The organism is Oleidesulfovibrio vietnamensis (genome assembly GCF_055388115.1).
This window is the reverse complement of sequence record NZ_AP042419.1, coordinates 287,550-402,892: the sequence shown is the minus strand read 5'-3', so window position 1 is coordinate 402,892 and position 115,343 is coordinate 287,550. Positions and strand designations below refer to the sequence as shown.

The window sequence follows — 115,343 nt, the reverse complement described above, 5'->3', positions numbered from 1 at the left end:
AGAAGCTGGAACTGGGCCGCATAGCCAAGCATTACCAGATAGACATGCAGATGCGCCCCACCCCCACGGATGAAGACGTGGCAAAAGTGGCCACCGAGCGCATGACCGCCATGCTGGAAGCCAAGCTGCGCTCGCGCTCGCCGCTGCAGCGCGAAAGAATGCAGCGTTTCATGCCCATGGTACGCCAGATGGCCGAAGACGAAGAACAGATGAAGCTTGTGGCCATGCTTATTGACGAGCTGTATCAGGATTCGCTGCATGCCGCTCCTCCCGCGCCTTCGGCGGAAGAACACAGGCAGCGCCCCGCAGCGCGGCCCGCGCCGCGCACCGCTCCGGCACCACGGCCCCAACAGGCGGCAGCCGGTAATGAACAGCAGGACAGCGATCCGCGGCCCAAAAGACGCAGAAGACGCAGGAAGCCCGCCAGCTCTGAATAAAACGACTACGCCATGACCCAAGAACTTCACAGGCCGGCACCCGTCGCCTATTCCAGTGACGAGGTGATCCGCAACTTTACCGCTGTGCTCGGTTCGTATTCCTTTATACAGGAAATGCGGACCCTGCGCGTGGGCAGACTGCAGTTCCGCCGCCGAAAAAAAGTGCTGCGCGAATTCACAGCGCTGTTTATCGCGCTGTGGAATCTTGCGCTGCACAAGTCCTTTCCCGACGATGCAGAGCTGATCTTTGACGAGTTCATCAGCAGGCTTGCCAACCATTGCAGCCAGTCCAGCAAAAACACAAAGCTGCTCTGGCAGCAGATACAGGTGTACCAGACGCTGCTCGAAGCAAGAAAAGACAGTGACTTCACCGAGATTGCCGCTTTTATCACCGGTCAGCTGGAAACAGACAGCACCGAACAGCTGCGGACAAAACACCGCCTTGCGCTGCTGATCCGAGGCGCCTACAGCATCATCTTCGACAGGCTGATCTGACAGGCACCCGCATCTGAAAATGCACAGGCCGGAAGGGATACTACTTCCGGCCTGTTTTTTTTCACCCGCAGTCACACATCCGCTGCGGCGCCCGCCATGTCATACTCCCAAAAGCCCCGCCGGTGACTGCCGGTTTTGCAGCCCCGGAATGCTGCATTACCGCAGAACGCGCGGTGCAACATCTCATCCGCTTCCGCGCACCGGCACACGGCAACAGCCAGCCGGAGCAACAACATAAAAAAAGCGTGCGGAACATGTGTTCCGCACGCTTGAAGCCGTATGCAGCCGGTGCCGTCTAAAAGCGGTATCCCAGCGTCATGCCCACAAGGTGAGCGTCTCCGTCTTTGAAGCGCACTCTGTTTTCACCGCCCATTGTGGTGGTCACACTGCCTGTGCGTTCCTTGATAAGCAGGTAGGTGTAGCTGAGGTCCAGCGTCCACGGCCCCTGATGTATGCCCACACCGCCGCTGAAAAGATGCCTGTCGTTGGCAGGCACCAGAAAATCAAGATAGTTTTCGTTGAGCGGCGAATTGTCATAAACATAGCCGGCACGCAGGTCCAGCATCTCGTTAAGGGCATATTCAACCCCCACGTTAAACCGCCAGACATCCTTCCACTCGGTGGTTTTGTCCGTCGTTGCCACACTGGGGTTGTTATAATCGATGACCAGCTTGTCATAGCTTGTCCAGCCGGTACGTACCGCACCCGCTTCAATGCTCAGCCTGTCGGTGGGCATCACACATACCCCCAGAAAAAGCATGTCGGGCAGGTTCACGCTGCCGCGCGCATCGGTATCGCCCCAGTTGCTGAAAAGGGGGCCGGAACCGCTGAAATAGCCCGTGCCCTTCAGGTTCTGCTTGATGCCGGAACGCCAGCTGGCGCCCAGCGCAAGCCATTCCACAGGCTGATAGTGAATGCCCAGATTAATGCCGTAGCCTATGCTTTCGCCGTTCACACGGCCGTCCAGCCTGCCGCCGGCACCGGCTTCCACTATGTTTTTCTGCTCATAGTCAAACCACATGGCCTCAATGCCAAAGGCGACCGAAAGCTTGTCGGTAAGTTTAAGCCCCATGACGGGGTTCACCGACAGGGACTGTATGCCCACATAATACAGCTGGTCTTTACCGAACCAGTCTTTGGAATATTCATTACCCAGACCGAAACGGGAAAACACGCCGACACCGTAGTACAGCGCATCGTTGACCTGCCGCGTGGCGTAGGCATGAGGAATGGCCCAGTAATTCTTTTTGGCGGAGACAGTTTCCTGCCCTTTCACTTCCACGGTGGCGCTGGGGTCTACCAGCGTCATGCCCGCAGCCATCTGAGTACCCTTAAGCTGCGTAATCAGCGCAGGGTTGAACGCAATGGAAGAAGGACTGGCCTTGCGCGCAACCATGGCGCCGCCCAGAGCATTGCCGCGGGCGCTGAATTCGTACATGGCAAATCCTGCGGCCCGGGCCGTGTGCGGAAGGCTGAGAAACATGCCCGAAAGAGCGAGACAACAGACTATGAAGAACCGTCGCACTGATAACCTCGATTGATGATGAATAACGTTTTGTAGCCGCAACCTCCGTCCGTGTTCCCCGTTCTTCGAATCAGTGCGTATGCTTCATTACAGTATTCAGTCGGAATCGGGAGCTTTTAGACTCTTTTGCCGGTAAACACAAGAACACGCCCGACCGGCCATGCGCAGCAAGCATAAGAAACAAAATCGCCTCTTCCGTTGTCACGCCATGTGCAACGCGACACGTCCCTTGCGGGTGCCGCCCGCACAAAACGCCCCGACGGAACTGTCACGGCTGCATTTACCGTCTGCCCCGAAGCGGCATAAGAAAACCCCGCACAGGCGGGGCAGACATCACGGGCCGTAACCGGAAAAAACACCTGCCGTCAGCCGGCACCGCCTGTCATGGCCGCCAGCTCTCCCCGTGCCTCGCGGCTCAGCAGCGGGGCCACAGTCTGCAGCGCAGCCGTGAAATGACTGAAGCCGCAGTCTTCCACCGTCTGTTTAAGCTCTTTCAGACGCTCGCCGGAAAACTTTGCCTCCATCTTCATGTGGTTGCCCCACACATGCCCCCAGCCTGCCTCGCTCAGCGGCGCCTTGCGGCCGGTGTCCTGCCGGTGCACCACACATACACGCCCGTCATACAGCACCCTGCCGCCGGCGTTCCATACCTGAATATCATGCTCGATATCATCCACCTGCGACGGCGAAAAACGAACATCGAATTGCGGAACCCCCAGCCTGTCGCACAACCGCCTGTTGAACAGATGACAGCAGCCCATGACCGAAAGGCACGGACTGCGGTAGTCATACTGCCCCATATCCCAGAACAGCGGAGCGTTGTTTGTGAAGCGTATGAGCTTGTTACCCGCCTTGTAAAAGTTGCGCAGCACATACTGCACTGACGCGATGCTGCCGGGGTTGACCACCTTGGGCCCCACCACCGCAGCCTGCGGGTATTCATCAAGCGACTGCATGTACATGCGCAGCCAGCCTTCGGGCAGCAGCACATCGTCGTCCAGATACGCCACATAGTCCGCCTGCCGCATGGCAGGCAGCTGCCACAGCCAGTTGCGGGCCGCCGGGGCGCCCACATTCACCGGCAGATGGATAAAATCCACAGGCCTGCCGCACGCGGCTTCCCGCGCGGCATCTTCCAGCTGACGCGGCGAAAACGCATCAGAACCGTTATTCAGCAGCGTGATGGATGCATTGCCTATATCGCTGTGCACAAGGCTGCGCAGCGTATCCAGAGTCACGTCAAATTTGTTCCATGTGTACAGAGCCACACTGACACTTCTGCCGCGGGCCACACTTTCAAAACCGGCAGGCGGTGCACCGCGCAATGTCTCCACCAGCCTGTGCACCAGAAAAAACAAGGCAGGTTCGGCCTGCAGGGCATCACGCAGCAGAGCTATCCCCTGTTCTCTGTGCCCTTCACGCAGTGCCAGTTCCGCGCTCACATGCAGCGACACAGGGCCGGGTACGGCAAGTGACAACAGCTCGCGGCACAGCTCCGGACGGTTCATGCTCAGCGCGCCCCACGCAAAAAACGGCGCCGCTATGCCGCCTTCCGGAGTCTGCACAAATGCCCGTGCCGCCTGTTCAAAAAAAGCACCGTTGCCTATTTCCCACAGAATACCCGCGCAGGTGAACCGGTAAGCCGGAGAATCACCGTACAGCGCGCCGTGCAGCAGCTTTTCGTCATCTTTTTCCAGCGCGGTGGTCCGTTGCAGCACATCGCCCATATACACGGCAGGGCCGGAATCGAGCACATCGCGCACAGCACCCAGCCAGCGCATGTACACTTCGGAAGCCCGCTGTCCCGCGCACAGCGAAGCCACCACCCCCCGCAATGCCGAATCAAAGGGATTCAGCAACAGGGCCTGACGCAGCAGCCCTCTGGCAAGTGCCATGCGCTGCATCCCCTCCTGCGGCGGCTGAGCCTGCAGGTCACGCAGCAAATGGTCGGCCATCTGCATGGCCAGTGCGGGATCAGTATAACCGTTGGTCAGATGCTGCCTGCGGAAAAGAGAGGTCATCAAATCGCGTTCCGGCGCGTTGCGCATAATCGTTGTCCTGTCTGTAGGTCTGGCGGGGCGTCACTTTCTGCCGGTATCCGTACGGCAGGATAAAAAAAGCAAAAAATGTTCCGCAACAGGCGCAGCGCGGCATGCACACACAGCACTCCACAAAAAAATCACTGCCCGTCCGCGGTGCATCAGTACAGTTCTTTCACGCCTTCATCACGGGCCAGAGTCTGCCCTTCCTGCGACAGTTTTTCGCGCCGCCGCTCTTCGCGCCGCACCTCGCGCCGCATCAGGGCTTCGCGGTTACGGCGGTGCTGCTCGGGCGTTTCCAGTATCAGGCCCGGCACTGCAGTCGGTCTGCGATTTTCATCCATGGCCACAAATGTCAGGTATGCCGAAGCAGCATGCCGCACCTCGCCCGTGAGCAGGTTTTCAGCCTCCACACGTACCCCCACTTCCATGGACGTATTACTGACCATGTTCACGCTGGCCTTCAGCACCATAAGCTCTCCCACATGTACGGCAGCCTTGAATTCCATCCTGTCGATGGACGCGGTGACCACCGTGCGGCCTCTGGCGTGACGCATGGCCGCCACGGCACCGGCAAGATCGATATGCTTCAGAATGGTGCCGCCGTGGATGTTGCCGGCGGGGTTGGCATCCTGCGGCAAGCCTCTGTGCGTCATAATGGTATCGCTGTCGCTCACCTTACGATCATTCATAATATACCTCCGGTATCCTGCCGGCAGCGCGGCCTGCATACGGTGCACGCGCCCGCAGACAACAGGGTATGCACCGCCGCAGCCGCGTCCCGTACACAGCATACAAAAACGGCGCACCGCGGTGCGCCGTTACCATGCCACGGGCCTGTCAGCGCGAAAATTTAACTCCGCCCTTGCCCAGCAGGTCATGCAGGTGCACAACCCCCAGCAGCAGTCCGTCATCACCGGTGATGGGCAGCACGGTGATAGCTTTTTCTTCCATCATATCAATAAGCTGCGCCACTGAAAATTCTTTTCTGGCGGTCAGCGGACTGCGTACCATCACATTGGCCACCGGCGATGCGGTTTCCACGCCCGCCTCGCGGCAGACCATGCGGCGCACGTCGCCGTCCGTCAGAATGCCCGACAGGCGCCCCTGACCATCCGTCACCAGCACAGTGCCCAGCCGTCCCTCGTCCAGCACGCGCAGCGCTTCTCCCGTCCGCACGGTCTCGCGCACCACGGGCAGGTTTTCGGTATGCATCAGACTTTCCACCCGCATACTCAGCCGGTGCCCCAGCGAACCGCCCGGATGAAACCGCAGAAAATCATTTTCAGTAAATGATTTCCAATGGATAAGACATACAGCAAGGGCGTCGCCCATGGCCAGCACAGCCGTGGTGGAGGCAGTGGGCGCAAGATTGAGCGGGCACGCCTCGCGGCGGACGCCGGTATCAAGCACCACATCGGCACTCTTTGCCAGCGTGGACTCCAGTCCGCCTGTCATGGCGATAAGCGAAGCCCCCAGACTGCGCAATGCGGGCAGAATGGCGTTCAGTTCGTCAGTCTCGCCGGAATTGGATATGGCGATGATGACATCATCACTGCGCAGCATGCCCATGTCGCCGTGCGCACCTTCCACAGGGTGCAGAAAAAAAGCGGGAGTTCCTGTGGACGACAGCGTGGCCGCCAGTTTGCGGCCCACCAGGCCGGATTTACCCAGCCCGGTAATGACAACGCGGCCCGTGCAGCGTGCCATCAGTGTCAGCGCATCCACAAAACCGCCGTTCAGTCTGTCGCGCATGGCGGCAATGCCTTCAATTTCAATATCCAGCACCTCGCGCGCCAGCGGAATCCAGTCCGTGCGGCGGGTGCATTGTGCGTCCTGAGTCATAAGTTCGGAATCCCTGTTATGAGTTGCATCGCCTCCGGCCAGGGCTGTCGGATACACACCGGATGACGCTGCGATAAAAAAAGCGCATGCGGGCACACCGTGTCCGGCACGGCAGCCCGCATGCACAATATGTCGTATTTAGCAGCCGCACTCAAGGCACGACTTCAGATTTCCTTCGCACTGCAACGGGTAGCTGCCGGTAAAGCATGCCAGACAATAGTCATCCGGCGTACTGACCGACTTGAGCAGCCCCTCTATGCTGATGTAATGCAGGCTGTCCAGACCGATAAAGCGTTCTATCTCTCTTACGGAATGGTTGGCCGCAATCAGTTCACCCTTGGAGGCAAAATCAATGCCGTAGAAACACGGAAACTTGATGGGGGGGCAGCTCACGCGGAAATGCACTTCGCGGGCGCCCAGCTCCCTCAGTTTTTTCACGCGGGTGCGGATGGTGGTACCCCGCACGATGGAATCATCCACAATGATGATGCGCTTGTCCTTGATCATATCCTTCACAGGGTTGATCTTCACCCTTACGCTGTAATCACGCATATCCTGCGAAGGCTGGATAAAGGTGCGGCCCACATAGTGGTTGCGGATCATGGCATGCTCGTACGGCAACCCCGACTGCTGGGCGTATCCCACGGCGCAGTATACGCCGGAATCGGGAAAAGGCATGACGAAGTCGGCATCCACCGGCGCTTCCGTGGCCAGCTGCTTGCCCATGGCTTTACGGCAGAAGTAGACATTTTCTCCGAATACCATGGAATCGGGGCGGGCAAAGTAGATCAGCTCGAAGATACAGTGGTGGCGCTTTTTGCCCATATCCATATCATAGCTGTGCACCTTGCCTTTATCGATGACAATCATCTCGCCCGGCTTGACGGAACGGATAAGCTCCGCCTCCAGCAGATCAAAGGCGCACGATTCACTGGCAAAGACATGCGCGTCGCCCACTTTTCCCAGCAGCAAAGGACGAAAGCCGTGCGGGTCACGCACGGCTATCATCTTATCATTGGCCAGAATAAGCAGCGAATACGCACCGCGTGCCTCGCGGCAGGCAGCCATGACGGCTTCTTCGACAGTGCCTCCGTTCATGTGCTTGGCAATCAGATGGACAATCACCTCGCTGTCGTTGGTCGTCTGGAAAATGGAGCCGCTTTCTTCCAGTCTGGAACGAAGCTCCACAGTGTTTACCAGATTACCGTTGTGGGCGATGGCTATATCCATGTTTTTATAGCGCACACGGAACGGCTGGGCATTGCGCAGCAGCGATGCGCCGGTGGTGGAATAGCGGGTGTGGCCGATGGCGATATCGCCTTTGAGTTCTTTGCTCAGATGCCGTTCATTGAACACTTCCGGCACCAGCCCCATGCCGCGTTCTTCACGCAGGGCCGAACCGTCCCATGTTACAATGCCCGCACTTTCCTGCCCGCGGTGCTGCAGCGCATACAGTCCGAAGTAGGTCATGCGGGCGGCTTCGGCATGGTTGTATATGCCGAAGACGCCGCAGTATTCACGTTTCATGATATTATTTTTCCCCGCATACGGGCGCTTCGGTGCTGCCCGCGTAGTATTCCTGCAGGCTTTTCACGGTAAGCCCGCAGCGGCGCTGCTCGGCAATGGCCCGCGCGATGGCGTGCGCACCGGATACCGTGGTGCTGTAGGGTACCCCGTACAGCAGCGTCGCCTGCCGGATGTCCTTGGAATCCTGAACAGTACGCTTTCCGGAGGCGGTGTTCACCACCAGCGAAACCTCGCCGTTCTTTATGAAGTCCACAATGTTGGGTCTGCCCTCGTACACCTTGTACACAGGCGTGCATGAAACATTGTTTTCTTCCAGCAACTTGCATGTGCCTTTGGTGGCCAGCACCTCAAACCCCAGACCGGCGAACACACGCGCCACTTCCACAACGTAGGGTTTGTCCTTGTCGTTGACGGAAATGAAGACCTTGCCTTCCTGCGGCAGTTTCTGTCCGCCGGCGATCTGCCCCTTCATAAAGGCTTCCTCAAAGGTACGGCCCATGCCCATCACCTCGCCCGTGGAACGCATTTCGGGGCCAAGCAGAATATCGACACCCGGGAAGCGCTTGAACGGGAAGACGGATTCCTTAACGGAGAAGTAGCCTCTGCGGCGCATGCTCCACGGGTCGAGTTCGCGCAGCGGCGTTCCCATCATCACCTGTGTTGCCAGACGGGGCAGCGGCACGCCCGTGGCCTTTGAAACAAAAGGCGCGGTGCGCGAAGCGCGGGGGTTGACCTCAAGGATGAACACGCGTCCGTCCTTGATGGCGAACTGAATGTTCATGAGTCCCACCACCTTCAGCTCTGTTGCCAGCGCAACGGTCTGACGGCGGATTTCTTCCACAATATCAGCAGGCAGCGTGTGGGGCGGAATCACACAGGCAGAATCGCCGGAATGAATGCCCGCCTCTTCGATATGTTCCATAATGCCGGCAACGTAGGTATCGCACCCGTCGGAAAGGGCGTCCACGTCAACCTCTGTGGCGTTTTCAAGAAACTTATCGATAAGTATGGGATGCTCCGGAGCTTTGCCCACCGAGTTGGCAAAGTACGTCCGCAGCTGTTCCGCATCGTAAACCACTTCCATGGCACGTCCGCCCAGCACGTAGCTGGGGCGCACAACCACGGGGTATCCGATGGTCTCGCTGGCTTTCAGAGCTTCTTCCAGCGACATCACGGTGTCGTTGGCAGGCTGCAGCAGATCCAGCTTCTGAATGAGCGCCTGAAAACGCTCGCGGTCTTCGGCACGGTCGATGGAATCGGGATGTGTACCCAGAATGGGCACACCGGCGCGCATGAGCGGCACGGCGAGGTTCAGCGGTGTCTGCCCGCCGAACTGCACTATGACACCGTCCGGCTTTTCAGCTTCCACAATGTTCATGACATCCTCAAAGGTCAGCGGCTCGAAATACAGCCTGTCCGAGGTGTCGTAGTCGGTGGAGACGGTTTCGGGGTTGGAGTTGACCATGATGGACTGCACGTTCATATCGCGCAGAGCGAACGATGCATGACAGCAGCAGTAGTCAAACTCGATGCCCTGCCCGATGCGGTTGGGTCCGCCGCCGAAGATGATGACCTTTTTACGGTCGTCGGCCACAAGCTCTCTGCCTGTTTCGTATGTGGAGTAATAATACGGCGTATAGGCTTCAAACTCGGCCGCGCAGGTATCCACCAGATAATAGGTGGGCCGGATGCCCATGGACTTGCGCAGATCGCGCACGGCGGATTCGGGCAGCTTCCACATTTCGGCAAGCTGTCTGTCGGAAAAACCGTATTCCTTGGCCCGCTTCATCAGCGACACAAGGTCGGGGTTCTCCGCCACCATGGAGTTTGCCAGCGCAAATCCCTTGAGGGCCGCTTCCATGTCCAGCACGTCTTTGAACTGCCGCAGAAACCAGGGGTCGATGGCCGTGATTTCATACAGCTCTTCCAGCGTGAATCCGGCCAGCATGGCCAGACGCAGCCAGAATATGCGTCTGGAGTTGGGCGTGCGCAGCCGCGGCATGATGTCTTCACGCGCGGGCAGCTCTTCGCGGTAGTTGCCCCCGAAACCGGCAGCGCCCACTTCGAGCGAACGCAGACCTTTCTGCAGGGCTTCCTTGAAGGTACGGCCTATGGCCATGGCTTCGCCCACGCTTTTCATGGCGGTGTTCAGTTCGTCGCGCGAACCGGGGAATTTTTCAAAGGTGAACCGCGGCAGCTTGATGACGCAGTAGTCGATGGACGGCTCGAACGACGCCATGGTCTCGCGGGTGATATCGTTGGGAATTTCGTCCAGCGTATAGCCCACTGCCAGCTTTGCCGCGATTTTGGCTATGGGAAAGCCGGTGGCTTTGGATGCCAGTGCGGAAGAACGCGACACACGGGGGTTCATTTCGATGACCACCATGTCGCCGTTTTCGGGGTTGATGCCGAACTGCACGTTGGAACCGCCGGTTTCCACGCCGATTTCACGCATGATGGCAATGGAGGCATCGCGCATCATCTGGTATTCGACATCGGTCAGCGTCTGGGCAGGTGCCACGGTGATGGAGTCGCCGGTATGCACGCCCATGGGATCGATGTTTTCGATGGAGCACACGATGACGCAGTTGTCATTGCGGTCGCGCATGACTTCCATCTCATATTCTTTCCAGCCCAGCACAGACTGTTCCACAAGGATTTCGCTCTGCATGCTGGCCGCAAGGCCCTGCGAAGCGATTTCCTCAAGGTCTTCCATGTTGTAGGCTATGCCGCCGCCGCTGCCGCCCAGAGTAAATGCGGGCCGCACAATAAGCGGAAAGGGCATTTCGGCGCCCAGCCTGCGCACGTCGTCCATGGTGCGGGCTATGCCGCTGGCGGGCACTTTCAGGCCTATGTTGGCCATGGCCTGACGGAAAAGATCGCGGCTTTCCGCCTTGTTGATAACGTCACGGGTGGCGCCTATCAGTTCCACGCCGCACTCTTCCAGCACGCCTGTTTCGGCCACGGCAAGCGCCGTGTTCAGGCCGGTCTGACCGCCCAGAGTGGGCAACAGCGCGCAGGGTCGCTCTTTGCGGATGATGGCGGCGACGGTTTCCGGTTCAATGGGTTCGATGTACGTCCGGTCGGCAAGACCGGGATCGGTCATGATGGTGGCGGGGTTGGAGTTGACCAGCACCACCTCGTAGCCTTCTTCCTTGAGGGCCTTTACGGCCTGAGTTCCGGAGTAGTCGAATTCGCAGGCCTGTCCGATGACAATAGGCCCCGAGCCGATGACCATAATACGCTTGAGGTCGGTCCGCTTTGGCATTTCGCTTCGCTGTATGTCGTCTTGGTTAGGTGTTACACCATAAGGCGGACGCGCGAAAAAGCTGGTGAACAATCACGCTTTCCGGGCAAGGCAGTCCGGCCGCAGACGTTGCGGCACAGGGTGCGACAGCCTGCGCGCCCCGCAGTACCAGGCGAGAAAAGAAGCCCGCGGGCATCCTTTTGTGATTGTTGAGGAACATGCACACGAAGCCTATGCCCCGTCAGCAATCCCGCCTTTATACCCTTTGATGCCCCACAAACGCAAGCACCAGAGTTTGCCCTGCCGTCACAGAATGTGCCCGCGACGTTATAGAGTGCAGGAAACGCTTGCTCTTTACGGCGTGAAGCTGATAATTGCCGAGTACCTAAACCCCGCAAGAGGAGGGAACCATGCTTGCGATCCTGAAATACAAGGCCGGCAACCAGACAAGCGTGCGCCGAGCCCTGAACCACATCGGGATCCCCAACGTGATCACGGCGGACCCCGCCGAGATCGCCGCCTCGGAAGGCATCATCTTTCCCGGCGTGGGGGCCGCCGGACAGGCCATGGACGAACTGACGGCCGCCGGACTTGACGCTGTGCTCAAAGAGCAGGTGGAAGCAGGCAAACCGCTGCTGGGCATCTGTGTAGGTTGCCAGATAATGCTGGACTACAGTCAGGAAAACGATACCCGTACGCTGGGCATCATTCCCGGAGAATGCCATCTGTTCAATCCCGCGCTGGAAGACGAAACCGGCGCGCCCATCCGCGTACCGCACATGGGCTGGAACAGAGTGATACCCAGAAAGCCGTGCGCACTTTTCAAAGGCATTTCCGATGATGCCGAATTTTATTTTGTGCACAGCTACTTTCCCAACCCGCAGCCGGACTATGTCATTGCCACCACGACGTACGGCAAGGAATTCTGTTCTGTTCACGGCGGGCCGGGGCTGTGGGCCGTCCAGTTCCATCCGGAAAAAAGCGGCAGACCCGGACTGAAGCTGCTCAGCAACTTCCACGCATACTGCAAGGAGGCCGCCAATGCTCAGTAAACGGATTATCCCCTGCCTTGACGTGCGTGACGGCCGCCTGACCAAGGGCATAAAATTTCAGGGCAATGTGGACATAGGCGACCCCGTGGAAAGCGCCAGACGGTACTACGAACAGGGCGCCGACGAGATTGTTTTCTACGATATCACCGCATCGCACGAAGGGCGCGGTATCTTTCTTGATATTGTGGAAAAGGTGGCTTCGAGCATTTTCATACCTTTTTCCGTGGGCGGCGGCATAAACACCGTGGACGATATGCGCGACGCGCTCAACGCCGGTGCGGAAAAGGTTTCGGTCAATTCCGGTGCGGTGAAAGACCCTGACATCATCAGCAAAGGGGCCGCCCGTTTCGGTTCGCAGGCCATTGTGCTGGGCATGGATGTCAAACGCGTGGCCCCGACAGAAGCCATCCCCTCGGGGTACGAAATCGTCATCCACGGCGGACGCAAACACATGGGCATGGACGCGCTGGACTGGGCGAAAACAGCAGAAGTGCTGGGTGCCGGTGAAATCTGCGTCAACTCCATAGACGCCGACGGTACCAAGGACGGCTACGAACTGACGCTGACCCGCATGATAAGCGATGCCGTGCAGATTCCCGTCATCGCCTCGGGCGGGGCCGGACATCCTGCGCATATGTATGACGCCCTGACCAAAGGCGGCGCTTCTGCAGCGCTCATCGCGTCCATTGTGCATTACGGCGAATACACCATACCCGACCTGAAAAAACAGATTCAGGCCATGGGCTGCAAAATGCGGCTGACCTGGTAACACCCCTGCAATGCAGGCCGCCGGCAATGCACACCCGGTGAAAAGCGGGTTGCGTACCGGCCACGGACTGCCGTCGGCAATGCGCTTTAACGCACGACGCTGTCTGCTTCTGCGCTGTTTACTTCTGCCCGCCATGCGCTCATGCGCTGCATGGCGGGCTGTTTTTTCCGCTGACAACACCGCCTCGCGCGGCACGCCACAGGAACATTCAATGAGCATACGTCCCGCCACCCGCCGTGATACCGAAGCCATACTGGACATCTGGCTTGAAGCGTCCATCGCGGCGCACAGCTTTATCGATGCCGCATTCTGGCGCGACAGCATTGAAGCCATGCGCACCGTCTACCTGCCTTCGGCCACAACAGTTTGCGTATACGACACACCGCAGGGCATCACGGGTTTTTACGCACTGCACAAACGCCATCTGGCCGCGCTGTTTGTGGCGCCACGGCGACAGCGCAACGGCACAGGACGCAGCCTTTTTGCCCATGCACTGCGTCAGGCGGGCGGCCTGACACTTAATGTCTACGCCGAAAACCGGCAGGCCTGCGACTTTTATCTGGCGCAGGGGTGCACCATAGCAGCCCGCAACACCGACCCGCACACCGGCAGGGCAGAATACATAATGACCTGTGCCCCCGCAGAGGGATAAAACCCGCAGCGGTGTGAGCCGCTGATGCCGCAGTACTAAAAACGCCCCGGACGCGCCACATGCGCGCCGGAGCGTTTTTCCTGTGTGAGCCTGTACGGTCACAAACTCAGAGTGCGGAAGAATCGCCTGCGGGCACTTGCCCGCAGAAACCGGCGGTTCTTTTACAGAACCGCCGGCGGGTTATCATCAGGCGCTTTTCAGGTTCTGACGCGCCTTGGTATTTGCTTTAAGCAGTACGGAACTGAGCTGTTCGATATCCACGGGTTTTTCCAGATACGCGAATGCACCCAGCTTCATGCATTCTTCGCGGTCCGCTTCCGAACCCTGACCGGTCAGAATGATCACTTCCACTTCGGGACGGGTTTCCTTTACGCGGCGCAGTACTTCCTTGCCGTCCACTCCGGGCATTTTCAGGTCAAGAATCATCACTTCCGGCTGATCGCGTTCCACGATCTCCAGTGCCGATTCACCGTCATATGCCACGGCGGAACCCATTTCGCGCACTTCCAGCCGCTGCGAAAGCGTCTGGGCAAAGTCGCGCTCATCGTCCACCACCAGCACTCTGTTGGGCAATTCAAAATTGCACTGCCGGTAAATGGACGGGGTATGAATGTCACGGCCGCCCACCACACGCACGTCATCCACTCCGGGCATGTCGATAACAGCAGCCCGCAGCGTGGTGCCCAGCCGCTCAAGGTCGGACACATGACCGTTGACCGTCAGTGTGACCGTGCCGGCATCTGCCGCCACAGCCACAAAATGGCCCTTGGTGGCCAGCTGCACTTCCACCTGAGCAGCCAGCAGCGCATCCTGCGCTGTTTTTCTGCTGCGGGCGTCGGGTTGCACGGCCTCACGGCCCAGCATTTCCTTCACAAGGGCGGCAGCCTCCAGCGGGGTGCTTTTATCCACGGGTATGACAATGTCATACAGCCCGGCAGCCCACGGGTCGGTATTGCCGGTCAGGGTGTTCACCCATTCCGCGGCATCGGAATCACCTGCGCGCATGGTTTTCTGCGCGTCGCTCTCTGATATGCCCAGCGTTGCGGCAGCCGCAAGCCGTGCATCCCTGTTGGCGATAAGACACACCTTGAGCGCGTGTTTTACCGCAGCAGGCACCATCATGGCGGTAAACCCGCCGAACATGACGTTTTCCTTGACCAGATATTCAGCAACAATCATGCGGAACCACGCTCTGGCGCGTTCCCTGTCGTTGGTGAACGAATTGAAGATGGACGGCTTGGCGTCGAAAGCCTTGCGCAGGCGCGACGCACTGATGCCGGAACGGCGCGAAGCCTCTTCAACCACGGTGTCATCAGTAACAAAACTGTATCCGGTAGCCTCCCGGATGGCGCTCAGGTACTGGTCTTCGTGGCAGTAGATCCCATAGTGGACAGCGATGACAGACATAGTTCCTCTCCTTACACCTGCATGGTCGGCCGGGGCGGTCCTGCTTACCACCCTTTCTCTTCGAGAATGGCCTGAATCTTTTCACGGGTCTTTTCTTCCGCGATGACCAGCTTTTTAGCGCTGGCCTCTTGGATTTTTTCCGTCAGACTGTTGATGTCGGCGGACTTTTCCACAAAATCCATGGCGCCGTGTTTCATTACTTCAACACCGCGCTCCACGGTGGCATGACCTGTCAGCACAATGACCTGAACATCGTCATTGGCATCTTTCATGCGTTTAAGGGTTTCCAGCCCGTCCAGTTCGGGCATCTGAAAATCAAGCACGATGGCATCGAACGACCGGCGCGCCACCAGAGCCAGCGCCTCGATGGGCGATGTGGCAGTGGTCACATCCATACCGCGGGCACGCATGCGTTCTGCCAGCGCATCCAGAAATTCCTGTTCGTCATCGACGATAAGCACTTTTTCAGACATATCCGTTCTCCTTCGATAAGGATCATATCCGTATGCCGGAGCACGGCACGAAGCCGCACTCCGGCTTGTATCAGGCAGTTACATGCCTACTCTGGGCACGGTGATGGGCATGCCCATAAGCGGCCAGACCACCAGAACGAAAACCCCGACCACTACCAGCAGCAGCGCACTGGCGACCAGCCCGTACTTGAAGAACTCGCCGGAAGTGAACTGACCGGAATCGTACGCGATGGCGTTGGGGGCCGCCCCCACCAGCAACAGGAAGGGCATACCCGCCACAACCAGCGCACCGAAGAGAATAACCTCGGGCGATACGCCGAGATACGGCGCTATAACCAGCGCCACCGGCAGCGATATGGCTATGGCGGCCACGTTCATGATGAAGTTGGTCATCATCAGCACAAAGAAGCAGATGCTCATGACAAAGACAAACCAGTGGGCTTTTTCGAACATGACCAGCCAGTTGACGGCCAGCCACTTTGCCGCGCCGGTTTCCCACAGGCAGTAGCCTATGCTCATGGCGCCCGCAAACAGCAGGATGATGTTCCACGGCACATCTTCAAGATCCTTGATATCAAGAATCTTGAACACGAAAAACGCGATGCTGGAAATGAGGATGATGGCCGTTTTGTCCAGCATTTTAAGCATGGGGAAGAACGACCGCAGGCTCATGACCAGAATGACAATGCCCACGATAAGGGCGGCCATGATTTCCTTGCGGGTCAGGGGCCCCATCTGCTTGTTCAGTTCTCTGGCCTTTTCACGCAGTCCGGGTATGGTGTCGCGTTCGGGCTTGCAGAAAATCATGAAGAAGCCCCACAGCAGAAACACCATGAGCCAGCCGATGGGGGCCATGTAGTAGGTAAGCTCGAAGAACGAGACCTCGGTACCCACTATCTCCTTGAAAAAGCCTACGGCCACGGCACCGCGGGCGGCACCGAGCAGCGTGATGATGGAGCCTGCGCCGGCCACATAGGCCATGCCGATGAACAGCCCCTTACCAAAACGGGTCTTGCTGCCGGTGTCGTCGTACAGAGCATAAATGGCCAGCAGCAGCGGATACACGGTGGCCGCCACCGCAGTATGTGCCATAATATGCGTCAGCAGCGCGGTGACCACAAACACGCCCAGATAGATGCGGCTTGTTTTTTCACCCACGACCATCAGCATTTTATAGGCAAGTCGCTTTGTCAGGCCGGTTTTGGTAAACACCAGACCGATCATGATGGAAGCAAAAATAAAGAGCACCGACGGGTCCATGAAGTCCTTGAACGCTTTTTCGGGCGGACGGACAAAGAAAAGAACCTGCAGCACGCCGATACCCAGACTGGTGATGCCGATGGGCACCACCTCGAACACCCACCACAGACCGGCAAACATAAATACGGCAAGAGCACCCTTGGCCTCTTTCGAAAGCGGGAACCGTTCACCCAGCGGATCCACCGCATCCGGCCACGCCGGAGAATAGTAGATCACCAGAAAAGCAGTCACCCCCAGCAACATGAAGCACAGTCTCTTCCAGTCAAACGATGTCGATTGAGCTTTGGTAGACATACGTTGTTCCTTTTTCAAAAAAGCACCCCGGCTAGCCGGCGGCACACTCCGTAATTTTTGTTCTCAGATAGTCGAAAACATCGCCCAGACGCAGCACACCCGTCACTTTCCCCTCTTTGCGTACCAGCAGCGGCTGGTGCACACCCAGAATGTAGCGGTGCAGTGCGTGTTCCACCGTGTCGGATTCCTCCACGTATTCGCTCTGTTCAGGCACATGCATGATGTCTGTTATTTTGCACGAGCCCGCTTTGACACACAGCGAAGCCGTGGGGTCGGACCACAGACCGAAGTCGCGGATAAGCCGGTTCACAAGGTCGGAAGTAAGCGTTCTGCCCTGATAGCGTTCAGGGTCCACATGCTCGTACTTCGGCTCAAGTGATTTGAACACGTCCAGCATGGTCAGCTTTGCGACCACCATGCCGCCACGTGTCACCAGCACGTCACGGTGCGGTTTACCGGTGCCTTTTTCGCGGCAGTGCTGCTCCAGCGCCATAAACGCATCGGCCAGAACACCGCCTTCTTCGATGACAACATACTCGGAAACAGGGATCATAACATCCCGTACTAAGGGTGTTTCCATACATCCTCCATTGCTAGGCGGCCCTGCAAGGGGCCTACTCCGCGCCCTGCAGCGCCGCTTCCTCGGCAGCCGCCGCAATGACCTCAGAGAGCTGACTGATGTCCACCGGCTTATTAAGATACTCGTAAGCACCAATAACCCTGGCAGAATCCTCGTCCTTACGGCCTCCGTGCCCTGTCAGCATAATAACCTGCATCCGCGGACATTGTTTGCGGACATGACGCAGCACTTCCAGCCCGTCCATGCCGGGAAGCCTGAGATCAAGAACCATCACCGATGCCCCGCAGTCATTCACAATCTGCAATGCGTGCTCCCCGTCATGAGCCGTGTCCACGGTCATGCCGCGGATTCGCAGACGTTCGGCCAAGGTCTGTACAAAGTCGACCTCGTCATCCACCAGCAAAACGTGAATAGTCATGTCAGTCTCCACCCTTGTTTTCCCTAACCGCGCCCCTGCGGGCTGCCTTTGCCGGACTGCTGCACGCCTGTGCATTGTCTGCGGCGTCTGGCAAGCTTTGCCTGTCCCACTGCCAGAGACAGCCTGACAAGCAGCGCATCCAGCGCAAAAGGGATATAGATGTCATCAAAGGCTCCGTTTTTCATGCCTTCAATGGAAAGTCGCACCTGATTTTTCCGTACCATCAAGATAACCTGTGCGCAGGCATCAGGACGACCCACCTGGGTCAGAAACCGCATCACCTCGGACCCCACCTCTTCCGTGCCGAAAACCAGCACGTCTGTTTCCGGCGCAAACAACATCATGCGCGCCTCGTCCAGACTGCGGCAGACGGTGCAGGCTATGCCCAGCTCCGCCAGCCTTCCGGTCAGGTTGTCCGCAAACTGCCGGTCGGAATCATACACAGCCACCACAGCGTTTTTCATGCCTGACCCTCCCGGAGCATCGCCACGGTGTATGAATCCGGTCGGGCGCCCTGCAAACCTGCAGCGCCGGATGCATACAATGCCGTGCCGCGGCACGGTAAGGATGAAGGCATTTCCAGACAGCTTGTGTATCTGCGCATGAATCGTTCCTTGTCTTTGTGAAAATAAAGGCAAGGAACGTGCCAACAGAGAGTGAGTAGTTATCTTGGTACATTAAACCGATTGTTAAAAAAAGCACACACTATGATGAAACAAAATAAATCAATCATGGCGCCCAAGCCAGATACGATTTAATACATTTTAAGACGCAAAAAACGTTTCGATTTGTCCGACTGATGAATCAGACCGCAGAAAACCGCCGGCACCGGCCAGAAGAGACTGAGCCAGTGCCAGTTCGGGAGAGCTGTCAGGCTGCGGAAGGGGACCGCCGCTGACATTGAAACGCACCGTAAGCCCGCTGCCCGCAGCCTCGCCCGTCAGCGTGACGGAAGAAGCAGCAGGAAGCACCCCGAAAAGCGCATCCATCACGTGGAAAAGCACCATCTGAAACTGTACGGGATCGGTGGAAAAAGAAATGCCCGCAGGAGTCATCCCGTGGGCAAGCGAAATCTCTTTGAGCCGTGCAAAACGGCTGCAGATGAAAACAAAATAATCAAGCCATTCGGCTGCATTAAGTGTGGCAACAGGGGTGTCGGGGCTGTGGGCCAGACGCGAAAGAGCAGCGCATATGTTCATACCCCGCTTTGCCTGCGTGCCGATACGCCCCAGACTTTTTTCAAAGATTTCCCGTCTGGGAAAATCCTCCTTGTGCATCATCAGCACATCTTCCAGCAGCCCGCCCGACTCGCGCATGGTTGCCAGCACATTGCGCATTTCATGCGTCAGGGCCGCGGTTATGCGCCCCATGTACGCCGCCTTGTCTTGCTCATGCGTCATGAGCCCTCCCGTTTACGGTACCGTGCCTGCCACACGGCACGCGTTTTCACGAGCCGGCACCTGTCCGCGCGACCTGCCGACGGGCAGCATCAGGCGCCGTTAACGGCTTCGTGAATTTTACCTATAAGGTCGTCAATGCTGATGGGCTTGACCAGATAATCGAACGCCCCCAGCCTCATGCCTTCAATTCCATCCCTTGTAGAGCCCTTTCCTGTCAACAGGATAACGGGCAAATCGGGCATATTTGTGCGCACCTGCCGCAACACGTCCAGCCCGTTCATGCCGGGCATCATCACGTCAACCACCATAACGTCCGGCCTGTGCGCGGTAACAAGACGCAGCGCCTCTTCCCCGTCGGTGGTCACATCGGCCTGCAATCCGCGCAGCCGCAACCGCTCAGCCAGCGTTCCGGCAAATTCAATTTCATCGTCAACCAGCAGCACCTTCAGCTCAGACATCGCCTAAGACTCCTCCTGCGGCTTTGCACGCTTGGGCAGTTCAATGGTGAACGTCGATCCCTTGCCTTCCTCGCTGGCAACCGCAATGCGCCCGCCCAGCTTCTGCACGATACCATAGGTGATCGCCAGTCCAAGACCGGTGCCTTCCGCACCCTTGGTGGTAAAGAAGGGTTCGAATATATGACTCAGCACTTCATCAGACATTCCCACGCCGTTGTCCGTTATCAGCACGGCAACGGTATCCAGATCGACGGAGCGGGTGGTTATCTGCACCCTGCCGCCGTTATCAACTGCCGCTATGGCGTTATTGATGATATTCAGAAAAACCTGCTGCAGCTGTCCGCGGTCGGATGAAATACGCGGCAGATCGTCATCCAGATTCAGTTCAAGACTGATATTGCGGTACAGGCTCTCTTTTTCCAGAAAACCGAGCACCTCGCGCACAATCTCGTTGACGTCCAGCGGTTCGACCTGCACTTCCATGCGGCGGGCAAAGCCCAGCAGCCGGTGCGTAATGGTGCGGCAGCGCGAAACGGACTGCAGCACAGAGGCCACAAGCTCGGGAAATTTCGCCCTGATGATCTCATCGTTTCCGTGCTCCATCAGGTCATTCATCAGCCCTGCTTTCTCGTTGATGATGGCAAGCGGGTTGTTTATTTCATGTGCCACTCCGGCAGCCAGCCGTCCGATGGAAGACAGCTTGTGCGCATGTTCCACCTCGCGGAACGCCGCCGCACGCTTGTCGTCCGCTTCGCGTATGCGGCGCACCAGCACGCCCGTCAGAGCCCAGACCACAAAAACAATCAGCACCGTGCTGCCCAGAAATAACGTGAGCATTTCCATGCGCAGCTTGTTCCACGCCTTGTATGCCACACTTATGGGCTGCACCAGCACAAGCGTCAGCTCCGGATTGCCGAAATTCACATGCCCCACAAAAATCTTCTGCCCGTTCAGTCCGGTGCTTTCCACCACTTCGGGCTGATGCGTGCCGGGCCCCACCGTTATGGCAGCCTTTTCCAGCACCTTGCCGAAATGCCGCGAGTCGGTCTGCATCACACCGGCCCTGTTGATAAGAAAAGCGTCGGACTGGGAGCCAAGCCCCATGGCGGCTATGAGTTCTTCAAACCGGTCGGTGTTGATGGTGGCCCGCACCACCCAGCGCGCACCGTCTTCGTCCAGATGTTCCACTGCTATGGCCACATGCGGGATACCGCGGTATCCCATGAACACATCACTGATGTATGTGCCGCGCACACGGACCTGCTGAAACCAGTCCTGACCGGAATAATCTTTGTTTTTAAGATCATACGGACCGACATAGCTTACCTGCGTGCCGTTGGCGTTTATAAGCCCGAAGTCCACAAAGCCGGCCAGTTCTTTTTTGGCGGCGTGGTACACACGGTTCAGGGCTTTTTCATCTTTAAGCTGATCGTAGGTATAGGCTCCGGCTATAAAAGCCACGGAAGCCAGCCGTTCATGCAGAAAAAGCTCAAAAGAATGGCGTGTCTTGTTTATCAGGGTCCGCACCTGGCTTTCCGCCTGATTTTTGAGCGAATCCTGATACATGAAAAAGTTTATGGCAGCCATCAGCGCCAGCGGCACCACCGAGACGGACACAATCAGAATGATAATATTGCGCCGCAGATAATAATACCTCTGCGACGACTGTGTGCCGCCCAGCGGGTCAAACAGCCGGACGAGCCAGCCCTGTCTGCTGCAGTGTTGCTGCTCCATGGCAACCCCTTTATTCCTTATTCGCCACGCGGAACGAGAACCGCCCCCGGACGGAGCGTTCTGGCCAGATAGGCGTTTATGACATCTCTGCGCCTGCCGACCACGGAGTCATATACCTCAATACGCTTCCAGTGAAGGTATTCATAGTATTCTTCTTCTATCCCGCAACATATGACCACGTCCACATGTTCGCGCAATATAAGGTGGCACAGCTCTTCGGCAGAAGCATGCGGCAGCACGATGGTGCGTTCTTCCTCCACCAGATTGCGCCCGCCGGTACGGCCCAGCCAGATTTCCGTCGCCAGATCAAACCGCGGAGCCACATCGCTGCCGTGCAGCGTGACCAGTATCCTTTTATTCATAGTCCGACACCACCCCCGAGGCCACCATCCGGCGGTCTCCTTATACCTCCTGCGTATCAGGAGGATTCTATTTCGTAATGCTTCATCTTGCGCCACAGTGTGGAACGTGCCCAGCCCAGAATCTCCGCAGCCCTGTTCTTGCGCCCCTTGGCCTGCAGCAGGGCGTCCAGAATCATCTTGCGCTCCATGTCGGCCCAGTTGACGGCGCCCGACGCCGCAGAAGATACAGGTGCCGGCATGCCGGGCGGGGGCATCATGCCCGCGGGGGGCGCTTCGGGGGCAGGCTGCACGCCGTATCCCGTTCCGGCAGGCACACCAGCCGGCTGCTCCATAAGATACCGCGGCAGATGCTCCACCTCTATGGTTTCCTGACCGCATACGTTGACGCAGTATTCCACAACATTGCGCAATTCGCGCACGTTGCCGGGAAATGCGTAATTTTCCAGAAAATACAGCGCATCCTGCGAAAATCCGGTAACTTTCTTGCCGAATTCCTCGCTGAACACATGCACGAAGTGATTCAGGAAAAGATTAATGTCCTCACCGCGCTCGCGCAGGGGGGGCATATGAAAGCGAACCACATTGAGCCGGTACAGAAGATCCTCGCGGAACTTGCCCTCGCGCACCATCTGCCTGAGATCCCTGTGAGTGGCCGCCACTATGCGCACATCCACGTTGACCCCTTTGGTACTGCCCAGCGGATGAATGACTTTATCATCCAGAAAAGTAAGCAGCTTCACCTGCAGCGAAAGCGGCAGATCACCGATTTCCGTCAGAAAAAGCGTGCCGTTGTGTGCCATGCGGAACCGGCCGGGCTTGCTTTCCGTGGCACCGGTGAACGCCCCCTTGCTATGGCCGAACAACTCCGACTCCAACAACGTTTCGGGCAGCGCTCCGCAGTTGACTTTTACAAACGGCCCCTTGGCTCTGGCAGAAGCGTTGTGAATCGCCTCCGCCAGCAGGTCTTTGCCGGTTCCGGTCTCACCGGTCACCAGCACGGATGAATCTGTCTGGGCAATGCCGGGCACCATCTGAAAGATGCGCTCCATCTCGTGGCTATGCCCGATCATGTCGCCGAAACCGTACGACCAGCCCTGCTTTATCTCAAGCTCCTGCAGGATGCGTATGTCTTCCAGCGCCTCCACATAACCGGCGATGCTCCCGTCCGGCGCAAGCACCGGCGCAAAAGTGGCCCGCACAGGAATCTTCCTGCGTTCCTTGCTGACTATGTTGGCATCGACACAGACAGCGGCACCCGTATCTTCCACCTTGGCAAGCGGGCACTTGTCCGGACACAGGCTGCTGCGCATGACATACATGCAGTGCAGACCGCGGGCTTCTTCCAGAGAAAAACCGGTGAGCACCTGCGCGGCCTCGTTTATAAACAATACCTTACGCTCCGGCGAAATAACCGCCAGCGGCAGCGGAATGGTATCGAGCAGCGGCCCGGCCTCCACCGACATGGCAAACAGCCCCTCCACAAGAGGCGTCACACCAGCAGAAGCCGTGCCTTTTGCAGTCCGATCACTCACAGCTATACCCCCGCATTTCCCAGATACCGCAGACACGCGGACCGGTATGTTTCAAATCATATGAATTCGAGACATACTGAATGTATCAAAACTTTGCAATACGCGTCTTGCGCCTTTTTTCTCAAATAAAAAAAGGAAATAAAGCAGCATATTACTAATGTGGCACAATACATGCTATTATAACAGGAAAGACCTACGGATGTCCGGCGCCTGAAACACCCGCGGCAATGCCGGTCGCATACGGCATACGCCCGCAACGACAGCAGCGGAGACCGCGCCGCAGGTCACATTTTTCTGCAAACACTCTTCAACAGGCTTGACGAGTGTTCCTCTCCGGGCCTGCACCCGGACGGCGACAGAGGATCGCCGTCATCCGCAACCGCTTCCTGCCCGTGGCGGCTGCGGAATCATCCTCTGCCTGCCGGTGCTTCCTGCCCGTTGGCACCGGCCCCGACAGAAAAGGGCCGGAAGCTTGCGCTTCCGGCCCTTTCTCTTTTACTCCAAAGCCTTCTTGGCCTTGTCTTTCAAATCCTGCATCTGCTCTCCGGCCTGTTCCACGGCCTGATCAATCTTTTTACCGGCCTTTTCCGCAGGTCCTTCTTCACTGCAGCCCGCAAGCCCCAGCGCAAACAGCATAACACAGGCAACAGCAGCCAGTTGCAGCCATTTTGTCATAAGTATCTCCTTACAGTAAAGTTCTCCTGTCCGCCTTCAGTTTACCTGACGGCATGCGGCATGCACTGCATGCAAATGCAGCAGAGCTGCCGGCAGACTGCAGCCCTCTCTGTGACGGGCCTGTCAGTGCATTGCAGACGGACATATTTCCCCGCTTATACATAAAGCACACATTTTTTGCGAGTCTCTTTTTCAACAGGAGCATACATCCGGTGCATCCGCAGTGTCCGTGCCGTCTCCTTCACTTCGGGAGCCGCCGCAAAAGCTGCCGCCTTTCACCAGTCGCACACGCAACCGGCAATCCGGCAGGAAACAAGAGAAAAAAACGGGGTACTCTGCTGCAAAAAACAAAATCTCCCGCGCAGAACACGGGAGAAAAGGGTACCGCCTATCTGCCCAGCTGATACTTGCGTACTGCGCGGTTATGCTCTGTCAGCGTACTGCTGAAATGATGAGAGCCGTCACCGCGCGAGACAAAATACAGATAGTTGTGCTGTTCCGGCCGCAGCGCCGCGGCAAGGGAATCCAGCCCCGGAGAGCAGATAGGGCCCGGCGGCAGGCCTTTATGCCGGTAGGTATTATAGGGATTTTCCGCATCGCGCAGATGAGTGCGGGTCAGGTTGCCGTCAAAGGATTCTCCCAGCCCGTAGATGACAGTGGGGTCACACTGCATAAGCATGCCCCGCCTCAGGCGCGCGGCATACACACCGGCTATGCGCTCGCGTTCGGAAGGCAGTCCGGTTTCTTTTTCCACCAGCGAGGCGAGGATGACCAGCCTTCCCAGCTCTTCCGGCTGAGGTTCATCCTGCCGGACACCGGCTTCGTGTTCCGGCGCTTGTGCGGACCACAGCAATGCAGACTTGCGGTAGAACATACTCACCAGCATATCCGCCACGGCACGGGCGGAAGCCCTGTTCATCTCCGGCGGACGCTGCAGCATGTACGTTTCCGGAAAAAGGTAGCCCTCTGCAGAATCGAAAGGGATTTTCCAGTGCCCGAGAAATTCCGGATCGTGGATAACCGCCCTGAAATCTTCATACCGGGCAAAACCGCCCTGTTCCACCAGACGGGCCACCTCCCACCACGGCAAACCTTCGCGCAGCGCCAGCGGATGAACCACCGGCGTGCCGTTCACCACGGCGTCCAGCACCCTGCCGGGGGTCCAGCCGGTATTCACCAGAAATTCTCCCGCGTGTACGGCTCCGGTCTGCTTTCTGTACATGCCCAGCAGACGGAACCGCGTCACATCCGTTATGGCTCCGGCCTGCCTGAGCTGCCACGCCACACGGATAAACGTCGAACCGGGCCGTATCTGCACGGTCACATCACGCCCGTTCTTTTCCGGCGGCGTGGTCATGAACATCCACGCATCCAGAACCACATAGACCGCCACGGCCAGCAGCAACGCCAGCGCCGCGGCAGGCAGCACGCGCAATCTGCGCCGCAGGCGCACAGCACCGCCGCGAGCCGCATCCGAGTTGTCCTGCTCCGGCGCACCATCTGCGGAAGATGCCGCCGGATGCCGTTCTGCCGGTTCCTGCTGCGGGTTCTCGTTCATTATCCTTCCAAAGGTATACGCCGGTCTTCCGGCAGGTTCAGAAACGATTCAAGAATACGCACTGCGGCCTGCTGATCCACCACGGCTTCACGCTCACGGAATGATAACCCCGCCTCGCGCAGGTCTTCACCCGCCTCGAACGAACTGAGTTCTTCCGCCACCAGATAGACAGGCAGGCTGCTTCTTCTGCGCAACCGTGCCACAAAATTCCGCACCTGACGGGTGATCAGCGTTTCTTCACCGCCGGCAAGCAGCGGCAACCCCACCACCACACCGGCCGGACGCTCTTCCTCCACCACCGACAGCAGCTCTGCAAAAAAAGCATCACGAGTGCTCATTACAATAGTCCGCCGCGGAAAGGCCATCATGCCGGCGCCGTCTGTAACAGCTATGCCGGTACGCCGTGTCCCGTAATCAATACCCAGATATTTCATGCAATACGCCCTGCGCGGATAAGGCCGCGCGCCAAAAAATGATGGCTGATTGTGCGATGTGTATAACGGGTTGCAGCACTGTCGTCCACAGAAGCCCGGCAACTGCATCCAGGGCACACAACTGCCCGCAGAAGGCTCCGCAGCGTATCATCTGCCGCCGTGCACAGGCATTCCGCCGTTCTCCGTATGCGGCATTTGCGGCACATCCGGTGCCACGCATGCACAAAGACACGGACGGCCTTACGGGGTGCAGAAAACCACACGCGGCGGGCGCCCTGCTGCCCGGCGGAAACAAGACAACCTGCCGGCACGGCACAAAAAAAAGCGCACGGAATATTCCGTGCGCCTTGATATACTCCGGTTTCACCGCAAAAACGCTGACCGGACGCTAGTCCTGCTCGTCCACCATGCGCACCGGTCCGCCATCCTGCGATGCGGTAAGCCGCTTGCGCCATTGTTTGCGCCAGTCTTCCCCTGCCTGCGACTCTGCCAGCCACTCCACGGTGTGCAGCACGGGACGTTTGTCTTTCAGTTCCATCAGCGTTCTGGCTATACCCACCTTGCACGACGGGCATCCCACCACAACGGGAGCCTGCGCATCATACCCAGCAAGATCTGCTTCCAGACGGGATTTTTTACGGCTGCGCAGCCTGTTGTAGATGGTCGGGCTGGTCATGGCACCCATGCCCGACTCGCCGCAGCAACCAGGGGTAAGCTGCACCTGCGCACCGGTGAATGCTTCCAGTGTGGCGCGGTAGATGCCGCCGGCCTTGCCTTTGTGCACCCCCGTCCATTCAGCATGGCAGGAAGAATGGTACAGAAGGCGCCGTCCTGCAGCGGAGCGGACAGGTTCCAGCCGTTCCACCAGCAACTGCACAAGGTCCTTGTGCTGCAGTTCCGTATTGGGCTGCCCCGCCAGACCGTAACGCGTGATACCGTCACGGCACGAACCGCAGGCGGTGATAATGTGCGAGACCGTCAGGCCCTGCTGCGCCGCAAGATCAAACATGGAACGCATGGCCTCTATGTTACGCTCGCGGTTGCGGGAAAACTGTTCGCTCTGTCCCGCGGCAAGCAGCGGATACCCGCAGCACAGATGCCGCTGAGGCATCACAACGGCCACACCGGCCTTGAGCAGCAGCATGAGACCCGCCAGCCCGATGTTGCGGTAAAAAAGACTGCCACCGCAGCCGGGAAAATAGAACACGGCCTCCGTCACGCTGCCGCCGGTTCTGGAGGGGCCTTCCGGCACAAAAATGGACCCTTTGTCCAGCCGCAGAGCCTCTGCAAGATTCTGGTAGCCGAGTTCCGGCCCCGGTGCGGAAAACAACGGACTTTCCGCGCGCTGCCGCCAGCCGGCAGGCACCAGACCGAGGACACGGTTCTGCATTTTCTGTCCGAAAGCAGCAGCCTTGGCCGCTCTGGGCACACGCGCGGCAGGATCATTTGCCAGATAGTTCAGCACCCTGCTTTTAACGGGATGAAAACCGCCGTTTTCCTCTTCCACAAACGAACGCAGATGCAGCGCCACGTCGGACGAGTTGATTTTCACAGGGCAGACCGCCGTGCACTTGCCGCATCCGGTGCAGTGTTCCATCAGCCTGTTAAGAGAAGCCATCAGCGACGAATCGGGTTTGCCCTTGTTGACCTGCGAATAATAAATGGCCTCGATGAGCGCCCCGAGACTGATGTTCTTGTTGCGCGGGTGGTGCTGCAGGTCCCGTTCCGGATAGAACATGGGGCATACGTTTTTGCATTTGCCGCAGCGCGTGCATACCTGAATATTGGTCAGCAGGTTGATAAGACGCTGCTTGTCAGGCAGGCCGCTGCCCGCAATATCCTGAATGAGCCTGTTAAAAGAAAAGGTGAACGGCTTCACAGGCGTTTCATACTGCGTCAGCTTGGCAGGGTTCAGAATATTGCGCGGGTCCACAAGGTCTTTGTATTCTTTCAGGCTTTCCATCTTTTCGCGCGAAAGAAACTTGATCTTTGTGATGCCTATACCGTGCTCACCCGAGACTTCGCCGTGCATCTCCTGCGCCTTGGACATTACCCGCTCGGCCACCTGTTCCGCATTGTGCAGCATGATGGCATCGTTGGAATCCACAGGAATGTTCACATGGCAGTTGCCGTCGCCGGCATGCATGTGGTTGGCCACCACAATGCGCGTGGCCAGCATGTGTGCGACAATACGGTCCAGCTTTCTGCCCAGCGAAGGGTAATTTTCCTTGAGCAGGGCAAAAAACGCCGTGGCTCTTTCGAGCATTTCCTGATCGGAAATTTCGGAAAACGGCACCTTGCCCTGAGCCACCTTTGAAGCAAAGGAAAATTCCTTGTTGAACTCTCTGTCTTCCAGCGGCATGCCTTGCAGGCGTCCTGCCTCCTGCAATGCAGTGCGGAAAGCCTGCGCAGTGCATTCAAGGTTCAGCTGCTCCAGAAACAGCGAAAAATCGGGAATACTGTCAATGGGGATGACAATGTCCTCGTTGATCTTGAATCCGGATGTACGGCGGGCTATGGCCGAAAGTTTGTGCCGGTCTTCCCAGAACAGTTCCGCTTCTCTGGCGTCGCGCGCCACAAACACATCCACATTGTCGTAGGGCCCGCATATGTCCACCACGTCACGCACGGACTGTTCAAGCGCATCCACGTTGTTACTGTCCAGCTGCAGGATAAGCACCGATATGGGCGTGCCTTCGTACCGCGCTGACTTTTTCTGATATTCAATGGCTTCAACATATTTGGGGCCGAATTCTTCCAGCGCGGAAATCTTTACAAGGTCGCCCTTGACGCGGATATCGTCGCGCAGTGCAACCACCTGCTTGATAACCTGCATGGCGTTCTGCATGCTGCGCCCGAAAAATTCCAGCACCAGCACGCGCGAATGTTTCTGCGCCGGATACAGAACAAAACAGGCTTCCGTGATGATGCCGTCCACGCCTTCTTTCTGCACACCCGGCAGACCGCCCAGCGTTTTATTGGTCACGTCTTTACCCAGACCGGCCTTGCGTATCTGGTCGCCGCGCAGCGTCACCACCTTGCGCACCCCGCCGCTTACATCGCGCACCTCAAAAACCGCCGTCTCGTTTTCCATTATCTTGTGACGGGGATGGTCTTTGCGCTCCACGTCGATTATCTCGCCCGTGGGGGTCACCATGCGGTAGCTCAGCAGGTTGTCCAGCGTTGTGCCGTATTCAAAAGCAAACGGCCCGCCGGAGTTTTCCGAAACGTTTCCACCGATGGTGGAAGCCGTCTTGGAGGCGGGATCCACGGTGAACAGCACGCCTTCGCGTCTGGCGGCTTCGATGGCTTCGGAGGTAATGACACCGGCTTCGCAGCAGAGCACCATGGAACCGGTGTCCACATAGCGGATGCGCGACAGCTTCTGCAGGCTCATGACCACGGTGCGCTTGCGTGCGGGCACGGCGCCGCCGGTCAGCCCCGAACCGCCGCCCCGCGGGATAAGCGCAAACTTCATCTCGTTGGCAAGACGCACCACGGCGCTTACCTGCTCGGCGGAAGAAGGAGAAACAACCAGCAAAGGCAGTTCCATGCGCAGGTCGGTGGCATCGGTGGAGCTTTCCACCAGCGAGTTGGGCCGCGTATCTATATTGTCTTTGGGAAGAATCTGGGAAAGACGTCTGATAAGATCCTGCCGGTAGTCCATGTCTGCGTCGTAGGCGCTCCAGAACATGGTCAGCCCTTCGCCAAGCGTGTTGGCGTAATGATGGGCCAGAGCAGGCGACGCTTTCTCCCACTTTCCCTGCACGCTGGTGCGTACGGTGGCAGCATCGATGAACGGGTTATAACGGACAAGGAACAGCTCTTCGGCAAGTTCCATGGCCAGTTCGCGCACGGCTTCCGGCCAGTCCTCGAACTCGTCGAGGGGTATCCGCAGCACCCTGTTCACCAGAAATTCCGAAGAAATGGAAATGTGGGGACCTTTGTGCGGCATGGTTGATCGAATCCTCTTTAGCGTTGAAGCGTGAACTCTCTTGCATAGACACTCGGGCGCCGGTTGGCAAGCGCACTGTGCGACCGCTCAAAGGATATTTTTTCCTGCTGCACAGACAAGTCATGAGTGCGGGAAATAAGACAAAATTCCGGTCAGAGTCCTTTTTTGCCACCGGTTTCGGTCACTATTCCGGCACCCTTTGCGGACAGGATTACGGACATTTCGGCACGTTACGTTAAAAACGACAGGCGCAAAAATTCCGGTCGCGCAAGCGGCACCCGCGCGGCAGCCGCCACGCAGAGACCGTCCGGCGGAGCACTAGGGGGCACCGTGCTCCATCTGACGCCGCACCACGGCCATATCATAGGCATGAATGACATCTTTTTCTCTCAGTATGCCTTTCAACCGGCGGGCATCCCCCAGTTCCACAACCGGCAGCTGGGCTATGCCGCTGCGGCTCATCCGCCCCAGCGCGCATTGTATGGAATCGCCCTCCGTCACCGTGACAAGACGCGTGGTTGCTATGTCGCCGGCAATGACAAGGCGCGCCGGATATTCATCCGCCAGCACTGCACGCAGGTCGCGGAACGAAATAATGCCCTTCAGTCCGCCCTCCCTGTCCACCACATGCAGGTACGAGACATCACGCTGGCGAAAAGCCAGAATCACGTCATGCAGCGGCGTGCCTTCCCATATGGTGGGCGGGTCCGCCCGCATGAATTCGCCCACCTTGAGACTGCGTAACAGGTTCTGCTCCATGCCGCCGGCAATATCCACCCCGCGGCGCAGCAGCTTTATGGTATAAATGGAGCCGTCTTTCAGAGTGGAAGCCGTCACGGTGGCCAGTATGCAGGTGACCATAAGCGGCAGAATTATCTGGTAGTCGCCTGTCAGTTCAAAAATAATCAGAATGGCTGTAATGGGAGCGTGGGTGGTGCCGGCCACCAGACCGCCCATGGCGACCAGCGCATATGCGCCCGGCAATGCCGTTATACCGGGAAAAAGCTGCCCCGCGGCCCAGCCGAAAAAACCACCGGTCATGGAACCTATGAAAAGCGAAGGAGCGAACACCCCGCCGGACCCGCCGCTGCCGATGGTTACAGACGTGGCGATGATTTTAACCCCCACAAGCAGCAGCATCATCTGCCACCCCAGACCGTTCTGCAGGGCAAGGTTGATGCCGCCGTATCCCACACCGAAAACATGAGGAAACCACAACAGCATACACCCCACGGCGGCTCCGCCCAGACAGGCTTTGAGCGGGTCCGGCAGGCGCACTGCCTCGCACAGGTCTTCAGTACGGTACAGCACCGTCACAAAAATCACCGCCACCGCGCCGCACACAATGCCCAGAAAAGGATAGATGCCGTACTCCCACAGCGAGACAACTTCGTAGCCGGGCACCACAAACGCGGGAAAGTCGCCGAAATAATGGCGTGAAATGGTGGTGGCAACCACGGATGAAAGCACCACGGGAGAAAACGCCGCCAGACCGAAATCACCCAGCAGCAGTTCAAGGGCGAACAGCACACCGGCCACCGGCGCGTTGAACGTGGCGGCGATGCCCGCGGCAGCACCGCAGCCCACCAGAGTACGCCGCTGGGGCCTGCCCACTTTAAGCATCTGTCCCACGGTGGACCCTATGCCCGACCCTATCTGCACGATGGGCCCTTCGCGCCCCACCGAGCCGCCGGAACTTATGCTGATGGCCGAGGCAAAAATCTTGACCAGCGCCACCCGCTTGCGGATACGCCCGTCATGCAGGGCAATGGCCTCCATTACCTCCGGCACGCCGTGCCCCCGCGCCTCGCGGGCAAAACGCGAAACAAGATAGCCGACCGCCAGCCCGCCCGCGGCAGGAGCGGCAATGACCGCCCAGTACGGCACCGAGTCATGAAATTCAAGAAAGTCCGCAGTGTTTCCGTAAAAAAGAAACTGCACACCTTTGATGACAAACTTGAACAGCACCGCGCCGTATCCGCCCAGCACCCCCACCAGCACGGCCATAAGCAGCATGGGCAGATGGCTGTCCAGCCTGGCAAGACGCCCCGACCGCAAAGTCCGCCAGCCGTGCTGCAGACTGCGCAGCGAAAAAGGCCGGGACGGTACGGGGCAGGTCCCGTCATCGCGGCTTCCGTTCCGTCCGCCGTCATCATCCGTTGTCATAGCGCACTCCCTGCATCTGTCTGCCCGGCAGGACAACACCGGACACACTGCCGCATTCTAACGCGGACAACAGCGTATGCCAAGCCGCACGCCGGCAAAAGCGGCTAGTACATGCCGCGTCTGCGGTAAACACGCGCCACAAGCAGTTCCACCAGAACAAAAAGAACAACGGGAATAACAAGAAACACCAGTGACAACGCCGATGCCAGCGCCCTGTCAGAAGAAGCGAGCAGCGGAAACAGATAGCCCGTGAATGAAGGCACCACCCCGCCGCCGATAAGAAACACCAGAAAATAGTCTGAAAACGCCACCAGAAAAACAACGGAGGCTCCGGCAACCACGGCAGGAGTCAGCAGCGGCAGTTCCACGCGGGTCAGCCGCAGCCACCATCCGGCACCCAGATTGCGCGCACACAGGTCATACCCTTCGCCGAACGAGGCAAAACCGGCCGTCAGCGCCCGCAGCATGTACGGATAACAGAACACGGTAAGAACCAGCACCACGCCGGTGACGGTATCTGCCAGACCGGTGATGATAAAGACATGGTGCACTCCCATGGAGAATGTCATCACCGGCACCAGCGCGGGCGCAAGAAGCAGAGCTTCCAGCAGGGCCCGCCCCCTGAACGTGCACCGGGCGAAATGCCGCGCCGGAGCAAGGCACAGCACAAAGCTCAGCCCCGTTGTCAGCAGGGCATACCACAGCGACGTGCCTATGTGTCTGCCTATTTCCGCCCGCTGCTGCCACAGGTACTGTACTGCGCGTGCCGAAAAATCCTGCGGCAGCAGATGCGGCCAGCTCCAGCCCGGTGCCGCGGCATACAGTGCCAGCACAACCACAGGCAGACCGAAAAAAAATACCAGAAAAACAAAAAAAACCTGTTTCACAGTTTGCGTTCCCCCAGTCCGAAACGACGCACCAGCCGGCTGTACAGCGCCACAAAAACAAGAGAGAACAGAAACATGACCGTCAGGACCGCCATGGCTTCCGAGCGGCGGGCCAGCCCCCGCTGAAAATATAGGTTGTAAATCTCCACACTCAGCATGCCGGGATTGCTTTCGCCCAGCAGGTACGGCACCTCGAACCCGCCGAAGGCAAAAAGAAACAAAATGATAAATACGGGATGCAGCGTAGGCGCCAGATGCGGCAAAATGACGGAACGCCATGTCAGAAGCCGCCCCGCCCCCAGCATGGCGGCGGTGTCCAGCAGCCGATGGTCCAGCCGTTTCAGCGCGGCATAGGACATGAGCATGACAAAGGGAATTTCTTTATAGACATAGGCCAGCACCATGCCCAGCCCGCTGCCGCCATACAGCACGGCGGGAAAATCGGCCTGCTGCGTCACAAGGCCCGTCTGCCATGCCAGAGAGGAGACAAGCCCCGAGCGCGACCAGAACACAAGGCACAGCAACGCCACAGCCACATGCGGCAGAATCAGCGGCACTTTGTACACCACGGCGGCCTGCTGCAGGCGGTACGGCAGACGCCACACCCCCACCGCCAGCAGGGCACCGCATACCACGGATACGGCTGCGGACAGAAAGGCCACTTTTACGGAAAGCAGAAACGAAGCAAGGTAATAGGGCTGCAGCAGCATACGGTATGCCGCGGCAGACGGCTGCCCCTCCGGCGCGGGTACCGGCAGCGCATACCCCAGCGACTGCGCCAGAGTAAGCGCAAAGCCGCCGGTGAAAAGCACGCCGCAGGGCACCAGTACTGGGGCCAGACGCAGCAGGGTTGTTCCTAAACGGGCATGGCCGCGGGGCAGAGACATGACAACACCTTGTTGCAGGACAGTTACGGCAGCCGCACGGCATGGCGGTGCAGCCGGACAAAGCGGCATATTTCATACACCACACACCGGCACCGCACAACAGCGCCGCATCCGGGCGCACTTGCCATAACAGGCTGCCTGCGCTACCACCCGCGCGGCAACAGCAACAATCGGAGGAAAAATGACACGCCGGACAGTGTATCTGGCCGCAAAAGGCTACACGGAAGACCTGCTGCAGGAACTCGGCCATGCCGGAGTACATGTAACAGAGATCCGTGACAGGCTGGTTCTTGCGCAGGGGGCCGCTGTTCATGCTGCATGGGCACAGAACATCTGGCTCGAACCGGAGTTCATCACCATCAGTTCCATAAAGGACGGTGCGCGGCAGCTCCGGCAAAGGCAGCGTAACTGGGCGCTGTGTGCGGCCGACGGCAACCATGGCAGGGCAAAGCTCATCCAGTCGTCTCTGCCGCATGTCTCGGCAAAGCCGGTGGTCTTCGGCAGTGAGGCACCCCGGGCGCCGCTGGGGTCGTGGACTCTGTGGGAACCGGACACCATACTTGCATCCGCAGCCTGCACCAGCGCCTTTGCCGACGGCGAGGTACTTTTTGAAGAAGACAGGCAGACTCCGCCCACCCGCGCTTATCTCAAGCTGTGGGAAGCTTTCACCATAACGGGATGCAGACCGCGGGAAGACGAGCTGTGCCTCGATCTGGGCAGCAGCCCCGGCGGCTGGAGCTGGGTGCTGGCACAATGCGGGGCCCGCGTGTTCAGTGTGGACAAGGCGGCACTTGCCCCGCACATTGCCGCGCATCCGCACATCGACTTCTGCTCCGGCAGTGCGTTCGGGCTGGACCCGCGCCACGCAGGCGAGGTGGACTGGCTGTGCTGCGACGTCATCTGCTACCCCGACAGACTGCTGGCCATGGTGGCGCGCTGGCTTGAGCTGGGTTCGGTACGCAACTTTGTCTGCACGCTGAAGTTTCAGGGCGAGACAGACCACGAAACGGCGCGGCAGTTCGCCGCCATTCCCGGTTCGCGTCTTGTGCATCTTTCGTGCAACAAGCACGAGCTCACATGGATGCGGCTTGACCCGCGGCAGATATAACCCCGCCGGACACCGCCGGACACCGCGGGGCATCCGTCCGTCCGCCCGCCCCTTGCGGTGCCGTGTCAATTGATGCATGTTCAATACAGCAAAAACCTTCATGCTCCGGCATGAATCCGGATGCTCCAACGCAAGGCAGGTGAACATGCATCGTTCTCTTTTTTACGGCCGGACACTGTGCGCGGCGCTGCTGGCCGCGCTGCTGCTGACGGCAGCCGCCCAGGCCCACCCCCTCAAGTCCGGCGACAGTTTTCCGGACATCCCGCTCACCGGCACACTGACCCCGCAGCAACAGCAGGAACTGGGACTGAAATCCGGTCAGGCTCCTGTTCTTTCCGGCATCGGAACGCCTTTTGTACTTATGGAGATTTTCAGCATGTACTGCCCGTTCTGTCAGGCAGAAGCTGAAAACATGAACAGACTGCACACCGCCATCCGTCAGGAAGGGCTGGACGGCACTATTGCCGTCATAGGACTGGGTGCGGGCAACTCGCAGTTCGAAGTGGATTTTTTCCGCACAAAGTACAGCGTACCCTTTGCACTGTTCACAGACCCTGAGCTGGAGCTGCACAAACAGACCGGCGAAACGGCAACACCGCATTTTTACCTTATCTCGCTGAAAGACCGTAAACCCCGCGTCATCTACTCGCACACGGGACGCATGCAGTCGGTGGATGACATGCTGCAGACGCTGCGTTCCCTCACCGGCAGGGAGTAACCGTCATGAATATCTACATGCGCCAGTTCAGCTTTGCGGGCATTCTGGCCGTGGCCGTCGTGTGTGCTTTCGCCATTGCCGCCGCGCCGCTCCGTGCCGCGGCCCACGGCCCGCATCAGCCCGATGTCTACGACATGGGCACCCTGCAGCCGGTGGCCACTGTACCCCTGCTGCACAAGGGCGACGCAGCGCCGGATTTCGAACTGCCCGCAACGGACGGGACCAAAGTCAGGCTTTCGTCATTCCGCGGCAGCAAAAACGTGGTCATTTCCTTTGTGCCTGCCGCGTTCACGCCCGTCTGCTCCGACCAGTGGCCCGGCTACAATATCGCCCGCGAACTTTTCCACCGGCATGATGCCGTGCTGCTGGGCATATCCGCGGACAATACCCCCTCGCAGCATGCATGGATACAGCAGATGGGCGGCCTGTGGTTTCCCGTGCTGTCCGACTTCTGGCCACACGGCGCCACCGCCGCCGCTTACGGAGTGCTGCGGCCCGAAGGCGTGAGCGAACGCGCCATATTTGTGGTGGACAAGCAGGGCCGCATAGCCGCGGCCATCATAAGCGACATCAACAAACGGCCGGATCTGGGCCTGATAATTGACGCGCTGAAAGACCTGCCCTGACCCCGTGCACCGGTGCGGACCTTGCGATGCTCCGCCCGATGTGCCGCACATTTTGCCCGCCGGAACGCGGCGGCCCCGCAGGAGCATCAATGCCCCGCTATACCGGAGTAAACCACCTTGCCCTTGTGACCGGAGACATGGATACCACCATCAGGTTCTGGCGCGACCTGCTGGAGAAGCCCATAGTTGCCGGGCTGGGAAAACCCGGCTACCGCCAGTATTTTCTGCACATTGCCAACCGCAGCATGATCACCTTTTTTGAGTGGGACGGCGTGACCCCGTGCGAAGAAAAAGATCACGGCTATCCGGCGCCCGGACCGGCGGGGTTTGACCATGTGTCCATAGGGGTGGAAACCGACGACGACCTGTGGGAACTGAAAGACCGTCTTGATGCGGCAGGTTTCTGGGTTTCAGAACTGGTGGACCACGGATTCATCCACTCTCTTTATTCCTTCGACCCCAACGGCATTGCCATCGAGTTCAGCTGTTATGTGCAGGCTGTTGATATCGTCGCCCACCCGCGGCTTACCGCCGCCGAACCTTCTGCCGTAACGCTGGAAGGCCCGTACCCGCAAAAGGGGCACTGGCCGGCAGCCACCCCCACAGCCCCGGACCACAGACGGCTGTACCCCGGTGAAGGACACGAGTTTCTGCACACCAGCACCAATGCATGGCAGACAGAACCATAACCATCGCTCTCTTCTTCGTGCTCTTCCCTGTCTCTGTTGTTTACACGCATGACCATGCACTTTTCAGCAGGACAGGCATTGCCTTTCATGCATATCATTTTCATTTGATGTAAAAATAATTGTCTCAAAAATGGTTTTTTACTACAGAAGCAGGGCAAAATATCTTCCGCCTGTTGCACAATCCATCCATGTAGTGCAATATATGGCTCACAATCTAATACTTTCATCAGCACGTGCGCTGCTTCAGCAGTGACATTTTTTTAAGAAAGGAGAGCACCCCATGGATGAAGCCCTGAAACAGGCACTGGAGATTGTAAAGGCACAGGCCAGTGTGCGTACCATGACCGAGGATGAAATAAACTCCATGGTTCTTAAGCTCGCACAGAGCATCCAGCAGATTACCGAAGGCAATATCGAACCGCAGGAAGCGGAGCCTGCGGCCGATCCGGCCAAAGCCATCAAGGAAAAATCCATTACCTGTCTTGAATGTGGAAAAACCTTCAAGATACTGACCCGAAAGCACCTTGGCACCCACGACCTGACACCTGCGGAATACCGTGAAAAGTGGGGCTATAAAAAGAATTTGCCGCTTGTATGCAAGACACTGCAGCGTGAACGCCGCAAAAAAATGAAAGACATGAAGCTGTGGGAAAAGCGCAAAGCAAAAGCATGACCGCTGTCCCTCCGGCACTGCCGCAGCAACACGGCGTATGCCGCCATATGATGCGGGGCGGCAAAGCTGCGCTGTAAAACACTGCCTCATTGTCCGGAAGGTTCGACGGTACGCTGCCGGAGACATCCTCCGGAAGAATATCGTAAATCAACAGGACAGATGCTGTCCGACCCAACAGGCCGTCTGCACAGTCGGCCTGTTTTTTTGCATCCGGCAGACCCCGCCTGCCCGCTCTTCCGGTTTGCGCCTCCTCCGTCGGCAGCAGTCGCAGGCTCCACCGCAGACAAATGCCGCCGCTGCAACGTGCCACCGGTCCCGGCCTGCCGGCAACCAACAGCCTTCCGCCACACTCTTTTTTTGCGTATTTCTATTTAGTACCACTATCTTCATGGACAACGGTACAGGGGCACGCTACATCATTGCCATTACGCCGGAGGATTTGCCATGACCCCGTCTCAAGCCCGCATGCTGCCCGTTCTGGCGCTGCTGGTAACCATGCTGCTGTGGAGCAGCTCGTTCATCGCCATGAAAGTGGCCGTTATGGAACTGGACCCCATGCTGGTCATGTTCGGTCGAATGACGGCGGCATCGTTGTGTTTTGCCTGCTGCTGGCGGTCTTTGCGACGGGTCACTTACCGCAAAGGCGACTGGAAACCGCTGCTGTTCATGTCGCTTTGCGAGCCCTGTGCCTATTTTGTGTTCGAAGCATACGCGCTGCGCTACACATCGGCATCGCAGGCGGGCATGGTGGTTTCCACCATGCCGCTCTTTGTGGCTATGGCTGCCTTCATTTTTCTGCGTGAACGTCTTTCGCGTCAGGTATGGGCCGGTTTTGCCGTGGCACTGTGCGGCGTTGTATGGCTCACACTGGCCGGAGAAGCTACAGAACACGCATCCAATCCCCTGTTGGGCAACATTCTGGAGTGTCTGGCCATGGCCAGCGCCACGGGGTATGTAGTGACGGCCAAACGTCTTTCCAGTCACTATCCTCCGCTGTTCATCACCGCGGTGCAGGCTTTCACCGGCATGGTGTTCTTCATGCCGCTGGCTTTTCGTCCCGGCACCGCCCTGCCGGAGACCATCCCCCTGCTGCCGGCCCTTGCCGTGGTATATCTCGGTGTGGCCATTTCGCTGGTGGCATACGGTTTTTACAACTACGGCGTTTCCAAGATGCCCGCGGGACAGGCTTCGGCATTTATCAATCTCATACCGGTACTCACGCTGCTTATGGGGCAGGTATTTCTGGACGAGGTATTCACCCCCCAGCAGTATGTTGCCGCTGCGCTGGTGCTGGCCGGTGTGGTGCTCAGCCAGACAGGTTCCGCCGCGGACAGCGGACAGCAGGATACCGGACGGCAAAACACCGTTTAGTGCTTTCCGCATTCTGTCACCGCGGGCAGTGCACCGCTGGCACAGGCCGGGCACAGGCGGGCACACAACAGCTGCAGCTATGGAAACTTTGCACGCACTGAGCCGGAAAAATGCACACCCGCGGACAAAAATGCACGCTGCTGTCCGGCATACACCACTACCGGCAGGTGCTGAGATGCACACAAAAAGGGAGAAGGCCTGAAGCCTTCTCCCTGTATTTTGCCGTCTGCACTGTACCCGCTATTTTTTGCCGAAAATCTCCGGCGGGCGGGTGGTGTTGCCCGTGGCGTTGGGGAAGTTCTCGTATCTGTGAGCCTTTCTGTTTTCCTTGAGCAGCAGATCCGATTCGTGCATCAGCTCGTTGAACCGGTGCTTGCACTCATAGAAACCATGCCACCATGCATAGTCCGGGGCCATCATCATGGCGCCCATGCGCGCTCTGCGCCCTTCGTGGTGCCACAGTTCGTAGAATTCCACCTCAAGCTTTTCGTCAAAGATACGGCTGCTGTCCAGCAGGCCTTTTTCGTACAGTTCGTCCATGCGGGCTTTGGCAGGCTTGTAGTATACCTCGTTGTATTCTTCCACCGCCTTGTCAAAGTCGGCATAAAAACCGTCCACCCAGGCCTTGCCGTGGCACTGCAGGCAGATGTCCTTCATCTTGTCGCGCTCCACACGCCAGTCTGTTTTGGCCGGAAACGCCTTGAATTCGCTGGGACGCACGGTAAGCGGGGCCTGTGTTTCCCACGACAGCCGTTCCGTCACATCGTGTGTGGTCATGGTGCCGCCTGCGCCGGACATATGGCACGAGGCGCAGGTGGGCGCGCGGTAGTCAACGCCGGGGGTCCATGTGCCGGGCGCGGCGTCGTAGTTGTATTCATGGCCGAAGGCCTTGTATATGTCGCCGTGCTTGGATTCAAAATAAATTTCTATCTGCGGATGATCCGGTCCCAGATGGCACTGGCCGCAGGTTTCAGGCTTGCGGGCTTCCATTACGGAGAAGCGGTGACGGGTATGGCAGCTTGTGCATGCGCCCAGACTGCCGTCCAGATTCACACGCCCCACGCCCACGTTGGGCCATGTGGCCGGGTCCAGCTTGCCGTCCTTCACCTTCAGCACGGTGCCGTGACAGTAATAGCAACCGGTCTTGCGCTCGTTGTCGGAATTCATGCCCATGTTCAGCCACGGGTCAATTTTCCACATGATCTCTATGGTGTTGGCATGCTTGGAACGCGCGTACTGCTCCGTTTCGTCAGGATGACAGCGCGAGCAGTCTTTGGGTGTGACCACGGCCGCCACGGGAATTCTGTATTCTTTTGTCCCGTAGGGCATGTCGCCGCGTTCGTAGTACTGGTAGTGGTCAACGCTTACATCGGCATCACGTTCATCCGCCTGATGGCAGTCCAGACAGGTGATATTGGCCGAAGCATGTCTGCTGGCCGCCCAGTCGGCAAACAGGCCGGGAGTTTCCTTTCTATGGCATTCAATACAGGCCACGGCCTGATCAGGCATGGCCCGCTCGATGCGGAACTCTTTCATTTTCGGATAATTTTTCACCGATTCCGCCGCCTGCGCCGTCGCGGGCAGCAGCATGGCGGCACACAACCATAAAAGCCACGTCCGTTTCATTCCTTTGCCTCCTTCACGTTGATTCACCCGACGGCACCGGACGCACCGTCACCCGACGGAACGCGCCGCACCGCACCTTTTCCGGACCGGCGGCCGTTGTCAGATATCCGCCAGCCCCGACGCCCGATACGGGGCGGCAAACTGCTTGTACCGGTATTGAGGCCTGTCCACATGCACAAGGTCGCGGTGGCAGTCCACACACTTGCGTGTACGGCCCGAACGGTCGTACAGCACCGTGCGGTGAGCCATCATGGCTCCGCGGTTGTGCGGCATGTACAGGATATTGCGATGGCACTTCTGGCACTGGTCGTTGGTGAAACTGTCATAGGCGGCCTGACGGTTCTTTTCGCGGTCATACGCTTCTGAACCGTGAAGCACATGTGCCACAACGTCCTTGATGCCGTGGTAGGTTTTGGAAAAAAAGAAGTCGACGGTCTGATGAGGGGCAGGCAGGTGACAGTCCATACAGTCCGCCACTACGCCCTGCGCATTGTTCACATGAGTGGAAGTTTTCCACGACTGGTACGCCGGTACTATTTCGTGGCATGATGCACAGAATTCCGGCGTCGATGTGCGCACCATGGTATAGTAGGTCATGCTGAAAACAGGAAATCCTACCAGCACGCCCAGCGAAACCAGAAATAGCGGTTTCAGAAACCTCCGCATACAGCCTCCCGTTGCCCGATCTGGTGGCCTGATGTTACGGCGTCTTCAACACCTGCACTGATTACGCACCATCCAAACACATAATTATTGTTTTGTACAACACAAATTATAACAAAAAAGGATGAGCATCTGCTCATCCTTTATATTTCAGGAAACGTTACTGAGAACCGTATCAGCGCTTCAGTTCCAGTGCTTTCTGCAGCATGGTGTCTGCAGTTGTCACAACTTTACTCTGCGACTGAAATCCGCGTTGCGTGATAATCATATTAACAAACTCGCGCGATGCATCCACATTGGACATTTCAAGAGTTGATGCCGCCACGGAACCGAAATTTTCTGTCTTTGCCGTTCCTTCCTGCGCTTCACCTGATTCTCTGGTGGCCGAAAAATGATTGCCGCCTTCACGCCGCAGGCCGAATTCGCTGGTAAAGCGGAACAGCGGAATCTGATATAAATCAACAACCTGCCCGTTGCTGAATTTGCCGCTCATAACCCCTTCGCTGTCAATGGCAAGCGACATGAGACCGCCCTGCGCGTACCCGTTTTGTGTGCGGTGCAGGTTGGAGGAAGAACCTTCGTACCCCGTGGTCACCCGCGCCTGACGGGCCGCGCCTGCAAGCCCGGGCAGCTGCGAGGCATTGCTGCCCACGGAAGCGGCGCTGCCGCCCCCTGTCCAGCCTGTGCCTGTCATGCCGAATCCCGCGGTCATTACCTGAGCCCCTCCGCCGGACCCTGCAAAGGTGGCCGTAAACGAAGGATAGCCGTCCGCGCCCATGGCTGCCGGCTGCCAGCTGGAAAGCTGCGAAGCATCCCCTGAAGGGGTATAGGCTGTCATATTGATCAGTTCGCCGTTGGCGTTGAACGTGAGCGTACCCGCCATCAGCAGCCCGGCGGCGGATGTTCCAGCCCCTGCGCCTCCGTCTTCCGAAGGCGGCATGGCCATGACATATTCCACAATGCGCTGTCCGTCGGGACCGTCCGGCGCACCATCGTAATACACCGACACCTCGTGCTTGTTTCCGGCGGCGTCGTATACTGCTATGCTGTCGCTGTGCCCGTATGCTCCGTCGCCCAGCGGGGGTTCCGCCGTGCCGTTCCATTGCTGCAGCAGCGAAAAATACGGATCCGTGGCGCTTGCACTGTTGTCGGAGGTAACCCCGATATTGGAAATGATGGACAACGATGTCGTGGCACTGGGGGGCAGCACCATGTTACCGTTTTCCCCCGCCACCAGCTGCAAATCCTGAAGCCCGCCCGCCACACCATTTTCAATGGGTTTGGCCTGCAGACGGTAACCGCCGGGGTCCACAAGGTACCCTTCCAGATCAAAACGGAAATTCCCGGCCCGCGTGTAATGCGTTTTGTCGCCCTGCGCCACCTGAAAGAATCCTTTCCCTGAAATGGCAAGGTCAGTCACGGTATTGCTGGGTTCAAAGCCGCCCGCAGTGTGCAGAACGCGCACCTCCGCCACAGAGGCACCCATACCCTGCTGCGACATGCCCACCGTGGGATTGTTGCCCCCGGTGGTCACATCCAGACTCGTCAGGTCCTGATACAGCATCATGGACTGCTTGAACCCGACCGTATTGATGTTCGCCAGATTGTTACCGATCACCTGCATACCCTGACTGTGGGTTTTCATGCCGGTGGCTCCGATATACAGCGATGCAATGGTCATACGCGGTCTCCTGCCCGTTGGTCACGCGGGGCTTGGTCACAGGGCAAAATATGCCCCGCGTTGCAGTAAGCACGGACCGTGCCAGATATGCGACCATGCGGGGCGCATACCTCGCTGCCGCCCGCACGGCGGTGTCCGCAAGCTGCCGCTGCCCGCCGCTGCAGATCACTGCGCCGCAACACCGCAGGAAAAAGTTGCCTGCCGGAATGTATGCTCCCGCCAGCGGCATACGCACCCCGTACGCAGGCAACACGGGCGCAGGCAGCACGGACACAGGCAACACGGGCGCAGCAGCCTTTACCCGCAGAAAATAAAACAGGCCGCACCATGTGCAGCCTGTTTGTTGTGTTACGGGCAGTTATGTATGCAGCGGCAGCCGCGCGGCCGTCCGCCATGCGCGGCGAAAGGCAGCCCTCACGGCGGTGTTCCTGCAGCCGGGGCAGAGACAACGGCGGACGGCATGCGGTTACCCCGCAGTTACACGCCGCAGCGTTTCTTCCACGAAGCCACGGTATTCACCAGCAGCTGCGCGATGGTCATGGGGCCTATTCCGCCCGGCACAGGCGTAATGGCAGAGGCCACCTTGCTTACAGGGCCGAAATCAACATCTCCCGCAAGGCCGTTTTCCGTCCGGTTGATGCCCACGTCCACCACCACGGCACCGGGTTTCACCATGTCTGCGGTGACAAAGTTGGCCCTGCCGATGGCCACAAACAGAAAATCCGCTTCGCGGCACTGCTGCGCAAGGTCGGGAGTGCGCGAATGACACACGGTGACAGTGGCATTGGCAAAAGGACCCGAAGCGCCCAGCATGAGCGCCAAAGGCTTGCCCACAATATTCGAGCGGCCGAGCACAACGGTTTTTTTGCCCGCCGGCGACAGGTTGTAGCGTTCCAGCAGTGTCATCACGCCTGCCGGCGTACAGGGCCGGAAGCCGGGAAGCCCCAGCGTCAGTTTGCCCATGTTGACAGGATGAAAGCCGTCCACATCCTTGGCGGGGTCGATAAGTTCAAGACAGCGCTGGCTGTCCAGTCCGGCGGGCAGAGGCAGCTGCAGCAGAATGCCGTCTATGTCTTCACGGGCGTTGAGGGCGACAATGCGTTCCTCAAGCTCCTGCTGCGTGGTCTGTGCAGAGATGCGGAACGCTTCGGAACGGATTCCGGCGTCGGCGCAGGCACGTTCTTTGTTGCGCACGTACACCTGCGATGCGGGGTCGTCGCCCACCAGAATAACAGCCAGCCCGGGCGCTCTTCCGGCGCGGTCTTTCAGGGCGTCCACATCCTTTTTCAATTCTTCGCGCAAAGCCGCGGCGGTGGCTTTACCGTCCAGCAGAATCATGGGCGTACTCCTTGCAGTGTATGCAGCACATAGTATGGTTATGCAGCCTGTCACGCGCCGCCAGACCGGCGCAACAAAAAAACCGGCCGGAGCAGACAGCTCCGGCCGGTGACAGGTCGCACGTATTCAGGGTTCGCAAAGGCGCGATGCGCCGGATATGTGAAATCCCTGTATGACATTGTTTGCATCCTCACCCGCGGGCGGGTTCCGTGGCGGCTACATACAGCCAACCGCGGCAGGATGCAAGCAGCGCGGTTTACTCTTCGCCCAGCCCGAAATGCGAAGCCATGTAAGGGCCGAAGTAGATGCCCTCGTCATCCAGATCTTCCTCGATACGCAGCAGCTGGTTGTATTTGGCCAGACGGTCGCTGCGGCACAGCGAGCCGGTCTTGATCTGCCCTGCGTTCAGTGCCACGGCAAGGTCGGCGATGAAATGGTCTTCTGTTTCTCCGGAACGGTGCGAAATAACCGTGGTATAACCGGCACCCTTGGCCATTTCCACGGTGTCCAGCGTCTCGGTGAGGGTACCTATCTGGTTCAGCTTGATAAGAATGGAGTTGGCCACGCCCTCATCGATGCCCTGAGCCAGAATGTCGGGGTTGGTCACGAAAACGTCGTCACCCACAATCTGCACGCTGTCACCCATTTTAACGGTCATTTCCTGCCAGCCTTCCCAGTCGCCTTCGGCCATGCCGTCTTCGATGGAAATAAGCGGGTAACGCTGGGTGAAATCCATAAGCCAGTCAATCATCTCGGAAGAGGAGAGCACTTTGTTCTCGCCCTTGAGGTGATACTTGCCGTCCTTGTAGAATTCGGAAGCCGCGGCGTCGATGGCCAGGGCCACTTCCGACCCGGGAATATAGCCTGCGGTCTCGATGGCGCGCATGATGTACCGGAAAGCCTCGTCGTGGCTTTTCAGGTTGGGAGCAAAGCCGCCTTCGTCGCCCACGCTGGTCACGTGACCGTCGGCAGCCAGCAGCGCCTTGAGGTTGTGGAAAATTTCAGCCCCCATGCGCAGCGCTTCACTGAAGGTGGGCGCTCCCACGGGCATGATCATGAATTCCTGAATATCAAGGTTGTTGGGGGCATGCTCGCCGCCGTTGATGATGTTCATCATGGGCACGGGCAGTACTTTGGAATTGATGCCGCCGAGGTACTGATACAGGGGCATGCCGATGAAGTTGGCCGCGGCGCGGGCGGTGGCCAGCGATACGCCCAGCATGGCGTTGGCGCCCAGCCGGTCCTTGTTATCGGTACCGTCAAGGTCGATCAGCGCGTTGTCCACGGCGACCTGACGCAGAGCGTCCATGCCGACGATGTTCTCGGCTATTTCGCCCATCACGTTGTCCACGGCTTTTTCCACGCCTTTGCCAAGGTAACGGCCCTTGTCGCCGTCACGCAGTTCCAGAGCCTCGCGGCTGCCGGTGGAAGCGCCGGAAGGCACGGCGGCGCGGCCGGAATGGCCGGATTCAAGCGAAACTTCCACTTCCACAGTGGGATTGCCGCGGGAATCGAGGATTTCTCTGGCCCAGACGGAAACGATGGTGCTCATACTGCTGTTCTCCTTGAGCTTGGCGGAGCGTCAATACTGCTCCGCTACGCCTGTTGGGGCGGTTGCGGCAAAGGCATCAGCCCTTTATTCCGCTTTCCATGTAGAGAATTCTCAGGCCTTCCAGCAAAAGGTCGGGCCTGACATGATCGAAACAATTACTTACGCGGGCGATGGCAGAGGCAAAACCTCCCGTGGCCACCACCTGCATGGGCGCCTCAAGCACGGCGGAAAGTCTGTGACACAGACCTTCGGTCATGGAGGCAAACCCGAAAACAAACCCGTGGTTGAGACTCATGCTGGTGCTGCGTCCCACCACCGGCAAATCTTCGCGCACATCAAGACTGATGCGGGGCAGGCGTGCGGTGCCCGCTGCCAGTGCTCCTGCCGCGGAGTGCACTCCGGGGCATATCAGCCCCCCAAGATACGCTTCGCCCTGCACACAGTCAAACGTCGTTGCCGTGCCGTAATCAACCGAAACAATGGACCGCGGCGCAGGCCACAGCCGCCGTGCGGCAAAGGCTGCCACCAGCCGGTCCGCTCCCACTTCCTGCGGGCGCTCGTAGCGGTTTTCCAGCGGAATGGCTATGTCCTCCGGCGCCAACAGCAGCCGGCGGTCAAAGTAGCGCCCGCAGGCCTGCCGCATGAGCGGATTGAAACTGGGAACCACGGAACTGGCCACACAGGCTGTCACGTCGCCGGGGGCAAATCCCGCATGGCGCACCACATCCGCCAGACGCAGGCCGAGCGAATCGCCTGTCTGATGCGTGTCTGTGGGCAGCACATACGAGGCAACCACGCCGTCATGGTCTGCAATGCCTATTTTAACATTGGTATTGCCTATATCAAACAGAAGAAAAACTGAGGGCATATGCAAGCTACCGCCGGGCCTGAGCCACGGCTTTGAGTGAAATGTTCATGGTCTCCATACCCTGCCCGGCAGTCCGCCCGATACGACCTGCCAGCAGCGGCACAAAAATGCCGGACACGCGCAGTCCGTGGGTGAAGCGTGACGTATGGCTGTCCAGCTGCGCAATGATAAAGCAATGGATCACATCGGCCAGACCGGGCATACGAAACGAACCGGTCAGCACCAGCTGGCGGCAGAAGTCGGCCTGCTGCACCCGCAGCATATAAGGGCTGGGACTGTTGCCCCACAGCCGTATCAGCGCTTCCACATCCTGCCCCGCTTCGGCTGTCCCCTGCATGGAAGGCATAAAAGGATTCCAGCGCTGCCATGCAGAAAAATCCGTCAGCACACGCCAGATTGTCCACGGAGTGGCAGCCACCACGACGGAACGTTCGACAATCCTGCTCAGCATGCGGGGCACCTTACCTTTTTCTCTCAAAAACTCAATATAATGCGTATCTATCCTTGCTGCACAAAGCAATCCCAAGTATATATTGTCCGGTGTAAGCTCGTGCTTACTTTTTGCGGACTGCACACCGGGCAGGTTCCGCCCGCAACAAAACGGAGGAAATGTCCATGAATCCCGCGGCCCTCATCCCTCCGGCAGATTCCATTCCGGTCCACTGGGCATGGCTCGAAGGATTTCTGCTGCTCACGTTCGGTTTTCATCTGCTGTTCATGAACAGCGTGGTCGGCTCCGCCGTCATCGCCACGGTGCGCGCGGTAACCCGTCCGCAAGACCCGGCCCCCACGCTGCTGGGCAAAGCTCTGCCCAGTCTGCTGGCCCTGACAATCAATTTCGGCGTGGCACCGCTGCTTTTCGCACAGGTGCTGTACGGCGGCTTTCTGTACACAAGCTCCGTCATCATGGCTGTGTACTGGCTGGGACTTATCTTTGTCCTCATTGCTGCTTATTACCTGCTGTACGGTTTTTCCGGCAGCCGCCGCAAGAAAAAAAACGGCACGGTCTTCATCGCTGCGGCATGCGCCCTGCTGCTGTTCACCGGCTTTGTGCTGGTAAACAACGTCACGCTCATGCTGTCTCCCGACCGCTGGGTGGGCTACTTTGAAAAGCAGGACGGCAGCATGCTCAATCTGGGCGACCCCACGCTGTGGCCGCGCATTCTGCACTTTCTGCTGGCCTGTCTTGCCGTGGGCGGCCTGACGCTGGCGCTGCTGGCCCGCCGGGCGGCGCATAAAGGCACCATAAGTGCCGACGTTTCGGCCTCGCTCACACATGACGGCCTGCGCTGGTTTTTCTGGAGCACGGCAGCGCAGATGCTGGCAGGACCTTTTTTTCTGTTTTCGCTGCCGCGCCAGCTCACCACGGCGTTCATGGGACGCCACGGGCTGGGCACGGCGCTGCTGCTGGCAGGCACGGTATGCGGCCTTGCGGCACTGCATTTCGCATGGCGCTCGCGCCTGCGGCTGACCATCGCCTTCACCGCGGGCGCCGTGGCGCTGATGGTCGGTGTGCGCTCCGTACTGCGCACCCTGTATCTGGCCCCGTGGTTCAGTGCGGCCGATATTCCCAGTGAAGGCCAGTATTCCCCGCTGATTCTGTTTTTCGGCTCTCTGCTGCTCACCGGAGCCCTGATGGTCTGGGTATTGCGGCTGGCTCTCAACGGCCGCAGACAGCACGGCAATGCCACCGCCAACGGTACGGAAGGAGAAGGATAAATGGAATATCCAGTCTGGTGGACGCCCTTTCTGAGCGGCGGCCTCGTTATTGCCATCATCGCCATCGTCCATGTTTTCATCGCCCACTTCGCGGTAGGCGGCGGCTTTTATCTGGTACTGACAGAAATGAAAGCCGTGCGCGAAAAATCAGACCACATTCTGGACCATGTCCGCAGCCACACCAGATTCTTTCTGCTTACCACCATGGTGGCCGGCGGGCTGACCGGCGTCGGTATCTGGTTCACCATCAGCGTGCTTTCACCCACCGTCACCAGCACGCTCACACATTCGTTCGCTTTCGGGTGGGCGGCGGAATGGGCGTTCTTCCTCGGAGAAATCGCCGCGCTTCTGGTTTATCACTATTATTTCGACTCCATGCCCCGCAAAGCGCACATCAAGGTGGGCTGGGTGTATGCCTTTTTCGCGTTCATGTCGCTTGTGGTCATCAACGGCATCATCACTGTCATGCTCACGCCGGGCAAATGGGCGCAGACACATCTTTTCTGGGACGGTTTCTTCAACGTATCTTTCTGGCCTTCGCTCAGTCTGCGTTTTGCCTTGTGCCTCATGTTTGCAGGGCTGTTCGCTTTTGTGACGGCCATACGCATTCCGCACGAGGAAACCCGCGAACGCATGGTGCGGCGCGCCGCCATGTGGGTTGGGCTGCCTTTTGCCGCTGCCGCGCTTTCGGGCATCTGGTATCTGCTCATCCTGCCCGACCCGCAGCAGTCCATGGTCATGGAACGCTCCACCCAGACTCCGCATCTGGTACAGGCGTTCATTCCGCTGGGCATTGTCATACTGGTGCTCAGTCTTGCCATTGCATGGTTCAGACCGCTTTCTGTCCGCCGGCCGCTGGTATGGCTGGTGCTGGCGCTGGGACTGGCCCAGATCGGCGTTTTTGAATGGGTGCGCGAAGCCGGCAGAAGACCATACCTGCTGTACGGGCACACCTATTCCAGTTCCATCCGCGTGGAGGATGTGCCCCGTGTGCTCAGCGAGGGTATTCTGAAAACAGCCCGCTGGACTCATATAAAGGAAATCACAGAAGATAACGTGCTGGAAGCCGGCAAGGAAATATACAAACTGCAGTGTATGACCTGTCACGGCATAACCGGCCCCATGCTGAGCATACTGGATAAAACAGAAAAATTCAGTGTGTACGGCATGGATTCGCAGCTTGACGGACAGGGCAAGCTGCGGCTGCACATGCCGCCATTTCTCGGCACAGTGGAAGAACGCCGGGCTCTGGCCGCCTATATAGTCACGGGCCTGCACGGACGCACGGACGAAACAGCACCACCGGCCATACGCACCCTGCAGACCGCCATTCCCTCGTTTGACAGAGAAACGGCGCCCTATGTGCTGCTGGCATGGAGCACCAGAGGCATGCACAGCGTGGTGGAAGACGGCGCCCTGAATCTTGCTCCCGCCGGCAGCGACCTGCGGTGTCAGCTTGTGCGCCGCGACTCCACGCCGGAGATAATAACTTCGGGTGTGACCATAACCTACCGGCCCGAAGACGGGCACGGCCCGCAGGGCACCTTTGCCGCCAACGATGACATGCGTGCCCACGAGGCGCTTAATGTGGCCGTAACCCCCTATCCGCAGCCGGACACCTTCAATCCGTATCCGGTATACATAGTGGAGGCACGCGACGAAGCCACCGGCGCGCTGCTGGCGGTAACCAAAACCGTGGTGGCAGCTTCCGGCGAAGTGGCCTGCAACAGATGCCACGGCGGCCAGTGGGCCGTGGAAGACATGTCCGGCATCAGCAAGGCCACTCAGAATGACATATTCGCCGTACACGACAAAATTCAGGGGACCGATTTCACCGCACAGGCAGCCGCCGGCGAGGTCATCCGCTGCCAGTCGTGCCACGACGGCAACAGCGACATTCCGGAATTCTCCGCCGCCATTCACGGCTGGCACGCCAGCTATCTGACCGGGCGCGACGCCGATGCGTGCAACGGCTGCCATCCTTCGGCACCGGACGGGGCCACGCAGAGTTTCAGAGGCATCCACAACATGATGGGGCTTACCTGCACCAACTGCCACGGCCACATGGAAGACCACGCCATAGGTCTGCTGCGCAACGAAATAGAGCAGGAACGCTACGCCGCGCGCGCACTGATGGAACCGCTCAAGCCGCAACAGGCGGCATCGGCCGCCGAGATTCCCCCCCGCGAGGCATGGACGCAACTGCCCCACTGCTCCACCTGCCACGATTTCATGCAGTCTCCGCCGCCGGACCCCAGCGCCTTCGGCCAGTGGACGGCATCGTCCGCCGACCTGTTCAGCAACGGGCACGACTACATGGCAGCCATGATGTGTCAGGCATGCCACGGCGCAACCCATGCCGTGTATATGGCCGACAACGCATGGGGCGGCATGGAGCGCGACAACATACAGCCCCTGCAGTATCAGCAGATGGCAGGACCCGTAGGCGGGGCCAACAACTGCGGCGTGTGCCACACGCGTGAACTGGATATGTCAGAATCGGCACATCACCCCATTCCGCAGTAACCGCATAACAAACCACAACGAAAAACGCCCCGACCTGCACCGTCGGGGCGTTTTCTGTATGGAGTTCCGGCACAACGCTGCCGGATTCCAAGGGAGGAGGCTACAAGACCAAGGCCGGATGACCAATCCGGCCGCAGGATAAAAACACCACGGCTCCCTTTTCTTACAGCGTGAAAAGGGAGCCGCAAGGAGGAGCGGGCTGGCACTCGGACGGCGCGGGATTTGCGGAAGCCGCACCGGTGAAGGAGGGGAAAGCGTACCAGCCGGTATGCATGAAGAATTACTTCCGACCCCAGCCCTTGCCGAAGGCGTCAAAGGCGCTGGCAAAAGCGGGTGCTGCCTGACGGGCTGCGTCCCTGCCGGTGCGGCCGGATTCGCGCTTGCTGTTGCGGGCAGCATCAGCGGAAGAGGAAACATTCACAGTGTGATTGATAGTAGCTTGATATGTTGTCATGGCGTACTCCTTATGAAGCAGCGTTTGTTTACTCAATCTATAGCGCGAAGCGTGCCAAAACAATCTTATCATTAAATATCATACAGTTGAAAGAATGGCATGTTTTCAATTCTGGCCATCTGTTCAATTATGGTGCATCATTTTTGACCAGTTGATCAAAAAATAACCGGAGCCGCTTCATGAGCATAGCCCTCATAGCCCCGTACGAAAGTCTGGCCACCCTGTGCCGGTCCATCTGTCAGGAACTGGATCTTGATGTTTCGGTACATACCGGCAGCATGGAAGACGGAGTGCGCATTGCCAGAAACCTTATGGCCGAAGGTGTGGACTTTTTCATCAGCCGCGGGCTGACAGCCCAGCTCATACGCGAGCAATGCCCGCTGCCCGTGGCCGAGCTGGAGGTTTCGGCGTTTGACATTTATCTGTGCCTCGAACCGTTGCTCAGGAGCGGCAAAAGCATCGGCGTCGTCGGCCACAGTGACATTCTGCGCAAGGCCAAGGGAGCCAGCGCGGCGCTGGGGTTCACCATCGACTTTTATGCCACTGCCCACCCCGGCGGCATGGGACACATAATGGAAGCCGCCCGCAGACAGGGCATTGCCGCCATCGCAGGGGACGCTGTGGCGGCGCGCACGGCGGAACGGTACGGCATGGAAGGGGTTCTGGTACAGAACGGTGCGGATTCCGTTACCAACACGCTGCAATATGCCGTTGCCACATACTCATACCTCACACGGCAGGCCACCATGGCGGGCAGGCTGCAGACCGTGCTGGACCGCATGGACGGCGGGGCGCTGCTGGCTTCGCCCGATGGCCGCATGCTGCACTGCAATGCGGCGGTACGCGCCATGCTGGAGCCTGATCAGGGCTGCACAGACACGTCCATGGACGATCTTTTTCCTCAGCTGGACTGGCGTGCCGTTCCCGAAGGACGCGCCGAAACCGTACGCGAGCTTGTCACCGTGGGCGGGTCCAAGCTGGCGGTTACCGTCACCGGCACCATGCACGACGACGCCATGGATGCGCTCATATGCACCTTTCATGACGTACGTCAGATTGAACAACTGGAACACAGCTTCCGCAAGAGCGCCAAACCGGACACCCCCACGGCGCGCCACACGTTCAGCTCCATTGTACACCGCAGCCCCGCCATGCACCGGTGCATCGCACGGGCCGAACAGTTTGCCGCAACGCAGAGCAGTATATTGCTTGTGGGCGAAACCGGTACGGGCAAAGAACTTTTTGCCCAGAGTATCCACAACCACAGCCCGCGCGCGCAGGGCAATTTTGTGGCCATCAACTGCGGGGCACTGCCGGAAGACCTGCTGGAAAGCGAACTTTTCGGGTACGCGGGCGGCGCTTTCACGGGCGCACTGAAATCCGGCAAAGCCGGTATGTTTGAACTGGCGCACAACGGCACCCTGTTTCTGGACGAAGTAAACGCAACCAGCCCCAAACTGCAGACGCGGCTGCTGCGCACCCTGCAGGAGCATGAAGTGATGCGCGTGGGTTCCACGGCGGTCATACCGGTGAACGTCCGTGTCATCGCCGCATCAAACGCCCCGCTGGAGGCGGAGGTAAGCGCCGGCAGATTCCGCGCCGACCTGTTCTACCGCCTCAATGTGCTCGACATCCGCATACCGCCGCTGCGTGAACGGCCGGAAGACATCCTGCTGCTGTTCAACATGTTTCTGGAACGCTTCAGCGCGGAACAGCACCGCAGCACGCCGCCGGTTCCCCGCGGTACAGAGCGGAAAATCATGGCCCACGGCTGGCCGGGAAACGTGCGCGAGCTGCAGAACTATGCGGAAAAGTATGCCATTCTGTATCCGGAGGAAGCCGCGCTGGGCGCCGACATAACTCCGTGGACGCCTCACGCCGCCCTCACGGCCGAGAATGCGCACACACCGGCGTACGGCACGGCCGCTGCTCCGGTTTCCCGCGATCTGCTGCATGGAACACTGGAAGACATCACACGCGCAGCCGTTGCCGCCGTGCTGCATGAAGAAAACGGCAACCTGAGCAGTGCGGCACGGCGGCTGGGCATCAGCCGCAACACCCTGCGCCGCAGGCTGGGATAAAGGGGCACAACCGGCGGCAAAGCTTGCCTGCAGGCAGACGCACAAAACTGCAACATTCTGTATTTTTTGCTTAAACTATCAGTGTGACCGTGTTTTGCATCTTGCGGCACTACAGGAAAACCCTTCCCAAGGAGTGTCGCATGTCCATTACCGCCACACGCAACGAGGCTCTCGGTTCATCGCTTTCGCGCATTGAAGAAATGCTGGCAAAAGCCAGAGAGGCTTCCGGCCGCAGACAGACCGGCGCCGCCACCACGGCACCGGCAGCGCAGCAACCCATGCAGAGCGTACCCGCGGCCGACGATGTTGATCAGGCCTACGGCATGACCATGAATCTGCTGGGCGGCGGGCTGCACCATAATGCGGATGCAACCCGTACCGGCCACGCACTTGACCCCGAGCGCGTCGCCAAGCTTCTCGAGCTGTAGTCCCTGCGCGCGGCACTGCCGCACAGCCGCACACTTCAGCCCGCAGAACAGCAAAAACCGCATGAGACAGTGCTGTCTCGTGCGGTTTGCCTTCATGACTGCACGGGTATTTCCGCCCCGCCACGGTCACGGCATCAGGAGCCAAGCAGCGCAGCGAACTGCTGCTGCAGCTTGGCAGCCGCACCGTGATTTCCCGAACGCTTGTAGGCATCAATGGTCATTTCCACCACCTGCCGCTCGGGAGAAGCCTTGAGAGCCCTCTTCAGATACCGCAAAGCCAGCGCCGGCTGCGATGCGGCCATCATGCGTTCGCCCATCATCCGGAATATGACGTCCTCATCTTTATGATAGGTCATGGCTTCCTGAAAGGCTTCATCGGCTTCTTTGGGCTTATGGGTTTCCAGCAGGCGGCTGCCGTATATGAACAGCCTGTCCAGTTTCTGCTTGCGTTCAAGAATCTTGCGATGATCTTCATCCAGTTCCTGATGCTGCAGGGCACGCAACACTTTTGCCAGCTGGATAAGCAGACTTTTTTCCTGCCCCGGCTGCCACACCGGGGGGCCGCCCAGCTCTCCTGTGACCTCGTCGGCCCTTCCGAGCAGCGCCACCACTTCGCGCAGGGCGCCTACCAGTTCATTCTTGCCCGCCGGTTCGCCGGCCTGCACCCATGCCTGCAGCGCCGCCGCCGTGGCGGCAACGGCCCGCTGCACATCATGCCTGTTGAAATACGCCTTTGCTCTGGCGAGATTTTCCTTGATGGCCTTTGCACTGTTACTCATTTGCACCTCAGTTTCAGCCGTGCATCATCACTCTGCCGGTCAGCACGCGCGAACGGCACTCGATTGTGTACACCGTTCCGCAGCCATGATAGTCTTCCGGCAACTAACATATTATCAGTATCCGGAGGTATATTGTATGGCTAAAAATCTTGTTATCGATCAGGAAGAATGTGTGGCCTGCGAATCGTGCGTTGAACTTTGCCCCGAGGCGTTCAGAATGTCCAGCGACGGCTCGTGTGCAGAAGTCATCGACCCGCAGACCGGCGCCGACTGTGTGGAAGACGCCATTTCCACCTGTCCTGTGGAATGTATTTCATGGGTCGACGAATAGCCGGCCCGCGGCGCATCCGCGCCGTCCTGTAACAAAAAAAGGCATCCGCAGGGATGCCTTTTTTATACCTCAGACGCTGCCGGTATACATGATAAAGCCCAGCAGCGTCACAGCCAGCGCCCCCGTGACGGAAAGCAGCGCATAACCGGCCACAACGGCCCGTGTGCTGCGCCCCGTGCTGTGCAGCAGCACCCTGCGCGAAACCATGCTCAGCAGGCCGAACGCCGATGTGGTCAGCCCCATGCCCAGCGCCAGCGCCACCAGCGCCAGCACTCCCGCCTGTGTGATGTCCAGCCCCCGCGCGAAGGTAAGTATAAGCACCGCTGCTGGGCAGGGCACCAGTCCGGCCAGTACGGAAACGGCAGTCAGACTGCCATAGCCTGCAGGACATTCCGCCGTGGCCTGCCGCACCCGTCCGCCCAGCCTGCCGCTGAAAAGCTCGTACAGTGCATGCAGCAGCATGGCGGCGCCCACCAGCATGATGATGCCGTAGCTGAAACGCTGCACGGGACCGCTCACACCGTGGATACCGCGGGCGGCGCCCTGCTCGAACAGCAGATGCGCGGCAAAAACCAGCACCGCCGCCGACAGCACATGAACAGATGTCAGCAGGTTGCCCATAAGCAGCCCCCGGGATATTCCGCCCGAACGCCCCAGAAAATAGCAGAAGACCACGGCCTTGCCGTGTCCCGGCCCTATGGCGTGCACCACGCCGTACACAAATGACACGGCCAGAAACAGCCAGAAGGAAGTACCGTAAGGTGACTCCTTGATGCCCGAGGCAAAGGAAACCATCTGCCCCCGCAAATAGTGCTGCGCTCTGGTGGACAGACTGATGATGCGGTTATAAAGGGGCGGCGGAGTGAAAAAAGGCTCTACGCCCTGTCCGGCATCCGCACCGTAAACGGCCGCGGGCGCGTGCTGATGCCCCCTGCCGCCGGTAAATCCGCCGCCGGTCCCGCGCTCAGCCGCATCCCGCGCTTCTTTTGGTGCGGCATGCTGACCGTCCGCGCCGGAAACCTGCCCCGCGGGCGGCTCCAGCGCAAAAAAACCGCTTTCGGAAGCGGGACCGCGGGCATTGCCCCCGCTGCCTGTAAACGGCGACGCATGGGCGGCACATGCCAGCAGACATACGGCAACCACCGCCGGAAACACTCTTTTCAGCACCATTACAACTCCAGCTCTATGGCATAGGGCACTATCTGCCCGTAATAATAAGCAAGCTCAGGAGCTTCCTGCAGCACCACCCTTGCTTTGTCCGCACCCTTCACCGTCACATGCCGTTCATCAAAGAAAAAGGCTGTGTAATAGGTAGGGTCGTACAAGGCCACTTTGACCACTTCTCCTGCAGCCGCAGGCAGATCAAGCGGCACCGTGAAGGAATACCGCAGCATGCCGTCGCTGAACGTGGCGGTGAAATGCTCCACCCGTGTGACACCGGCGGTCTTTCCGCCTGCATAAATGTGTGTGTAAAAGCCTTCCTCGTGCAGGTAGCCGGTAATGTCCGCCTTCAGTTTTTCCCATTCATCAGGCGTCAGCGCACCGTCCTGATTCAAATCAAGATCGCCCAGAAACAAGGCACTGGACATCTCGTCAAAGCTCCACGTCTCGTGCAGAGCCTTCAGGCGGCCGTTTTCAATCTCCAGCTGTACCAGCGCCTCCACAAACACATGCGGATGCGCAGCCGCCTGCTGCGGTACAAATGCCGCACAGCAGACAGCTATAAACCACAGCAGCTGTATGTTAACCTTCATTCTTTTCATTATTTTTTTCCGGACTGTTTTCTACGTGCGGCCATGCGGGGCGCAGACCGCCCGCCGCGGTTTTCAGGACCGCACTGTTAGCACAGGCTGACAGCCAAGTTGTACCACTTTTTCAGTTGACATTGATTTTCATTTTCACTATAGACTGTATCCATGCTGTGCAATTCAACATGACACCCTACTACGCAGGAGAAAGATTATGTGCGCCACCCTTATCGGAGGCATGGACAGACTGAAGAGAGAATACATCGACACCGCCAGAAAAAGCGGCGTTGACCTCAAGGTGTTCACAGGCAAGGAAAACAGAATTTCCGGCCAGATGGGCTCCACAGACCTTGTCATCGTGTTCACCAACAAAGTCTCGCATTCCGCCCGCAAGGAAGTGATGCAGTATGCCCGTTCGCGCAGCATTCCCGTAGCCATGATCCACTCGTGCGGCATTTCCACGCTGCGCCAGTGCCTCAGCAACCATTCCAGATAATCAGGACACCGCAAAAGGAGAGACACCATGTGCGCCGCCAGCCGTATCACCCATCTCAACCGTACCGGAATGAAGGCTTTTTCCGACGGAAACCTTGCCAATGCCGAATTTTTGCTCCAGCAGGCCCTGCGGCAGGCGCGTCAGCTCAATTCCGACACGTTCGAAGCAAAAATACGCAACAACCTCGGTCTTGTCTGCTTCAAGGCAGGCAGACTGCAGGAAGCCCGCGAACACTTCGGACATGCTCTTGCATTCATCGGCGGCAGGATTGGCAGCGAAAACCGGCTGTACCGTGCCGTGCAGACCAATCTTGCCGCCGCCGAAGCATGCTGAACACACATAATATCATTCCGCTGCATGAAACCGTCAGCATAATGGACTAGACGGAAACACACTCGTCACGTAGTATCGCTATGTTCTGAAAGTGATCATGTATTCGCTCTGTAGGGTGCGGTGCGCATGCGCTGACGTGCTGCACACGCCATTTTCAGGAAAGCAAGGAGACGCTCAGGATGAGCAGCAGCGGAATTGAAATCGCAAAGCCGTTCGTCACGGCCACAACCAACGTGCTGTCCACCATGGCAGGCATACAGCCCATACCCGGCCAGCCGTATGTAAAGAAAAACAACGTTGCCAAGGGTGACGTTTCAGCCGTTGTGGGCATTACCGGCCACAAAAACGGCAGTATTTCCGTGACGTTTACCAAACAATGCGCCATAGCCGTGGTAAAGGCCATGCTGGGGGACGATATTCAGGATATCATACAGGACACCAAAGACGCCGTGGGCGAAGTGACCAACATGATATCAGGTCAGGCCCGCGCCGCCCTTTCAGAAATGGGCATGACCTTTCAGGGAGCCACCCCCTCGGTCATCATGGGCGACGGACACACCATCAGCCATGTGACCAAAAGCCCTGTCATCGCCATTCCCTTCAAAACAAATCACGGAGAATTCACCGTGGAGTTCTGTCTGGAATAGCAAAAGGCTTCTGCAAATTTTCCGGCCCGCCTGTGCGGGCTTTTTTTTATGTTCACCGGCACAGAAAAAGGTTTTTCTATACAACGCTGTGCCCTTGCGCACACAAAACCCCTTCATGCTGTGCGCTTACGCCCGCACAGACCGTATCCACACGCTAAGACACTGTATTTTAACATCATACACATCAAACAACGGGGCGGCACAGGGCAAGCAAGCATCCCTCTAGGGGCACCTCGGTTTTCCACATGGTTATTCACTGTGGAAAACCCCCTCCGGCCAAGGCCTCAAAAAGTAAAACAACATGAAAAATTACAAAAACACAAACAAAAACAAGGCATAACCATTTTCCTTTTCTCTTTTTTCCCTTAGCGGCCTGTACAAGATGCACCCCCTCATGTATCTTTCTGACCTGTGCGTACGTACTTTGTTTAAAGTTTTGCTACACATTTTCTAAATCACAACCTCCCTGCCGCAACACAGCAGTTTCACACATAAAAAACGGCTTTCCGATAGACGCCGATTCCTGCGCGTCCGGACGGCGGCAGCAATACCAAGAAGTTATCATAATGAACTCTGCATGGTCCTACGTCCGCGGATTTGAGCGTGTCAGCCTGTGCGACTGGCCCGGCTGCAACACCAGCGTCATCTTCATGGGGGGCTGCAACATGCGCTGCCCCACCTGCCACAACTACACCATAGCATGGCAGCCGGAACAGGTTCCCGCCATCAGCAGGCAATCCATACTCACCTACCTGAAAAACAGGGCAAAATGGATTGACGGCGTGGTCGTGACCGGCGGAGAGGCCACTCTGGTGCCGCAGCTGGAAACGGTGCTGCACGACATCAAGGCGCTCGGCATGCGTATAAAACTGGACACCAACGGAATGCGCCCCGACGTGGTTGAATCGCTCATGCAGCAGCAGCTTGTGGACCTGTTTGCCGTGGATGTGAAAGGCCCGTGGGAGCTTTACCCCCGGCTCACCGGCGGCACACACAGCCCCGAAGAAGCCCGCACCGGACTCAGCCGCATATTTGCACTGGCGCAGACCGCGCCTGAGGCGTTTCTCTTCCGGCTGACACAGGTTCCCGTGCTTACCCCTGACCACATTGACACCGCGCGGCAGTATCTGCCGCAGGGATTCACTCTGAAACTTCAGGACTATGTCGCCCCGAGGAGGTCTCATGCCGAAACAGATTCAGAAACGCGACGGATGTCTGGAGACGTGGTCACCCGACCGCATAGCGCTGGCCATACTGAAAGCGCTCAAAGCCAGCGGCATTAAAGACCCGCTGCTCTCCAGACGCCTTGCCCGCAAGGTGGAGCAACGCCTCGAAGGCATTGACGTCCCCTGCCAGGAGCAGGTGCAGGACACCATTGAGATGATTCTCATGGAGTCACGGCTGTACCATGTGGCGCGCCGTTTCATCATCTACCGTGAAAACAGGCGCCAGCTGCGCGAACAGCAGGCAGCGTATCTGGATATTTCCGAGACCATAGACAACTATCTGGACAAGGCTGACTGGCGGGTAAATGAAAACGCCAACATGACCCACTCGTTTCAGGGGCTCATGCTGCATCTTTCCGGCACGCTGCAGGCCAGATATTCGCTGGAAAAGTACCCCGAGGAAGTGCGTCAGGCGCACGAACACGGTTACTTTCACATCCACGATCTTTCCTTCGGGCTGGCGGGCTACTGCGCGGGCTGGAGCCTGCGCGACCTGCTGCTGGAAGGTTTCAATCTGGAAGGACGCTCCAGCGCCGGACCGGCAAAGCATCTTGATACAGCACTGGGCCAGATGAACAATTTTCTCGGCACACTCCAGAACGAGTGGGCCGGTGCACAGGCCTTCAACAATGTGGACACCTACCTTGCGCCCTTTGTGCGCAGGGACGGCCTGAACTACCAGCAGGTGCGACAGGCCATACAGAAATTTGTCTTCAACCTGAACACAACCTCGCGCTGGGGAGGGCAAAGCCCCTTCACCAACCTGAGCTTCGACCTTGTGTGCCCGCGCCATATAGGCAAGGAAGCGGCCATAATCGGCGGCATGCTGACCGACGACACCTATGCCGGATTCCAGACCGAAATGGACATGATCAACAAGGCATTTCTTGAAGTGATGCTGGGGGGCGACCATGACGGACGCATTTTCTCGTTCCCCATTCCCACCTACAATATAACAACCGACTTTCCGTGGGACAGCGAAATAGGCGACCTGCTGCTGCGGCTTACCGCCAAGTACGGTGTCCCTTATTTCCAGAATTTCATCAGTTCCGACCTGAACCCCGAAGACGTGCGTTCCATGTGCTGCCGCCTGCAGATGGACCTGCGCGAGCTGCGCAAAAAAACCGGCGGCCTTTTCGGGGCGGGCGATCTGACAGGCTCCATCGGCGTGGTCACGCTCAACCTGCCCAAGCTGGCCTATCTGGCGCAGGGTGAGGAAGATTTTCTCGACCTGCTGGAAGAGTATGCCGACCTTGCACGCCAGTCGCTCGAATTCAAACGCAAAATGGTCAATGACAACCTTGAGCGCGGCATGTTCCCATGGAGCAGAAGGTATCTGAAAAACGGACTCAACGGCCACTTTTCCACCATCGGACTGGTGGGCGGGCACGAAGCCTGCCTCAACCTGCTGGGCAAAGGCATTGAAACCGACGCCGGTGTACGGCTGATGCAGCGCGCACTGGAACATCTGCGCAACCTGACGGCCCGCTATCAGGAAGAAACAGGCAACCTGTACAATCTTGAAGCCACTCCGGCGGAAGGCACAAGCTACCGGCTGGCACGCATCGACAAGCGTCTGTATTCCGAAATCAAAGCTTCCGGTAACGGCACGCCCTATTACACCAACTCCACCGCCCTGCCCGTGGGCACCACCGAAGACGTTTTCGCGGCGCTGGAACACCAGAACAAACTGCAGCCTCTGTATACAGGCGGCACCGTGTTTCATACCTATCTGGGTGAAGCCGTGGCCGACCATCAGTCGCTGAAAAAGTTCATTCTCAAGGCGTTCAGCAATACCAAGCTGCCGTACATATCCATCACGCCCACATTTTCCGTGTGCAAAGATCACGGGTACCTGCAGGGCGAACATCACACCTGCCCCTCATGCGGGGCGGACGCCGAAGTCTACACACGCATCGTCGGTTACTACCGCCCTGTTTCGCAATGGAACAAGGGTAAACAGATGGAGTATGACGACCGCACATGTTACAACGGCGTACAATACTGACGACTGCTTCATGTCTCTTTTCAGCGCCTCCGGCACAGGCCGGAGGCGCTGTTTTTTTGTCTCTGCCCGCGTCAGTGCACAACGCGCAGACCATGCCCCTGCGACAGCATCCCCTTCCTTCCACTTCCGGAGCCCTTCACTTCCGGCGCAGAGTGGTGTAGCCCGTGTATGCTTCTGCACCGCCGCATGTACCTGCATCCCCGCGCATAACGGCACGCGGCACTGCAGCGTTCCAAAGCAGCACAGCAACCGGAGACTCCATGACATACGATTTTGATACCCGTCTGAACAGGCTCGGCACGCGTTCCGAAAAATGGGACGAAATGGAAACACGCTTCGGCGTTCCTGCACAGGGCGACCCGCAGGGCATTGCCATGTGGGTGGCGGATATGGACTTCCGCTCTCCGCCCGCTGTAAACGATGCCGTGGCCGCCATGGCCCGTTCCGGTCTGTACGGCTACCCCGGCGCATGGCGCGATCACGACGAAGCGCTGTGCGGCTGGCTGCAGCAGCGCCACGGCTGGGACATCCGTCCGCAGTGGGTGCTGCGCATGCCCAACGTGGTCACGGTGCTGCACCTTGCCATTCAGGCGTTCACCCGCCCGGGCGAAGGCGTCATAGTGCAGCCGCCGGTGTATCCGCCTTTCATGCTTGCTCCGGGCAACTGCGGCCGCACCGTGCTCGAAAACCCGCTGCGCTGTGAAGACGGGCCGCACGGCCCCCGCTTTGTCATGGATTATGACCATCTGGAACAGCAGATAGATGCCGGCGGCAAACTGCTGCTGCTGTGCAGCCCGCACAACCCCGGCGGCAGGGTATGGTCCCGCGGCGAACTGCAGCGTCTGGCCGAAATATGCCTTGCCCGCGACGTCATCATCATCAGCGACGAAATCCACCACGACCTTGTCTACCCGGAACATACGCACACAGTTCTGGCCCGTATGTCACCGGAAATAGCCGACAGAACGGTCACCTGCATTTCCGCCACCAAAACGTTCAACATTGCCGGATCCATGCTGGGCATGGCCGTGGTGCAGAACGACGGCCTGCGGGCGCGCCTGCAGCAGGCCATGCACGGCGCGGGACTGTTCGACCCTTCGGCATTCGGGCTGGCCATGGGAATTGCCGCATACAGACGCGGCAATCCGTGGCGGGAAGCACTGCTGAGCTATCTGGACGGCAACAGACGTCTGGTGCACGACACCCTGTCGGCGCTGGACGGCGTATCTCCCATGCTGCCGGAAGCCACCTATCTCAGCTGGCTTGATTTCAACGGCACGGGACTGGCTTCGGAACAGATCATCGACCGGCTGCAGAGCACGGCCCGTCTGGCTCTCAACCACGGGCCCAGCTTCGGCACCGGCGGAAACGGCTGCATGCGCCTTAACTTCGCCTGCCCGCGCAGCGTGCTGCATGAAGCTCTCGGGCGGATAGTACGCGCGTTCAGCTAGGCGCCGCCGCCCCGGCATACACCATGCCCGGCCGCCGCCCCCGCAGCGCACCCGGCCGAAATAGCATGGGAATCAAACATGTTACAAAAATGTCATTGTGACATATCAATGGCATTTGAAGCGAAAAGCCCTTGACGGCGGCGGCGTTGCTCGGTTTAGATGGGGCGATTTTTCATCGGCAGCCCCTTATCCCCGTACCGGCGACTGCGGAAGTGCGCCGGCAAAGCAGGGCACCGCTTTTATGCAAAATTTCATTTGGAGGTACTGGATGAAGCGCGTCTTGAAACTCATGCTGCTTGCACTGGTTGCAAGTCTGGCATTCGGCTGCAGCGCCGAGCCGGAAGAAAAAAAGGCTGAATCGGCCCCCGCCGAAAAGGCCGCCGAAGCGCCCAAGGCAGAAAAAAAGGTTCTGCACCTTGCCATGGATGCCGACCCTGTGTCTCTGGACCCCCATGTGCAGCTTTCCGGCGGCATGCTGCAGTATTCGCATCTGGTGTTCGACCCCCTCGTCCGCTGGACGCAGGACATGGCCTTTGAACCCCGCCTTGCCGAAAAGTACGAGCGCATAGACCCGCTGACCATGCGCTTTCACCTGCGCAAGGGCGTCAAGTTCCACAGCGGCAATGAATTTACCGCCAAAGACGTGGTGTGGACGCTGGCCCGTCTGAAAAAATCGCAGGACTACAAAGCCCTGTTCGAGCCTTTTGCCGAGCCCAAGATCATCGACGACTACACCATCGATCTGATCACCCACAAGCCCTACCCCCTGATGCTGAACATGGCCACCTACATCTTCCCCATGGACAGCAAGTTCTACAGCGGAAACGATGAAAACGGCCAGCCCAAGGACGCCATCGTAAAGACCGGCCCTTCCTTTGCCAACGTCAACGAATCCGGCACCGGTCCCTTTACCGTGGAATCCCGCGAACAGGGCGTGCGCATGGTATTCAAGGCATTTCCCGGATACTGGGGCCCCCGCGGCAACGTGGAAGAAATCGACCTGAAGCCCATCAAGAACGACGCCACCCGCGTGGCATCCATTCTGTCCGGCGATGTTGATTTCATCATGCCTGTTCCGCCTCAGGACTACGACCGTCTGGCCAACCACGAAACTGTCAAGCTGATCACCATGGCCGGTTCGCGCCTGATCACCCTGCAGATGAACCAGAACCGCGTGGAAGCCTTCAAGGATCCCCGCGTGCGTCAGGCCGTTGTATACGCCACCGACAATCAGGGCATTGCCGAAAAAATCATGAAAGGCCGCGCCACCGCAGCCGGTCAGCAGAGCCCCGAAGGCTTCTACAGCTACGTGCCCGAACTGGCACCCCGCTATGACCTGGAAAAGGCCAAGCAGCTCATGAAGGAAGCCGGCTACGAAAAGGGCTTTGAAGTTACCATGATCGCCCCCAACAACCGCTACGTGAACGATGAAAAGGTCGCCGAAGCGTTTGTTTCCATGATGGCCAAAATCGGCATCACCGTGAACCTGAAGACCATGCCCAAGGCTCAGTACTGGGATGAGTTTGACGCACAGGTGGCCGACATCCAGATGGTGGGCTGGCACCCCGATACCGAAGACTCCGCCAACTACACCGAGTTTCTGCTGATGTGCCCCAATAAGGAAACCGGCTACGGCCAGTACAACAGCGGCAACTACTGCAACAAAAAGGTGGACGAGCTGACCATCGCCTCGCAGAGCGAGACCGACAAGGCAAAGCGCACCGCACTGCTGCAGGAAGCTGAAAAAATTATCTACGAAGAGGCCGCCTACATTCCCCTGCACTGGCAGCACCTTTCGTGGGCAGTGGGCCCCGGCGTGAAGAATGCAAAGGAAATCGTCAACGTGATGGACTTCCCGTACTTTGGCGACCTTGTAATAGAATAAACCGTCCATGTCGCGGAGCGGGCCGTCAGGTCCGCTCCGCTTTGTGCAAAGACGCTTTGTAGGGAAGGCAAACAACTCCTGCTTGTTGTCCCCGCAAAGCGTCTTTAGGACAGGCGCCATAAGGAACCGGCCCAAAGGCCGGTTCCCGCTTGTCTGCCAGACGGCCAACCACAGTCATCTAACCCTCAAACCCCGCAAGCACTCTATGATCGCTTTTATTGTTCGACGGGTGACACAGGCGCTTATCGTCATGTTTGTCATCAGCTTCATCGGGTTTGCCATCAAACACTCGCTTGGCGACCCTGTGCGTGAAATGGTGGGCGTCAGCGTTTCTGTACAGGAACGTGAGGCCCTGCGTGAGCAACTGGGGTTGAACGATCCCTACCTTGTCCAGTGGGGGCGTTTTGTCAAAAACGCCGCTCAGGGCGATCTGGGTCAATCGTTCTTTTACCGCAAGCCCGCAATGGAAGTCATTCTCGACAAGGCTCCGGCCACGCTCGAACTGGTTTTCTGCAGCACACTGCTCATTCTGCTCATCTCAACCCCTGTGGGCGTGTATGCGGCCTACCGGCCCAACTCGCCGTTATCGCGTTTTTTCATGGGCTTCAGCGTTGTCGGTGTTTCCATTCCGGTCTTTCTGACAGCCATCCTGCTCATCTACATATTCGCGGTGGAACTGCACTGGCTGCCATCATACGGCAGAGGAGAAACCGTAACCCTTTTCGGTTTCTGGAGCACCGGCCTGCTTACGCTTGACGGGCTCAAACACCTCATCCTGCCCAGCATCGCGCTTTCTTCCATCATGCTGCCGCTTTTTATCCGGCTTATCCGCGCAGAAATGAAGGAAGTGCTGGAAACAGAGTACGTCAAGTTCGCCCGCGCCAAAGGGCTGCGCGAACGCAGAGTGCTCATGGTGCATGCATTTAAAAACACGCTTCTGCCGGTCATTACCGTGGGCGGCGTGCAGATAGGCCTCATGATCGCCTACACCATTCTCACCGAAACGGTTTTTCAGTGGCAGGGCATGGGCTTTATGTTCATCGAAGCCGTCGAACGATCCGACACCGCCCTGCTGGTGGCCTACATGGTATTCGTGGGGGCTCTTTTCGTGGTGGTGAATACGGTGGTGGACATCATATACGGACTGGTGAACCCCATGGTCCGCGTCGCGGGGAGGAAATAGATGCTGGCCAGACTGAAACAATTGCGCGATTCGGATTTTCTGTATCACTTCGTACGCGACAAAATAGCGCTGACCAGCTTCATCGTGGTTGCCGTGCTGGTGCTTTCAGCCGCGTTTGCGCCGCTGCTCACCTCGCACAACCCGTATGACGGTGCCAGCATCGACGTAATGAACGCCGAAACGCCTCCCTCGTGGAAAGCCGGCGGTTCCGCCGAATTTCTGCTGGGTACCGATGCGCAGGGACGCGACATGTTTTCCGCCATCCTGTACGGCATGCGCGTGTCCATTCTTATCGGCATGGGCGCCGTGGCGCTGCAGGCTTCGCTGGGCATTCTCATCGGGCTTATGGCCGGATACGGCTCCAAGCGGCTGGACAGCCTGCTGATGCGTGTTACCGACGTACAGCTTTCATTTTCTTCATACATGGTTGCCATCTTCTTCGGTGCGGTCATTCAGGCAGCTTTCGGCGTGGCCAAATTTGCCGAAATCGCCGTACCGTTCATCGTGCTGGTCATCGGTCTTTCCGAATGGCCCCAGTATGCCCGTACCGTGCGTGCATCGGTGCTGGCCGAAAAGAAAAAAGAATATGTAGAAGCGGCACGCGTCATCGGGTTGAAACCGCGGCGCATCATGTGGCGGCATATCCTGCCAAACACGCTTACTCCGGTGCTGGTTATTTCCACCGTGCAGGTGGCAAACGCCATCATGAGCGAAGCAGCCCTGTCTTTTCTGGGACTGGGCATGCCCGTTAACCAGCCCTCGCTCGGTTCGCTCATCAAGTCAGGCTTCGAGTACATTTTCAGCGGCAGCTGGTGGATCACCCTGTTCCCCGGTGTGGTGCTGGTGCTGCTTGTGCTCACCATAAACCTGCTGGGCGACTGGCTGCGGGATTATCTCAATCCCAAACTCTACAAGGACTAGACCATGAGCACGCTGCTTGAAGTCAAAAACATGACCGTCCAGTTCGCCATGCGCGACACGCAGCTCACAGCGGTCGACAATGTTTCGTTTTCCCTGAACAGGGGGGAACGGCTCGGCCTTGTGGGCGAATCCGGGGCGGGAAAATCCGTGACCGGCTTTTCCATAATCAATCTTGTCAGCAAGCCCGGCCGCATCACCGGCGGTTCCATACTGTTTGAAGGACACGACCTGACCAAAGCTTCGCCCGAAGTACTGCGTCACATCAGGGGCAACCGCATCAGCATGATCTTTCAGGATCCCATGATGACCCTGAACCCCGTGCTGACCATAGGTACCCAGATGGTGGAAACCATTCTGGCGCACAAGAAAGTCTCGGTGAAAGAAGCGGAAGCCATTGCGCTGGAAAAACTGCGCAAGGTGTACATACCCTCGCCGGAAAAACGGCTTAAACAGTACCCGCACGAGTTCTCCGGCGGCATGCGCCAGCGCATAGTCATCGCCATCGCGCTGCTTACCTCGCCCGCGCTTATCATCGCGGACGAGCCCACCACGGCGCTGGACGTGACCATTCAGGCCGAGATCATGGATTTGCTGCTTGAGCTGTGCGAATCGGAAAACATGGGCCTTATTCTCATCACGCACGACCTCGGCGTGGTGTCTCAGGTCACCGAAAAGATAGCCGTCATGTATGCCGGGCGCATAGTTGAAATGGGCGAAACGGACAAAGTGGTCGCCGCGCCCCAGCATCCCTATACCAAAGGTCTGCTGGCCGCCCTGCCGCAGGGGGTCAAGGGCAAACGCCTCAACCAGATACCCGGCATCATGCCCGGTCTCGGCTCCATTCCCCGAGGCTGTGCGTTCAACAACCGCTGTACCTGCCGCGAAGACCAGTGTCTTCAGGAGCGGCCCTGTCTGGAACTCAAGAAATCAGGCGGCATGGCTGCCTGCCACATTCTGGAATAAGTCATGGCTACAACACCGTTGCTCGATCTGAAAAACCTGTCCAAGCGGTTCGACATTTCCGGCGGACTGCTGGACCAGCTGCGTTTTCAAGGCGGCAGACTGACACGCAGAAAAACCGTGGTGCATGCCGTGAACAATGTCTCGTTTTCCATAAACGAAGGCGAAACCCTGTCTGTGGTGGGCGAATCCGGCTGCGGCAAATCCACGCTGGCACGCACGGTCATAGGGCTGTACCGGCCCAATTCCGGTGAAATAATCTACCGCGGCCAGCGTATAGACAATCTGTCAGAAAAAGCAGCCCTGCCCTACCGCACCCGCATGCAGATGGTCTTTCAGGACCCGTACGCCTCGCTCAACCCGCGTATGCGCGTACGTCAGATTCTGGAAGAACCCGTGCGGTTTCACAACCCAGCCATGACCGGCGCCGAAGTACGCGAACGCGTGGCGGGTGTGATGGATCAGGTGGGCATAAACCCCGCATGGGCAGACAGATACCCACACGAGTTTTCCGGCGGCCAGCGGCAGCGCATATCCATCGCGCGGGCGCTGGTGGTCAAGCCGGAATTCATTGTGGCCGACGAACCCATATCCGCACTGGATGTGTCCATTCAGGCGCAGGTACTCAATCTGCTGATGGACCTGCAGGAAGAATTCGGGCTGACGTATCTGTTCATCAGCCACGATCTGTCTGTGGTGGAACACATTTCCAACCGCGTGGCGGTCATGTATCTGGGCAGCCTGTGTGAACTGGCTACGGCGGAATCGCTTTTTGAAAATCCCCGTCATCCCTACACGCAGGCGCTGCTTTCCGCCATTCCGCGCATCGGGCAGAAAGGCTCGCGGCATATCCGCCTGACCGGTGATGTGCCCACGCCCATCAACCTGCCCAGCGGATGCGTATTCAACGGCAGGTGTCCGCACGCGGACGACCGCTGCCGCCACGAGACCCCCGAGGCCCTGATGCAGCCAGACGGTGCTCTGGTTGCCTGCCACGCGCGGCAGGAAGGCCGTATCTGACCCCGTATCTGCAGCCGCAGACGGCGCCGCCCCGCACGGGACGGCGCCGTTTTAGTTTGTACACCTGCCGTCATGAAGCCTGTGACTGCGCGCAGCATGCTTTTGCAGATTCACTCAGATAAGGCGTGGCACACCGCACAACAGACTGCCGGAAAACACAGTATGCATCCGGCATGTTGCCGCAATCCTGCAAATCAGGGTACAGTCTTTTTTCCGGCATGTGTTTCCTTTCGCATCCAAAGTCAGTATAGACCGATGATACAACATGCCGCCGCATCTGCGCGGAGAAGTACATACACCGGCCCGCTGCCCTGCGCCGCGCCTGTGCCGGATTTGCAGGAGGCTTTTTCCATGACTTCATCAGCACGCCTTGTATCCGCATGCCGTGTCTTTCTTTGCGCCATGCTGTTCGCGGCACTGGTTGTTCTGGCCGGATGCGGTTCCGATACGGAAGAACGCTCTGACAGGCAGCCCCCCGCGGCGCACAACGCCGCTGCCAATGCCACATCTGAAATACCGCACGAACAGCAGACAGTTGCCGCACAGGAACCGCCCGAGTTCAGCTATACGGGAGCGACCCTTGCAGAATCGGAAAACGGCCCGGAAATATGCTTTGACTTCACACAGGCACTGGATGCTTCCGGCAATGTATCCTATCAGGACTACATACGCTCCGCCGCAGGACTGACGGTATCGCGCATTCAGGCGCAGCGCATGTGCCTGACCGGCGGCAAAGCCGGAGACACCATTGCGGTGACGCTGCGCGCCGGGTTGCCTGCCGCATCGGGAGATGTTCTGGCGTCGGACGCCGAAGTCAGCATATCACTGCGCAACCTCAAGCCTTCGGTAAACTTTGAGCGCGGTTTTGTACTGCCGCGCGGTTCTGCCCGCGGGCTGCCCGTGACCACCGTAAACACCGAAAACTGCTGGCTGGCCGTGCTGCGCATGCCGCCCCACGCCATCACGCAGGTATATGGTGATATTCTTTCGGGCAGACGCTTCAACCCGTGGGATGTGGTTCAGCTCAACCGCACGCAGGCCACGCTGGCATGGAACGGTACCATGCAGGTGGTGCCCAAGCTCAACGAACCGGTTACCACGCTGTTTCCCGTACGCGACGTGGCCATCCGCAATAAACCGGGACTGTATTTCATTATCGGATCACCCGCTCCGCTGGCGCCCTCTTCCGGCACATTCAGCTATGAAGACCTGCCCGAAGAAGTGGGCGGGCAACTTGTACTGGAAACCGACCTTGCCCTTACAACCTATCAGGGCACTGACGGCATGACAGTGTCTGTGCGTTCCTATGCCACCGCACAGCCTGTGTCCGGTGTCACGCTGACGCTGATCAGCCGCAATCTTGAAGAACTGGGCACAGCCGTCACCGACAGGCAGGGCATGGCCTCGTTTGCCGCCGGTCTCACCCGCGGTCAGGGTGCCGCGGAACCCGTGCTGCTGACCGCTGCCAGAGAAGACGACACCGCCCTGCTGGACCTGCGGGGCACTCCGCTCGATCTTTCCGACCGCGGCATAGAGGGGCGCACTCCCATTCAGGGTGTTGATGCCTATCTGTACACCGACCGGGGCGTATACCGCCCGCGCGAAACCGTTAACCTGATGGCCATGCTGCGCACCCCGCAGGGAGCGGCCGTCACAGATGCCCCGCTGACTGTCACCGTCGTCAGGCCGGACGGCAAAATCTACCGCCGCACCACCGTACAGCGGCAGGAGCAGGGAGCGGCGCATCTGCCTGTACATCTTTCGGAAACAGCCCTGCGCGGCCGCTGGCAAGCCACGGCCCACATCGACCCGCAGGGGCCACCCGTGGGCGAGGTGTTCTTTCAGGTGGAAGACTTTGTGCCGGAACGCCTTGCCGTGAGCCTGCACACCGCGCAGAGCGCCATAACGCCGCAGACCCCCGCCGCAGTAGCCGTGCAGGCCGACTTTCTGTACGGCGCTCCGGGCAACGGTCTGCAGGCCGAGGCCGAAACAACGCTGCGGCCCGACCCTGCTCCGTTCAAGGGAGCCTATGCGGGGTACCTTTTCGGCGACGTCACCGCCCGTCCGCTGCGCATGGACAACGAAGTTCCCCCCACAGACGAAACAGGCAAAACAGCGCTGCAGATATCTCTTGCCGACCTCACCGCGGCAGCGTCCGCCCGCCGGGCCGATACGCAGCTGCTGCTGGACCAGCCCGCGCTGGCAGACATAACCGTGCGCGTGCAGGAACCCGGCGGAAGAACCACCCGTGCCGCTGTTTCCGTACCCGTACTTGCGCGCAAGGAGTACATAGGCCTGCGGCCTCTGTTCCGCGACGGATACGCCCCCGTGGGGCAACCCGCCCGGTTTGAAGCCGTCTGCGTGGATGCAGGCGGACGCACCACGGGGCTGGATAACGCCACCGTCACATGGAAGCGCATCAGCGTTTCGTGGCAGTGGTCGCGCACCGGCGGCAGCTGGCGCTACGAACGTGTGGAACGCGTGGCCGAAACCCGCACCGAACCGCTGGCAGTTACGGCGGACGCTCCCGCACACATCAGCCGTATGCTTGACTGGGGCCGATACCAGATAGAAATCAGTGCCCCCGGACAGAAGCAGACAGTGGCATACACATTCAATGTCGGCTGGGGTGCAGAAACCGATGACGACAGGCCGGACAGGCTGGATGTCCGCCTGGACAGCCCGCTGTACAAGGCCGGTTCGCAGGCGCGCCTGCACATCGATTCCCCTGTGGCGGGCAAGGCCACGGTGGTCATTGCCAACGAGCGGGTGCTGGATGTCATCACGGCGGACATACCCGCCGGAGGCGGCACGGTTGCCCTTCCTGTACGACAGGACTGGGGGGCGGGCGCCTACGCGCTGGTAACGCTGCACCAGCCCCTGCAGCAGCGCACCGGACGCTCGCCCGTGCGTGCCGTGGGTGTTTCATGGATACCCGTGGACATGGCGGAGCACACTCTGGTGGTAAGCATAGCATCGCCGGAGCGCATCCGCCCGCGCAGCACGGTCTCGGTACCTGTGCGCATACAGGGCGGTGCCGGAGCGCATGTCACGCTGGCCGCCGTGGATGAAGGCATTCTGCAGCTCACACGCTTTTCGTCCCCCTCTCCGGACGGATACTTTTTTGCCAAACGCCGGCTGGGTGTCACCATGCGCGACGACTACGGCAGGCTGATAGAAGGCGAAGGCACCACGGGGACCATCCGGCAGGGCGGCGACATGGCCGGAGCATCCGGTTCGCTGGAGGCAGTACCGCTGCGCATCGTGTCGCTGTTCAGCGGCGTGGTGACGGCCGACAGTTCCGGCCTTGCCAGCATCCCTCTTGAAATTCCCGAATTTCAGGGCAGGCTGCGGCTTATGGCCGTGGCATGGAACACTGCCGGTGTCGGTTCCGCTTCGGCGCACATGACGGTACGCGACCCGCTGGTGCAGGATATTATTCTGCCGCGTTTCCTCGCGCCGCAGGACACGGCACAGGCAACCGTACTGCTGCACAATCTCGAGGCGGCGGAAGGCACCTACACTGTGACGCTGGCAGGTAACGGCACCCTTTCCGTCAGTCCGGCAGACCTCAAGGTCACACTCAAACAGGGGCAGCGGATACTGCTGCCCGTGACTGTAAGCGCACAGGGCAACGGACAGGGCAGTATCAGCGCTCTTGTACAGGGGCCGGAATTCCGTGCCGACCTGCACCGCGACATGACAGTACGGCCCGCGTTCGGCCATCAGACAGTACGCAGTTCCGTCACGCTTGATCCCGGGTCATCCCTTGCCATCGACACGGCCCTGCTTGAAAAAACACTTCTGGCACAGGGCCTTACCACGAACCACATTCTGAAAGGAACGCTGGAGACATCCGTGCAGGCCGGCTCTGTTCCCGGAGCGGATGTGCCGTCGCTGCTGCGCTGGCTTGACCGCTACCCTTATGGTTGTCTGGAGCAGACAGCCAGCCGCGCCATGCCGCTTCTGTACCTGCGGCAGGTGGCTGCCATGAGCGGACTGGAAGAAACATCGACCGCGGCAGAACGAATCCGCGACGCCATAGACCGCATAGGTGACATGCAGAACCCTGACGGCAGTCTGAACATGTGGCCGGGCGACACATGGCGTGCCGACCCGTGGACCACGGTGTACGCCATGGACTTTCTGACGCGTGCTGCGCTGGAGGGACACAACGTGCCCGAACCGGTGCTGGACGGTGCAAGAAAATATCTTACCGCAGTGGCCCGCAGCGGGTCATACGGGGCCTCGCCCGAGGCCATGGCTTACGCCTACAGGGTTCTTGCCCAGTCCGGCGTGCTGCTGACGGCGGACATGCGCTACTTCCACGACAGCTCGCCGCAGCTGGACAGCACCGGCTGGGCCAGTCTCGGCAGAGCCTTTGACCTTGTGGGCGACAGGCCCCGCGCCGCATCAAGCTTTGACCGTGCGGGAGCAGTCATCGCATCGGGCGTACGGCCGCAAAACGCGCAGCCTGCCCCCTACGGTACCGGCAAGCGCAATCTGGCTTTTGCCGTAGCCGCAGCCGCGGAATCAGGCAGAGTGCAACTGGCCGCCGAACTGCTGCAACGCGGCGGCGGATTCGGCCCCGACAACGGCCTCATGCGCACCACCACACAGGAGGCGGGCTGGAAGCTGCTGGCCGTCCACGGTCTGCTTAAGGAGGCTGAACGCACACAGGTCACACTGGACGGACGTCCGGTGACCACCCGCGGCGGTTTCAGCATAATCCGTCTGCCCGAAAGCGCCTTTCTGCAGAGCGGCGGCAGTGCCCCTGCGCTGGGCAACGCGGGCGAAGGCATCGCATGGGTCACCACGGCATTCGACTTTGCCCTTGCCGCGCCGCGCCCCGCTGTGACGCACAAAAGCCTTTCTCTTAAACGGGAATATCTTACATTCGAAGGACAGCCGGTAGACACCGCCACCGTGCGCCGTAACGACAGATTCATCGTGCGGCTTACACTGCGGGCCCTTCAGAGCCAGCACAGACAGATTGTGGTGCAGGACCTGCTGCCGGCAGGTCTGGAAGTGGAAAGCATAATTCCGCAAAACAATGCTGCGCAGCCCTGGCTTAAACCCACGGCAGCATCGCTGCTGCAACGGCAGGACGACCGCGTGGTGGCCGTCTATGACTTTGAACGGCTGCCGTGGAACAACGCCCGCGGCAGGGAACCGCTGGTGGCCGCATACATTGTGCGCGCTGTCACCGCAGGTTCATTCACCATACCGCCGGCAAGCGCGGAAGACATGTACGACCCGCAGTTCGCCGTACGCGGCGAAGCCGGCAGCATGACCATCGCGCCGTAACAGCCCGGCCGGCAGAAACAACCGGAACTCCCGCGCCGGCGGCATATGCCGCCGGCGCGCATTATGTGCAACGGTAACCCGCCGGAAACAGACTTCCCCATGCCTCTGACACAGCACCAGCCTCCCGCCACGCAGCACACGGCACGCACCCGCCCGGCGCTCATCCGCCCGGCGTTCATCCGCGCCGCGGCTGCCGTCGGCATATCGCTGTTTTGTACGGTAATGCTGCTACTTGTTCTGGATGCGGCCTTTCCGCCCGACCTCTCGCGCTACAACCGGCGTTCCGTGCTGGTGACCGATGCAGAGGGCAGACTGCTGCACGCTTTTCTCAGTCCCGACGGCATGTGGCGGCTGCACACAACACCGCATGATGTGGACAGCCGGTACCTCGACATGCTCAGAACCTATGAAGACAAACGCTTCGGCATGCATCCGGGGGTGGACCCGCTGGCTGTTCTGCGGGCCGCGGCACAGCTTGCCGTTTCCGGGCATGTGGTATCCGGTGCGTCCACACTGTCCATGCAGGCAGCACGGCTGCTGCAGCCGCGGCCGCGTACACTGAAAGCCAAACTGACGGAAGCCCTGCGCGCCATGCAGCTGCACTGGCGCTACGGCAGCAACGGGGTGCTTTCCATCTATCTCACTCTGGCGCCGTTCGGGTCCAACATTGAAGGGGTGCGGGCCGCCTCGCTGGCATATTTCGGTAAAGAACCGCGCAGGCTGACCACGGGAGAAGCAGCGCTGCTTGTGGCACTGCCTCAGTCCCCCACGCAGCTGCGGCCGGACAGAAACCCTCTGGAAGCCCGCAAAGCGAGAGATAAGATTCTCGGCCGCATGCACGCCGCAGGCATTATCAGCGGCAGACAGCACACCGAAGCCCGCACGGAATCCATTCCGGCTGTCCGCAGGCAAATGCCCGCGCTGGCGTCTGTTCTGGCCCTGAACATGCGCAATGCAGCCCCCCGCCGTGAGCACATTGCCACCGCCCTGAGCCTGCCTGTACAGCACGCAGCCGAAACACTGTGCCAGCGTCATGCCCTGAGCATGGAGCAGGGAGCCGCCACCGCAGCCGTGGTGCTGCACCGCGCCACCCGGCAGGTGCGAGCCTATGTGGGCGGCAAAAATGCCGACGCTTCGCGCAATTATCTGGACCTGCCCCGCGCACTGCGTTCACCCGGTTCCACGCTGAAGCCATTCATCTACGGACTGGCTTTCAGTGAACACATTCTGCATCCCGAAACCCTCATCAGTGACGAAGCACACCGGTTCGGCGACTTCAGCCCGCGTAATTTCCGCAGGGGGTATCAGGGCGCTGTAACGGTGCGCGAGGCTCTGCGTGACTCACTGAACGTGCCCGCCGTCAGCGTGCTGTACGCACTGGGCCCCGACAGACTGGTTGCGGCGCTGCGTAACGCCGGTGCAACGCTGGCCGTGGAAGGCGATGCCACACTGCCCATAGCGCTGGGCGGTGCCGGCACCACTCTGCTGGACCTCACAACCCTGTATGCAGCACTGGCAGACGGCGGCACAGCGCTGCCGCCGCAGTTTGTTCCCGCCGTCCTGCCCGCCCCGCAGCAGGGATTCCGGCTGATGGACAGCGCTGCGGCATGGCAGGTCATTGATATTCTGAAAGACTCGCCGAGGCCGCAGGGCTATCTGTCAGCCGCGGCCGGCGGCAGACCTGTCGCCTTCAAAACGGGCACGTCATACGGATACCGCGACGCGTGGGCCGTGGGTGCTTCTCCTGACTGGGTGGTGGGGGTGTGGACAGGCAGGCCCGACGGCAGACCCCGCCCCGGCGCAGTGGGGCGCACCGCCGCCGTACCGCTGCTGCTTGATATTTTCGGCAGGTTGCCGCCGGATACTGGCCCGTGGCCTTCTCCCCCGGCAGGGGTGCTGGATGTGCGCGACAACCGCAGGCTGCCTACGGGGCTGCAGCGCTTTGTGCCGGGCAGCGGCACGGGCCTGCCTGTACTGGCCGGCGAGCCTCCGCGCATACTGCACCCGCAGCAGGGAGCCACTGTGGAATCACTGGGGCAGCAGGCAGGAGAAGGCATAGCTCTGCGCGCATCGGGCGGCACCGCCCCGCTGCGCTGGGTTGTCAACGGACTGCCCCTGCCCGAAGACCAGCATTACTGGCTGCCGGACAGTGAAGGCTTTGCCCGGCTGACGCTGGTCGATGCGGCAGGACGCAGCGCCACAGTGCAGATCCGCATCATTCTGCCGCAGCAGCCGGCACTCGCCCCGTAATTCTTGTTCATACGGCCCCGCCTGCCGGCGGACGCCGGAAAAAAAAAGCGCACAGCCTGCGGGCCGTGCGCCTGTAGTCATGGTTCCGGCTGTATTCAGCCTTCCCAGATATCCAGATTGTCCTCGGGAATATCGTGCTCTTCCAAAACGGCTCCGGCCACGCCCTCATCGCCTTCGGGCACGATGATAACGCACTGGCAGCCGTGTTCCGCGGCATGGACAGCCAGAGCGCGGATGCGCTCTGCAGTTTCCAGCCGCGCCAGCGTCACCTCTGTCTCCACGACAAAGTAGTACACCACGCCTTTGGTATTTTCTCCCTGCAGGTCGGGCTGAAAGCCTTCGACGGTGTCGGGGCTGTCCAGTTCTTCCAGCAGGCCTTTTATCTTTTTGAAGCCCCCTTCAAACAGGGCTTCGCAGGCGGTTTCCAGCAGGTCCTGCCGCTGGATGTCCGCATCGGATTGATTGCTGCTCATACGTTGCACCTCAAAGAAATGTGAGCGCCACATTTCCACAAACGAGCCGCACACGCAAGCAGGGAAATCCCCCGTGCGTACCGGCGCCTGCCCGGCGCCTGTCCGGCGTCAGGTCTCCGGCGGTCGCATGCCCCCCCGTGCGGCCCGAAGGCATTTGCAACCGACCCCGCAATTATTACATATATCTATACATCTAACGGCATATGCAGGCGTTTTTCAATTTGACCCTGCCCTGCGCGGACGGTCATATTTCAGCGTTACTCCCGTAACATTCCCCGCCACCGCAGCCACTTTACGGAGCTTTCCATGCCGCCCCAGCAGCCCTCAGCACCGCAGCCAGCACCCGACTCCGCCCCGCCGTCCCCGGCCAGCACGGCGTCTGTTCCCGATGCGGCACGCATGGCCGTCCAATGTACAGAATGCGGTGCCTGTGTCAGAATGTGTCCTTTTCTGCAGGAACACGGCACTCCGGCGCACATGGCCCGTCAACTGCAGCACAGCCCGCAGACAGTGCTGAACGCTTATGCATGCAGCCTGTGCTCGCTGTGTTCCGCAGTATGTCCGGAAAAACTCGATCCGGCGCAGATGTTCATGAACATGCGCCGCGCCGCTGTGGCCTCCGGCCTGCTGGACACGGCGCCTTACCGGCGTATTCTGGGCTATGAAGCGCTGGGCATATCTGCGGCTTTCACCCTGTACGGCCTGCCGCAGGGGGCCGACACGGTATTTTTTCCCGGATGCACACTGGCCGGAACCCGCCCGCGCACGGTACAGGCGGCCTTCAGCTATCTGCGCACGGTGTTTCCCCGCGCCGGTGCCGTGCTTGCCTGCTGCAGCAAGCCTTCGCATGATCTGGGTATGCAGAGCCTGTTCAACGAGCGGTTCACTCGGCTGTACAACCGGCTTGCGCAACACGGTATAAAGCGGGTGGTCACGGCCTGCCCCAACTGCCACAAGGTATTCACCACATACGCACAGGATATGGAGGTTGTCAGCATATACGAAGTGCTAGCCCGCAGACCTGCCATGGCCGCCGGTCATGACCGCAGCGCACCTTCCTGCACGGCCGCACTGCACGACCCGTGCCCGCTGCGTGAGTTTCCGGCCATTCACCATGCCGCGCGCGTTCTGGCGGCAGAAGCCGGAATAGACGTCACAGAGCTGCCCGGCACACGCCGCCGCACACTGTGCTGCGGCGAGGGCGGTGCCGTAGGCGCGGTGCGCCCCGACCTTGCGGGCGGATGGACCGCACGCCGCGCAGCCGCAGCGCCGCAAAAAAGAATATTCACCTACTGTGCGGGGTGTGCAGGCAGCCTTTCCGCTGCGGGCCGCCGCACCGACCATCTGCTTGATCTTGTTTTTTACCCGCGCCGCACACTGGCCGGTCGCATGAAACCCGCCCGCACCCCGTTCAGCTATCTGCACAGGCTATGGCTGAAGCTGCGCTGGCGGCTGCTGCTGACCCGCGGAACAGACGGAAAGTAATCCGCGCGGCAGATATAATCCGCTTTTTTTCCCCCGCGTTGACACGGCTGCCATGCGCTTTATACTGGACGCAAACGCCCCCGGAGGCGTGCCGAATCCTTCGGCACGCCGCGGGGCATCACCTCGCGCCCTTACGCGAGCAGCATCCTGACGGGATAATCATGTCTTCCGACAAACCCCATTCGCCGGAAATTCACATCCGCGAAATGAGCATTGACGATCTGGCTCCTGTTTTTCACATGGGCGAACGACTGTTCACCTGCGATCTGTATCCTTTTCTGTACCGCACCTGGGATGAGTGGGAAGTGGTGGGGCACTACAACACCGACCCCGAATTCTGTCTTGTGGCCGAAGCCGACGGCCGGCTGGCAGGATTCATCATCGGCACACTGATAAGTAAAGCATCATGGACCTACGGCTACATTATCTGGATAGGCGTCGAGCCGGAATTCCACGGTTGCGGCATCGGCCACCGGCTGTACGACAAAATGGTGGACCGCATGGTGGCTGAAGGTGCGCGCTACCTTATTGCCGATACGGACCCCAGCAACGGCCCCGCACTACGGTTTTTCAGCGGCAAAGGCTTTTCCAGCGAGCAGGACCACGTCATCCTGACACTTAACCTGCATCACAACCCGCAGTACCAGCAGGTGCTTAAAAAGCACGGATCAGGTTCGACCGTGGCAAAGGAACATACTCCGACGCGCTCTAAAAAACGCCGCACCAGAACCCCGGCCGAGCCGAAAACAGGCAAAACAGAAGGCGTTCACCCCCGTGACCCCGCAGCAGCCGGCGGTCACGGCAGCTGCGGCAGCTCAAAAGACAGCGCATAATCACACACCGTGCAGCCGCACGCGCCGCCGCGCACACATTGCCAAACCTGCCCGCCCGTGCCATGTACACGGCGGGCGGGCTGCCTGTGCATGCCCGCCGGCATAACTGCATGACGGAAAAGCAATGGGACATCTGGCAGCCAAAGACATCTACCGTTCACTGGCGGCAACCATAGACGGCACCCCCGTGCGCACGCCCGATTCCCCCGCGTTTCAGGCCATGCTGCGCGCCCTGTATACCCCGCAGGAAGCAGCTCTTGTCAGCCGCATGCCGTACCGCCCCTCCACCGCGGCCCGCATAGCCGCACTCTGCGGCATGCCCCCCGAAGACCTTGTCCCGCAGCTTGAAACCCTGTGCGGCAAAGGCCTTGTGCTCGATATCTGGGACGGCAGCACATATCAGTACATGATAAGCCCCATCGTCATCGGCATCTTCGAGTTCACCATGATGCGCACCGGGGGAAACCTTCCGCTCAGGCAGTGGGCAGAACTTTTCCACGACTACATGTTTGGCGACAAAGCCTTTTTCGAAGCAAACTTCGGCGACGGTCAGCAGGTATCCGTCATGCGCGCACTGCCCTATGAACAGGTGCTTGCCGGCGACCACGTGGAAATACTGGATTATGAAAAAGCCTCTGCGCTGGTGGAACGGCACAGTGTTTTTTCCGTGGGGCTGTGTTCCTGCAGACACGAAAAACATCATATGGGGCAGAAATGCCGCGTGCCCATGGAAACGTGCACTTCCATGGGCAGCGGAGCGGAATTTCTCATCCGCAACAAGTTCGCACGCCGCATAGACAAAGCGGAAATGCTCGACATATTGGACAGGTCGCGTGATTTCGCACTCACACTTTCCACCGACAACGTCCGTCAGGACGCCAATTTCATCTGCCACTGCTGCGGCTGCTGCTGCAATCTGATGCAGGGCATACGCGAAACGGGGCTGGGCAACATTCTTGTTTCATCAACCTGCATGGCGCAGATACAGGAAGAACGCTGCACCGGCTGCGGCAAATGTGCGGCGGCGTGCCCCATAGACGCCGTAACCATGGTACCCGCAGCACAGACTACCCCGGACACTCGCAGACGCAGAAGCGTACAGGTGGACACATCGCTTTGTCTGGGCTGCGGGGCATGCGCCCTGAAATGCCCGACGGGGGCCATGGTGCTGGAAAAGCGCCGGCAGCGGGTCTTTCATCCCGAAGATTCATTCGAACGGGTCATCCTGCAGAGTCTTGAACGCGGAACGCTGCAGAACCTGATATTTGACAACCCCAACAGCCGTACCGAGCACTTCATGCGGCACCTTCTGGGCGGTTTTCTGCGCCTGTCCCCCGTCAAACGCGCTCTGATGAGCGAAACGCTGCGCTCGCGGTTTCTGACGGCATTCCGCAACGCCGCGCTCTGACACACACCGGAGAAACGCACATATGTATCAGGCACCGTTCGAGGCACCGCCTTCTTTGCCCGCATGGCATGCACGTGATGACAGCGGGCCCGACCTTGTGATGGGGCTTGCCGCGGGATACCACTACGGCGATGTGCGTCCTTTTGTACGCTCACTCGAAGAGACAGGCTTTTCCGGACACTGCGTGCTGTTTGTCTCGCCCACCACGCGCGGGCTGCAGGAAATCGCCGCCCACGGGGTGCGGCTGATACCGTTTGAACGCGCCGCCCCCTGCAGCCACCTGCCCTACAATGCCCTGCGGTATACTCTGTACCGCGACTATCTGGCCTCGGCGTCGTGCCGGTACCGGCGCATTCTTATCACCGATGTGCGCGACGTGGTCTTTCAGCATAATCCTTTCGACTTCCGCTGGGCTGCGGGTATTAATGTGACACTGGAAGACCGGCGCATGAGCATCGGCCGCTGCCCGTACATGACCCGCTGGATAACCGGCCATCTGGGAGACGATGCATTACGCTCGCTGCACGCGCAGCCCATATCGTGTTCCGGAACCACGGCAGGCTGCCACAGCGGCATGACGGCTTATCTGCAGCTCATGCTGGACAGGCTGCTGCCGTTTGTTCCGGCAAACGGCATGGCGGGCTACGATCAGGGTGTGCATAATTTTCTGCTGCACAGCGGCATACTGGCCCGCACCATGCCTGTGACGGTACACGACAACACCGGCCCCGTACTGACTCTGGGCTATGTGGAAGGCACACCGCCCCATGATGAACAGGGGCATGTGGCCCCGCTGCCGCATGCAGAGCGGCCGCCGTATATCGTGCACCAGTACGACCGCAAGCCGGAGCTTTTCCGCGCACTCCGCGCCCGCTATGCCCCGCCGCGCAAACACCGTTCCGGCCGCTGAATCCCCCGCCTTTCCGCCTGTTGCGGCACCCCCCTCATGCTGCGTCACCGCTTTGTCATCATTCCTTCACACACACGGCACACGGCCCCCTCACAACCTGCTACAACCACGTGCGTCCGCCGCGCCGCGGACACCATTCAGGGGGAAACATGGCTGATTCATGCAGCGGTTACACAGAAAAACATGCCCTGCCCGCAGGGATACTCCGCGCATGGCCGGTCATCAGCGCTCCGGTACGGCAGCGGCTGCAACTGCCCCTTGCAGGGGCAATATACTTTGTGGCGGTGCTCTGCGGGCTGCAGTCGGGAATCGCCTGCGGTCTGCCGCCCTCCATCCATCCCGCCGCCGGCTTCGGATTTGCCATGCTGACCCTGAGGGGAGGCACCATGCTGCCTGTGCTCATGCTGGCCGATTTCTGCGCGGGTATGACGGCTCTGCCACCGCTGCCCGCGCTGGCGCTGGCCGCAGGCAACACCGCGGGCATCGCACTGGCATGGCAGCTCATGCAGGCCAAGGCCCCGCAGGTACGTATTTTCGACCTGCCGCGCCATGCCGTTCTGTTCATCTGCGCAGCTCCGCTGGTTCAAAGCGTCACCGCGGCCACGGCAGGCACCTTCAGTCTGACACTTGCAGGCATCGTGCACCACTCGCAGGCTTCGACCGTATGGGGTGCATGGACTCTTGCCCAGGGTGCGGGCTTCATTCTTTCGGGCATGGCCGCTCTGGCATGGACACGTCCTGCACCGCCCGATGCCGCAACACCGGACAGGCGGCGTCTGTTAAAAGCTTCGGGAGCAGCACTGCTGCTGTGTCTGCTGGTACTGGGGCCGCATCCGCTGCCGGATTCACTGCGTTATCTGCTGCTGTTCATCATCATCCCCGCCACGGCATGGGCCGGATTCAAACTGCCGCCCGCGCATCTTTCATCCCTGCTGCTGGCCGGCGGCACACTGGGGGCATGGCTTACCCACGCTGACCACGGCGTACTGAGCACCCTGCCCGCCCCGCTGCCGTTCGTACTGCTGCTAAGCGCCATGGCGCTGATGACGCAGGTGCTGGCCACCACCAACAGGCACATGCGCCGCTCGCTTTCCACCACGCAGGATGCCGCGCTCTTCAGTCTGGCATCACTGGCGGAAACACGCGACAATGAAACAGGCGCCCACATAATGCGTACACAGGCGTATGTCCGCGTGCTGGCCCGGCAGTTGCGCACACATGTGCGCTTCCGTTCCGTACTTACCCCCGAAGGCATTGAACAGCTGTGCAAATCCGCCCCGCTGCACGACATCGGCAAAGTAGGCGTGCCCGACGCCATCCTGCGCAAACAGGGGCCTCTGACCCCGCAGGAAATGGATCAGATAAAGCTGCACACCGTATACGGGCGTGATGCTCTGCGCCACGCTTCCATGAGACTGGGCGGCAGCTCTTTTCTGCAGATGGCGGAAGAACTGGTGCACACGCACCATGAATGCTGGGACGGCACGGGATATCCGCAGCAGCTGACAGGAGAGCAGATACCCGTGGCAGGCAGACTTATGGCGCTTGCCGATGTCTATGACGCACTTATAAGCCGCCGCTGCTACAAAAAGCCCGTTCCGCACCATCAGGCACGCGAGATCATACTCAAAGGACGCGGCACACGTTTTGACCCCGCCGTGGTTGATGCCTTTCTGCGGGCGGAGCATGACTTCCTAGCCATTGCCGCCGCCTTCAGAGACGAGCCTGATACCTGCACCTGAAACGCCGCGGCACACGAGCCGCCGTATCCGCTCCTGCCGTGCGTGCAATAAAAAAAACCGGCGCACCGCACACGGTGCACCGGCCTGAATCCGTTTTCTGCCTGTCTGCCGGTTTTATGCGCCGGCACCACCGAGATACGCGTTCTGCACCTCGGGATTGGCCAGCAGACTGGCCGCCGTATCTTCCATGACAATGTTGCCCACTTCCAGCACATAACCGCGTGTGGCCAGCTTGAGAGCCGCACGGGCATTCTGTTCCACAAGCACCACCGTCACTCCGGCCTGATTAATCTTGCGCACGGTTTCAAAAATGGAGCGCACCAGTATGGGCGCAAGGCCGAGGCTGGGTTCGTCCAGCAGCAGAATGCGCGGGTCGCCCATAAGAGCACGCCCGATGGCCAGCATCTGCTGCTCTCCGCCGGAAAGAGTGCCTGCCAGTTGTTCGCGGCGTTCTGCAAGGCGCGGAAAAAGCGAGTAAATCCAATCCAGATTGCGCCGGATTCCGGCCTGATCCTTACGGGTGAACGCCCCCAGGTTCATATTTTCCTGCACGGTCAGCGTACCAAACACACGCCGTCCCTCCGGAGACTGCGTGATGCCGCGTTTGACAACCTCGTGACTGGGCAGCTTGTGCAGCGGCTCGCCTTCAAACCATATACCGCCCTGCGACGGCTTCACCAGTCCGCTCACAGCCATGAGCGTGGTGGATTTTCCGGCACCGTTGGCACCCAGAATAGTGACAATTTCGCCCTGATTCACGGTCACATTGACACCGTGCAGCGCTTCGACATTGCCGTACTTCACATGCAGGTCGCGTATTTCAAGAAACATCCGTCCCCCTTACAGGTCGTCGTCCGCACCGAGGTACGCTTCAATAACTCTGGGGTCGGCCTTCACGGCGTCGGGCGTTCCCTGCGCGATGACGGCACCGTATTCCAGCACCACCAGCTGTTCGCACACCTTCATGACCAGCCCCATATCGTGTTCGATAAGCAGCACGGTTATGCCCCTGTCACGTATGGCCCGTATAAGATCAATAAGCTGGGCAGTTTCGTGGTCGTTCATCCCCCCGGCGGGCTCGTCCAGTATGATGAAGCGCGGGTCGGAAGCCAGCGCGCGGGCAATTTCGAGCAGACGCTGGTTGCCGTATGACAGGTTTCTGGCCAGATTGGCATGCTGCGCGGCAAGCCCCACAAATTCCAGCTCGTGCACGGCGCGTTCCAGCGCCCTGCGTTCTTCCGCCCGCTGGCTGCGGGTGCGGAACAACGACGAAAGCAGGCCGGACTTCATGCGGCAATGACAGCCCGCCAGGACGTTTTCCAGCACGCTCATGTTCTGGAACAGCCGTATGGTCTGAAAAGTACGCGCGATACCACGCACGACAATACGGTGCGTCGGCCTGCCGGTCAGGTCTTCCCCGTCAAATTCAACCGTACCGCTGTCAGGTTTGTAATTGCCTGTTATCAGGTTGAACACGGTGGTCTTTCCCGCGCCGTTGGGGCCTATCAACCCCACAATGCTGCCCTGCTCCACAGTCATGGAAACATCATTGACGGCAATAAGCCCGCCGAAGGTCTTGGTAAGGTTGGTCAGCCTGAGCAGGCTCATGCGCGCTCCTCCCGCGTCTGCGTGCCGGACATGATTCCCCGCAGGTCATAATGGCGCGGTGCCGGAGGCAGCAGGCCCTGCGTACGGAAAATCATCATGGCCACCATGGCCGCACCGAACACCAGCATACGGGCGCTTGCCAGCTCGCGGAAAACTTCGGGCAGGCCGACGATGAGAAAGGCCCCCAGCAACACCCCGCGGATGGAACCCATGCCGCCCAGAATCACAATGGTGAACATGACCACAGATTCCCAGAAAGAAAATGATTCCGGTGAGATGATGGTCATTTTAGCGGCAAAGAGAGTTCCGGCCATACCCGCCCAGAAAGCACCCAGCTTGTAGGCTGCGGTGTTCACTCCGCTGCCTTCCGCGGCCACTTCGTCTTCACGTATGTAGTTGAGCGCTCTGCCAAAACGCGAATTTTCGAGCCAGTGGAACAGCAGGATGGTCACAGCGCAGAAGCCCCAGATAAGATAGAAAAAATGCACGGGCTTGCGGATCTTGAAACCGAACAGTTCCGGCCGGGCTATGCCGAAAATGCCGTTGGCGCCGCCGGTCATGTCAAAAATGTTGTTCACCAGCGCTATACGCACAATTTCCACTATGCCTATGGTCACAATAAGCAGGTAGTCGCCCCGCAGGTGAATGATGGGACGTGCCACCACCAGTGCAAACAATGCCGCAAGCACACCGGCCGCAGGCATGGCCCACAGCACGGGAACATGAAATGTCACGTTGAGAACGGCCGTGGTGTAGGCCCCCACGGCGTAAAAGGCGGCATGCCCCATGTGAAACATGCCCGCATGGCCCAGAATGATATTCAGCGACAGAGCCAGAACCGCATACAGTCCCACGGTGTTGAGCACATCGGTCCAGTAGGGGTTGATAAAGGCCGGCATGGTGGCAAACGCCGCCGCAGCGACCATGTACATCGCGTAGCGTCTGTTCATATTTTGTCAGCCACCCTTTCGCCCAGCAGGCCTGTCGGCCTGATTATCAGAATGATGATGAGCACGAAGAAGGCGATGGCATCTTTCCAGGCGATGGAAATATATGCCGCACCCAGCGCTTCGATGACTCCCAGCAGCAGGCCGCCCACCATGGCGCCCGGTATGTTGCCTATACCGCCCAGAATGGCCGCTGTGAACGCCTTGAGCCCGTACACCCACCCCATGGTGAAATTGATCTGGCCGTAGTACAGCCCCACCATCAGGCCGGCGGCGCCGCCCAGCGCGGGACCTATCAGAAAGACCAGAGAAACAACCCTGTTCACATTGATGCCCATGAGCTTGGCTGCACCCTGATCAATGGCCGCAGCGCGGATGGCGGTACCTGTTCTGGTTTTCTGAATAAAAAAGTACAGCCCCAGCATGAGCACCACAGACGTCAGGAACATGAGAATGCGCACCAGAGGAACATCAAGGCCCAGCAGGCTTACGGTGGCGGAAGGCAGTATATCGTGCGGATACACCTGAAAACGCGCACCGTAGATGAGCATCACGGCGTTCTGGAAAAAAATGGAGGCACCCAGCGCCGATACCACGGCGGAAAGCCGCGGCGACTGCCGCAATGGTCTGTAGGCCACCCTTTCAAGCAGGTAACCGATGATGGCCACCAGCACCTGCACCATGACAGCCAGTACCAGCACTCCTGCCACAGCGCCCAGATGACCGGTAAGCCCCATGGATGTCAGCAGGGTGAGCCCCAGATACGCTCCGATGGTGAACAGGTCGCCGTGCGCGAAGTTGATAAGCTTCAGCACGCCGTACACCATGGTGTATCCGAGGGCGATAAGGGCATATATGCCACCCACGGCCAGACCGTTGGTCAATTGTTGGAAAAACTCTTCCATGAACGTAAACCCTGTGTCTTGCCGGCCGCAAAACCGGCGTGAAGGAAAAGCCGCGACACGCTGCGGCTGTCCTGCCTTTCCGCCCGCTGCAGCACGCCGTAAACGTGCGGCGCGGAGGAAAAAATCATGCCCGGCAGGCTGCACCGCGGCAAAAGGCTATGCGGTGCGCTGAAAGTGCGGTGCGTCACACCGGTCTGACCGGCATGATCCGGCTATGCGGCAGGACGGGGAGCATACACCCCCCGTCCGTGTTTGCCAATGGGGTAAGGTGGTTACGGCTGCAGTACAAAGTTGCCGTTTTCATCCACGCGGTACAGGCGGTACAGGTCGCCCACACGGTCGCCTTTTTCGTTGAACGAAAGCGAACCGGTAAGACCCGGCAGATCCTTGAGATCTTTTTTCATGTATGCGGCAATATCCTGCGGGTCGGTGGAACCGGCACCGGTGATGGCGGCCTTCAGAGCGATAAAGGCATCGCCGGCCAGCACAGACCACACGGAAGCAGGCATGGTACCGTAGCGGGCCTTGTAAGCGGCGGCAAAGTCCTTTGCCTGCTTGTCGGGCAGGTCCTGCAGGGTGGGCGGGCTGATGAACAGGAATCCGGCAGCGGATTTGCCCGCAATTTTCACCAGATCAAGGTTATTGGTGGCGTCGCCGCCCATCATGGGCACGTCCCACTTCATTTCCTGTTTCTGCCGCAGCAGCATGCCTGCCTCGGGGTAGTAGCCGGTAAAGAATATGGCGTCGGGCCCTGCGGCCTTCAGCTTGGTAAGTATTGCGGAATAATCACGTTCGTTGGGAGTGAGCGCATCATAGAACACCACTTCGGTGCCTGCGCTTTTCAGCAGAGTCAGCGTTTCTTCGGCCAGCCCTTTGGCATACGACGTGTTGTCGTGCAGGATGGCGATCTTTTTATAGCCTTTTTCCTTCAGCACGGCTGCGGCCACGCGGCCCTGTTCGTCGTCGCGCGGACAGGTGCGGAAAAACAACGGCAGACCTTTTTCGGTAAGCCGGATGGCCGTGGAACCGGTAGCCACCTGCACGATGTCCATCTCGTCATAGATGGCCTGCGAGGCTTCGGTAATGGCCGAACCGTATGTGCCGATGACGGCCGAAACACCCATGGTGGAAAGACGCTGGGCTGCCAGTGCGGCAGTTTTGGGGTCCCCGGCATCGTCCTCGACCACTATCTCCACCATGTCGCCGTTAATGCCGCCCTGAGCGTTGGTCTGTTCGGCCAGCATCAGAACAATGTTGCGCATGTCCTGACCTTCGCTGGCCCACGAACCGGTCAGCGGACACATAAGACCGATTTTAACGGTACCGGCCATGGCAGTGCCGGCCATCAGCACCGTGGCAACAACACCCAGAACAAAAGCCGTCATTTTTCTGCTCATGAAAAAACCTCCTGCCCGCGGGTATGCGGGCGTCATGCGTACGCGGCCTGATGCCATCATTCCTCAACGTCCGCCACTGTTGCCGCCGGAGCCTCCGTGCGCCGTATGCGTCTGCGGAGACGGGTATCCCGTGAGGAGCATATACCGGCCAGACAGAATTGTCAAAAAGGCAGTCCTTTTACATGGCTTTCACCCGATCATTTATACTCATTTCAGCAAACGGACATGCCGTCACTGATTAATTATGCGTCTCAGGTGGCGTCGCCTTGCCGATACCCCTGTGATAATGGCATACTGTCAGTTGACCTTGTGCCTGCAAACGCGAGAGGCTTTAATGATGTATGCCGTGCACGCCCTGCTCAAAGCCCTGTGGCGTCTGGAAAAAGAAAACGAAACGCTGCGAAGCGCCCTGAGCGGCACGCAGCATGCGGCGCAGGCCAGACCGCTGGGCGGGCTGCCGTATGCAGAGGTGGCTCTGCGTCCCGGAGCAGGAGAGCAGACCGGAGGAGAGGCCGGGAAACAGGCGGACACATCTCCGGAAATGGGCCGCGACCTGTACGTCAGCCATGTAAGCGACGCGCTGCTGGAACTGGCCGGCATGACAGCGCCCCTGAAAGACCCCGCAGACATATTCACGGCCGTGCCGTGGCAGCTGGCCCTGCTGTGCACGCAAAGCACCCCCGTGCTGGTCAGCATTCCCCTGCGCATCCGCACCGCACAAGGGGGCTCGCTGCCGGTGCTGGCCATGCCGCTTCCGCTGCCGCATCACGACTCCGCGGCGTCCCGGACCTCATGGCGGTTCATGGTGCTGCCGGTTGACGGCGTTCCCTGCGAAGACGGTATCAACCTGACCCGCGCCATGGCAGACAACATGATAGACATGCTGTGGGCAAAGGACACCAAGGGCCGTTACCTTTTCGCCAACAGAGCCATCTGCGAAAAACTGCTCTGCTGCGACGGCATAGACCCGCTGGGACGCGATGATATCTATTTCGCACGGCGCCAGCGCGCGCTGGGCTGGCAGCACACCTTCGGCGAACTGTGCCTCAACAGCGATGACATCGTACTGCTGTCGCAAAAGCCCGGCAGATTTGTGGAAGACGGTCTGGTACAGAACAAGTATCTGGCTCTGGAAGTGCAGAAATCGCCGCTGTACGATCCGCGGGGTGTGCTGATAGGCACCGTGGGCACAGGCAGGGACATAACACGCCAGAAAGAGGCGGAAGAAGCCCTGCGGCGCAGCGAGCACCGCTTCGGCATGGTGCTGCGCGCCACCAGCGACATCATATGGGCCTATGACATCGCCAAAGACACCATGACCTGCGGCAAGATGGACTCGCCCGACCCGTTCCGCGCCATGCAGGAATGCCATTGTCTGCCGGTGCACCATGAAGAACTCAAAGACATCAAAGACCATGTGAGCCGCTTTTTCAGAGAAGGCGGCGACAACCTGCAGCATGAGTTCAATCTTACCGCACACGACGGAAATACCATATGGCTGCTTTCACGCGGGCGTGTCATGGAATTTGACGAAAAAGGCGCGCCGCTGCTGGCCGTGGGGTCGCATACCGACATCACGGAACTGAAAACAGCACAGGTGGCCGCAGAAGCCGCGGCAAAAGCCAAAAGCGCCTTTCTGGCCACCATGAGCCATGAAATACGCACCCCCCTCAACGGTGTACTGGGCATGCTCCAGATACTCGGCAACGAAATTACCGACCCCAAACCGCTGCGCCTGACAAGAACTGCGCTGGATTCCGGACGCAAACTGCTGGCCATCATCAACGATATTCTGGATTTTTCCACCATCGACGCCGGAGCGGCACCGCTGGACCACGCACCTTTGCGCATCCGCGAGACCGTGAACTCCGTGCTGGCCAACTTCAGCGAAGAAGTACGGCAGAAAGGACTCACCCTTACGGCTGTGGTGGACCGGGCAGTACCCGACGTGCTGGTGGGCGATGAATCACGCATCAGACAGATTCTGTTCAATCTTGTGGGCAACGCCGTCAAGTTCACACGCGAAGGTTCCGTGCGCGTCGACGTGCTGCTGCTTACCGCCCCGGCTGACGAAGAGGCGCGGCTGCTGGTAACGGTTGAAGACACGGGCATCGGCATGGAAGCAGAAATGCTGCCGCGCATTTTCGATCCTTTTTTCCAGATAGACGGAACCTACCGCCGCCGTTATCAGGGCACCGGACTGGGGCTGGGCATCGTACGGTCTCTGGTAAGCATGATGAACGGCAATATAAGCGTGGAAAGCACCCCCGGGGTGGGCACCACCATCTGCTGTTCGCTGCTGCTGCGCAAGGCGCAGCCCCAAGAGCAACCGGCCGGAGGACAGGAGCAGGAAATACCCGCCTTGCCGCCCGCCCGCATTCTGCTGGCGGAAGATGAAGAAGTGAACCGCATGGCCGCCACATATCTGCTGCGCAAAATGGGACACACCGTCACCGCGGCCACCAGCGGACTGCATGTCATCGAACTGCTGCAGGACCATGAACCGGACTGCATTCTCATGGATATCCAGATGCCCGACATGGACGGCATAGAAACCACAAAGGTCATACGCGGCGGCCAGATAGCAGGGCTGGAAAACATACCCATCATAGCGCTGACGGCACATGCCATGAAAGGGGACAAGGAAATATTCCTTGCCGCGGGCATGGACGGCTACATTTCTAAACCCATTGATGCGGCAGAACTGCAGCGCGAACTGTACAGAATACTGCATACCGGCAAAAACAAAAAACCGCCGCACACCAAGCACGACGGCACACAGGAATAACAAACGCAGCCGCGCGGCCGCGGCGGGCAGGCACAGGGCATCAGACCAGCAGACTGCGGTACAGCCGCATGTACGCCCCCGCCATGCGGACGTCGGTAAATTCTTCCAGCGACTGCCTGCCCCCCTGCACCAGACGGGCACACAGCCCCGCGTCCGAAGCCAGACGGGCGATGCCCCGCGCCAGAGCACCATGGTCGCCGTTGGCAAATGCCAGCCCGTTATCTTCGTGCCGTACCAGCTCAAGGTTTGAGGCAAGGTCCGAGGCAATGACGGGCAGCCCAACGGCCCAGCCTTCCTTGATGACGGCACTGGAACCTTCGCCGTCCACCGATGGCACAGCCAGTATGTCAAAACCGGGCATCATGACCCTGCTGTCCTGCCAGCCGAGGCAGGCCATACGGCTTTCAACACCTTCCTGCCGCGCAAGCTCAAGCAGCGGCTCAAACAACGGCCCGCTGCCTATGATGCGCGCCTCCCACGGCGGCAGCGTGCCCGCTGCACCGCGATGCAGTTCGCCCAGCGCGCGGACAAACACATCATGCCCTTTCTGCCGCGTAAGCGCCCCGACCATGCCGATGACCAGCCGCCCGTCCTGTCTGGTGGTTCTGGGGGTATACAGCGAAGCGTCTATGCCCGAATGAATGACGTGCACCTTTTCTGCGGGCATGCCTGAATCGCGCATGACCTGTGCTATTTCAGCACTGACCCCCACCACGGCATCTGCCAGCAGATATTTGCGGCCCCGCCAGCCCTGACGCAGCGGATACGAGACCCGCCGGGTATGCAACAGGCGGGTGGCGCCGCCGCTGCGGCTGTGCAGCCAGGCCCCCAGTCCCGCACTGTGGGCGTCGTTGGTGTGCAGAATGCATGTTCTGCCGCGCAGGTGCCGCATCAGGGTATACAGCGTACGCGGGTCCCACGCGCGCCTTCCGCCCAGCGGCAGCACCGGCAGACCGGCGTCCGCCGCCATATGCAGCAGCGGAGCGTTACGCGGCGCGGCAACGACGCAGGAAAATTCAGGGCTGTCCGCCAGCCGCTGCGCAAGGTAAAAAACCTGTCGCTGACCGCCGCGCAATTCATGCCCGAGGTCAAGCAAAACTATATGCATATCCATCACTGCCGCTACCGTGTTGCGTTCTTGCCCGCCCCGAGAAAACAGGGCCGCGCCGGCTTGCGGCGCGGCCCCGGTATGTTCTGCGGGTGCAGGGCGTTTGCCTTCTGCAGGCTTCCGGTTAAAAAGAAATACCGTTCTCCGCAAGATCCCTGCGCAGGAGCTCGCGGAAACGGCGTGCCACAGGGCCGGGTCTGCCCCCGCCCACGGGCTGCCCCTCAAAGGAGACAACACTCACACATTCCGTCGTGGTGCCCAGCACCATGACTTCTGCGGCGCGGTACAGTTCATCCTCGCGCACCTTGCGGAATGCCACATTCATTTCATCACGCACCAGATCAATGACACGCATGATGGTGGTGCCGGAAAGCGCGTTGGTGAATTCGGGAACAACCAGCGTGCCGTCGGCGTCCACAAGGCAGAGGTTTTCCGTGGGGCCTTCGGCAATGAAATCATTCTCGTCGAAACTGACGGGAATGTCGCAGCCGCGGGAACGGGCCTCAAGCTTCATGAGCACGTTGGGAATATAGTTGGCGTTCTTGATGGTGGCCAGATAGCCCTGTTTGGCGGGAATGGACGTCCGGAACGCGGTAACGCCCTTTTCATACCATTCCTCAGGCTTGGGTGTAAGGCTGTACGCCACAACGTACAGGCTGGGCACAGGGCACTCGGCAGGGTCGATGCCGAACCCGCCGGGACCACGTCCCAGCAGAATGCGTATGCAGCCGTCGGGCGTGTCCGCTGCGCGGGCTACCTGCAGCACGATGTCGCGCAGCACGCTCTGCGTGCATGGGGGTGTCAGGTATATCCCCCGCGCCGAGCGCTCCATGCGCTCCAGATGCGCATCCAGCTGGTACAGCCTGCGCCCTTCAAACTTCATGCTTTCAAAAACACCGTCGCCGCGGTGGGCAAGGTGATCATCGGCCGGCATCAGCAGCAGACGCGGGTCACGGCAGATGGCCTCCATGCGGTGTTCGTAAAACGCAAGAATCTTGCCTTCGGCACTGCGGCGTGTCGAAAGCAGCTTTTCCACCCACGCATCGGTATCAAGAACAGGTATCAACGCAACTGCTCCGTTGTATTACAGGAATTTTCCGGGATCGGCGATATCCAGCAGAGAACGCTCCACCAGTTCTTCGGCAATCTGTACGGCATTAAGTGCGGCGCCTTTGCGCAGGTTGTCAGCCACCACCCACATGTTCAGACCGTTTTCAATGGTATGGTCTTCACGGATGCGCCCGACAAAGGTTTCATCCTCACCTGCGGCATGAATGGCCATGGGGTAGATATTTTCCGAAGGATTATCCAGCACACGCACGCCGGGAGCCTGCGCCAGCACGGCGCGGGCCTGCGCCGCGGTCAGCTTTTTCTCCGTTTCGATGTTCAGCGATTCGGAATGGCCGTAAAAAACCGGCACGCGCACGGTGGTGGCGGTAACCTTCACCGACGGGTCGCCCATTATCTTCACGGTTTCCTGCACCATCTTCAGTTCTTCCTTGGTGTAGCCGTCTTCAAGGAAAACATCGATGTGCGGCAGACAGTTGAACGCTATCTGATACGGATAGACCGAAGCTTCGGGCTCCTGCATGTTAAACATCTGCCGCACCTGTTTTTCCAGTTCGGATATGGCCTTCTGGCCGGTACCGGAAACAGCCTGATAGGTGGAAACCACCACGCGGCGTACGCCTGCCGCATCATGCAGCGGCTTGAGGGCCACAACCATCTGGATGGTCGAGCAGTTGGGGTTGGCAATGATGCCGTTGTGCAGCTTGAGGGCGTCGGGGTTCACCTCGGGCACCACCAGCGGGCAGCGCTCATCCATGCGCCAGTTGCTGGAGTTGTCCACCACCACGCAGCCGGATTTCACGGCATGGGGGGCAAACCGGGCCGAAGTGCCGCCGCCTGCAGAAAACAATGCGATATCAACACCTTCAAAGGAGTCTTCGGTAAGTTCGCGCACGGTGAGCTCGCCACCCTTGAAGGGTACGGTGGTTCCTGCGCTGCGGGCAGAGGCCAGCGCGCGCACCTCATGAGCGGGAAATTCACGATCTTCCAGCGTCTTCAGCATTTCGCGGCCCACAGCACCCGTGGCACCTACAACCGCAACGACCAAACGTTCCTTGGACATTAAAAACTCCTTGTGAGTGGAAAAACATGTGCCGCCGCCCGTTTTCCGGACTATGCGGTAACGCCCCGCGAACGCAGGAATCTGCCCAGCTCCTGATCACGCACCATAACATGGTCCTTCCACCAGTCCTGCAGATAGTCAAGCATTTCAGGTGTTATTTCAGAACCTTCTTCGATGTAGCGCAACAGAAAACCGATGGCGTCCGTAAAAAACTCGCGATGCTCCTGCATATGCTGTTCATAATCCGGCATTTCAAAGACAAACCGCTCCATGTACTGGCGCTCCAGCGCGAAATGTTCATGTGCGTAGTCGTTCAGACGGGTTATGAGACCGCACAGCACCGCACGGTGATTCCCCTGCATATAGGCGTAATACAGCTCATTGATGATCTCTGTAAGCTGCTGATGCTGATCATCAAGCTCTTTTATGCCGATCTTCATCGAATCCTTGAGTTCAAGCTGCCGCATATGCTTTTCCGCTTTGGCCCTGCCGGCCTTATGCATTATCGCCCGATCCTGCCATAGATCCGGCGAAAACGGTCCTGAACCATTCTATGCCAACATTGCGGCAAAGAAAACCCTCGGCGCCTGCGGCGCACAATTAAAACCGCCGGATGAGATACACGCCCGCCCCCACCATGACAAGCCCCGCAAGGCGCGGCAGATTGACGGATCGGGCCTGATAGCCCAGCACCCCGAAGTGATCCAGCAGCACCGAGGCCGCCACCTGTCCCGCCAGAATGAGCGCGACCATGGTTGTGGCCCCCAGTCGGGGCGCAAGAAAAGTGACCGCGCTGACAAAAAAAGCCCCGAGCAGACCGCCTGTCCAGTGCCACCACTGTGTGGTGCCCGGAACAGGTACCGCCGGCGCGGTGCGCGTGACCAGACACCAGCACACAAGCGCCGCGGTGCCCACGCTGAATGATACCAGCGACGCCAGTACCGGGCTGCCCGCCCAGTGCGCCTGAAGTCCGCTGTTTATCCCCGCCTGCGTGGGCAGGGTGGCCCCCGCCAGCAGCGCCATGACAAATAACAGTGCGCTCATGGGTATCCCCCGTCAGAATGTGATGGTGGCCAGATCGGCCACAAGCGGCCTGTCCGCCTCCAGAAAACGCAGCCGCAGCGCCTCGTCGCACCGCAGCCACGCCAGCCTGTGACCTTCCAGCCCCTGAGGCTCACCCGCAAAGCCGGTCACATGAAAAAACCTCAGGCGCACGGCGAGATCCTCGTAAGCATGCTCCACGCTGCGCCAGAAGCAGAAATCCCGGACATCCACGCCCAGCTCTTCCTTCAGTTCGCGCGCCAGAGCCTGTTCCGGAGTTTCGCCCTGTTCTATCTTGCCGCCGGGAAACTCCCAGAAGCCGGCACGGGGTCTGCCCTGCGGGCGCTCCACTGCCAGAAAACGGCCGCCGCGCCACAGAATGCCCGCCACCACATCAACAGATTTCATACTGTTCCCGTATCATGACGCCACACTTCCGGCGACAAATAAAAACATCACAAACCGGCCTGCTGTCTGCGGGCCTCTATGTCCGCCATGCCGGATTCCAGATCGGCCATGGCCTCCATCAGCTCTTCACCCCGGGCCTGCAGACTGTGGAACAGCCTGAGCAGTTCCGAAGCCCTGCCGGCGTCGGCATACACATCAGGACTGGCAAGCAGGGTCTCGGTCTCGGTCTGTTCCGCCAGTACCGACTCAAACTCTTTTTCCAGCGCATCGTACTTCTGCTGCAGGGGCTTCATCTCCCTGTGCAGTCTGTTGCGCAGCTCTGCCTGTTCCCGCTTTATGCGTTTCTGCTCCTCGCGGCTCAGCCCTGCCTGCACCGGACGCTCCGCACTGTCATCCCGCGCGTCCAGACTGATGCGGCGGGCCTTTCTGGCCTCATCCCACGCCTCATAGCCCCGTTCGTACACGGTAAAGCCCTGTGCGCCCAGCTCCCACACCTGCTCGGCAGCGCAGGAAAGCAGATGTCTGTCGTGCGCCACCATAAGCAGCGTGCCCGGAAAACTGTCCAGCGCATCCACCAGCGCCTCGCGGCTTTCAAGGTCCAGATGGTTGGTGGGTTCGTCCAGCACCAGAAAATTGCACCGCGCAAGAAAGAGCATGGCCAGAATGAGCCTGCTTTTTTCGCCGCCGGAAAGAGCGGAAACCTGACGCTCAAAGTACGCCTGTCCCAGCATGAACAGACCGAGCACGCTCATCAGCTCTTCTTCCGTGGTACGGGGGTCGCTCAGTCTGCGTATTTCACCCAGCACCGTATTGGCCGGATTAAGTGTATCCAGCTGATGCTGGCTGAAATAGCCCATACGCACCAGACTGCCCTGCACCACGGACCCGCCGGTTTTTTCCAGCCTGCCGGCCACAAGCTTGAGCAACGTAGACTTGCCGCAGCCGTTCGGTCCCACGAGCGCTATTTTCTGCCCGCGGTACAGCTGAAAGCTGAGTGCAGGCCACAGGGCGGTGCCGTCGCCGAAGCTGAACGTCAGGTCCACCACGCTGAGCACGGTTTTGTCCGCCCGCGCAGGTTCGGGCCAGGCGAAATCAAGCGTACGCCGTCTGGCCTCCAGCGTCACACCGTCCAGCTCGCGTTCCATCTTTTCTATCTGCTTCTTGCGCGAATTGGCCTGCCGCGCCTTGGTCGCCTTGGCCTTGAAACGGCGCACGAAATCCATCTTGCGCTCAATCTCTTCGGCCATGCGCTGCATCTCGCGTTCCTTGCGTGCTTCGTTTTCTTCGTGCAGCGCCAGAAACTGCGTAAAAGTGCCTTTGCGGTACATGGGCCTGCTGCCGCCCAGATACAGCACATGGGTACCCACCTTATCCATGAACACCCGGTCGTGGGCCACAAACACCAGTGCGCCCTTATACTCCGTCAGAAACTGTTCAAGCCACTCCACGGCATCCAGATCAAGGTGGTTGGTAGGTTCGTCCAGCAGCAGCACATCGGCCCCCGCCGTCAGCACCCGCGCCAGCTTGGCCCTTTCGCGCCAGCCGCCGGAAAGCTCTCTCAGGGTTCTGTCCCATTTGCTCTCGGCAAACCCGAGCCCCGAAAGAACGGCCCGCGCGCGGTGCTCGGGATTGTAGCCGTATACCTGCTCCAGTTCGGCCTGCCGGTGGCCCAGAGAACGCAGGGCGGCCTCGTCGCGCCGCTCTGAAGCTGCCTCCCATTCATGCCAGAAATCATTCCAGTCGGGCAGCACATCCAGCACCCACTCAAGCAGGGGGGTGTCGAGTCTGGTCTCGTCCAGTTCCTGTTCCACATAGCCGAGACGGCAGTTTTTCGGATAGGTCACCCTGCCGCCGTCGGGCGCAGCGGCCCCTGCCAGCATGCGCAGAAAGGTCGATTTGCCGCATCCGTTGGGCCCGCAGACGCACAGACGCACGCCTGAAGGCACCTCCAGTGAAAAATCGGAGAACAGCTCGTGTCCGCCGTATGATTTTGTCAGATTGAGTACTGAAATCTTCATAATCTCTCCGGAGCGCATACCGGAAGCGCTCCCCTGCAGTCATCGCTGCCGCCGCACGGCAGGTACGGCGGCACATACGACAAGGCCCCGCTCCGCAGGTGACGGAACGGGGCCCTGCCCGAAACATGTCTACTGAAACGGCGTCGGCGCGGTGGTTCAGCAGGCTCTGAATTCGCCGCTTTTACCGCCCGATTTGTACACCAGACGACAGTCGCGCAGCACGATGTCCTTCTGAACAGCCTTGCACATGTCGTAAATGGTCATGGCCGCAACCTGCGCGGCCACAAGGGCTTCCATTTCGACACCCGTCTGCCCCGTGGTTCTGGCTTCGGCTTCCACCACCACGCCGGGCAGAGATTCATCCACGGTAAAACGCACATCCACATAGCTGAGAAACAGCGGATGGCACAGGGGAATAAGTTCCCACGTGCGTTTGGCCGCCTGAATGCCTGCCACTTTGGCCGTGGTAAGCACATCGCCTTTGGGCAACGCCTGTTTCACAAGCATGTCCAGCGTGGCAGGGGCCATTTCCACCTTGCTGCGCACGATGGCCGTGCGTCTGGTGTCTTTTTTGTCACCCACATCCACCATGGTGATGGAACCGTCGCCGTCCATGTGTGAAAAGCCGCTGCTCATTTTCAGTCCATTCCCATGGCCTTGCCGGCCTTTTTGAACATATTCTTGACCTTGCGCAGGGGTCTGTTCTCTTCCAGCCGCTCAAATTCGCGCAGCAGCTTTTCCTGCTCGTCATTGACGCTGGAAGGAATGCGCACAGTGACCTCAACCAGCAGCGCACCTGTCTGGCTGCTGCCGAGATGAGGCAGCCCCTTGCCGGCGATGCGGAACACTTCGCCGCTCTGGGTGCCGCGCGGAATATCCACGGTCACGGGATCATCCAGCGTGGGCACTTCCACCTTGTCGCCCAGAATGGCCTGCACAAAGGAAATCTCTTTGCGCACCACAAGGTCCTGTCCCTGACGGCGGAAGGTTTTGTCGTCGTCCACCCGTATGACCACATACAGGTCGCCGGGGGGCCCCCCGTGCACGCCGGGTTCGCCTTCGCCGCGCAGACGCAGACGGTTGCCGGTATCCACTCCGGCGGGAATGCGTACGGAAAGCTCACGGATGTCCTGCACCTGCCCGGCACCGCGGCAGCGCGGACACGGGTTGCGCACTATACGTCCTTCGCCGCGGCAGGCACTGCAGGGCATGGCCATCTGGAAAAAGCCCTGCTGGCGCACCACCTGTCCCGAACCGCCGCACTGGGGGCAGGTTTCGGGCTGTGTTCCCGGTGCCGCGCCGCTGCCCGAACAGTCGGGACAGGTCACATTTTTAGGAATGCGCAGGGTGACTTCGTCGCCCCGTGCCGCCTGTCTGAAAGAAATATTCAGATTGTAACGCAGATCGGAACCGGCCTGCGGACGCGGACCGCGCGCACCGCCCATGCCGGCGAACCCGAAAAGGTCTCCGAATATATCTCCGAAATGAGCGAAGATATCTTCCGTGCTGGAAAAGCCGCCGCCTCCGCCATAGCCGTTGCCGTTTACACCGGCATGGCCGAAGCGGTCGTACCGTGCGCGCTTTTCTGCGTCACGCAGCACGTCGTATGCTTCCGCGGCTTCCTTGAATTTAGCTTCCGCTTCGGGGTTGTCAGGATTTCTGTCAGGATGAAATTCCATGGCCTTTTTGCGGTAGGCACGTTTTATTTCATCGTCTGCGGCATCCCGCGAAACCCCGAGCACCTCGTAATAGTCACGCTGGCTCATGATGCTTTATTCGGCTCTGTTTTCCGCCGCGGCGGCGGACAGCTCGTCTTCAGGCACAACCTTGGCGGCTGCGATTTCGCGCAGGGCGGTCACGATTTCCTTGTTTTTAGAGGGAACCAGAGGCTCGTATCCCTCGCGGAACTGCTTCACGCGCTTGATAGCCATCTGTACAAGCAGAAAGCGGTTGCTTACGCGCTCCATGCAATCTTCTACGGTAATGCGTGCCATGTTAGACTCCTTGACGATATTGAATGCGGGCGGTCACTGCCCGTTTGCCTGTTCTGTGGCATTGGCGGCGGCAGAGGACGGTGCGGACGGAGGCTCTGTCTGCGGCATGACCGGGTCCGGTGCCGGAGCGGGCACCCTGCTCAGCATGTCATCCACAAGACGCGTTCCCACCGTAAACCACGGTCCCGTGTCGTCCACCCTGACCCGGCAAAACCCCGCGGGCAGCGCCGGATCTTTATAAAAATACAAGGCAAGCGCCGCTGCGCCGCCCTCTCCGTACAGTTCCCACACAAGCCAGGGCACGGCCTGTTCCGGAGGCGTGTCCTGCGGCGGAAACTCGTACTGCAGCGAACCAAGTCCGTAGGTGATGACATCCAGCCCCAGCACGGTGCCGCCGGTTACCAGATCACGCCATCCCTGTTCCTTGCGCCCCAGCAGAAAGGTGGTTTCCACACCGTCTCTGCGCAGGGTTATCTTCTGCCCTTCCACCCCGTTCAGCGGGCGTGAAAGCACAGGGCGCTCGCTCATATCAAAGGCAGAGCGCGAAAGCTTGTCAACGCGGTCATCTTCCAGCAGCACAAAACCGGGCTGCCGGCTGGCCTGACACAAAAAAGAAGAACCGCCGTTGCCGGTATGATAAATGAGCACCTCTTCCGGCCGGGCTGCTCCCTGCCGCCACACACTGATGCGCAGCTGCGGGGGCGGCAGATCCTCCGGTGCAGTTTCCGTAAGACCGGACGCCCTCATCCCCGTCAGCACATGCAGATAAAAATCGACAGCCTGCGAAGACACCTGCGCGTCTGTACCGGCCAGCTGCCCCGAAAAGGCAAATCCCGAAGCCGTGCGGGCAACCTCCCACGCACCAATGCCGGGGCCTTCCACTGCCAGCCGGACAACCTGCGCGGCAGAAACACCCACAAGCCCCATATCACAGTACGATGCGGCCTCCGCCGAAAGCATGTCGCGGTACACGCTGTCCAGCAGGTACATGTCGTCGCCTTCCTGCGTGGCGCGGGCATACACGGTATGCTTGCGCCAGCCTTCGGCACCCACATGAATGCTCCACTGCCTGCGCCCGTAAAACGTAAGACCGGTCAGATTTTTGTCCAGCCCGTAGGCTGCGGCTGCAGAAGGCTCGAACGCGCCCAGATGCTGCACGGGGCGGTTCTGCCGCACCGTGTCCACCAGCCGGTTCACGCGGGCGGAATCGGCAAGACACATCATACCTGTCTGCGGGTCCTGCACCACCCAGCGGCCGTCGCCGGATATCAGATCAAACGGCGTACCGCCGGAAATCATGGAAATGCGCGCAAGGGAGGAGACCGCAGGCACAGGCCAGGCGGAATCGGAAAACACCATCACGCGGCGCGTCCACCAGTAGCCCCCCGCGGCGACGAGTAAGGCAAGCCCCGTAACGGCCATCGTTACCAACAGGCGTCTGCTCATGAGTGCACTTGTATCTATAAAAATAAAAAGGCATACCGCGAAGCGGGCGGCCGGTTTTCCGGTAATGCTGTGCCGCAGCGCCGTGTCGCGCGTCCTGCCGGTATTGTTGTATTCTGCGTGGTTCGTCCTTACGGCACGCAACACGCCAAGCTGCGCAGCTTACCCGCAGCGCTTGTCGCTGTCAATACCTGACACAGCATATCATAAACGGGCAGGCGCTTCCACCCTGCGCTCAAGATGTGTCCGCATGTGCAACCGTCACCTTTTCCGGCCGCAGCGGCACTGCACAAACTTGCATCGCACGGCGGAAGCAGGTATCTCACCCCGCGCCGGTCCACGGCACACTCTGCCGTCAGCGGCACACAGCGGGGAATCCATACATGGGTAAAGAACAGCTCAACTACGCACAGAAACAATGCATCGCCAGCGCGGGCAAGCTCATGCAGACCACCGGCATGCTGTACCCCGGCGCCCGGGTCGGGGTGGCGGTATCAGGCGGCATGGACAGCTGGGTACTGCTGCAGGTGCTGCTGTACAGACAGCGCATTGTCCCTTTTCACTTTGAAATAATGGCCCTGCATGTCAATCCCGGCTTTGACCCGCAAAGCCATGCCCCGCTGCTGGAATGGCTGCACCGCAACGGCGTGGCCGGCCATGTGGAGCTGACGGACCACGGCCCGCGCGCCCATTCTCCGGAAAACAGACGCAACTCGCCATGCTTTTATTGCGCCATGCTGCGCCGCAAGCACCTTTTTGACCTGTGCGGCAGGTACAACCTGACGCATCTGGCCTTCGGTCATAACGCCGACGATCTTGTGGCCACATTTTATATGAATCTGTACGAAGGCGGACGGGTGGAAGGCATGGGCATGTGCGAAGACTTTTTCGGCGGCAGGCTTAAAGTCATCCGGCCGCTGATGCTGGTAGAAAAATCTGTCATCCATCGTGCGGTGCGCGCATGGGAACTGCCGCTGTGGACAAACCCCTGTCCTTCGGCTTTCAACTCGCGCCGCAGCGAGGTCATGGATGAATTTAAAGCCATGTGTAAAAACAACAAAACAATGAAAAGCAATGTTTTCAACGGGTTGATACGCTGGCAGCTTGACTTGACACGTAAAGCGCAATCAAAGTAACTAGTATCGTTGATCCGCCTGTCCTGTTCCGGCGGCACGAACTGACACCATAACCCCCCGGCTATGCTTTTTAACAAATACCACATTGTCATCTTCAAAGGCGATCAGGGCTGCTGCAGCAAACTACGGCTGCGCGGGTGGCTGCTGTGCGCCCTGTTGCTTGTCATGGCCGGTCTTGTGGGCAGCAATATCTACTTTGCCAAATACTACTCGCAGTATCACACCCTGCGGGACAAGCTGGCATCGTCTGAAAAGCTGGTGGACGAACAGAATGTGCAGATTCTCAGCATGGCGGGCAAGCTGAAGAGCATCCGCGACGACCTGCAGCGCATCCGGCAGTTCGACTCCAAACTGCGCATCATGATAAACATGGACAGAGAGCCTGCGGAAACCTCTTCCGTCGGCGGTGCCCGCACAGACGATTTTTCCAGCGACTACCTGCCCATTCACCGGCAGGAACTGCTGGCCCGCAAAATGCACAGCTTTCTCAAGCAGCTTAACACCGAAGTACGGCTTGAAGAAGTCAAACAGCAGGAACTGCTGAACGCCCTTAACGAAAACCGCGAACTACTGGCCGCCACGCCTTCCATCTGGCCCACCGAAGGCTGGATAACCTCTCCCTTCGGCCCGCGGCGGTCTCCCTTTACGGGACGCAAGGACTTTCACAAGGGACTGGATATTTCCAACCGTCCCGGCACCCCCATATACGCTCCGGCCAACGGCGAAGTTCTGTTCACCGGAACAGACGGCGCCTACGGCCGTACCGTGCTCGTCCGGCACAGCGCCGGCATTGTCACCCGCTATGCCCACCTGCGCAGCTCTGCAGTTAAAAAAGGGCAGAAAGTGGCCCGGGGCGAGCTCATCGCCTACATGGGCAATACCGGCCGCAGCACCGGTCCGCACCTGCACTACGAGGTACGCCTGAACGGTGTGTGCGTCGATCCCATGCGCTACATCCTCAACTAGACTTCCCGACTTCAAGCCCTGCCTTGCAGGGCTTTTTTCTGCATCCGCCGTGCAGACCGGCGATGTTTATAACATCCGCAACCTGTGCGCCTCAGCGCGCCTGTGTTATGGTCTGTCTGTCATGCGCAGTCGCGCACGGCAGGAAGGTGCCTTATGAAACGGCCCGTCGACCTCTTTGTCAGCAGTATCTCAGCGGTGCTCATCATATTCCTTTGTGCGCAGGTCAGCGCCGATGACCGGCAGGAGCTTGCTCCGCTGCTGTTCGCAACGCAGGAATTTCCGCCCTATGCCTATACCGAACACGGCAGACCTGCGGGAACGGTGGTAAAAGCAGTGCTGGCCGCCTGCGCAGAAGCGGGATTCCCCTGTTCGGTAGCCGTCTATCCGTGGGGCCGCGCCCAGAGCAAAGTCAGAAACGGGCAGGCTGACGGACTTTTTCCTGTCGTACGCACCCGCAGCAGGGACCGCTGGCTCAGGTTCAGTGTGCCCGTCAGCACCGTGGAATACGGTTTTTTCGTACACGAAAATGATCCCGTCCAGCTGGTGTCTGCAGCGGACATGGCAGGATACAGAGTAAGCGTTTACGGTCCTTCCAACACATCACAGACGCTTGAAGCGCTGAACCGCAACCGCATGTTCACCATAGACAGACAACCTGCCAGCCTGACCGGCTTCCTCAAACTGGAGAAAGGCCGCGTCGATGCCGTATTTTCAAACAAAGCCGTGGGGGAAACGCTCATATCCCTGCATAACCTGCGCGGACTGCGCTATGCCGGAACAGCAGCCACGACTTACTACTATGTGGGTTTTTCCAGAAAAACCATACGGGATCCGGTGCTGAAGCGCTTCAACGAGGCGCTGCGGAGCCTGCCCGCACATTACGGACTGCCCGTGCCTGACCCGCTCCGGCAGGACGGAGACGATGCACAGCCTGCTTCCGCCGGAGCAGAGGAGCAGGCCGGCAACGCTGCCGGCGAGTGAAAGAAGTGCATCCGCAGGGGGGCACGCGGCCCTTCTGCATAGACACCATGACATGCCGCACGTACCATGTGCAGACGCACCGCCGCAAAAATATTCCCCGCCTCACCAATGTCACCATGAAGGAGAAGCCATGCCCCCAGCCACCCGTACGGAACATGACAGCATGGGCGCAGTGGAAGTGCCCGCCGACCGCTACTGGGGCGCGCAGACGCAGCGCTCGCTCAAATATTTCGCCATCGGGCAGGACACCATGCCCGAAGAAATCATCCGCGCTTTCGGGCTGCTGAAAAAGGCTGCCGCCATTGCCAACCGTGATCTGGGCAGGCTGGACCCGGAACTGTGCGGTTTCATATGCGCCGCAGCGGATGAAGTAGCCGACGGAAAACTTTCCGGTCACTTTCCGCTCAAGGTCTGGCAGACGGGCAGCGGCACGCAGACCAACATGAATGTGAACGAGGTCATCGCCAACCGTGCCATTGAGCTGAGCGGAGGCATTCCCGGTTCCAAATCTCCTGTGCACCCCAATGATCATGTGAACATGTCACAATCATCCAACGACACATTTCCTGCGGCCATGCACATAGCCGCAGCCACAGCCCTTTCCCGCGAACTGGTGCCTGCGGTGCGCACGCTGCGCAACGCGCTGGCACAAAAAAGCCACGACTGGCAGTCGGTGGTCAAGCTGGGCCGCACACATCTGCAGGATGCCGTGCCCATGACGCTGGGGCAGGAATTTTCCGGATACACAGCTCTTCTTGATGACGGACTGGAAAGAATAGAAGCGGTGATGCCCCATCTGCTGCGACTGGCGCTGGGCGGCACGGCAGTGGGGACGGGTCTTAACGCTCCGCGTGGTTTTGCGGGCATGGCTGCCGCGGGTGTTGCGCGCTTCACGGGTCTGCCTTTTGTACCGGCACCCAATTTTTTTGCCGTGCTTTCAGCCCACGATGCCGTGTGCATGGCCAGCGGAGCGCTGCGCACCCTTGCCGGTTCACTGATGAAAATAGCCAACGACATCCGCTGGCTGGCATCGGGGCCGCGTTGCGGCATCGGCGAACTCAGACTGCCCGCCAACGAACCCGGATCGTCCATCATGCCCGGCAAGGTCAACCCCACGCAGTGCGAAGCTCTGACCATGGTGGCCGTGCAGGTGATGGGGCTGGACGCCGCCACCGGCATAGCCGGTTCGCAGGGCAATTTCGAGCTGAACGTCTTCAAGCCGCTGATGATTTTCAATCTGCTGACATCCGTGCGCCTGCTGACAGACGGCTGCCGTTCATTCACCGCCCATGCAGTGGAAGGCATGCAGCCTGACATGCAGCGTATCAGCGACCATCTGGGCAGGTCGCTCATGCTTGTGACTGCGTTGTCGCCCGTCATCGGCTACGACAATGCCGCCAGAGCGGCGCACCACGCACATGCGCGGGGCACAACGCTCAAAGAGGCCTGTCTGGAACTGGAACTTATTTCGGCAGAAGAATTTGACGCTGCCGTGGACCCCATGGTCATGGCCGTTCCCCACGGCGCATGACTGCCTGCGGCTTCAACAGGCCTGCTGCTGTGCCCCCGCGCCACGGCCGGCTGTGTACGGCAGCAGTATGCGGAAGCAGGCTCCGCCCGATTCCGGAGAAATCATATGAAACTCTCCGCCGTGGCGGTCCACCACGATATGAAAGGAAACTGAGAGGCCCAGTCCGGTACCTTTGCCCGGCGGCTTGGTGGTAAAAAACGGATCAAACACCCGTTTTGAGATGTCTTCGGGGATTCCCGGCCCGTTGTCTTCCACTTCTATGCACACGCCCGTCTCCAGAGCAGCCGTGCGGATGCACAGCCGCGGGGTTCTGTTCTGCATGACTTCGGGAGTCATGGCCTGCGCGGCGTTGTGAAACAGGTTCAGCAGCACCTGTTCAATTTCCTGCGCAGCGCAGGGAATCTGCGGCAGCGACGACGCGAAATAGCGCTCCACCTGCACATTGCGGAAATCCCATGCGTCGTGCAGATCATAACTTTTTTCGGCCAGTTCCAGCGCGGCAGCAATAAGCCGGTGCACGTCTGCGGGCTGTTTTTCACCGCTCTGGCGGCTGAAATCCAGCATATCACGCACAATGACGGCGGCACGGCGTCCGGCATGTTCTATGCCGTCCAAAAAATACAGAATCCTGCGCTGTTCCATGTAACGTCCCAGAGCGGCCAGCGTAAGACCCGTTTCGTGCGCGGCCCGCACGTTGGCGGGCAGAGCGCCGTCCAGTCTGCGGCGCACGGTATCCACCCCCTGCAGCACTGCCCCCAGGGGATTGTTCAGTTCATGCGCCATACCTGCGGCCATGCTGCCCAGCGAGAGCATTTTTTCGCTCTGCACCATCAGGTTTTCCATACGGTCACGCACCGAAACATCGTCCAGCCGCACAACCGCACCCCCTGCCTGCGGCACGGGGTGGATATGCAGGTCCCGCACGATGGTTGTGCCCTGCGGCAGAGTCACCCGTTCGCGCAGGCGCGTGTAGGTTTCGCCGTCCTGCATGACGCGGTGCAGCAGAGCAGCATCTACGGACAGCTGCTCAAGCGGCTGCGCAAAGTCACGGCCGGTCACTTCGCCCTCGGGCAGACCGGAAAGCCGTTCCGCCGCAGGATTCCACAAGATGATGTGCCCCCCGGCGCTTATCCCCACAATGGCCGAAGGCAGCGCCCCCATGAGGGCCTGCAGGCGGTTGCGGCTGCGGGCCAGCTCCAGCCGCTGGTCTCTGTTCTCGCACAGCCGCTGATGACTGCGCAGAGCGGAAAACACGGCAGTCTTGAGCCGCTGCGACGTCAGTCCGCTTTTGTCGCGGTAATCATCTATGTCGTAATCCATCATGATGCGCTCTTCCGGCGCCTGTCCCGGATGCCCGGTGCAGAGCACTATTCTGGTCTCCGCAAGGGCCGGAAGATCACGGATGCAGCGCACAAGCTCCAGTCCGGCGTTATCGGTCTCCATCACCACATCAAGAAGAACCAGAGCATAGGTGTTCCGGCGGAGTTTCTCTTCCGCACCGGCCGCACTGCCGGCATGATCAAGCCGTATGCTGCGCCCGTCAAACACCAGATGCTGCAGCACCATGCGGGTCACCGCATGGACAGCCTCGTCGTCATCCACCACAAGGATATCCCATGCACCGCCGGCGGACTGCCGCGGTGCCTCATGTGCGTCATCGGGGGCAAAAAGGATAATTTCATCTTGTAGCTGGCTCATGACCACCTGCACGGCGCACCTGCTGAAACGGTGCTGCCGGTTTCAGATTACAGACCTTGCCACAGTATCCTCCGCGCGGGTCAACGTCGAGTATAACTGTTATAACCGCGTGCCTGTGCCAGAATGTGACACAGGCCTGCCGCCGCCGCATATGCAGCGGCACCTGCCAAAAAGCGAGCGGGCACGTCAGTACCCTTTGCCAATACGGCAAACTCCATATATAGCCCGCTGACTGAGCAAACAGCCTCAGACACCACATCACCAAGGAGTCATCACAATGGAGCACAAGCTTGCCAATCCGGCCCCTCTCGGGCTTATGGGGTTCGGAATGACAACAATTCTGCTGAACATCCACAATGCAGGATTTTTCCCCATCGGTTCCATGATTCTGGCCATGGGCTTTTTCTACGGGGGCATAGCCCAGATCATTGCGGGCATCATGGAATTTAAAAAAGGCAATACCTTCGGGCTTACTGCCTTCACTTCCTACGGACTTTTCTGGCTCACGCTGGTGGTACTCATCGTACTGCCCAAAACAGGGCTTGCCGAACCGGCACCCCACGCCTTCATGGGCTGGTATCTTTTCCTGTGGGGAGTCTTCACGCTGTTCATGTACCTCGGCACGCGTGAAGGTTCGCCGGTGCTGCGCTTTGTATTCCTTTCGCTGACGGTGCTGTTCATGCTGCTTGCCGTGCGCGACTGGACCGGTAGTGAAACCATAGGCACCATTGCCGGTTTTGAGGGCATCATCTGCGGCGCAAGTGCCTTTTATCTGGCCATGGCCGAAGTGCTGCACGAAGTACGCGGCCGCAAGATTCTTCCTTACTAAAACAACACAGCGGCCGGTCCGTGTGCATACGGACCGGCCGCTGCCGTACTTTTTCAGCGGGCGCTTCCGCCGTCTGTCGGCAGCCTGCACGCCGCGGGGTCTTCCGGCGGCAGTTTACGCACCGGCGCGCTTCCGTCGGCTCCGGCCTTGCGACCCAGCGCACGCAGCATTCCTTTGAACACCAGTCCGTGCAGCGGGTACACCAGATACCAGTAAGCCAGTCCCCACAGACCGCGCGGTAAAAACCATGCACGCATCCGCAGCTCTGTCTGCGCGCCAACGGGCACCACACGGATTTCAAGCATGGCTTCGCCGGGGACTTTCATTTCGGCCAGCAGCAGCAGATGCTCCGCGTGCCGTACGGAAAGAACCCGCCAGAAATCCAGCGCATCCCCCACACGCAGATCCACGGGATGCCGGCGGCCCCTGCGCGCGCCCACACCGCCCGCCAGCTTGTCCAGCAGCCCGCGCAGCCGCCACAGCCAGTCATCGTAATACCAGCCGGTTTCGCCCCCTATACGGCGCACCGGCTCCCACACGGCTTCCGGCGAAGCGGCAACACGCATGGAATAACCGTCCTGCAGCACGGTGCCTCCGGCATAGGGGGCATCGCCTTCCGCCAGCCATTCGGGGCGGGTGATGGCTCCGGCGTCGGTCCAGCAGGTGGCCACGGCATGCTGGCGTACCTTGTCCAGAGCCATACTTATGGCCGTACGGCAGTCAGTAAGCTGCAGCGGAATGACATCACGGATGGAATTTTCGGCGCAGACCACCCTGTTGCGCAACCCCTCGACCAGCGGCGCCGCCAGTGCGCGCGGAACCGGCGTGACCACATTGAGCCAGTGTGCGCTCAGTGCGGGTGAAAGAAACGGCACGGGAATAATCACCCGCCGCCGCAGCCCCGCCACATCGGCATACAGAGCGAATAATTCCGTATAGCTGAGGATGTCCGGCCCGCCGATATCATATGTACGCCCCGTGGTTTCGGGATGCTCAAGGCACCCTGCCAGATAGGCAAGCACGTCGGACACAGCTATGGGCTGAGTCTGCGTGCGCACCCAGCGGGGAGTGATCATCACGGGCAGTCTGTCGGCAAGATAGCGCAGAATCTCAAACGAGGCACTGCCGGAACCCAGAATCTGGGCGGCGCGCAGAGTTGTCATAGGCACCCTGCCCAGCGCGAGAATACGGGCAACTTCCGCCCGCGAACGCAGATGCGCACTGAGTTGCGGATCATCCGGCACCAGCCCGCTCAGATAGATTATACGCCGCAAACCGGACCCGCCGTCCGCCGCGGTTGATTCCGCGGCACTGGCGTTGGCGGCCTCCACCATGGCACAGGCGGCCTGCCTGTCCGCCCCCTCGAACCCCCTGCCCCCCGGCGACATGGAATGCACCAGATAGTACGCTGCCTCGCAGCCGCGCATGGCCTGCAGCAGCGAACCCGCATCCCGTGCATCAGCCTCGGTTATGCTGCACGCCGGATGTGCCGCCCACGGGCGGCAGCGCAGCTTTTCCGCGGAACGCCCGGCGGCACGCACATGCCATCCTTTTTCCAGCAGCAGGGGAACAAGGCGCCCCCCCACATAGCCCGACGCCCCCAGCACAAGCACTGTTCCCGGACCATGTGCGGCCGCACGTCCTGCAGATGCTGTCTCACTGTTATCCATGACGGCTCCTTGTTGCTGTTATGTGTTCCGGCCGTATCCCGCTGCCCCAGCATACACCACATCGCACGCCGCCGACAGCGGGCATGATGCATTCTCGCGGCATTATGCCGCCGCCCGCATGGAAAACTCTTTCCGGCTTCATGCTGACAAGCCGCCGGATACGGCTTACACTCCCGGTAAACGGTGCCCGACCGGACGCAAGTCGGGCTTTGTTGACGTGCCGCGCACCCGGCGGGTATCCGTCGCGTTCAGGCGCCTTACTCCATTATTTTCCAACATCCCATTTTGCAGATATGAAGCTTTCAGCCCGCACCCGCTATGCAGCCAGACTGCTGCTGGATCTGGCCCAGCACGCCACGGACGCACCCCGTACCGCGTCTGCTCTTTCCGAACAGACAGGGGTTTCCGTTCAATTCATCGAACAGATCATCAAACCGCTCAAAAAAGCAAAACTTATCAACAGCGTCCGGGGGGCTGCAGGCGGGCATATGCTTAGCCGCGCGCCCTCTGAAATAACACTGGCCCAGATAGTCGATGTGATGGAAGGCGGCATACGCCTGACAGACTGCTGTACCGACAACGAGCTGTGTACACGCACGCCCACCTGCAAAACGCGGGTGGCGTGGCTGCGCATTTCCGAGGTTCTTGAACGCGAGCTAAACTCCATCACTCTGGAAGACCTCATGTCCGGCGAACACCTGTTCAATATCTGCGGTTCTGACGAAGGGCTGGATGTCCGGCTGGAAGACCTGCCCGAATAGGAAGAATCGGAAGACTGCGGCGTTTGCGGCGGCGGCATCTGACCCTGCGGCACCATCAGCGCCCCCCCAAAAAAGCTCAGGCCGCCCGTAGAGGGCGGCTTTTTTCATGCGCTGCCGCACAGCGCCCGACACGTCGCGAAGGGGTATTTTTCTGCTGTGCCGGAGCAGAAGCAAGAGTTCTACTATGGACATGGCGGTAGGTATTCAGGTAATAATTTCCGCATTGTGTTTTATTTAGCTGATTGCGTACCGGAACTGACGCAAACAAACCATGACGGAGGAAAGCGATGCGGAATCTGTTACTTGTTCTGGCTCTTGTGATGAGCCTGACCGGCGTTGCGTACGCCGAAGCACCGGTTCTTATGATGGCCACCACCACCAGCACCGACAACACCGGTCTGCTGGATGACCTTGCCCCCCAGTTTACCAAAGACACCGGCATTGAACTGCGCTGGACAGCTGTGGGCACGGGCAAAGCCCTGAAAATGGGTGAAAACTGCGACGTGGACATTCTGCTGGTACACGCCCCCGCAGCGGAAAAAGCCTTTGTTGATGCCGGTTTCGGCACTGCACGCACCCAGCTTATGTACAACGATTTTGTCATCATCGGCCCCGCCGCCGACCCCGCAGGGGTCAAAGGCATGACCGTGGCCGCGGCTCTGGGCAAGATAGCCGCGGATAATGCCGTATTTGTAAGCCGCGGCGACAACTCGGGCACCCACAAGATGGAAAAAAGCCTGTGGAAGCAGATCGAAGGCCCGTCCCCTGAAAAAGAAGCATGGTATGTGCAGACCGGACAGGGCATGCTGCGCACCATCAACGTGGCTGCCGAAAAAGGCGGGTACACCATGACCGACCGCGGCACCTACATCAAATACGAAGCCTCCATGGACGGCAACCCGCCGCTGAAGATTCTGGTGGAAGGCGACAAAATTCTCTTCAACCAGTACAGCGCCATTCCGGTCAACCCCGCCCATTGCCCCAAGGTGAAAAAAGACCTTGCAGACAAGTTCGTCAATTGGATGGCCAGCCCCGCCACCCAGAAAACCATCGGCGACTTCAAGCTGATGGGCAAGGCGCTGTTCACCCCCAACGCCGAATAATACCCAGCGGCCCGATTTATGCCGGACAACCGTCCGGCCACCGGCAGAGGGGCGACCCGTTCGCCCCTCTGTCATTACAGGTCAGTATACGTCAGTACAGGCCGCCGGCAGCGTATTTTCTCCGGCTGGCACCCAAATCCTACGGAAGCCACGCATGAGCTTTATTCTGGACGGAATGACACAGGCATTCGGCCTGCTGATGGACGGCAATCCCGAAACATGGTCAGCCGTCTACGCCACAGTGGCGGTAACCACCATGTCTGTGGCGGCCAGCGTTATTCTGGGCGCGCCGCTGGGTTTTCTGCTGGGATACTGTTCATTCCCGGGCAAGCGGGCGCTGCGCATGCTTGCGGACACGCTGCTTTCTTTTCCCACCGTGGTCATAGGGCTTATCGTCTATGCCCTGCTGTCCAGCAGAGGACCGCTGGGCGGGGCGGGGCTGCTGTTCACCCTGCCGGGGGTGGCCATAGGTCAGACCCTGCTGGGACTGCCCATGGTCATAGCGCTGACCGCCAATGCCGTGGAATACGCCGACACCCGCCTGCGTGACACGCTGCTCACGCTCGGGGCTTCGGGCGGACAGGTGCTGCGGGCCATGCTGTGGGAAGTGCGTTATCATCTGCTGCTTGCCGCTGTGGCCGCTTACGGACGCATTGTGTCCGAGGTGGGCATATCCATGATGGTGGGCGGCAACATAAAGTGGCACACCCGCACCATAACCACGGCCATTGCGCTGGAAACAGGCAAAGGCGAGTTCGCCATGGGCATTGCACTGGGCGTGGTGCTGATGGTCATAGCCTTTCTGGTCAACCTTTCTCTTTCCGGTCTTAAACGCAGGGCGGTGATACGATGAACCCGGCTGACCATGACACGGCGCCGCTGTACAGTCTGCGCAACGTGACCCAGCAGTACACGGGCAACGACGGCGCGCGGCATACGGCGCTGGATATTGCCGGACTGGACATAGCGCAGGGAGAAATACTGGGCGTGGCCGGTGCCAACGGCAGCGGCAAGTCCACGCTTATGCGGCTGCTGGCTTTTCTGGAGCCTCCGGCCTCCGGCTCTCTTTTTTTTGACGGAAGCGACGCGTGCGCCGCGGGCACGGCCGTACGGCGGCAGGTAACCCTGCTGACACAGGAACCCTATCTGCTGCACCGCAGCGTGGCCGCAAACATTGCATACGGCCTGCGAGCCCGCGGCAAAGACGCCTCGCACAGCCGCCTTGCAGAAGCACTGCAAAGGGTACGGCTCGACCCTGATGATTTTCTGCGGCGTCCATGGTTCCGGCTTTCCGGCGGCGAGGCACAGCGCGTGGCCCTTGCGGCACGGCTGGTCCTGCGCCCCCGTGTGCTTCTGCTGGACGAACCCACCGCCTCGCTTGATGAAGACAGTTCTGCAGCGGTGCGCCACGCGGTGCTGACCGAACGCAGAGAACGCGGCACCACGCTGGTTATCGTATCGCATGACCACGGCTGGCTGCGCGATGTCACCGACCGCATTATCCGCATCAGCAAAGGCCGCATGGAATAACCCCGCCCGGCAACTGCTCCGGCCGCAACCCTGCGCATACCGCAGGTGCAGTTCTTACCCGCGCTGCGCGCCTCCTGCGGGCTGCCGCTTTCGTCCTTGTGCACCGGCCGCATGACGGCTATGCTTCCCGTTCTCCATGTCTGCCGTCTGTTTTTTTGTACAGCGTCACCTGTGTGCCCTGCGGGTATACCGGCAGCCCGCGGCATGGAAAATCCTCCCAAGCCATGCGAGTGAAACTATGAAAACAGGTTTTTTCAACGTGCTGGATGTGCAGAGCTTTATAGACCGCCTGCGCGGATTCGACCATCTGCCCGCGCTGCAGACCCCGCTTGACGAAGCCCACGGCTGCGTGCTGGCCGCGCCTGTGGTTTCGCCCGAAGACCTGCCGGCGGCAGACCGTTCGTGCATGGACGGCTATGCCGTGCGCGCCGCGGACCTTTTCGGCACCACCGAAGGCAACCCCGCCTACCTTGAATGCACGGGCACCGTCAGCATCGAACGCCCCGCAGATTTCAGCATAGCCGCCGGAGAATGCGCTGCCATAGTCACCGGCGCGCTGCTGCCCCGGGGAGCCGATGCCGTGGTGATGGTGGAGCACACGCAGGAAATGGGCGCGGGCACCGTTGAAATACGCAAATCCGTGGCGCCGCACGAACACGTCATGCTGCGGGGCGAAGATGCCGTGCAGGGGCAACCGGCGCTGACCGCCGGTACGCTGCTGCGCGCGCAGGAAATAGGCCTGCTCGCCGCGCTGGGAGTGCAGACGGTGCATGTGCACCGCCGGCCGCGCGTGGGCATTTTTTCCACCGGAGACGAAGTTATTCCGGCGCATGCCACGCCGCGCCCCGGACAGGTGCGCGATGTGAACAGCCACGCGCTGCAGGCCATGGCCCGTGCCGCAGGAGCCGCCGTAACCTGTTACGGCATTGTGCCGGACGACGAAAAAGCACTGACCGCCATGCTGGCGCGCACCACGGCGGAAAACGACATGGTCCTTCTTTCCGGCGGCAGTTCTGTGGGCACCCGCGACCTGACCATGGCCGCCCTTGATTCGCTGGACGGAGCCGCTGTCATCAACCACGGCGTTGCCATAAGCCCCGGCAAGCCGCTCATACTGGCCTCTGCAGACGGCAAAGGTCAGCGCTGCGCCGTCTGGGGGCTGCCCGGGCAGGTCACCTCGGCGCAGGTTGTCATGTTTGTACTGGGCATCCCTTTTGTTCACTGGCTGGCGGGCAGACGCACGCCGTTTGACCAGTCGGCATGGGCTTCGCGCCGGGCGGTGCTGGCGCGCAACATTGCTTCCAGACAGGGGCGCGAAGACTACATCCGCGTACGGCTGCATGCAGAAGAGGACGGGCGGGTCACGGCCACTCCGGTCACAGGCAAGTCCGGACTGCTGCGCACCATGCTGCAGGCACACGGTGTCGTGCGCATACCGGCACACAGCGAAGGGCTGGACAGCGGTACGCAAGTGGATGTGCTGCTTTTCGGAGGCGGATACTGATGCGTATACTCATGCTGGGCGACGTGGTGGGCAAGCCGGGCAGACTGGCCCTGCGCGAACATCTGCCGCCGCTGATCAGCCGGTGCGGTGCAGACTTCACCGTGGTCAACGGAGAAAACGCCTCCGGCGGCATCGGCCTTACCGGCGAAGGTTTTTCGGCACTTGCCGCGGCCGGTGCCGATGTGGTCACATCGGGCAACCACATATGGAAACACAAAGAAATTTATGCAGTGCTGGGCCGTGAGGAGCGCCTCATACGTC

100 protein-coding genes (2 of these 100 cut by a window edge) are annotated in these 115,343 nt (G+C 59.5%); 46 read left to right on the top strand and 54 right to left on the bottom strand.

Annotated features, from left to right (window positions below; translation table 11 throughout):
* Positions 1 to 437, top strand: the 3' end of a protein-coding gene (locus ACZ5D1_RS01750) for a DEAD/DEAH box helicase (RefSeq protein WP_011366481.1). Its footprint begins 1,153 nt before the window's first position; 437 of the gene's 1,590 nt are visible here — the last part of the coding sequence; its start codon lies off the left edge, out of view; the stop codon is at positions 435 to 437.
* A 12-nt stretch (positions 438 to 449) separates the two neighbouring features.
* Positions 450 to 932, top strand: a complete 483-nt coding sequence (locus tag ACZ5D1_RS01745; RefSeq protein WP_011366480.1) for a hypothetical protein — start codon at positions 450 to 452, stop codon at positions 930 to 932.
* 295 nt (positions 933 to 1,227) lie between these two features.
* Here ACZ5D1_RS01745 and ACZ5D1_RS01740 read toward each other — a convergent pair whose 3' ends face one another.
* From ACZ5D1_RS01740 to carB, 6 genes are all read right to left on the bottom strand, one after another.
* Complete coding sequence (locus ACZ5D1_RS01740; RefSeq protein WP_148204095.1) at positions 1,228 to 2,415, bottom strand: OmpP1/FadL family transporter; 1,188 nt, start codon at positions 2,413 to 2,415, stop codon at positions 1,228 to 1,230.
* A 407-nt stretch (positions 2,416 to 2,822) separates the two neighbouring features.
* Positions 2,823 to 4,505 (bottom strand): glycosyltransferase, encoded by a 1,683-nt coding sequence (locus tag ACZ5D1_RS01735; RefSeq protein ID WP_464555706.1) that lies wholly within the window; start codon positions 4,503 to 4,505, stop codon positions 2,823 to 2,825.
* Between the two features lie 152 nt (positions 4,506 to 4,657).
* The gene (locus ACZ5D1_RS01730; RefSeq protein ID WP_011366477.1) at positions 4,658 to 5,188 is read right to left on the bottom strand and encodes an acyl-CoA thioesterase; all 531 of its coding nucleotides are present in this window, start codon (positions 5,186 to 5,188) and stop codon (positions 4,658 to 4,660) included.
* Positions 5,189 to 5,336: 148 nt separating this feature from the next.
* Entirely contained in the window at positions 5,337 to 6,341 is a 1,005-nt protein-coding gene (locus tag ACZ5D1_RS01725; RefSeq protein WP_027182482.1) for a KpsF/GutQ family sugar-phosphate isomerase, read from the bottom strand.
* Positions 6,342 to 6,479: 138 nt separating this feature from the next.
* Positions 6,480 to 7,868, bottom strand: a complete 1,389-nt coding sequence (purF, locus tag ACZ5D1_RS01720) for an amidophosphoribosyltransferase (RefSeq protein ID WP_011366475.1) — start codon at positions 7,866 to 7,868, stop codon at positions 6,480 to 6,482.
* 4 nt (positions 7,869 to 7,872) lie between these two features.
* On the bottom strand, positions 7,873 to 11,136 hold the full coding sequence (gene carB / locus ACZ5D1_RS01715) for a carbamoyl-phosphate synthase large subunit (protein WP_455696521.1): 3,264 nt from the start codon (positions 11,134 to 11,136) through the stop codon (positions 7,873 to 7,875).
* 389 nt (positions 11,137 to 11,525) lie between these two features.
* Here carB and hisH point away from each other — a divergent pair, with 389 nt between their 5' ends.
* The 3 genes from hisH to ACZ5D1_RS01700 all read left to right on the top strand — a co-directional run bounded on the left by hisH (position 11,526) and on the right by ACZ5D1_RS01700 (position 13,588).
* On the top strand, positions 11,526 to 12,167 hold the full coding sequence (gene hisH, locus ACZ5D1_RS01710; protein ID WP_011366473.1) for an imidazole glycerol phosphate synthase subunit HisH: 642 nt from the start codon (positions 11,526 to 11,528) through the stop codon (positions 12,165 to 12,167).
* A complete protein-coding gene (gene hisF / locus ACZ5D1_RS01705; protein ID WP_011366472.1) occupies positions 12,157 to 12,936 on the top strand; it encodes an imidazole glycerol phosphate synthase subunit HisF in 780 nt (259 codons plus the stop codon). Before hisH ends, hisF begins: the two co-directional genes overlap by 11 nt.
* A 211-nt stretch (positions 12,937 to 13,147) precedes the next feature.
* Entirely contained in the window at positions 13,148 to 13,588 is a 441-nt protein-coding gene (locus ACZ5D1_RS01700) for a GNAT family N-acetyltransferase (protein WP_464555704.1), read from the top strand.
* A gap of 186 nt (positions 13,589 to 13,774) precedes the next feature.
* Here ACZ5D1_RS01700 and ACZ5D1_RS01695 read toward each other — a convergent pair whose 3' ends face one another.
* From ACZ5D1_RS01695 to ACZ5D1_RS01610, 18 genes are all read right to left on the bottom strand, one after another.
* A complete protein-coding gene (locus ACZ5D1_RS01695; RefSeq protein ID WP_011366470.1) occupies positions 13,775 to 14,995 on the bottom strand; it encodes a response regulator in 1,221 nt (406 codons plus the stop codon).
* 44 nt (positions 14,996 to 15,039) lie between these two features.
* Positions 15,040 to 15,468, bottom strand: coding sequence for a response regulator (locus tag ACZ5D1_RS01690; RefSeq protein WP_011366469.1), 429 nt, complete (start codon positions 15,466 to 15,468; stop codon positions 15,040 to 15,042).
* A gap of 78 nt (positions 15,469 to 15,546) precedes the next feature.
* Positions 15,547 to 17,022: an SLC13 family permease gene (locus ACZ5D1_RS01685; RefSeq protein WP_011366468.1), complete on the bottom strand. Its 1,476-nt coding sequence runs from the start codon at positions 17,020 to 17,022 to the stop codon at positions 15,547 to 15,549.
* A gap of 31 nt (positions 17,023 to 17,053) precedes the next feature.
* Positions 17,054 to 17,602, bottom strand: coding sequence for a hypothetical protein (locus tag ACZ5D1_RS01680; RefSeq protein ID WP_011366467.1), 549 nt, complete (start codon positions 17,600 to 17,602; stop codon positions 17,054 to 17,056).
* A 34-nt stretch (positions 17,603 to 17,636) separates the two neighbouring features.
* Positions 17,637 to 18,020 carry a response regulator gene (locus tag ACZ5D1_RS01675; RefSeq protein WP_011366466.1) on the bottom strand — a complete coding sequence of 128 codons (384 nt, stop codon included), beginning with the start codon at positions 18,018 to 18,020 and terminating at the stop codon, positions 17,637 to 17,639.
* A gap of 23 nt (positions 18,021 to 18,043) precedes the next feature.
* Positions 18,044 to 18,484 (bottom strand): DNA-binding transcriptional response regulator, encoded by a 441-nt coding sequence (locus ACZ5D1_RS01670; protein ID WP_011366465.1) that lies wholly within the window; start codon positions 18,482 to 18,484, stop codon positions 18,044 to 18,046.
* 300 nt (positions 18,485 to 18,784) lie between these two features.
* On the bottom strand, positions 18,785 to 19,420 hold the full coding sequence (locus tag ACZ5D1_RS01665) for a hypothetical protein (protein ID WP_464555701.1): 636 nt from the start codon (positions 19,418 to 19,420) through the stop codon (positions 18,785 to 18,787).
* A gap of 89 nt (positions 19,421 to 19,509) precedes the next feature.
* Complete coding sequence (locus tag ACZ5D1_RS01660) at positions 19,510 to 19,878, bottom strand: response regulator (RefSeq protein ID WP_011366463.1); 369 nt, start codon at positions 19,876 to 19,878, stop codon at positions 19,510 to 19,512.
* A 3-nt stretch (positions 19,879 to 19,881) separates the two neighbouring features.
* Positions 19,882 to 21,612 (bottom strand): sensor histidine kinase, encoded by a 1,731-nt coding sequence (locus ACZ5D1_RS01655; RefSeq protein ID WP_011366462.1) that lies wholly within the window; start codon positions 21,610 to 21,612, stop codon positions 19,882 to 19,884.
* A gap of 17 nt (positions 21,613 to 21,629) precedes the next feature.
* Positions 21,630 to 21,974: a NifB/NifX family molybdenum-iron cluster-binding protein gene (locus ACZ5D1_RS01650; protein WP_273194901.1), complete on the bottom strand. Its 345-nt coding sequence runs from the start codon at positions 21,972 to 21,974 to the stop codon at positions 21,630 to 21,632.
* 56 nt (positions 21,975 to 22,030) lie between these two features.
* A complete protein-coding gene (locus ACZ5D1_RS01645) occupies positions 22,031 to 23,506 on the bottom strand; it encodes a sigma-54 interaction domain-containing protein (protein ID WP_011366460.1) in 1,476 nt (491 codons plus the stop codon).
* Positions 23,507 to 24,001: 495 nt separating this feature from the next.
* Positions 24,002 to 24,181 (bottom strand): hypothetical protein, encoded by a 180-nt coding sequence (locus tag ACZ5D1_RS01640; protein ID WP_011366459.1) that lies wholly within the window; start codon positions 24,179 to 24,181, stop codon positions 24,002 to 24,004.
* A 388-nt stretch (positions 24,182 to 24,569) separates the two neighbouring features.
* Complete coding sequence (gene mltG / locus ACZ5D1_RS01635) at positions 24,570 to 25,739, bottom strand: endolytic transglycosylase MltG (RefSeq protein ID WP_081701875.1); 1,170 nt, start codon at positions 25,737 to 25,739, stop codon at positions 24,570 to 24,572.
* Complete coding sequence (gene ruvX / locus ACZ5D1_RS01630; protein WP_011366457.1) at positions 25,739 to 26,173, bottom strand: Holliday junction resolvase RuvX; 435 nt, start codon at positions 26,171 to 26,173, stop codon at positions 25,739 to 25,741. Before ruvX ends, mltG begins: the two co-directional genes overlap by 1 nt.
* 388 nt (positions 26,174 to 26,561) lie before the next feature.
* Positions 26,562 to 30,128 carry an FAD-binding and (Fe-S)-binding domain-containing protein gene (locus tag ACZ5D1_RS01625; RefSeq protein WP_464555696.1) on the bottom strand — a complete coding sequence of 1,189 codons (3,567 nt, stop codon included), beginning with the start codon at positions 30,126 to 30,128 and terminating at the stop codon, positions 26,562 to 26,564.
* A gap of 318 nt (positions 30,129 to 30,446) precedes the next feature.
* Positions 30,447 to 32,294, bottom strand: coding sequence for a chloride channel protein (locus ACZ5D1_RS01620; protein WP_027182488.1), 1,848 nt, complete (start codon positions 32,292 to 32,294; stop codon positions 30,447 to 30,449).
* 104 nt (positions 32,295 to 32,398) lie between these two features.
* Positions 32,399 to 33,181: an ABC transporter permease gene (locus ACZ5D1_RS01615; protein WP_027182489.1), complete on the bottom strand. Its 783-nt coding sequence runs from the start codon at positions 33,179 to 33,181 to the stop codon at positions 32,399 to 32,401.
* Positions 33,178 to 34,068 carry an ABC transporter permease gene (locus ACZ5D1_RS01610; protein WP_464555694.1) on the bottom strand — a complete coding sequence of 297 codons (891 nt, stop codon included), beginning with the start codon at positions 34,066 to 34,068 and terminating at the stop codon, positions 33,178 to 33,180. Before ACZ5D1_RS01610 ends, ACZ5D1_RS01615 begins: the two co-directional genes overlap by 4 nt.
* A 181-nt stretch (positions 34,069 to 34,249) precedes the next feature.
* Between ACZ5D1_RS01610 and ACZ5D1_RS01605 the strand changes: the two genes are divergently transcribed.
* The 6 genes from ACZ5D1_RS01605 to ACZ5D1_RS01580 all read left to right on the top strand — a co-directional run bounded on the left by ACZ5D1_RS01605 (position 34,250) and on the right by ACZ5D1_RS01580 (position 39,253).
* Complete coding sequence (locus ACZ5D1_RS01605; RefSeq protein ID WP_464555692.1) at positions 34,250 to 35,176, top strand: SAM-dependent methyltransferase; 927 nt, start codon at positions 34,250 to 34,252, stop codon at positions 35,174 to 35,176.
* A gap of 145 nt (positions 35,177 to 35,321) precedes the next feature.
* Positions 35,322 to 35,894: a peroxiredoxin family protein gene (locus ACZ5D1_RS01600; protein ID WP_027182491.1), complete on the top strand. Its 573-nt coding sequence runs from the start codon at positions 35,322 to 35,324 to the stop codon at positions 35,892 to 35,894.
* 5 nt (positions 35,895 to 35,899) lie between these two features.
* A complete protein-coding gene (locus ACZ5D1_RS01595) occupies positions 35,900 to 36,520 on the top strand; it encodes a peroxiredoxin (RefSeq protein ID WP_011366450.1) in 621 nt (206 codons plus the stop codon).
* Between the two features lie 89 nt (positions 36,521 to 36,609).
* On the top strand, positions 36,610 to 37,209 hold the full coding sequence (locus ACZ5D1_RS01590) for a VOC family protein (protein ID WP_464555689.1): 600 nt from the start codon (positions 36,610 to 36,612) through the stop codon (positions 37,207 to 37,209).
* 280 nt (positions 37,210 to 37,489) lie between these two features.
* Positions 37,490 to 37,882 (top strand): Ros/MucR family transcriptional regulator, encoded by a 393-nt coding sequence (locus ACZ5D1_RS01585; RefSeq protein WP_011366448.1) that lies wholly within the window; start codon positions 37,490 to 37,492, stop codon positions 37,880 to 37,882.
* A 444-nt stretch (positions 37,883 to 38,326) separates the two neighbouring features.
* On the top strand, positions 38,327 to 39,253 hold the full coding sequence (locus tag ACZ5D1_RS01580; protein WP_011366447.1) for a DMT family transporter: 927 nt from the start codon (positions 38,327 to 38,329) through the stop codon (positions 39,251 to 39,253).
* A 240-nt stretch (positions 39,254 to 39,493) separates the two neighbouring features.
* Here ACZ5D1_RS01580 and ACZ5D1_RS01575 read toward each other — a convergent pair whose 3' ends face one another.
* The 7 genes from ACZ5D1_RS01575 to ACZ5D1_RS01545 form a co-directional block, all read right to left on the bottom strand.
* The gene (locus ACZ5D1_RS01575; RefSeq protein ID WP_011366446.1) at positions 39,494 to 40,879 is read right to left on the bottom strand and encodes a multiheme c-type cytochrome; all 1,386 of its coding nucleotides are present in this window, start codon (positions 40,877 to 40,879) and stop codon (positions 39,494 to 39,496) included.
* A gap of 99 nt (positions 40,880 to 40,978) precedes the next feature.
* A complete protein-coding gene (locus ACZ5D1_RS01570) occupies positions 40,979 to 41,545 on the bottom strand; it encodes a NapC/NirT family cytochrome c (RefSeq protein ID WP_011366445.1) in 567 nt (188 codons plus the stop codon).
* 172 nt (positions 41,546 to 41,717) lie between these two features.
* A complete protein-coding gene (locus tag ACZ5D1_RS01565; protein WP_011366444.1) occupies positions 41,718 to 43,223 on the bottom strand; it encodes a flagellar hook protein FlgE in 1,506 nt (501 codons plus the stop codon).
* 477 nt (positions 43,224 to 43,700) lie between these two features.
* On the bottom strand, positions 43,701 to 44,561 hold the full coding sequence (gene folD, locus ACZ5D1_RS01560; protein ID WP_464555686.1) for a bifunctional methylenetetrahydrofolate dehydrogenase/methenyltetrahydrofolate cyclohydrolase FolD: 861 nt from the start codon (positions 44,559 to 44,561) through the stop codon (positions 43,701 to 43,703).
* 256 nt (positions 44,562 to 44,817) lie between these two features.
* Positions 44,818 to 46,113, bottom strand: coding sequence for a phosphopyruvate hydratase (gene eno / locus ACZ5D1_RS01555; RefSeq protein ID WP_011366442.1), 1,296 nt, complete (start codon positions 46,111 to 46,113; stop codon positions 44,818 to 44,820).
* Between the two features lie 76 nt (positions 46,114 to 46,189).
* Positions 46,190 to 46,981 (bottom strand): type III pantothenate kinase, encoded by a 792-nt coding sequence (locus ACZ5D1_RS01550; protein ID WP_011366441.1) that lies wholly within the window; start codon positions 46,979 to 46,981, stop codon positions 46,190 to 46,192.
* Between the two features lie 7 nt (positions 46,982 to 46,988).
* Complete coding sequence (locus ACZ5D1_RS01545) at positions 46,989 to 47,432, bottom strand: SRPBCC domain-containing protein (protein WP_464555683.1); 444 nt, start codon at positions 47,430 to 47,432, stop codon at positions 46,989 to 46,991.
* Positions 47,433 to 47,596: 164 nt separating this feature from the next.
* On the opposite strand from ACZ5D1_RS01545, the gene ACZ5D1_RS01540 reads away from it, so the two are divergent.
* Positions 47,597 to 48,700, top strand: a complete 1,104-nt coding sequence (locus ACZ5D1_RS01540) for a hypothetical protein (RefSeq protein WP_011366439.1) — start codon at positions 47,597 to 47,599, stop codon at positions 48,698 to 48,700.
* Positions 48,701 to 51,226 (top strand): cytochrome ubiquinol oxidase subunit I, encoded by a 2,526-nt coding sequence (locus tag ACZ5D1_RS01535; protein ID WP_011366438.1) that lies wholly within the window; start codon positions 48,701 to 48,703, stop codon positions 51,224 to 51,226.
* 280 nt (positions 51,227 to 51,506) lie between these two features.
* On the opposite strand, the gene ACZ5D1_RS01530 is transcribed toward ACZ5D1_RS01535, so the two are convergent.
* Positions 51,507 to 51,680: a hypothetical protein gene (locus tag ACZ5D1_RS01530; RefSeq protein WP_011366437.1), complete on the bottom strand. Its 174-nt coding sequence runs from the start codon at positions 51,678 to 51,680 to the stop codon at positions 51,507 to 51,509.
* Between the two features lie 179 nt (positions 51,681 to 51,859).
* On the opposite strand from ACZ5D1_RS01530, the gene ACZ5D1_RS01525 reads away from it, so the two are divergent.
* Positions 51,860 to 53,761 carry a sigma-54-dependent Fis family transcriptional regulator gene (locus tag ACZ5D1_RS01525; protein WP_051364065.1) on the top strand — a complete coding sequence of 634 codons (1,902 nt, stop codon included), beginning with the start codon at positions 51,860 to 51,862 and terminating at the stop codon, positions 53,759 to 53,761.
* A gap of 140 nt (positions 53,762 to 53,901) precedes the next feature.
* Complete coding sequence (locus tag ACZ5D1_RS01520) at positions 53,902 to 54,189, top strand: hypothetical protein (protein WP_464555680.1); 288 nt, start codon at positions 53,902 to 53,904, stop codon at positions 54,187 to 54,189.
* 134 nt (positions 54,190 to 54,323) lie between these two features.
* Here ACZ5D1_RS01520 and ACZ5D1_RS01515 read toward each other — a convergent pair whose 3' ends face one another.
* Complete coding sequence (locus tag ACZ5D1_RS01515) at positions 54,324 to 54,968, bottom strand: tetratricopeptide repeat protein (RefSeq protein ID WP_011366434.1); 645 nt, start codon at positions 54,966 to 54,968, stop codon at positions 54,324 to 54,326.
* 136 nt (positions 54,969 to 55,104) lie between these two features.
* Here ACZ5D1_RS01515 and ACZ5D1_RS01510 point away from each other — a divergent pair, with 136 nt between their 5' ends.
* Complete coding sequence (locus ACZ5D1_RS01510; RefSeq protein ID WP_011366433.1) at positions 55,105 to 55,299, top strand: ferredoxin; 195 nt, start codon at positions 55,105 to 55,107, stop codon at positions 55,297 to 55,299.
* A gap of 69 nt (positions 55,300 to 55,368) precedes the next feature.
* On the opposite strand, the gene ACZ5D1_RS01505 is transcribed toward ACZ5D1_RS01510, so the two are convergent.
* Entirely contained in the window at positions 55,369 to 56,469 is a 1,101-nt protein-coding gene (locus tag ACZ5D1_RS01505; protein ID WP_464555678.1) for a nickel/cobalt transporter, read from the bottom strand.
* Positions 56,469 to 57,062, bottom strand: coding sequence for a DUF1007 family protein (locus tag ACZ5D1_RS01500; RefSeq protein ID WP_011366431.1), 594 nt, complete (start codon positions 57,060 to 57,062; stop codon positions 56,469 to 56,471). The genes ACZ5D1_RS01505 and ACZ5D1_RS01500 overlap by 1 nt, the downstream gene beginning before the upstream one ends.
* Before the next feature lie 199 nt (positions 57,063 to 57,261).
* On the opposite strand from ACZ5D1_RS01500, the gene ACZ5D1_RS01495 reads away from it, so the two are divergent.
* From ACZ5D1_RS01495 to pbpC, 13 genes are all read left to right on the top strand, one after another.
* Positions 57,262 to 57,543: a DUF2325 domain-containing protein gene (locus ACZ5D1_RS01495; RefSeq protein WP_011366430.1), complete on the top strand. Its 282-nt coding sequence runs from the start codon at positions 57,262 to 57,264 to the stop codon at positions 57,541 to 57,543.
* A 27-nt stretch (positions 57,544 to 57,570) separates the two neighbouring features.
* Positions 57,571 to 57,876, top strand: coding sequence for a tetratricopeptide repeat protein (locus tag ACZ5D1_RS01490; protein ID WP_011366429.1), 306 nt, complete (start codon positions 57,571 to 57,573; stop codon positions 57,874 to 57,876).
* Between the two features lie 179 nt (positions 57,877 to 58,055).
* Positions 58,056 to 58,523: a chemotaxis protein CheX gene (locus ACZ5D1_RS01485; protein ID WP_011366428.1), complete on the top strand. Its 468-nt coding sequence runs from the start codon at positions 58,056 to 58,058 to the stop codon at positions 58,521 to 58,523.
* 566 nt (positions 58,524 to 59,089) lie between these two features.
* A complete protein-coding gene (locus ACZ5D1_RS01480; protein ID WP_034619545.1) occupies positions 59,090 to 59,806 on the top strand; it encodes an anaerobic ribonucleoside-triphosphate reductase activating protein in 717 nt (238 codons plus the stop codon).
* On the top strand, positions 59,706 to 61,757 hold the full coding sequence (locus tag ACZ5D1_RS01475) for a ribonucleoside triphosphate reductase (protein WP_027182501.1): 2,052 nt from the start codon (positions 59,706 to 59,708) through the stop codon (positions 61,755 to 61,757). The genes ACZ5D1_RS01480 and ACZ5D1_RS01475 overlap by 101 nt, the downstream gene beginning before the upstream one ends.
* Before the next feature lie 260 nt (positions 61,758 to 62,017).
* Positions 62,018 to 63,208, top strand: coding sequence for a MalY/PatB family protein (locus ACZ5D1_RS01470; RefSeq protein ID WP_464555676.1), 1,191 nt, complete (start codon positions 62,018 to 62,020; stop codon positions 63,206 to 63,208).
* Positions 63,209 to 63,476: 268 nt separating this feature from the next.
* Positions 63,477 to 65,093: an ABC transporter substrate-binding protein gene (locus ACZ5D1_RS01465; RefSeq protein WP_011366424.1), complete on the top strand. Its 1,617-nt coding sequence runs from the start codon at positions 63,477 to 63,479 to the stop codon at positions 65,091 to 65,093.
* 205 nt (positions 65,094 to 65,298) lie between these two features.
* The gene (locus tag ACZ5D1_RS01460) at positions 65,299 to 66,276 is read left to right on the top strand and encodes an ABC transporter permease (protein WP_027182502.1); all 978 of its coding nucleotides are present in this window, start codon (positions 65,299 to 65,301) and stop codon (positions 66,274 to 66,276) included.
* The gene (locus ACZ5D1_RS01455) at positions 66,277 to 67,197 is read left to right on the top strand and encodes an ABC transporter permease (protein WP_011366422.1); all 921 of its coding nucleotides are present in this window, start codon (positions 66,277 to 66,279) and stop codon (positions 67,195 to 67,197) included.
* A 3-nt stretch (positions 67,198 to 67,200) separates the two neighbouring features.
* Positions 67,201 to 68,160, top strand: a complete 960-nt coding sequence (locus ACZ5D1_RS01450; RefSeq protein ID WP_011366421.1) for an ABC transporter ATP-binding protein — start codon at positions 67,201 to 67,203, stop codon at positions 68,158 to 68,160.
* A 3-nt stretch (positions 68,161 to 68,163) separates the two neighbouring features.
* Positions 68,164 to 69,177: an ABC transporter ATP-binding protein gene (locus tag ACZ5D1_RS01445; RefSeq protein WP_464555674.1), complete on the top strand. Its 1,014-nt coding sequence runs from the start codon at positions 68,164 to 68,166 to the stop codon at positions 69,175 to 69,177.
* A gap of 351 nt (positions 69,178 to 69,528) precedes the next feature.
* Positions 69,529 to 74,484 carry an alpha-2-macroglobulin family protein gene (locus ACZ5D1_RS01440; protein WP_464555672.1) on the top strand — a complete coding sequence of 1,652 codons (4,956 nt, stop codon included), beginning with the start codon at positions 69,529 to 69,531 and terminating at the stop codon, positions 74,482 to 74,484.
* Positions 74,485 to 74,583: 99 nt separating this feature from the next.
* The gene (gene pbpC / locus ACZ5D1_RS01435; protein WP_081428173.1) at positions 74,584 to 76,734 is read left to right on the top strand and encodes a penicillin-binding protein 1C; all 2,151 of its coding nucleotides are present in this window, start codon (positions 74,584 to 74,586) and stop codon (positions 76,732 to 76,734) included.
* A 95-nt stretch (positions 76,735 to 76,829) separates the two neighbouring features.
* Here pbpC and ACZ5D1_RS01430 read toward each other — a convergent pair whose 3' ends face one another.
* Positions 76,830 to 77,207, bottom strand: coding sequence for a hypothetical protein (locus ACZ5D1_RS01430; RefSeq protein WP_011366417.1), 378 nt, complete (start codon positions 77,205 to 77,207; stop codon positions 76,830 to 76,832).
* Between the two features lie 399 nt (positions 77,208 to 77,606).
* Here ACZ5D1_RS01430 and ACZ5D1_RS01425 point away from each other — a divergent pair, with 399 nt between their 5' ends.
* The 5 genes from ACZ5D1_RS01425 (at position 77,607) to ACZ5D1_RS01405 (ending at position 83,585) form a co-directional block, all read left to right on the top strand.
* Positions 77,607 to 78,692, top strand: a complete 1,086-nt coding sequence (locus ACZ5D1_RS01425) for a (Fe-S)-binding protein (protein WP_464555671.1) — start codon at positions 77,607 to 77,609, stop codon at positions 78,690 to 78,692.
* A 161-nt stretch (positions 78,693 to 78,853) separates the two neighbouring features.
* Positions 78,854 to 79,525, top strand: a complete 672-nt coding sequence (locus ACZ5D1_RS01420; RefSeq protein WP_011366415.1) for a GNAT family N-acetyltransferase — start codon at positions 78,854 to 78,856, stop codon at positions 79,523 to 79,525.
* A 124-nt stretch (positions 79,526 to 79,649) separates the two neighbouring features.
* Positions 79,650 to 80,933 carry an ATP-binding protein gene (locus tag ACZ5D1_RS01415; protein ID WP_273194833.1) on the top strand — a complete coding sequence of 428 codons (1,284 nt, stop codon included), beginning with the start codon at positions 79,650 to 79,652 and terminating at the stop codon, positions 80,931 to 80,933.
* 22 nt (positions 80,934 to 80,955) lie between these two features.
* Positions 80,956 to 81,843, top strand: a complete 888-nt coding sequence (locus tag ACZ5D1_RS01410; RefSeq protein WP_464555669.1) for a hypothetical protein — start codon at positions 80,956 to 80,958, stop codon at positions 81,841 to 81,843.
* A 149-nt stretch (positions 81,844 to 81,992) separates the two neighbouring features.
* Positions 81,993 to 83,585: an HD domain-containing phosphohydrolase gene (locus ACZ5D1_RS01405; RefSeq protein WP_464555667.1), complete on the top strand. Its 1,593-nt coding sequence runs from the start codon at positions 81,993 to 81,995 to the stop codon at positions 83,583 to 83,585.
* Between the two features lie 114 nt (positions 83,586 to 83,699).
* On the opposite strand, the gene ACZ5D1_RS01400 is transcribed toward ACZ5D1_RS01405, so the two are convergent.
* From ACZ5D1_RS01400 to ACZ5D1_RS01380, 5 genes are all read right to left on the bottom strand, one after another.
* Positions 83,700 to 84,416, bottom strand: coding sequence for an ABC transporter ATP-binding protein (locus ACZ5D1_RS01400; RefSeq protein ID WP_011366411.1), 717 nt, complete (start codon positions 84,414 to 84,416; stop codon positions 83,700 to 83,702).
* A 9-nt stretch (positions 84,417 to 84,425) separates the two neighbouring features.
* The gene (locus ACZ5D1_RS01395) at positions 84,426 to 85,193 is read right to left on the bottom strand and encodes an ABC transporter ATP-binding protein (protein ID WP_011366410.1); all 768 of its coding nucleotides are present in this window, start codon (positions 85,191 to 85,193) and stop codon (positions 84,426 to 84,428) included.
* Positions 85,190 to 86,143, bottom strand: a complete 954-nt coding sequence (locus tag ACZ5D1_RS01390) for a branched-chain amino acid ABC transporter permease (protein WP_273194824.1) — start codon at positions 86,141 to 86,143, stop codon at positions 85,190 to 85,192. The genes ACZ5D1_RS01395 and ACZ5D1_RS01390 overlap by 4 nt, the downstream gene beginning before the upstream one ends.
* Complete coding sequence (locus ACZ5D1_RS01385) at positions 86,140 to 87,045, bottom strand: branched-chain amino acid ABC transporter permease (RefSeq protein WP_011366408.1); 906 nt, start codon at positions 87,043 to 87,045, stop codon at positions 86,140 to 86,142. Before ACZ5D1_RS01385 ends, ACZ5D1_RS01390 begins: the two co-directional genes overlap by 4 nt.
* A gap of 272 nt (positions 87,046 to 87,317) precedes the next feature.
* Complete coding sequence (locus tag ACZ5D1_RS01380; RefSeq protein ID WP_027182509.1) at positions 87,318 to 88,442, bottom strand: branched-chain amino acid ABC transporter substrate-binding protein; 1,125 nt, start codon at positions 88,440 to 88,442, stop codon at positions 87,318 to 87,320.
* 334 nt (positions 88,443 to 88,776) lie between these two features.
* On the opposite strand from ACZ5D1_RS01380, the gene ACZ5D1_RS01375 reads away from it, so the two are divergent.
* Positions 88,777 to 91,230, top strand: coding sequence for an ATP-binding protein (locus ACZ5D1_RS01375; protein ID WP_464555666.1), 2,454 nt, complete (start codon positions 88,777 to 88,779; stop codon positions 91,228 to 91,230).
* 40 nt (positions 91,231 to 91,270) lie between these two features.
* Here the strand turns inward: ACZ5D1_RS01375 and ACZ5D1_RS01370 are convergent, their stop codons facing one another.
* The 11 genes from ACZ5D1_RS01370 to ACZ5D1_RS01320 form a co-directional block, all read right to left on the bottom strand.
* The gene (locus ACZ5D1_RS01370; RefSeq protein WP_027182510.1) at positions 91,271 to 92,338 is read right to left on the bottom strand and encodes a glycosyltransferase; all 1,068 of its coding nucleotides are present in this window, start codon (positions 92,336 to 92,338) and stop codon (positions 91,271 to 91,273) included.
* 124 nt (positions 92,339 to 92,462) lie between these two features.
* Positions 92,463 to 93,404 (bottom strand): aminodeoxychorismate lyase, encoded by a 942-nt coding sequence (locus tag ACZ5D1_RS01365; RefSeq protein ID WP_011366404.1) that lies wholly within the window; start codon positions 93,402 to 93,404, stop codon positions 92,463 to 92,465.
* 18 nt (positions 93,405 to 93,422) lie between these two features.
* Entirely contained in the window at positions 93,423 to 94,469 is a 1,047-nt protein-coding gene (locus ACZ5D1_RS01360; protein WP_011366403.1) for an aspartate-semialdehyde dehydrogenase, read from the bottom strand.
* Positions 94,470 to 94,519: 50 nt separating this feature from the next.
* On the bottom strand, positions 94,520 to 94,936 hold the full coding sequence (locus ACZ5D1_RS01355; RefSeq protein ID WP_464555664.1) for a bacteriohemerythrin: 417 nt from the start codon (positions 94,934 to 94,936) through the stop codon (positions 94,520 to 94,522).
* A 133-nt stretch (positions 94,937 to 95,069) separates the two neighbouring features.
* The gene (locus ACZ5D1_RS01350; RefSeq protein WP_011366401.1) at positions 95,070 to 95,513 is read right to left on the bottom strand and encodes a DMT family transporter; all 444 of its coding nucleotides are present in this window, start codon (positions 95,511 to 95,513) and stop codon (positions 95,070 to 95,072) included.
* 12 nt (positions 95,514 to 95,525) lie between these two features.
* Positions 95,526 to 95,918: a (deoxy)nucleoside triphosphate pyrophosphohydrolase gene (locus ACZ5D1_RS01345; protein ID WP_011366400.1), complete on the bottom strand. Its 393-nt coding sequence runs from the start codon at positions 95,916 to 95,918 to the stop codon at positions 95,526 to 95,528.
* Positions 95,919 to 95,965: 47 nt separating this feature from the next.
* Complete coding sequence (locus ACZ5D1_RS01340; protein ID WP_041276786.1) at positions 95,966 to 97,936, bottom strand: ABC-F family ATP-binding cassette domain-containing protein; 1,971 nt, start codon at positions 97,934 to 97,936, stop codon at positions 95,966 to 95,968.
* Positions 97,937 to 98,092: 156 nt separating this feature from the next.
* Complete coding sequence (moaC, locus tag ACZ5D1_RS01335; protein ID WP_464555662.1) at positions 98,093 to 98,572, bottom strand: cyclic pyranopterin monophosphate synthase MoaC; 480 nt, start codon at positions 98,570 to 98,572, stop codon at positions 98,093 to 98,095.
* A gap of 2 nt (positions 98,573 to 98,574) precedes the next feature.
* Positions 98,575 to 99,702: a molecular chaperone DnaJ gene (gene dnaJ / locus ACZ5D1_RS01330; RefSeq protein WP_011366397.1), complete on the bottom strand. Its 1,128-nt coding sequence runs from the start codon at positions 99,700 to 99,702 to the stop codon at positions 98,575 to 98,577.
* Between the two features lie 6 nt (positions 99,703 to 99,708).
* Positions 99,709 to 99,930, bottom strand: coding sequence for a DNA-directed RNA polymerase subunit omega (rpoZ, locus tag ACZ5D1_RS01325; protein ID WP_011366396.1), 222 nt, complete (start codon positions 99,928 to 99,930; stop codon positions 99,709 to 99,711).
* A gap of 33 nt (positions 99,931 to 99,963) precedes the next feature.
* A complete protein-coding gene (locus tag ACZ5D1_RS01320; protein WP_011366395.1) occupies positions 99,964 to 101,376 on the bottom strand; it encodes a DUF4340 domain-containing protein in 1,413 nt (470 codons plus the stop codon).
* Positions 101,377 to 101,756: 380 nt separating this feature from the next.
* Between ACZ5D1_RS01320 and ACZ5D1_RS01315 the strand changes: the two genes are divergently transcribed.
* From ACZ5D1_RS01315 to fumC, 4 genes are all read left to right on the top strand, one after another.
* A complete protein-coding gene (locus ACZ5D1_RS01315; protein ID WP_027182515.1) occupies positions 101,757 to 102,509 on the top strand; it encodes a tRNA lysidine(34) synthetase in 753 nt (250 codons plus the stop codon).
* Between the two features lie 63 nt (positions 102,510 to 102,572).
* Complete coding sequence (locus ACZ5D1_RS01310) at positions 102,573 to 103,475, top strand: M23 family metallopeptidase (RefSeq protein WP_011366393.1); 903 nt, start codon at positions 102,573 to 102,575, stop codon at positions 103,473 to 103,475.
* 153 nt (positions 103,476 to 103,628) lie between these two features.
* The gene (locus ACZ5D1_RS01305; RefSeq protein ID WP_464555661.1) at positions 103,629 to 104,456 is read left to right on the top strand and encodes a substrate-binding periplasmic protein; all 828 of its coding nucleotides are present in this window, start codon (positions 103,629 to 103,631) and stop codon (positions 104,454 to 104,456) included.
* Between the two features lie 130 nt (positions 104,457 to 104,586).
* Positions 104,587 to 105,987, top strand: coding sequence for a class II fumarate hydratase (fumC, locus tag ACZ5D1_RS01300; RefSeq protein ID WP_027182517.1), 1,401 nt, complete (start codon positions 104,587 to 104,589; stop codon positions 105,985 to 105,987).
* Between the two features lie 12 nt (positions 105,988 to 105,999).
* Here fumC and ACZ5D1_RS01295 read toward each other — a convergent pair whose 3' ends face one another.
* A complete protein-coding gene (locus ACZ5D1_RS01295) occupies positions 106,000 to 107,685 on the bottom strand; it encodes an ATP-binding response regulator (RefSeq protein ID WP_464555659.1) in 1,686 nt (561 codons plus the stop codon).
* A gap of 277 nt (positions 107,686 to 107,962) precedes the next feature.
* On the opposite strand from ACZ5D1_RS01295, the gene ACZ5D1_RS01290 reads away from it, so the two are divergent.
* Positions 107,963 to 108,514, top strand: coding sequence for an acetate uptake transporter (locus tag ACZ5D1_RS01290; protein WP_027182519.1), 552 nt, complete (start codon positions 107,963 to 107,965; stop codon positions 108,512 to 108,514).
* A gap of 53 nt (positions 108,515 to 108,567) precedes the next feature.
* Here the strand turns inward: ACZ5D1_RS01290 and ACZ5D1_RS01285 are convergent, their stop codons facing one another.
* Positions 108,568 to 110,184, bottom strand: coding sequence for an SDR family oxidoreductase (locus ACZ5D1_RS01285; RefSeq protein WP_464555658.1), 1,617 nt, complete (start codon positions 110,182 to 110,184; stop codon positions 108,568 to 108,570).
* 293 nt (positions 110,185 to 110,477) lie between these two features.
* On the opposite strand from ACZ5D1_RS01285, the gene ACZ5D1_RS01280 reads away from it, so the two are divergent.
* From ACZ5D1_RS01280 to ACZ5D1_RS01255, 6 genes are all read left to right on the top strand, one after another.
* Positions 110,478 to 110,945: an RrF2 family transcriptional regulator gene (locus tag ACZ5D1_RS01280; protein ID WP_464555656.1), complete on the top strand. Its 468-nt coding sequence runs from the start codon at positions 110,478 to 110,480 to the stop codon at positions 110,943 to 110,945.
* A 287-nt stretch (positions 110,946 to 111,232) separates the two neighbouring features.
* Entirely contained in the window at positions 111,233 to 112,048 is an 816-nt protein-coding gene (locus tag ACZ5D1_RS01275) for an ABC transporter substrate-binding protein (protein WP_464555654.1), read from the top strand.
* A 154-nt stretch (positions 112,049 to 112,202) separates the two neighbouring features.
* Positions 112,203 to 112,901, top strand: a complete 699-nt coding sequence (locus ACZ5D1_RS01270; protein ID WP_011366385.1) for an ABC transporter permease — start codon at positions 112,203 to 112,205, stop codon at positions 112,899 to 112,901.
* Positions 112,898 to 113,578, top strand: a complete 681-nt coding sequence (locus ACZ5D1_RS01265) for an ABC transporter ATP-binding protein (RefSeq protein ID WP_464555652.1) — start codon at positions 112,898 to 112,900, stop codon at positions 113,576 to 113,578. Before ACZ5D1_RS01270 ends, ACZ5D1_RS01265 begins: the two co-directional genes overlap by 4 nt.
* Positions 113,579 to 113,816: 238 nt before the next feature.
* A complete protein-coding gene (locus tag ACZ5D1_RS01260) occupies positions 113,817 to 115,082 on the top strand; it encodes a molybdopterin molybdotransferase MoeA (RefSeq protein WP_011366383.1) in 1,266 nt (421 codons plus the stop codon).
* On the top strand, positions 115,082 to 115,343 hold the beginning of the coding sequence (locus ACZ5D1_RS01255; RefSeq protein ID WP_011366382.1) for a TIGR00282 family metallophosphoesterase. 518 nt of this gene lie beyond the right edge of the window; the window shows 262 of its 780 coding nt (coding positions 1–262); it begins with the start codon at positions 115,082 to 115,084; the stop codon falls past the right edge of the window. The genes ACZ5D1_RS01260 and ACZ5D1_RS01255 overlap by 1 nt, the downstream gene beginning before the upstream one ends.

Coding starts and splice junctions, on each gene's coding strand:
- ACZ5D1_RS01745 (WP_011366480.1), top strand. CDS start 450: ATGACCCAAGAACTTCACAGGCCGGCACCCGTCGCCTATTCCAGTGAC.
- ACZ5D1_RS01740 (WP_148204095.1), bottom strand. CDS start 2,415: ATGTTTCTCAGCCTTCCGCACACGGCCCGGGCCGCAGGATTTGCCATG.
- ACZ5D1_RS01735 (WP_464555706.1), bottom strand. CDS start 4,505: ATGCGCAACGCGCCGGAACGCGATTTGATGACCTCTCTTTTCCGCAGG.
- ACZ5D1_RS01730 (WP_011366477.1), bottom strand. CDS start 5,188: ATGAATGATCGTAAGGTGAGCGACAGCGATACCATTATGACGCACAGA.
- ACZ5D1_RS01725 (WP_027182482.1), bottom strand. CDS start 6,341: ATGACTCAGGACGCACAATGCACCCGCCGCACGGACTGGATTCCGCTG.
- purF (WP_011366475.1), bottom strand. CDS start 7,868: ATGAAACGTGAATACTGCGGCGTCTTCGGCATATACAACCATGCCGAA.
- carB (WP_455696521.1), bottom strand. CDS start 11,136: ATGCCAAAGCGGACCGACCTCAAGCGTATTATGGTCATCGGCTCGGGG.
- hisH (WP_011366473.1), top strand. CDS start 11,526: ATGCTTGCGATCCTGAAATACAAGGCCGGCAACCAGACAAGCGTGCGC.
- hisF (WP_011366472.1), top strand. CDS start 12,157: ATGCTCAGTAAACGGATTATCCCCTGCCTTGACGTGCGTGACGGCCGC.
- ACZ5D1_RS01700 (WP_464555704.1), top strand. CDS start 13,148: ATGAGCATACGTCCCGCCACCCGCCGTGATACCGAAGCCATACTGGAC.
- ACZ5D1_RS01695 (WP_011366470.1), bottom strand. CDS start 14,995: ATGTCTGTCATCGCTGTCCACTATGGGATCTACTGCCACGAAGACCAG.
- ACZ5D1_RS01690 (WP_011366469.1), bottom strand. CDS start 15,468: ATGTCTGAAAAAGTGCTTATCGTCGATGACGAACAGGAATTTCTGGAT.
- ACZ5D1_RS01685 (WP_011366468.1), bottom strand. CDS start 17,022: ATGTCTACCAAAGCTCAATCGACATCGTTTGACTGGAAGAGACTGTGC.
- ACZ5D1_RS01680 (WP_011366467.1), bottom strand. CDS start 17,602: ATGGAAACACCCTTAGTACGGGATGTTATGATCCCTGTTTCCGAGTAT.
- ACZ5D1_RS01675 (WP_011366466.1), bottom strand. CDS start 18,020: ATGACTATTCACGTTTTGCTGGTGGATGACGAGGTCGACTTTGTACAG.
- ACZ5D1_RS01670 (WP_011366465.1), bottom strand. CDS start 18,484: ATGAAAAACGCTGTGGTGGCTGTGTATGATTCCGACCGGCAGTTTGCG.
- ACZ5D1_RS01665 (WP_464555701.1), bottom strand. CDS start 19,420: ATGACGCATGAGCAAGACAAGGCGGCGTACATGGGGCGCATAACCGCG.
- ACZ5D1_RS01660 (WP_011366463.1), bottom strand. CDS start 19,878: ATGTCTGAGCTGAAGGTGCTGCTGGTTGACGATGAAATTGAATTTGCC.
- ACZ5D1_RS01655 (WP_011366462.1), bottom strand. CDS start 21,612: ATGGAGCAGCAACACTGCAGCAGACAGGGCTGGCTCGTCCGGCTGTTT.
- ACZ5D1_RS01650 (WP_273194901.1), bottom strand. CDS start 21,974: ATGAATAAAAGGATACTGGTCACGCTGCACGGCAGCGATGTGGCTCCG.
- ACZ5D1_RS01640 (WP_011366459.1), bottom strand. CDS start 24,181: ATGACAAAATGGCTGCAACTGGCTGCTGTTGCCTGTGTTATGCTGTTT.
- mltG (WP_081701875.1), bottom strand. CDS start 25,739: ATGAACGAGAACCCGCAGCAGGAACCGGCAGAACGGCATCCGGCGGCA.
- ruvX (WP_011366457.1), bottom strand. CDS start 26,173: ATGAAATATCTGGGTATTGATTACGGGACACGGCGTACCGGCATAGCT.
- ACZ5D1_RS01625 (WP_464555696.1), bottom strand. CDS start 30,128: ATGCCGCACAAAGGTCCCCACATTTCCATTTCTTCGGAATTTCTGGTG.
- ACZ5D1_RS01620 (WP_027182488.1), bottom strand. CDS start 32,294: ATGACAACGGATGATGACGGCGGACGGAACGGAAGCCGCGATGACGGG.
- ACZ5D1_RS01610 (WP_464555694.1), bottom strand. CDS start 34,068: ATGTCTCTGCCCCGCGGCCATGCCCGTTTAGGAACAACCCTGCTGCGT.
- ACZ5D1_RS01605 (WP_464555692.1), top strand. CDS start 34,250: ATGACACGCCGGACAGTGTATCTGGCCGCAAAAGGCTACACGGAAGAC.
- ACZ5D1_RS01600 (WP_027182491.1), top strand. CDS start 35,322: ATGCATCGTTCTCTTTTTTACGGCCGGACACTGTGCGCGGCGCTGCTG.
- ACZ5D1_RS01595 (WP_011366450.1), top strand. CDS start 35,900: ATGAATATCTACATGCGCCAGTTCAGCTTTGCGGGCATTCTGGCCGTG.
- ACZ5D1_RS01590 (WP_464555689.1), top strand. CDS start 36,610: ATGCCCCGCTATACCGGAGTAAACCACCTTGCCCTTGTGACCGGAGAC.
- ACZ5D1_RS01585 (WP_011366448.1), top strand. CDS start 37,490: ATGGATGAAGCCCTGAAACAGGCACTGGAGATTGTAAAGGCACAGGCC.
- ACZ5D1_RS01580 (WP_011366447.1), top strand. CDS start 38,327: ATGACCCCGTCTCAAGCCCGCATGCTGCCCGTTCTGGCGCTGCTGGTA.
- ACZ5D1_RS01575 (WP_011366446.1), bottom strand. CDS start 40,879: ATGAAACGGACGTGGCTTTTATGGTTGTGTGCCGCCATGCTGCTGCCC.
- ACZ5D1_RS01570 (WP_011366445.1), bottom strand. CDS start 41,545: ATGCGGAGGTTTCTGAAACCGCTATTTCTGGTTTCGCTGGGCGTGCTG.
- ACZ5D1_RS01565 (WP_011366444.1), bottom strand. CDS start 43,223: ATGACCATTGCATCGCTGTATATCGGAGCCACCGGCATGAAAACCCAC.
- folD (WP_464555686.1), bottom strand. CDS start 44,561: ATGATTCTGCTGGACGGTAAAGCCACCGCCGCGGCTTTGCGCGAAGAA.
- eno (WP_011366442.1), bottom strand. CDS start 46,113: ATGAGCACCATCGTTTCCGTCTGGGCCAGAGAAATCCTCGATTCCCGC.
- ACZ5D1_RS01550 (WP_011366441.1), bottom strand. CDS start 46,981: ATGCCCTCAGTTTTTCTTCTGTTTGATATAGGCAATACCAATGTTAAA.
- ACZ5D1_RS01545 (WP_464555683.1), bottom strand. CDS start 47,432: ATGCTGAGCAGGATTGTCGAACGTTCCGTCGTGGTGGCTGCCACTCCG.
- ACZ5D1_RS01540 (WP_011366439.1), top strand. CDS start 47,597: ATGAATCCCGCGGCCCTCATCCCTCCGGCAGATTCCATTCCGGTCCAC.
- ACZ5D1_RS01535 (WP_011366438.1), top strand. CDS start 48,701: ATGGAATATCCAGTCTGGTGGACGCCCTTTCTGAGCGGCGGCCTCGTT.
- ACZ5D1_RS01530 (WP_011366437.1), bottom strand. CDS start 51,680: ATGACAACATATCAAGCTACTATCAATCACACTGTGAATGTTTCCTCT.
- ACZ5D1_RS01525 (WP_051364065.1), top strand. CDS start 51,860: ATGAGCATAGCCCTCATAGCCCCGTACGAAAGTCTGGCCACCCTGTGC.
- ACZ5D1_RS01520 (WP_464555680.1), top strand. CDS start 53,902: ATGTCCATTACCGCCACACGCAACGAGGCTCTCGGTTCATCGCTTTCG.
- ACZ5D1_RS01515 (WP_011366434.1), bottom strand. CDS start 54,968: ATGAGTAACAGTGCAAAGGCCATCAAGGAAAATCTCGCCAGAGCAAAG.
- ACZ5D1_RS01510 (WP_011366433.1), top strand. CDS start 55,105: ATGGCTAAAAATCTTGTTATCGATCAGGAAGAATGTGTGGCCTGCGAA.
- ACZ5D1_RS01505 (WP_464555678.1), bottom strand. CDS start 56,469: ATGGTGCTGAAAAGAGTGTTTCCGGCGGTGGTTGCCGTATGTCTGCTG.
- ACZ5D1_RS01500 (WP_011366431.1), bottom strand. CDS start 57,062: ATGAAAAGAATGAAGGTTAACATACAGCTGCTGTGGTTTATAGCTGTC.
- ACZ5D1_RS01495 (WP_011366430.1), top strand. CDS start 57,262: ATGTGCGCCACCCTTATCGGAGGCATGGACAGACTGAAGAGAGAATAC.
- ACZ5D1_RS01490 (WP_011366429.1), top strand. CDS start 57,571: ATGTGCGCCGCCAGCCGTATCACCCATCTCAACCGTACCGGAATGAAG.
- ACZ5D1_RS01485 (WP_011366428.1), top strand. CDS start 58,056: ATGAGCAGCAGCGGAATTGAAATCGCAAAGCCGTTCGTCACGGCCACA.
- ACZ5D1_RS01480 (WP_034619545.1), top strand. CDS start 59,090: ATGAACTCTGCATGGTCCTACGTCCGCGGATTTGAGCGTGTCAGCCTG.
- ACZ5D1_RS01475 (WP_027182501.1), top strand. CDS start 59,706: ATGCCGAAACAGATTCAGAAACGCGACGGATGTCTGGAGACGTGGTCA.
- ACZ5D1_RS01470 (WP_464555676.1), top strand. CDS start 62,018: ATGACATACGATTTTGATACCCGTCTGAACAGGCTCGGCACGCGTTCC.
- ACZ5D1_RS01465 (WP_011366424.1), top strand. CDS start 63,477: ATGAAGCGCGTCTTGAAACTCATGCTGCTTGCACTGGTTGCAAGTCTG.
- ACZ5D1_RS01460 (WP_027182502.1), top strand. CDS start 65,299: ATGATCGCTTTTATTGTTCGACGGGTGACACAGGCGCTTATCGTCATG.
- ACZ5D1_RS01455 (WP_011366422.1), top strand. CDS start 66,277: ATGCTGGCCAGACTGAAACAATTGCGCGATTCGGATTTTCTGTATCAC.
- ACZ5D1_RS01450 (WP_011366421.1), top strand. CDS start 67,201: ATGAGCACGCTGCTTGAAGTCAAAAACATGACCGTCCAGTTCGCCATG.
- ACZ5D1_RS01445 (WP_464555674.1), top strand. CDS start 68,164: ATGGCTACAACACCGTTGCTCGATCTGAAAAACCTGTCCAAGCGGTTC.
- ACZ5D1_RS01440 (WP_464555672.1), top strand. CDS start 69,529: ATGACTTCATCAGCACGCCTTGTATCCGCATGCCGTGTCTTTCTTTGC.
- pbpC (WP_081428173.1), top strand. CDS start 74,584: ATGCCTCTGACACAGCACCAGCCTCCCGCCACGCAGCACACGGCACGC.
- ACZ5D1_RS01430 (WP_011366417.1), bottom strand. CDS start 77,207: ATGAGCAGCAATCAATCCGATGCGGACATCCAGCGGCAGGACCTGCTG.
- ACZ5D1_RS01425 (WP_464555671.1), top strand. CDS start 77,607: ATGGCCGTCCAATGTACAGAATGCGGTGCCTGTGTCAGAATGTGTCCT.
- ACZ5D1_RS01420 (WP_011366415.1), top strand. CDS start 78,854: ATGTCTTCCGACAAACCCCATTCGCCGGAAATTCACATCCGCGAAATG.
- ACZ5D1_RS01415 (WP_273194833.1), top strand. CDS start 79,650: ATGGGACATCTGGCAGCCAAAGACATCTACCGTTCACTGGCGGCAACC.
- ACZ5D1_RS01410 (WP_464555669.1), top strand. CDS start 80,956: ATGTATCAGGCACCGTTCGAGGCACCGCCTTCTTTGCCCGCATGGCAT.
- ACZ5D1_RS01405 (WP_464555667.1), top strand. CDS start 81,993: ATGGCTGATTCATGCAGCGGTTACACAGAAAAACATGCCCTGCCCGCA.
- ACZ5D1_RS01400 (WP_011366411.1), bottom strand. CDS start 84,416: ATGTTTCTTGAAATACGCGACCTGCATGTGAAGTACGGCAATGTCGAA.
- ACZ5D1_RS01395 (WP_011366410.1), bottom strand. CDS start 85,193: ATGAGCCTGCTCAGGCTGACCAACCTTACCAAGACCTTCGGCGGGCTT.
- ACZ5D1_RS01390 (WP_273194824.1), bottom strand. CDS start 86,143: ATGAACAGACGCTACGCGATGTACATGGTCGCTGCGGCGGCGTTTGCC.
- ACZ5D1_RS01385 (WP_011366408.1), bottom strand. CDS start 87,045: ATGGAAGAGTTTTTCCAACAATTGACCAACGGTCTGGCCGTGGGTGGC.
- ACZ5D1_RS01380 (WP_027182509.1), bottom strand. CDS start 88,442: ATGAGCAGAAAAATGACGGCTTTTGTTCTGGGTGTTGTTGCCACGGTG.
- ACZ5D1_RS01375 (WP_464555666.1), top strand. CDS start 88,777: ATGATGTATGCCGTGCACGCCCTGCTCAAAGCCCTGTGGCGTCTGGAA.
- ACZ5D1_RS01370 (WP_027182510.1), bottom strand. CDS start 92,338: ATGCATATAGTTTTGCTTGACCTCGGGCATGAATTGCGCGGCGGTCAG.
- ACZ5D1_RS01360 (WP_011366403.1), bottom strand. CDS start 94,469: ATGTCCAAGGAACGTTTGGTCGTTGCGGTTGTAGGTGCCACGGGTGCT.
- ACZ5D1_RS01355 (WP_464555664.1), bottom strand. CDS start 94,936: ATGCGGCAGCTTGAACTCAAGGATTCGATGAAGATCGGCATAAAAGAG.
- ACZ5D1_RS01350 (WP_011366401.1), bottom strand. CDS start 95,513: ATGAGCGCACTGTTATTTGTCATGGCGCTGCTGGCGGGGGCCACCCTG.
- ACZ5D1_RS01345 (WP_011366400.1), bottom strand. CDS start 95,918: ATGAAATCTGTTGATGTGGTGGCGGGCATTCTGTGGCGCGGCGGCCGT.
- ACZ5D1_RS01340 (WP_041276786.1), bottom strand. CDS start 97,936: ATGAAGATTTCAGTACTCAATCTGACAAAATCATACGGCGGACACGAG.
- moaC (WP_464555662.1), bottom strand. CDS start 98,572: ATGAGCAGCGGCTTTTCACACATGGACGGCGACGGTTCCATCACCATG.
- dnaJ (WP_011366397.1), bottom strand. CDS start 99,702: ATGAGCCAGCGTGACTATTACGAGGTGCTCGGGGTTTCGCGGGATGCC.
- rpoZ (WP_011366396.1), bottom strand. CDS start 99,930: ATGGCACGCATTACCGTAGAAGATTGCATGGAGCGCGTAAGCAACCGC.
- ACZ5D1_RS01320 (WP_011366395.1), bottom strand. CDS start 101,376: ATGAGCAGACGCCTGTTGGTAACGATGGCCGTTACGGGGCTTGCCTTA.
- ACZ5D1_RS01315 (WP_027182515.1), top strand. CDS start 101,757: ATGGGTAAAGAACAGCTCAACTACGCACAGAAACAATGCATCGCCAGC.
- ACZ5D1_RS01310 (WP_011366393.1), top strand. CDS start 102,573: ATGCTTTTTAACAAATACCACATTGTCATCTTCAAAGGCGATCAGGGC.
- ACZ5D1_RS01305 (WP_464555661.1), top strand. CDS start 103,629: ATGAAACGGCCCGTCGACCTCTTTGTCAGCAGTATCTCAGCGGTGCTC.
- fumC (WP_027182517.1), top strand. CDS start 104,587: ATGCCCCCAGCCACCCGTACGGAACATGACAGCATGGGCGCAGTGGAA.
- ACZ5D1_RS01295 (WP_464555659.1), bottom strand. CDS start 107,685: ATGAGCCAGCTACAAGATGAAATTATCCTTTTTGCCCCCGATGACGCA.
- ACZ5D1_RS01290 (WP_027182519.1), top strand. CDS start 107,963: ATGGAGCACAAGCTTGCCAATCCGGCCCCTCTCGGGCTTATGGGGTTC.
- ACZ5D1_RS01285 (WP_464555658.1), bottom strand. CDS start 110,184: ATGGATAACAGTGAGACAGCATCTGCAGGACGTGCGGCCGCACATGGT.
- ACZ5D1_RS01280 (WP_464555656.1), top strand. CDS start 110,478: ATGAAGCTTTCAGCCCGCACCCGCTATGCAGCCAGACTGCTGCTGGAT.
- ACZ5D1_RS01275 (WP_464555654.1), top strand. CDS start 111,233: ATGCGGAATCTGTTACTTGTTCTGGCTCTTGTGATGAGCCTGACCGGC.
- ACZ5D1_RS01270 (WP_011366385.1), top strand. CDS start 112,203: ATGAGCTTTATTCTGGACGGAATGACACAGGCATTCGGCCTGCTGATG.
- ACZ5D1_RS01265 (WP_464555652.1), top strand. CDS start 112,898: ATGAACCCGGCTGACCATGACACGGCGCCGCTGTACAGTCTGCGCAAC.
- ACZ5D1_RS01260 (WP_011366383.1), top strand. CDS start 113,817: ATGAAAACAGGTTTTTTCAACGTGCTGGATGTGCAGAGCTTTATAGAC.